General features: G+C 63.4%; 94 protein-coding genes, 1 tRNA gene, 4 pseudogenes and 1 riboswitch (1 of these 100 running past the window's edge). Of the genes and pseudogenes, 44 read left to right on the top strand and 55 right to left on the bottom strand.

Translation table 11 applies throughout. The features are described 5' to 3' along the window. From nusB to glyA, 8 genes are all read right to left on the bottom strand, one after another. Nucleotides 1-394, bottom strand: partial view of a transcription antitermination factor NusB gene (gene nusB / locus HB860_RS02990; RefSeq protein WP_139437325.1) — the 5' portion only. The gene continues 20 nt to the left of window position 1, outside the view; the window shows 394 of its 414 coding nt (coding positions 1-394); its start codon is at nt 392-394; the stop codon falls past the left edge of the window. 14 nt (nt 395-408) lie between these two features. Further along, nucleotides 409-879 carry a 6,7-dimethyl-8-ribityllumazine synthase gene (gene ribH, locus HB860_RS02985; RefSeq protein ID WP_139437323.1) on the bottom strand — a complete coding sequence of 157 codons (471 nt, stop codon included), beginning with the start codon at nt 877-879 and terminating at the stop codon, nt 409-411. Nucleotides 880-1,169: 290 nt separating this feature from the next. Further along, on the bottom strand, nt 1,170-2,279 hold the full coding sequence (gene ribBA, locus HB860_RS02980) for a bifunctional 3,4-dihydroxy-2-butanone-4-phosphate synthase/GTP cyclohydrolase II (RefSeq protein ID WP_139437321.1): 1,110 nt from the start codon (nt 2,277-2,279) through the stop codon (nt 1,170-1,172). A gap of 142 nt (nt 2,280-2,421) precedes the next feature. Beyond that, nucleotides 2,422-3,075, bottom strand: coding sequence for a riboflavin synthase (locus HB860_RS02975; RefSeq protein ID WP_247625705.1), 654 nt, complete (start codon nt 3,073-3,075; stop codon nt 2,422-2,424). 55 nt (nt 3,076-3,130) lie between these two features. Then, entirely contained in the window at nt 3,131-4,240 is a 1,110-nt protein-coding gene (ribD, locus tag HB860_RS02970; protein WP_247625704.1) for a bifunctional diaminohydroxyphosphoribosylaminopyrimidine deaminase/5-amino-6-(5-phosphoribosylamino)uracil reductase RibD, read from the bottom strand. A gap of 175 nt (nt 4,241-4,415) precedes the next feature. Beyond that, nucleotides 4,416-4,865, bottom strand: a complete 450-nt coding sequence (nrdR, locus tag HB860_RS02965; RefSeq protein ID WP_025326027.1) for a transcriptional regulator NrdR — start codon at nt 4,863-4,865, stop codon at nt 4,416-4,418. A 146-nt stretch (nt 4,866-5,011) separates the two neighbouring features. Next, nucleotides 5,012-5,440 carry a hypothetical protein gene (locus HB860_RS02960; protein ID WP_247625703.1) on the bottom strand — a complete coding sequence of 143 codons (429 nt, stop codon included), beginning with the start codon at nt 5,438-5,440 and terminating at the stop codon, nt 5,012-5,014. Between the two features lie 107 nt (nt 5,441-5,547). Beyond that, nucleotides 5,548-6,801: a serine hydroxymethyltransferase gene (gene glyA, locus HB860_RS02955; RefSeq protein WP_043153250.1), complete on the bottom strand. Its 1,254-nt coding sequence runs from the start codon at nt 6,799-6,801 to the stop codon at nt 5,548-5,550. A gap of 430 nt (nt 6,802-7,231) precedes the next feature. On the opposite strand from glyA, the gene HB860_RS02950 reads away from it, so the two are divergent. Beyond that, the gene (locus HB860_RS02950) at nt 7,232-7,558 is read left to right on the top strand and encodes a hypothetical protein (protein ID WP_247625702.1); all 327 of its coding nucleotides are present in this window, start codon (nt 7,232-7,234) and stop codon (nt 7,556-7,558) included. Here the strand turns inward: HB860_RS02950 and torS are convergent. Then, nucleotides 7,532-10,390, bottom strand: coding sequence for a TMAO reductase system sensor histidine kinase/response regulator TorS (torS, locus tag HB860_RS02945; RefSeq protein ID WP_247625701.1), 2,859 nt, complete (start codon nt 10,388-10,390; stop codon nt 7,532-7,534). The genes HB860_RS02950 and torS overlap by 27 nt on opposite strands. A 70-nt stretch (nt 10,391-10,460) precedes the next feature. On the opposite strand from torS, the gene torT reads away from it, so the two are divergent. Beyond that, entirely contained in the window at nt 10,461-11,513 is a 1,053-nt protein-coding gene (gene torT, locus HB860_RS02940) for a TMAO reductase system periplasmic protein TorT (RefSeq protein ID WP_247625700.1), read from the top strand. 14 nt (nt 11,514-11,527) lie between these two features. On the opposite strand, the gene torR is transcribed toward torT, so the two are convergent. Next, complete coding sequence (gene torR, locus HB860_RS02935; protein WP_247625699.1) at nt 11,528-12,241, bottom strand: two-component system response regulator TorR; 714 nt, start codon at nt 12,239-12,241, stop codon at nt 11,528-11,530. Between the two features lie 151 nt (nt 12,242-12,392). On the opposite strand from torR, the gene torC reads away from it, so the two are divergent. From torC to HB860_RS02875, 13 genes and pseudogenes are all read left to right on the top strand, one after another. After that, entirely contained in the window at nt 12,393-13,556 is a 1,164-nt protein-coding gene (torC, locus tag HB860_RS02930) for a pentaheme c-type cytochrome TorC (protein WP_139437305.1), read from the top strand. A 40-nt stretch (nt 13,557-13,596) separates the two neighbouring features. Next, nucleotides 13,597-16,089, top strand: a complete 2,493-nt coding sequence (gene torA / locus HB860_RS02925) for a trimethylamine-N-oxide reductase TorA (protein ID WP_247625698.1) — start codon at nt 13,597-13,599, stop codon at nt 16,087-16,089. Nucleotides 16,090-16,188: 99 nt separating this feature from the next. After that, nucleotides 16,189-16,857, top strand: coding sequence for a molecular chaperone TorD (gene torD / locus HB860_RS02920; RefSeq protein WP_247625697.1), 669 nt, complete (start codon nt 16,189-16,191; stop codon nt 16,855-16,857). Between the two features lie 7 nt (nt 16,858-16,864). Next, on the top strand, nt 16,865-17,233 hold the full coding sequence (locus HB860_RS02915; RefSeq protein WP_247625696.1) for a hypothetical protein: 369 nt from the start codon (nt 16,865-16,867) through the stop codon (nt 17,231-17,233). Between the two features lie 106 nt (nt 17,234-17,339). Continuing rightward, nucleotides 17,340-17,732, top strand: a pseudogene (locus HB860_RS22340) (PAS domain-containing protein); the annotation flags it as partial. 93 nt (nt 17,733-17,825) lie between these two features. Beyond that, a pseudogene (locus HB860_RS02910) lies at nt 17,826-19,133 on the top strand (putative bifunctional diguanylate cyclase/phosphodiesterase); the annotation flags it as partial. Between the two features lie 171 nt (nt 19,134-19,304). Further along, on the top strand, nt 19,305-21,251 hold the full coding sequence (gene acs / locus HB860_RS02905) for an acetate--CoA ligase (RefSeq protein WP_247625694.1): 1,947 nt from the start codon (nt 19,305-19,307) through the stop codon (nt 21,249-21,251). A gap of 286 nt (nt 21,252-21,537) precedes the next feature. Continuing rightward, nucleotides 21,538-21,987 carry a type II 3-dehydroquinate dehydratase gene (gene aroQ, locus HB860_RS02900; RefSeq protein ID WP_005326561.1) on the top strand — a complete coding sequence of 150 codons (450 nt, stop codon included), beginning with the start codon at nt 21,538-21,540 and terminating at the stop codon, nt 21,985-21,987. 36 nt (nt 21,988-22,023) lie between these two features. Next, complete coding sequence (accB, locus tag HB860_RS02895; protein WP_139437295.1) at nt 22,024-22,485, top strand: acetyl-CoA carboxylase biotin carboxyl carrier protein; 462 nt, start codon at nt 22,024-22,026, stop codon at nt 22,483-22,485. A gap of 15 nt (nt 22,486-22,500) precedes the next feature. Further along, nucleotides 22,501-23,841 (top strand): acetyl-CoA carboxylase biotin carboxylase subunit, encoded by a 1,341-nt coding sequence (accC, locus tag HB860_RS02890; protein WP_025326014.1) that lies wholly within the window; start codon nt 22,501-22,503, stop codon nt 23,839-23,841. A 114-nt stretch (nt 23,842-23,955) separates the two neighbouring features. Beyond that, entirely contained in the window at nt 23,956-24,204 is a 249-nt protein-coding gene (locus HB860_RS02885) for a YhdT family protein (protein ID WP_139437292.1), read from the top strand. A 68-nt stretch (nt 24,205-24,272) separates the two neighbouring features. Further along, nucleotides 24,273-25,730 carry a sodium/pantothenate symporter gene (panF, locus tag HB860_RS02880; protein WP_139437290.1) on the top strand — a complete coding sequence of 486 codons (1,458 nt, stop codon included), beginning with the start codon at nt 24,273-24,275 and terminating at the stop codon, nt 25,728-25,730. Nucleotides 25,731-25,818: 88 nt separating this feature from the next. Further along, nucleotides 25,819-27,243, top strand: a complete 1,425-nt coding sequence (locus HB860_RS02875; protein WP_139437288.1) for a PTS transporter subunit EIIC — start codon at nt 25,819-25,821, stop codon at nt 27,241-27,243. Here HB860_RS02875 and HB860_RS02870 read toward each other — a convergent pair whose 3' ends face one another. Next, nucleotides 27,244-28,116, bottom strand: a complete 873-nt coding sequence (locus HB860_RS02870; protein WP_247625693.1) for a LysR family transcriptional regulator — start codon at nt 28,114-28,116, stop codon at nt 27,244-27,246. It lies immediately after the preceding gene. A 100-nt stretch (nt 28,117-28,216) separates the two neighbouring features. Between HB860_RS02870 and HB860_RS02865 the strand changes: the two genes are divergently transcribed. From HB860_RS02865 to HB860_RS02855, 3 genes are all read left to right on the top strand, one after another. Next, on the top strand, nt 28,217-29,233 hold the full coding sequence (locus HB860_RS02865; RefSeq protein WP_247625692.1) for a zinc-binding alcohol dehydrogenase family protein: 1,017 nt from the start codon (nt 28,217-28,219) through the stop codon (nt 29,231-29,233). A 534-nt stretch (nt 29,234-29,767) separates the two neighbouring features. Next, nucleotides 29,768-30,646, top strand: coding sequence for a 50S ribosomal protein L11 methyltransferase (prmA, locus tag HB860_RS02860; RefSeq protein ID WP_005317670.1), 879 nt, complete (start codon nt 29,768-29,770; stop codon nt 30,644-30,646). Nucleotides 30,647-30,850: 204 nt separating this feature from the next. Next, nucleotides 30,851-31,396, top strand: a complete 546-nt coding sequence (locus HB860_RS02855; RefSeq protein ID WP_247625691.1) for a sugar O-acetyltransferase — start codon at nt 30,851-30,853, stop codon at nt 31,394-31,396. A 422-nt stretch (nt 31,397-31,818) separates the two neighbouring features. Here the strand turns inward: HB860_RS02855 and HB860_RS02850 are convergent, their stop codons facing one another. Next, complete coding sequence (locus HB860_RS02850; RefSeq protein WP_139437282.1) at nt 31,819-32,367, bottom strand: NAD(P)H nitroreductase; 549 nt, start codon at nt 32,365-32,367, stop codon at nt 31,819-31,821. Between the two features lie 143 nt (nt 32,368-32,510). After that, a complete protein-coding gene (locus HB860_RS02845; RefSeq protein WP_247625690.1) occupies nt 32,511-34,538 on the bottom strand; it encodes an NADPH-dependent 2,4-dienoyl-CoA reductase in 2,028 nt (675 codons plus the stop codon). Between the two features lie 416 nt (nt 34,539-34,954). On the opposite strand from HB860_RS02845, the gene sppA reads away from it, so the two are divergent. Then, nucleotides 34,955-36,799: a signal peptide peptidase SppA gene (gene sppA, locus HB860_RS02840; protein WP_247625689.1), complete on the top strand. Its 1,845-nt coding sequence runs from the start codon at nt 34,955-34,957 to the stop codon at nt 36,797-36,799. 64 nt (nt 36,800-36,863) lie between these two features. On the opposite strand, the gene HB860_RS02835 is transcribed toward sppA, so the two are convergent. Both HB860_RS02835 and HB860_RS02830 read right to left on the bottom strand, forming a co-directional pair. Then, a complete protein-coding gene (locus HB860_RS02835; protein WP_247625688.1) occupies nt 36,864-37,421 on the bottom strand; it encodes an NUDIX domain-containing protein in 558 nt (185 codons plus the stop codon). After that, nucleotides 37,418-38,221, bottom strand: coding sequence for a DUF2989 domain-containing protein (locus tag HB860_RS02830; protein WP_247625687.1), 804 nt, complete (start codon nt 38,219-38,221; stop codon nt 37,418-37,420). The genes HB860_RS02835 and HB860_RS02830 overlap by 4 nt, the downstream gene beginning before the upstream one ends. A 210-nt stretch (nt 38,222-38,431) precedes the next feature. Here HB860_RS02830 and HB860_RS02825 point away from each other — a divergent pair, with 210 nt between their 5' ends. Next, on the top strand, nt 38,432-39,865 hold the full coding sequence (locus HB860_RS02825; RefSeq protein ID WP_247625686.1) for a glyceraldehyde-3-phosphate dehydrogenase: 1,434 nt from the start codon (nt 38,432-38,434) through the stop codon (nt 39,863-39,865). 56 nt (nt 39,866-39,921) lie between these two features. Continuing rightward, entirely contained in the window at nt 39,922-40,200 is a 279-nt protein-coding gene (locus HB860_RS02820) for a YeaC family protein (RefSeq protein WP_139437274.1), read from the top strand. A 308-nt stretch (nt 40,201-40,508) separates the two neighbouring features. On the opposite strand, the gene ansA is transcribed toward HB860_RS02820, so the two are convergent. Continuing rightward, on the bottom strand, nt 40,509-41,516 hold the full coding sequence (gene ansA, locus HB860_RS02815; RefSeq protein WP_042648756.1) for an asparaginase: 1,008 nt from the start codon (nt 41,514-41,516) through the stop codon (nt 40,509-40,511). A gap of 433 nt (nt 41,517-41,949) precedes the next feature. Here ansA and gltS point away from each other — a divergent pair, with 433 nt between their 5' ends. Then, nucleotides 41,950-43,149: a sodium/glutamate symporter gene (gene gltS, locus HB860_RS02810; RefSeq protein ID WP_005326527.1), complete on the top strand. Its 1,200-nt coding sequence runs from the start codon at nt 41,950-41,952 to the stop codon at nt 43,147-43,149. 202 nt (nt 43,150-43,351) lie between these two features. Here the strand turns inward: gltS and HB860_RS02805 are convergent, their stop codons facing one another. Next, nucleotides 43,352-45,223 carry a methyl-accepting chemotaxis protein gene (locus HB860_RS02805; RefSeq protein WP_139437272.1) on the bottom strand — a complete coding sequence of 624 codons (1,872 nt, stop codon included), beginning with the start codon at nt 45,221-45,223 and terminating at the stop codon, nt 43,352-43,354. Nucleotides 45,224-45,478: 255 nt separating this feature from the next. Between HB860_RS02805 and prfB the strand changes: the two genes are divergently transcribed. Further along, nucleotides 45,479-46,577 (top strand): peptide chain release factor 2 gene (gene prfB / locus HB860_RS02800; protein WP_139437270.1). Its coding sequence is split into 2 segments (ribosomal slippage): nt 45,479-45,553 and nt 45,555-46,577, totalling 1,098 coding nucleotides; the frame shifts between segments, so codons are not numbered across the junction. Between the two features lie 20 nt (nt 46,578-46,597). After that, on the top strand, nt 46,598-48,136 hold the full coding sequence (lysS, locus tag HB860_RS02795; RefSeq protein ID WP_139437268.1) for a lysine--tRNA ligase: 1,539 nt from the start codon (nt 46,598-46,600) through the stop codon (nt 48,134-48,136). Between the two features lie 111 nt (nt 48,137-48,247). Here the strand turns inward: lysS and HB860_RS02790 are convergent, their stop codons facing one another. After that, nucleotides 48,248-49,048 (bottom strand): PhzF family phenazine biosynthesis protein, encoded by an 801-nt coding sequence (locus tag HB860_RS02790; protein WP_404837901.1) that lies wholly within the window; start codon nt 49,046-49,048, stop codon nt 48,248-48,250. 185 nt (nt 49,049-49,233) lie between these two features. Between HB860_RS02790 and HB860_RS02785 the strand changes: the two genes are divergently transcribed. Genes HB860_RS02785 through HB860_RS02775 form a run of 3 tightly spaced genes read left to right on the top strand, consistent with a single transcriptional unit; the run spans nt 49,234 to nt 53,544 of the window. Next, on the top strand, nt 49,234-51,024 hold the full coding sequence (locus HB860_RS02785) for an assimilatory sulfite reductase (NADPH) flavoprotein subunit (protein WP_247625837.1): 1,791 nt from the start codon (nt 49,234-49,236) through the stop codon (nt 51,022-51,024). After that, nucleotides 51,024-52,748: an assimilatory sulfite reductase (NADPH) hemoprotein subunit gene (gene cysI / locus HB860_RS02780; RefSeq protein ID WP_247625685.1), complete on the top strand. Its 1,725-nt coding sequence runs from the start codon at nt 51,024-51,026 to the stop codon at nt 52,746-52,748. Before HB860_RS02785 ends, cysI begins: the two co-directional genes overlap by 1 nt. Further along, nucleotides 52,738-53,544 (top strand): phosphoadenylyl-sulfate reductase, encoded by an 807-nt coding sequence (locus HB860_RS02775; RefSeq protein WP_247625684.1) that lies wholly within the window; start codon nt 52,738-52,740, stop codon nt 53,542-53,544. Before cysI ends, HB860_RS02775 begins: the two co-directional genes overlap by 11 nt. A gap of 102 nt (nt 53,545-53,646) precedes the next feature. Here HB860_RS02775 and proX read toward each other — a convergent pair whose 3' ends face one another. The 7 genes from proX to HB860_RS02740 form a co-directional block, all read right to left on the bottom strand. Then, complete coding sequence (gene proX / locus HB860_RS02770; protein ID WP_247625683.1) at nt 53,647-54,648, bottom strand: glycine betaine/L-proline ABC transporter substrate-binding protein ProX; 1,002 nt, start codon at nt 54,646-54,648, stop codon at nt 53,647-53,649. Next, nucleotides 54,645-55,796, bottom strand: a complete 1,152-nt coding sequence (gene proW, locus HB860_RS02765) for a glycine betaine/L-proline ABC transporter permease ProW (protein WP_247625682.1) — start codon at nt 55,794-55,796, stop codon at nt 54,645-54,647. Before proW ends, proX begins: the two co-directional genes overlap by 4 nt. Continuing rightward, a complete protein-coding gene (gene proV / locus HB860_RS02760) occupies nt 55,793-56,989 on the bottom strand; it encodes a glycine betaine/L-proline ABC transporter ATP-binding protein ProV (protein ID WP_247625681.1) in 1,197 nt (398 codons plus the stop codon). The genes proW and proV overlap by 4 nt, the downstream gene beginning before the upstream one ends. Before the next feature lie 462 nt (nt 56,990-57,451). Then, on the bottom strand, nt 57,452-57,946 hold the full coding sequence (gene folA / locus HB860_RS02755) for a type 3 dihydrofolate reductase (protein ID WP_247625680.1): 495 nt from the start codon (nt 57,944-57,946) through the stop codon (nt 57,452-57,454). 24 nt (nt 57,947-57,970) lie between these two features. Next, nucleotides 57,971-58,438 (bottom strand): threonine/serine exporter family protein, encoded by a 468-nt coding sequence (locus HB860_RS02750; RefSeq protein ID WP_139437249.1) that lies wholly within the window; start codon nt 58,436-58,438, stop codon nt 57,971-57,973. Between the two features lie 115 nt (nt 58,439-58,553). Next, nucleotides 58,554-59,366, bottom strand: a complete 813-nt coding sequence (locus HB860_RS02745; RefSeq protein WP_139437247.1) for a threonine/serine exporter family protein — start codon at nt 59,364-59,366, stop codon at nt 58,554-58,556. Between the two features lie 221 nt (nt 59,367-59,587). Next, on the bottom strand, nt 59,588-59,926 hold the full coding sequence (locus tag HB860_RS02740) for a DUF3135 domain-containing protein (protein ID WP_247625679.1): 339 nt from the start codon (nt 59,924-59,926) through the stop codon (nt 59,588-59,590). Nucleotides 59,927-60,329: 403 nt separating this feature from the next. Here HB860_RS02740 and mog point away from each other — a divergent pair, with 403 nt between their 5' ends. After that, complete coding sequence (mog, locus tag HB860_RS02735; protein WP_247625678.1) at nt 60,330-60,860, top strand: molybdopterin adenylyltransferase; 531 nt, start codon at nt 60,330-60,332, stop codon at nt 60,858-60,860. Between the two features lie 59 nt (nt 60,861-60,919). On the opposite strand, the gene HB860_RS02730 is transcribed toward mog, so the two are convergent. From HB860_RS02730 to HB860_RS02720, 3 genes are all read right to left on the bottom strand, one after another. Continuing rightward, nucleotides 60,920-61,267, bottom strand: a complete 348-nt coding sequence (locus HB860_RS02730) for a DUF2541 family protein (protein WP_247625836.1) — start codon at nt 61,265-61,267, stop codon at nt 60,920-60,922. A gap of 240 nt (nt 61,268-61,507) precedes the next feature. Further along, nucleotides 61,508-62,263, bottom strand: a complete 756-nt coding sequence (locus HB860_RS02725) for a DNA/RNA non-specific endonuclease (protein WP_247625677.1) — start codon at nt 62,261-62,263, stop codon at nt 61,508-61,510. A 243-nt stretch (nt 62,264-62,506) separates the two neighbouring features. Continuing rightward, complete coding sequence (locus HB860_RS02720) at nt 62,507-63,484, bottom strand: cytochrome-c peroxidase (RefSeq protein ID WP_139437237.1); 978 nt, start codon at nt 63,482-63,484, stop codon at nt 62,507-62,509. Nucleotides 63,485-63,933: 449 nt separating this feature from the next. Here HB860_RS02720 and HB860_RS02715 point away from each other — a divergent pair, with 449 nt between their 5' ends. Next, the gene (locus HB860_RS02715; RefSeq protein WP_247625676.1) at nt 63,934-64,659 is read left to right on the top strand and encodes a carbonic anhydrase; all 726 of its coding nucleotides are present in this window, start codon (nt 63,934-63,936) and stop codon (nt 64,657-64,659) included. Nucleotides 64,660-64,732: 73 nt separating this feature from the next. Here HB860_RS02715 and HB860_RS02710 read toward each other — a convergent pair. The 10 genes and pseudogenes from HB860_RS02710 to HB860_RS02665 all read right to left on the bottom strand — a co-directional run bounded on the left by HB860_RS02710 (nt 64,733) and on the right by HB860_RS02665 (nt 77,507). Continuing rightward, nucleotides 64,733-65,749: pseudogene (locus tag HB860_RS02710) on the bottom strand (pseudouridine-5'-phosphate glycosidase). Then, nucleotides 65,743-66,834, bottom strand: coding sequence for a PfkB family carbohydrate kinase (locus HB860_RS02705; RefSeq protein ID WP_247625675.1), 1,092 nt, complete (start codon nt 66,832-66,834; stop codon nt 65,743-65,745). Before HB860_RS02705 ends, HB860_RS02710 begins: the two are co-directional and overlap by 7 nt. 144 nt (nt 66,835-66,978) lie before the next feature. Continuing rightward, complete coding sequence (gene nirD / locus HB860_RS02700; RefSeq protein ID WP_247625674.1) at nt 66,979-67,338, bottom strand: nitrite reductase small subunit NirD; 360 nt, start codon at nt 67,336-67,338, stop codon at nt 66,979-66,981. After that, the gene (nirB, locus tag HB860_RS02695; protein WP_247625673.1) at nt 67,335-69,839 is read right to left on the bottom strand and encodes a nitrite reductase large subunit NirB; all 2,505 of its coding nucleotides are present in this window, start codon (nt 69,837-69,839) and stop codon (nt 67,335-67,337) included. Before nirB ends, nirD begins: the two co-directional genes overlap by 4 nt. A gap of 25 nt (nt 69,840-69,864) precedes the next feature. Continuing rightward, on the bottom strand, nt 69,865-70,686 hold the full coding sequence (locus tag HB860_RS02690; protein WP_247625672.1) for an ABC transporter ATP-binding protein: 822 nt from the start codon (nt 70,684-70,686) through the stop codon (nt 69,865-69,867). Between the two features lie 31 nt (nt 70,687-70,717). Continuing rightward, entirely contained in the window at nt 70,718-71,662 is a 945-nt protein-coding gene (locus HB860_RS02685) for an ABC transporter permease (protein WP_247625671.1), read from the bottom strand. Nucleotides 71,663-71,676: 14 nt separating this feature from the next. Further along, nucleotides 71,677-73,035: a CmpA/NrtA family ABC transporter substrate-binding protein gene (locus HB860_RS02680; RefSeq protein WP_247625670.1), complete on the bottom strand. Its 1,359-nt coding sequence runs from the start codon at nt 73,033-73,035 to the stop codon at nt 71,677-71,679. Between the two features lie 356 nt (nt 73,036-73,391). Then, nucleotides 73,392-73,973 carry an ANTAR domain-containing response regulator gene (locus HB860_RS02675; protein ID WP_247625669.1) on the bottom strand — a complete coding sequence of 194 codons (582 nt, stop codon included), beginning with the start codon at nt 73,971-73,973 and terminating at the stop codon, nt 73,392-73,394. 124 nt (nt 73,974-74,097) lie between these two features. Next, nucleotides 74,098-74,856 carry a uroporphyrinogen-III C-methyltransferase gene (gene cobA / locus HB860_RS02670; RefSeq protein WP_247625668.1) on the bottom strand — a complete coding sequence of 253 codons (759 nt, stop codon included), beginning with the start codon at nt 74,854-74,856 and terminating at the stop codon, nt 74,098-74,100. Between the two features lie 29 nt (nt 74,857-74,885). Then, nucleotides 74,886-77,507 (bottom strand): nitrate reductase, encoded by a 2,622-nt coding sequence (locus HB860_RS02665; protein ID WP_247625667.1) that lies wholly within the window; start codon nt 77,505-77,507, stop codon nt 74,886-74,888. A 315-nt stretch (nt 77,508-77,822) separates the two neighbouring features. Here HB860_RS02665 and HB860_RS02660 point away from each other — a divergent pair, with 315 nt between their 5' ends. Further along, entirely contained in the window at nt 77,823-78,326 is a 504-nt protein-coding gene (locus HB860_RS02660) for an RNA methyltransferase (RefSeq protein ID WP_247625666.1), read from the top strand. A gap of 2 nt (nt 78,327-78,328) precedes the next feature. After that, nucleotides 78,329-78,436 (top strand): annotated as a pseudogene (locus tag HB860_RS02655) (TrmH family RNA methyltransferase); the annotation flags it as partial. 45 nt (nt 78,437-78,481) lie between these two features. Here the strand turns inward: HB860_RS02655 and HB860_RS02650 are convergent. After that, the gene (locus HB860_RS02650) at nt 78,482-79,234 is read right to left on the bottom strand and encodes a hypothetical protein (protein ID WP_247625665.1); all 753 of its coding nucleotides are present in this window, start codon (nt 79,232-79,234) and stop codon (nt 78,482-78,484) included. A 194-nt stretch (nt 79,235-79,428) separates the two neighbouring features. On the opposite strand from HB860_RS02650, the gene HB860_RS02645 reads away from it, so the two are divergent. Then, nucleotides 79,429-79,860: a universal stress protein gene (locus tag HB860_RS02645; protein ID WP_025325966.1), complete on the top strand. Its 432-nt coding sequence runs from the start codon at nt 79,429-79,431 to the stop codon at nt 79,858-79,860. A gap of 57 nt (nt 79,861-79,917) precedes the next feature. Here HB860_RS02645 and HB860_RS02640 read toward each other — a convergent pair whose 3' ends face one another. The 6 genes from HB860_RS02640 to gpt all read right to left on the bottom strand — a co-directional run bounded on the left by HB860_RS02640 (nt 79,918) and on the right by gpt (nt 85,682). Further along, nucleotides 79,918-80,553 carry a murein L,D-transpeptidase catalytic domain family protein gene (locus HB860_RS02640; RefSeq protein ID WP_247625664.1) on the bottom strand — a complete coding sequence of 212 codons (636 nt, stop codon included), beginning with the start codon at nt 80,551-80,553 and terminating at the stop codon, nt 79,918-79,920. A gap of 150 nt (nt 80,554-80,703) precedes the next feature. Further along, nucleotides 80,704-81,957, bottom strand: a complete 1,254-nt coding sequence (locus HB860_RS02635; protein ID WP_247625663.1) for a glutamate-5-semialdehyde dehydrogenase — start codon at nt 81,955-81,957, stop codon at nt 80,704-80,706. A 123-nt stretch (nt 81,958-82,080) separates the two neighbouring features. Further along, nucleotides 82,081-83,184 carry a glutamate 5-kinase gene (proB, locus tag HB860_RS02630; RefSeq protein ID WP_139437203.1) on the bottom strand — a complete coding sequence of 368 codons (1,104 nt, stop codon included), beginning with the start codon at nt 83,182-83,184 and terminating at the stop codon, nt 82,081-82,083. Between the two features lie 134 nt (nt 83,185-83,318). Next, nucleotides 83,319-83,711, bottom strand: coding sequence for a sigma factor-binding protein Crl (gene crl / locus HB860_RS02625; protein ID WP_247625662.1), 393 nt, complete (start codon nt 83,709-83,711; stop codon nt 83,319-83,321). A gap of 62 nt (nt 83,712-83,773) precedes the next feature. Then, nucleotides 83,774-85,042, bottom strand: a complete 1,269-nt coding sequence (gene frsA / locus HB860_RS02620; protein WP_139437199.1) for an esterase FrsA — start codon at nt 85,040-85,042, stop codon at nt 83,774-83,776. 172 nt (nt 85,043-85,214) lie between these two features. Beyond that, nucleotides 85,215-85,682, bottom strand: coding sequence for a xanthine phosphoribosyltransferase (gene gpt / locus HB860_RS02615; protein ID WP_005325980.1), 468 nt, complete (start codon nt 85,680-85,682; stop codon nt 85,215-85,217). A gap of 932 nt (nt 85,683-86,614) precedes the next feature. On the opposite strand from gpt, the gene HB860_RS02610 reads away from it, so the two are divergent. After that, entirely contained in the window at nt 86,615-88,066 is a 1,452-nt protein-coding gene (locus HB860_RS02610; RefSeq protein ID WP_247625661.1) for an aminoacyl-histidine dipeptidase, read from the top strand. Between the two features lie 613 nt (nt 88,067-88,679). Here HB860_RS02610 and HB860_RS02605 read toward each other — a convergent pair. The 6 genes from HB860_RS02605 to HB860_RS02580 all read right to left on the bottom strand — a co-directional run bounded on the left by HB860_RS02605 (nt 88,680) and on the right by HB860_RS02580 (nt 95,563). Next, nucleotides 88,680-89,681, bottom strand: coding sequence for an ABC transporter ATP-binding protein (locus tag HB860_RS02605; protein WP_247625660.1), 1,002 nt, complete (start codon nt 89,679-89,681; stop codon nt 88,680-88,682). Next, entirely contained in the window at nt 89,678-90,736 is a 1,059-nt protein-coding gene (locus tag HB860_RS02600; protein ID WP_247625659.1) for an ABC transporter ATP-binding protein, read from the bottom strand. Before HB860_RS02600 ends, HB860_RS02605 begins: the two co-directional genes overlap by 4 nt. 13 nt (nt 90,737-90,749) lie before the next feature. After that, entirely contained in the window at nt 90,750-92,567 is a 1,818-nt protein-coding gene (locus HB860_RS02595) for an extracellular solute-binding protein (RefSeq protein ID WP_247625658.1), read from the bottom strand. An 82-nt stretch (nt 92,568-92,649) separates the two neighbouring features. Next, nucleotides 92,650-93,693, bottom strand: a complete 1,044-nt coding sequence (locus tag HB860_RS02590; RefSeq protein ID WP_205642345.1) for an ABC transporter permease — start codon at nt 93,691-93,693, stop codon at nt 92,650-92,652. 216 nt (nt 93,694-93,909) lie between these two features. Next, nucleotides 93,910-94,935 (bottom strand): ABC transporter permease subunit, encoded by a 1,026-nt coding sequence (locus HB860_RS02585; RefSeq protein WP_139439728.1) that lies wholly within the window; start codon nt 94,933-94,935, stop codon nt 93,910-93,912. A gap of 358 nt (nt 94,936-95,293) precedes the next feature. Then, nucleotides 95,294-95,563 carry a hypothetical protein gene (locus HB860_RS02580; RefSeq protein WP_247625657.1) on the bottom strand — a complete coding sequence of 90 codons (270 nt, stop codon included), beginning with the start codon at nt 95,561-95,563 and terminating at the stop codon, nt 95,294-95,296. A 111-nt stretch (nt 95,564-95,674) separates the two neighbouring features. Between HB860_RS02580 and HB860_RS02575 the strand changes: the two genes are divergently transcribed. The 7 genes from HB860_RS02575 to HB860_RS02545 all read left to right on the top strand — a co-directional run bounded on the left by HB860_RS02575 (nt 95,675) and on the right by HB860_RS02545 (nt 103,431). Continuing rightward, nucleotides 95,675-98,281 carry a TonB-dependent receptor plug domain-containing protein gene (locus tag HB860_RS02575; RefSeq protein WP_247625656.1) on the top strand — a complete coding sequence of 869 codons (2,607 nt, stop codon included), beginning with the start codon at nt 95,675-95,677 and terminating at the stop codon, nt 98,279-98,281. Between the two features lie 103 nt (nt 98,282-98,384). Continuing rightward, entirely contained in the window at nt 98,385-99,149 is a 765-nt protein-coding gene (locus tag HB860_RS02570) for a DUF3450 domain-containing protein (protein WP_202046608.1), read from the top strand. Beyond that, nucleotides 99,146-100,519: a MotA/TolQ/ExbB proton channel family protein gene (locus HB860_RS02565; RefSeq protein WP_139439731.1), complete on the top strand. Its 1,374-nt coding sequence runs from the start codon at nt 99,146-99,148 to the stop codon at nt 100,517-100,519. Before HB860_RS02570 ends, HB860_RS02565 begins: the two co-directional genes overlap by 4 nt. 10 nt (nt 100,520-100,529) lie before the next feature. After that, a complete protein-coding gene (locus HB860_RS02560; protein ID WP_139439732.1) occupies nt 100,530-101,057 on the top strand; it encodes a MotA/TolQ/ExbB proton channel family protein in 528 nt (175 codons plus the stop codon). Nucleotides 101,058-101,124: 67 nt separating this feature from the next. Next, complete coding sequence (locus HB860_RS02555; protein ID WP_005327075.1) at nt 101,125-101,532, top strand: ExbD/TolR family protein; 408 nt, start codon at nt 101,125-101,127, stop codon at nt 101,530-101,532. 16 nt (nt 101,533-101,548) lie between these two features. Then, on the top strand, nt 101,549-102,184 hold the full coding sequence (locus tag HB860_RS02550; RefSeq protein ID WP_247625655.1) for an energy transducer TonB: 636 nt from the start codon (nt 101,549-101,551) through the stop codon (nt 102,182-102,184). 11 nt (nt 102,185-102,195) lie between these two features. Further along, entirely contained in the window at nt 102,196-103,431 is a 1,236-nt protein-coding gene (locus HB860_RS02545; RefSeq protein WP_247625654.1) for a tetratricopeptide repeat protein, read from the top strand. A 266-nt stretch (nt 103,432-103,697) separates the two neighbouring features. Here the strand turns inward: HB860_RS02545 and HB860_RS02540 are convergent, their stop codons facing one another. Then, the gene (locus HB860_RS02540; protein WP_432612666.1) at nt 103,698-106,736 is read right to left on the bottom strand and encodes a glycosyl hydrolase family 18 protein; all 3,039 of its coding nucleotides are present in this window, start codon (nt 106,734-106,736) and stop codon (nt 103,698-103,700) included. 113 nt (nt 106,737-106,849) lie between these two features. Beyond that, a riboswitch (cyclic di-GMP riboswitch) is annotated at nt 106,850-106,933 on the bottom strand. Between the two features lie 295 nt (nt 106,934-107,228). On the opposite strand from HB860_RS02540, the gene HB860_RS02535 reads away from it, so the two are divergent. Then, the gene (locus HB860_RS02535) at nt 107,229-109,376 is read left to right on the top strand and encodes an ExeM/NucH family extracellular endonuclease (protein WP_247625653.1); all 2,148 of its coding nucleotides are present in this window, start codon (nt 107,229-107,231) and stop codon (nt 109,374-109,376) included. Nucleotides 109,377-109,524: 148 nt separating this feature from the next. On the opposite strand, the gene HB860_RS02530 is transcribed toward HB860_RS02535, so the two are convergent. Both HB860_RS02530 and gltX read right to left on the bottom strand, forming a co-directional pair. After that, nucleotides 109,525-109,600, bottom strand: a tRNA-Ala gene (locus tag HB860_RS02530). Between the two features lie 367 nt (nt 109,601-109,967). Next, on the bottom strand, nt 109,968-111,383 hold the full coding sequence (gene gltX / locus HB860_RS02525) for a glutamate--tRNA ligase (protein ID WP_139436726.1): 1,416 nt from the start codon (nt 111,381-111,383) through the stop codon (nt 109,968-109,970). A 251-nt stretch (nt 111,384-111,634) separates the two neighbouring features. Here gltX and HB860_RS02520 point away from each other — a divergent pair, with 251 nt between their 5' ends. Continuing rightward, on the top strand, nt 111,635-113,737 hold the full coding sequence (locus tag HB860_RS02520; RefSeq protein WP_247625652.1) for a methyl-accepting chemotaxis protein: 2,103 nt from the start codon (nt 111,635-111,637) through the stop codon (nt 113,735-113,737). Between the two features lie 99 nt (nt 113,738-113,836). Next, nucleotides 113,837-114,505 (top strand): LysM-like peptidoglycan-binding domain-containing protein, encoded by a 669-nt coding sequence (locus HB860_RS02515; RefSeq protein ID WP_247625651.1) that lies wholly within the window; start codon nt 113,837-113,839, stop codon nt 114,503-114,505. Here the strand turns inward: HB860_RS02515 and HB860_RS02510 are convergent. Further along, nucleotides 114,495-114,698 carry a hypothetical protein gene (locus HB860_RS02510; RefSeq protein ID WP_247625650.1) on the bottom strand — a complete coding sequence of 68 codons (204 nt, stop codon included), beginning with the start codon at nt 114,696-114,698 and terminating at the stop codon, nt 114,495-114,497. The genes HB860_RS02515 and HB860_RS02510 overlap by 11 nt on opposite strands. A 77-nt stretch (nt 114,699-114,775) precedes the next feature. Here HB860_RS02510 and HB860_RS02505 point away from each other — a divergent pair, with 77 nt between their 5' ends. Further along, on the top strand, nt 114,776-114,985 hold the full coding sequence (locus HB860_RS02505; protein WP_005327092.1) for a cold-shock protein: 210 nt from the start codon (nt 114,776-114,778) through the stop codon (nt 114,983-114,985). Nucleotides 114,986-115,343: the final 358 nt, after the last annotated feature.

The raw sequence follows: 115,343 nt of genomic DNA, 5'->3' as shown, positions 1-115,343 counted from the left end.
TGATCACCTTGTCCAGTACACCGTTGACAAACTTGTGGCTGTCATCGGCGGCGAAGGCTTTGGCCAGCTCGATCGCTTCGTTGATCACCACGCGCGGCGGCACATCATCACGACGGGTCAGCTCGTAGGTCGCCAGACGCAGGATCGCCTTGTCCACCATGTCCACTTCTTCCAGCGGACGGGAGAGGAAAGGCGAGAACACCTTGTCCAGCTCGTTGCAGTGGACCGCTACCCCGAACAGCAGATCGCGGAAATAGCTCAGGTCCACACCCTTGGTGTCCTGATCGATCTTGAACTGCTCTTCGATGTCGCCCACGTTGGCCTGGGTCATCTGCCACTGGTAGATGGCCTGGGTGGCGCAATGGCGGGCCTTACGGCGCTCGGACGGTTTCAATGTACTTCTCCTCGTTACACGTCCAGCTGTTTCAGGACGTTGATCATTTCGAGCGCGCTCAGTGCAGCCTCTGCACCCTTGTTACCCGCCTTGGTACCGGCGCGCTCGATGGCTTGTTCAATGTTTTCAGTGGTCAATACGCCGAAGGCGACGGGAATCTCATACTCCATCATCACCTGGGCCAGCCCCTTGCCGTTCTCGCTCGCCACCAGTTCGAAGTGATAGGTGCCGCCACGGATGACGGTACCGAGCGCAACTATGGCGTCGTATTGACCGCTCTTGGCCAGCTTCTTGGCTGCCAGGGGAATTTCGACGGCACCCGGCACGCGCACCAGGGTGAGATTGCTGTCCTGGACCTGGCCTTGACGCTTCAGTACGTCGACCGCACCGTTCACCAGACTGTCATTGATGAAGCTGTTGAAACGGGCAACGACAATAGCAACACGCGCCTCGGGAGCGGCGATATTCCCTTCGATAATCTTCATTGGAAATCCTGTCTCTGTGCAATCAATAGGGGCCGGGGCCAAAAGTGCACGCATTCTAGCACAACAGAGCCGCGACAAAAAACCATGGCCGCAACGAGCGGCCAGGATAGTCATTCAACCCGTCAAGGGCTTGCTCGCCGACGTACTCCACCACCTCGAGGCCGAAGCCACTGGCGAGCATGGTATTTCATCAAGCGAGCACCAGGGTTCTTGCTCGCCGACGTACTCCACCACCTCGAGGCCGAAGCCCCTGGCGAGCATGGTATGTCGTCAAGCGAGCACCATGGCGCTTACTCGCCGACGTACTCCACCACCTCAAGGCCGAAACCCCCGAGGGCATGGTATTTCTTCGGCGAGCTCAAGAGGCGCATCTTGCCGACCCCCAGCGCCTTGAGGATCTGGGAGCCCACGCCGACCCGGCGCGAGGTGCCCTGCCACTTGGCCCCTTCCGGTGCCAGTCCCTTGTCGGCGGCTTCAAAGCCCTTGACCCGGGCCAGCAGCTCGGCGCCCTGGGCTTCGGCCCCCAGGATCACCAGCACACCGCCCTCGTCGGCGATGCGGGCCATGGATTTGGGCAGCGGCCAGCTGCGGGCGCTGTGGCGATCCGTCAGCAGCAGATCGCTCAGCACGTCGTGCAGATGGACCCGTACCAGGGTCGGCTGGTCGGCTTTCACCTCGCCTTTCTTGAGGGCGAAGTGCACCTGGTTGTCTATGGTGTCGCGGAAGGTGACGAGATCAAACTCCCCGAACTCGGTGGGCAGCTTGCACTCGGCCACCTTCTCCACCGTGGTCTCGTGCTGGTTGCGGTACTCGATGAGATCCGCGATGGTGCCCAGCTTGATGCCGTGCTGCTCGGCGAAGATCTCGAGATCGGGACGGCGCGCCATGGTGCCATCCTCGTTGAGGATCTCGACGATGACGGAGGCCGCCTCGTAACCGGCCAGACGGGCCAGATCGCAGCCCGCCTCGGTATGGCCGGCACGGGTCAGCACGCCGCCATCTTGCGCCATCAGCGGGAAGATGTGGCCGGGCTGCACCAGATCGGCGGCCTTGGCGTTCGGTGCGACGGCGGCCTGGACGGTCACGGCGCGATCGGCGGCGGAGATGCCCGTGGTCACCCCTTCGGCCGCTTCTATGGTCACGGTGAAGGCGGTGGAGAACTGGGCATTGTTGCGATCAACCATCAGCGGCAGCGCCAGCTGCTTGCAGCGATCCCGGGTCAGGGTCAGGCAGATGAGGCCCCTGCCGTAACGGGCCATGAAGTTGATATCCTCCGGACGGACACAGGAGGCGGCCATGATGAGGTCCCCTTCGTTCTCCCTGTCTTCGTCATCCATCAGGATCACCATCTTGCCCGCCTTGATATCGGCAATGATTTCCTGGGTTGTGCTCAGCGCCATGGGCTACTCCATCAACATGCTTGGGGAATTGAGCCTGCCGGCTCGGCTTGATACTGCATCATTGTGTGCTAGATGGGGGCGCGGGGCCCCATTTCAATCGGAGCGGGATCACAGAACCGTGTTTTGCCCGCTCCCCTGCCTGTCAGATAAACCCGGATCGGGCCAGGGTCTCCAGGGTCAGGCTGGACCCGCCCTGCTCCTGCGCCCTGCCCTGCATCAGCCGCTCCAGATAGCGGGCGATCTGATCCACTTCCAGGTTCACCCTGTGGCCCGGTTTCCAGCGGGCTATGGTGGTCTCCTGGACCGTGTGGGGCACAATGGTCAGGCGAAAGAGATCCCCCTGCACGGCGTTGACCGTCAGGCTGATGCCATCCACCGCAATGGACCCCTTCTCGGCGATGTAGCGAGAAAGTTCCTTTGGCGCCTCGATCCAGTACTCGATGGCGCGGCCGCTGCTGGACTTGCTCTTCACCTCGCCGATGCCATCCACGTGACCCGAGACCAGGTGGCCGCCGAGGCGGGAGGTGGGCATCAGCGCCTTCTCGAGGTTCACCGGATCCCCTACCTTGGCCTCGGCAAAGCCGGTGCGAGAGAGCGTCTCAAGGGAGACGTCGGCGGTGTAGCTCTTGTCCCCCAGGGCCACCACGGTCAGGCAGACGCCGTTGGTGGCGATGGAGTCGCCCAGCTTGACGTCGCCAAAGTCCAGGGTCGGCGCGTGGACGGTGAGGGCCATGTCATCCCCTTGGCGGCGCAGGGCGGCCAGGGTGCCCATGGCTTCGATAATTCCGGTAAACATGCAGATCACCTTGCTGATGACGGGGGCAGTGACTGCCCCCTTGAACATTGATAAATCAGGCTATTTTCGCTGTGATGCGAATATCCTGCCCCACCAGACGCACATCCTTGACAGTGAGCTTGGGGGCCTGGAACAGCCGGGTCAACTCCGGCAGGTGGAACAGGCCGCGCCCCTCATCCCCCAACAGCTTGGGAGCCTGATAGAGCACCAGCTCGTCCACCAGCCCCTTGGCCAGCAGGGCGCCGCACAGCCTGGGGCCCGCCTCCACCAGCACAGAGTTGATGTTCTGCTTGGCCAGCAGCATGAAGAGGCTCACCAGATCCAGCTTGCCATCCAGCAGCGGCAGGGTCAGCTGCTGCACCCAGGCAGGCCAGTCCCCGTCGACCTTGTGACGGGCCAGCAGCACAGGGCTCTCGCTCTGGAACAGGGGCAAGTCCGGGGTCAGCCGGTTCTGGGAATCGACGATGACCCGCAGCGGCTGGCGCAGGGTCTCTTTGGGATAAACGGCCTTGACCGAGGCCGGCAGCTCGTCCCAGCGCACGTTGAGGGAGGCGCCGTCGGCCAGCACCGTCTCGGCGCTGGAGAGCACCGCATCGTGGCGGGCACGCAGCCGCTGCACGTCCCGGCGCGCCTCCGGGGAGGTGATCCACTGGCTCTCGCCGCTCGCCATGGCGGTGCGACCGTCGAGGCTGGCGCCGAGCTTGACCGTCACCTGCGGGAAGGCGGTGCGCATCCGCTTGAAGAAGCCGGGGTTCAGCGCCTCGGCCTCGGCGCTGAGCAGGCCGAAGTCGGTCTTGATGCCCGCCTCGGAGAGCATGCGCAGCCCGCGCCCCCCTACCTGGGGATTGGGATCCACCATGGCGGCGACCACCCGGGTCACCCCGGCCTTGATCAGCGCCTCGGCACAGGGAGGGGTGCGACCGTGATGGGAGCAGGGCTCCAGGGTCACATAGGCGGTGGCGCCGCGAGCCTCTTCCCCGGCGGCATGCAGGGCATAGACCTCGGCATGGGGTTCACCGGCACGCTGGTGCCAGCCCTCCCCCACCACCACGCCGGCCTTCACCAGCACGGCGCCCACACAGGGATTGGGGGCCGTGGTGTAACGGCCGCGACGGGCCAGCTCGAGGGCCCGGCTCATCCATTGGTAATCGTCTTGACTAAACATCTGGGCTCCCGTTCAACGCGAGAAAATAGGGGTGCTAACGCAATCCGTGGATGGCTGGCTTATTTCTCCAGCTTGGCGATCTCTTCGCCGCTTCTTGTTACAAACAAGGCGGATGTCCTCGAGTCCTGAGGTAGAGAGGGGTGAAGCGGATATTGCTTTGCTCATCCGACCCTCCTCACTTCTCCAGCTTGGCGATCTCTTCACCGAATTCGCGGATGTCCTCGAAGCTGCGATAGACGGAGGCGAAGCGGATATAGGCCACCTTGTCCAGGCTCTTGAGTTCATCCATCACCAGGTTGCCCACCAGCTGGGACGCGACTTCGCGCTCGCCGGTGGCACGCAGCCGGGATTTGATGTGATTGACCCCCTTTTCGATGGCCTCCATGCTCACCGGCCGCTTCTCCAGGGCCCGCAGTATGCCGGCCCGCAGCTTGTCTTCATTGAAGGGCTCGCGGGAGCCGTTGGACTTGATGACACGGGGCATCACCAGCTCGGCCATCTCGAAGGTGGTGAAGCGCTCGTGGCAGAGCAGGCATTCACGACGGCGGCGCACCTGATGGCCTTCTGCCACCAGACGGGAATCGATCACCTTGGTATCAACCGCACTACAGAAAGGGCAATGCATCGGACCTCCGGCGTTAACGGAAAAGGCACCTGCCCCGCGGGGTCAGGATCTTGGCTGGCCAGTGTAGCACGGCCATCCAAAGCCGGTAAAAGCCCAGAAAAAACAATGCCACCCTAAGGTGGCATTGGGGCTGAAATGGCGCCGGTTCAGTCGTCGTAGGGCAACAGATCCGGATCGCAATCCACATAGTCGGGGGCCGGATCTTGCTCGAATTGCACCGCATCGATATGGGTATGGCCCTGCATCAGCGCCTTGCCCACCCTGTGCATGCCATCCATCACCCGTCCGGCACTGTCCAGAATGATGGGATAGGCGAGATCGGCGGCCTGCATCAGCTGGCAGTGTTCTACTATGCTGCGCACCGTGGGTTTCACGCCACCATGCCCGTACCAGTGCTCGCTATCGAGCTCCGCGAGCTGCGAGAGTGGCACAGCGTGCACCGGCAACCCGCGGCTCAGCCGCACCAGACGGCGCACATCCCAGGCCAGCAGGCCCTCGGGGCTTGGGCGAAAATGATACTGGGCGCGGAGGGCAGAGATGAGTTCCTCATCACTGAGCGCGGTCTGATTTGGCATGGTGCCTCCTCTGTCGGTCGATGAGTACAGCCCTATGGCAAGGCCGGTGCAGAAACAACAATGCCACCCTGGGGTGGCATTGTTTTTATACCAGAGTCTCTGGCGTATCAGGCATAAACCGGGAAACGGCGGCAGATGTCCAGCACCTTCTCGCGAACGGTGGCCAGCACGGCGTCGTTGTCGTGGTTGTCCAGCACGTCGCAGATCCAGTTGGCCAACTGGATGGACTCGGCTTCCTTGAAACCGCGGCGGGTGATGGCCGGGGTACCGATCCGCACACCTGAGGTGACGAACGGGGAGCGCGGGTCATTCGGCACCGAGTTCTTGTTGACGGTGATGTTGGCCTTGCCCAGTGCGGCGTCGGCGTCCTTACCGGTCAGCTCGCGTCCGATGAGGTCAACCAGCATCAGGTGGTTGTCGGTGCCGCCGGAGACGATCTTGTAGCCGCGCTCGATAAAGGTAGCGGCCATGGCCTTGGCGTTCTTCACGACCTGGGCCTGGTAGGTCTTGAACTCTGGCTCCAGCGCTTCCTTGAAGGCCACTGCCTTGCCGGCGATGACGTGCATCAGCGGGCCGCCCTGACCACCCGGGAAGACGGCGGAGTTCAGCTTCTTGTACAGATCTTCGTCGTCGGCGGCGGAGAGGATCAGACCACCGCGCGGACCGGCCAGGGTCTTGTGGGTGGTGGAGGTGACCACGTGGGCGTGGGGCACCGGGTTCGGGTAGACGCCAGCGGCAATCAGACCGGCCACGTGGGCCATGTCGACGAACAGGTAAGCACCGATCTTGTCGGCGATTTCGCGCATGCGGGCCCAGTCGACGATGCCGGAGTAGGCGGAGAAGCCACCTATCATCATCTTCGGCTTGTGCTCGACCGCCAGACGTTCCATCTCGTCATAGTCGATCTTGCCGGACTCATCGATGCCGTAGGGGATGATGTTGTACAGCTTGCCGGAGAAGTTGACCGGGGAGCCGTGGGTCAGGTGACCACCGTGGGCCAGGTTCATGCCCAGCACGGTGTCGCCCGGCTGCAGCAGGGCCATGTAGACGGCGCTGTTGGCCTGGGAGCCGGAGTGCGGCTGCACGTTGGCATAGGTGGCACCAAACAGTTCCTTGGCGCGCTCGATGGCCAGGGTTTCGACCACGTCGACGTACTCGCAACCGCCGTAGTAACGCTTGGCCGGGTAGCCTTCGGCGTACTTGTTGGTCAACTGGGAGCCCTGGGCTTCCATGACGCGGGGGCTGGTGTAGTTCTCAGACGCGATCAGCTCGATATGTTCTTCCTGACGACGGGTTTCGTCTGTGATGGCCTGCCACAGCTCTGGATCATAGCCGGCGATGGTCATGTCACGTTTCAACATCCGTTTATCTCCTGAAAATCGTTTGCGCGATAGGTGAAGTGGGCCCGCGCATTGTAACGTGAGCTGGATCAAAGAGACAGTCCAACCACCCAAAAACTTGTTTATAAAATGTAAAATACGTCGCAATTTTCGAAGCCGGACACCCCTCTTTCCCCTTGCCTCTCGCGGGGCAGGCGCCCCTTCCGTCGGCTCGGCCCCTCCCGGGACGCCCGGCAATCCTGTCTGACCCGCCCCCTGAGTCCTCCCCAATGGAGGGCAAAAACCAGAGCCAGATCATGGATATAGCATTTACTAACAGATAACATCTTTAGACAGCACAGGGGCTGCGAAGCCTGGCGAGCGGCCATCGGCTGGCAACGGCAGGGCCCTTTGGCGCACAGGGTCGCACCAGAGCCCTGCATTTGCCTCTCTCACCACAAGGGGAAATTCCATGGATCATCTGATGCTGTTCGTGATTGTCGCCGTCTTTGCCATCTTCTATTGGGTCTATTACACCGGCAGTCGCAAGGGCGCCTGCACCACCCGCTGGGAGACGCTGCCCACCCGGGCGCAGTACCTGGCGGCCCACCCCGAGGCCGTCGATGGCGATATCATCTTCTGCATCCATTGCGGCCACCATCAGCAGCTCGAGGTGGGGGTGGTGCACCAGGCCGACTACCGGCGCCAGCACATCTGCCCCCGCTGCAAGCAGGCGCTCTACAGAGACGAGGAGCAGGAAGGGAGCGGCAGATCAGTCGTCGGCAGCAGACCAGGTTGAGGCGCATGCCGGGGCCGACGGCTGCCTCTCCTGCCACGCCTTGAGCGTCGCCACCGCCGCATCAAACGCCCCGGCCAGCCCCGCCGGATCGGCATCCCCCGCCTCCAGGGCGGCGCACTGCGCGGCAAAGTCATCCAGCCCGAGCGCCAGGGCACTGCCCTTGAGCTTGTGGGCCATCCCCTTGCGCTCTTCCCCCTCGCACCGCACCAGTGCGGCCACCAGGGCCGCCCCCTGGGATTCAAACAATCCGATGAGCTGACGGATGCGCTGACTGCCGAGCAAGGCCAGGTCGGCGTCCAGCACGGGGTTGGCGGCCTGGGGGGCCGGCGGGCTGACGGTGCCCTCCCTCGCGTCCGGCAGGGCCTGCGCTGTCTCTATCTGGAACTGACGGTCGATGGCGCTGGCCAGCGCCGCCAGACGCACCGGTTTGCCGACAAAGTCCGCAAAGCCCGCCTCCAGACAGAGACGGATATCCTCGGGGTACATCTGGGCCGAGATGGCGATGGCAGGCAGGGGGCGCTCGTGCACCTCCTCGCTGATGGCGGCCAGATCTTCGCGCAGGGACAGGCCATCCATGTCCGGCAGATTGATGTCGAGCAGCGCCAGATCGAAACTCCGCTCCGTCACCCGCGCCAGCGCCGAGCGCCCGTCTTCCGCCAGGGTGACGCAATGGCCCAGGCGCGTCAGCATGCCCTGCGCCACCAGCCGGTTGATCTCGTTGTCTTCCACCAGCAGGATCTCGCGAGGCTGGCCGAGGTGCAGCGGCTGGGCCGCGGTCGGCAGCTGGGCGGCCGAGCGTTGCAGGGGCAGGCTGAAGCTGAAGCGGCAACCCTCCCCGGGCCGGCTGGCAAGGCACAGCTCCCCCCCCATGGCGGCCACCAGCCTGCGGCTGATGGCAAGCCCCAGCCCTGTGCCCCCCTGGTGCCCCATGTCCCGCTTGCGCTGGCGGAACGCCTCGAACACCGCCTCCTTCTCCTGTTCAGGAATGCCGGGGCCGGTATCGCTCACCACGAACAGGATGCAGGGCTCGGCGCAGGGGCCGCCGCATGGGAGGGGGCTCACCTCGAGGCAGATCCGGCCCCTGGCGGTGAACTTGACCGCGTTGCCCAGGAGGTTCGCGAGTACCTGGCGCAGCTTGCCCAGATCCCCTTCTACCACGGGAGGCAGGGTGGGGGCGTACTCCAGCACCAGGGCCACCCCTCTTGCCTCTGCCTTGGGCCGGAACAGGGCGCTCAGCTCATCGACCAGCTGATGCAGCGGGAAGGGTTCCCGGCGCGCCTCCACGTGGCCCGCCTCGATCTTGGAGTAGTCGAGGATGTCGTTGAGGATCTCCAGCAGGGATTCGCCGCTGTGCTCTATGGCGGCGAGATAACGCCGCTGGGTCTCGCTGAGATGGGTGTCCTCCAGCAGGGTCAGCCCCCCCAGAATGCCGTTCATGGGGGTGCGGATCTCGTGGCTCATGGTGGCGAGGAAGACCGACTTGGCCCGATTGGCCTGTTCCGCCTCGGCGCGGGCCAGGCGCTGCTTCTCCACCTCTTCGTTGAGGCGCAGATTGGCATGGCTGAGCTGCTCCGTCCGCTCCACCACTCGCGACTCCAGCTCCCGCTGATAGCGGCCCAGCTCGACCGCATTGTCACGAAACACCTGCAGGGCCCGTCCCAGCTCCGCCAGCTCGTCACGGCCCGCACTGGCGATCGGGTCAAGGGGGGCCAGATCCCCCCGCGCCAGCCGGCTCATCCCCGCCACCGCGTGTTGCAGCGGCCAGACGATGCGGCCGTAGACCATGCGCCACATCAGCAGCATCAGCAGCACCAGGGTGAGCAGGCCAATGCCCATCAGGGCCTGCTCCAGCAGCCTGAGACGCTGGCTCAGTGCCTGCTGACTCTGCCCCAGGGAGTCGCGGGCACGGCTGACCAGGTCACCCACCTGCTGGTTGAGGCTGCTCATCAGGGCCTCATTGGCGCTGGCCAGCACCCGCAGCGCCTCCCCCTTGCCGAGCCAGTCGCTGCGCAGTTGCACCAGCTGGTCGCTCTGCGCCAGCACGGCGAGGGCCTGCTCCACCCCCTGGCGACGGGCCGGATCCGTCACCGCCCCGGCCCTCAGCTGCAATATCGCCAGCTCCCGCTGTCCATCTTGCAACAGTGCCTGCAAGCGCTCCTGCCGCTCGCCGCGCCAGATCTCCTCGATGCGCTGCTGCTGCATCAGGGTTCTGTGACGCAGCTCGGTCATCTGCTCCAGCCAGTCGAGATCCTGCTCCAGCAAGCGATCTATCGCTGCTGCGGCGGCGCGCCCCTGCAAGGGGTAGAGGGAGCCGAGCCCTGCCACCATCACGGTCTCTGCATTCTCCATCTGGCTGCGGGCAAGCTCCGCCACCTCGCCGGCTGCGGCCACCAGGCGGGCGCGCAGGTCGTTGCCTTGCGCCATCAGGGTCAGGCGCTCCCCCACCAGCCAGCCCTGCTGCCCCAGGTTGCCTATGATGCTCTGGCTCAGGGGGTGGAGCTGCTCCTGCACCTGCCTGTCCCCCTCACCGCCGAGCTGCGCCAGCAGGCGCTGCATCTGCTGTCCCTGCAGGGTGAGCAAGCGTCCCTGATGCTCGCGCTCCGCCTCGCTGGTCGCCGTGGCCAGCAGATGGGAGGCGCTCTGGATCTCGCCGCTCAGGCGCGCCAGGGTACGGGCCCGCTCCTGATCGGCCAGGGTCTGCTGCACCCCCTGCTCCAGCTGGCGCAGGTGGGTGAGCCCAATCCACCCGAGCAGGGAGGCGCTCAGGGTCAGCAGCGCCATCAGGGAGAAGGCCAGCAGCAGCCTGCCCCCCAGGCCGGAAAAGATTCTCACGCTCGGCACCTTGGTTGTGGTCGGCTTTGACCGGATAATGTGGACCCACACTTTAACAAAACCCCGGCTCATGCGAAGCGTCTATCTCTCCCTGTTGCTCATGCTGCTCCCTGGCCCCCTCCTCGCCTTCGAGGTGGATCACTGGCCAGGTGGCGCCTTCAGCGGCCAGCCCGTGCGCCTCCTGTGGCCAGGGCCAGCGCCTCTTCCATCTCCCCTGACCCTGTGCGCCCTCTATCCCCATCTGCGGGACGCCTATTGGCTGTCGGTCAATCAGGGCATGGTGGAAGAGGCGACACGGCTTGGGGTCAGCTTGCGGATCCACGAGGCGGGGGGCTACGGTGCCCTGGCCGAGCAGCGCCAGCAGTTGCAGCAGTGCGTGAGGGAGGGGAGCGACGCCATCCTGCTTGGCGCCGTGAGCTATGAGGGGCTAAGGGAGGCAATCACCGCCAGCCCGCTACCGGTATTCGGCCTGGTCAACGATCTGCCCGCCGGCCTGGTGCGTGCCAAGGTGGGGGTCTCCTGGTATCAGATGGGCTGGCAGATGGGGCACTGGCTGGCACTGCGTCACCCGGCGGGCAGCAAACCCGTCTCGGTTGCCCTGTTCCCGGGCCCCAAGAGCAGCGGTGGCAACAACGTGGTCGAGCCCGGTTTTGCCGATGCCATCCGGGGGAGCGCCATCAGGCTGGTGACCACGGCACGCGGCGACAACAGCCGCGAGATCCAGCGCACCCTGGTGCAGCAGACCCTGGCCCGCCACCCGGACCTCGACTATCTGGTGGGGGGCGCCATTGCCGCCGAAGTGGCGGTCAACGAGCTGGCCCAACGCCGGCTCGACCACCCCAGAGTGCTCGGCACCTACTTCAGTCACGGGGTGCAGCGCGGCCTGCTGCGGGGCAAGATGCTGGCGGCCAACAGCGATCAGATGCGGCTGCAGGGCCGCCTTGCCGTGGCCCAGGCCGTCTGCCTGCTACAGCATCCCGAGGCGGACGAGCAGCAGTGCCCCCGGGTGATGGGCCCCCCTATTCTGACCCTGGATGGCCCCCTGGCCGACACCGGCGACTCCCTCTCCGAGGGGGCTTTTCGCCCCGTCTACCGGGTCGGTGCCGCCCCAGCCGACCAATAGCCAAGCCAGCTGACTCAGGGAGCCAGCTCACCGGCAAACAGATAGCCTTCACCATGGACGGTGACAAAGAGCTGGGGATCCCGGGGATCCAGCTCCATCTTGCCCCGCAGCCGCCGGATCAGCACGTCTATGGTGCGATCGCTCGGGCCATCGCCGCGATGGCTGATGAGGGTCAGGATCCGCTCCCGGCTGAGCACCCGCCCGGGGTGGGCGACGAAGGCCACCAGCACCTCGTATTCGGCCTTGGTCAGGCGCACCGGCACCCCGTCCTTGCTGAGCTGGCGGCGGGGAATGTCGAAACGCCAGGGGCCAAAGCGCACCGCATCGTCAGCCACCGCAGGCTCGCTCGGAGAGGCGGCAGCCAACGAGATCCGCCACAGCAGATTCTTGACCCGCACCAGCAGCTCTCTGAGCTCGAACGGCTTGGTGACATAGTCATCGGCCCCCATCTCGAGGCCGACTATCCGGTCCACCGCATCGCTGCGGCCGGTGACCAGAATGATCCCGACCGTGCTGCGCGCCCTCAGTTCACGGGTCAGCAGCAGACCGTCTTCCCCCGGCAGGTTGATGTCCAGCATCACCAGATCGACCGTCTGCTCCGCCAGCACGGCGCGCATCTCCTGGCCGTTTTCCACCGCCGTCACCCGATAGCCCTCCCGCTCGAAATAGCCGGTCAGCTTCTCGCGGGTCACCGCATCATCTTCAACAACCAGAATGTGGTAGCTCATGGGCAGGGTTCACGAAGGTCGACAAGGGAGGATTATTCTATTCACATTTTGTCATAAATACCCCTATTTCGTTAATTTACCGCGGCAACCCTGTTCACAGCCTCTCCCTATCATGGCCCTCATCAAAAAGTCATGATGATGAGAGACAGCTATGAAAAAACTGTGGCACTTCCTGCGCACACCCAGCCGCCGCTGGTCGGTGCTGGCGCTGGTTCTGGCCGGCGTCGGGGTCACCCTGGCCGGCAGCGTCGGCCTGCATTACGGCTTCGAGAAGACCAGCAGCCTCGAGTTCTGTATCTCCTGCCACTCCATGAAGGACACCGTCTATCCGGAGTACAAGGAGTCCATCCACTTCAAGAACGCCTCCGGGGTACAGGCCATCTGTACCGACTGCCACCAGCCGAAGGATTTCGTCGGCAAGGTGGCCCGCAAGATGGAGGCGGCCAACGACCTCTATCAGGAGTACATAGGCCACAGCATCGACACCCAGGAGAAATTCGAGGACAGGCGCCTGCACCTGGCCGAGAAGGTGTGGGCCCGGATGAGCAGCCAGAACTCCAAGACCTGCAAGTCCTGCCACAGCTACGACAACATGGATCACGCCAAGCAGTCCCCGGCGGCAGCGCTGGCGATGAAGGATGCGGCGGCGAAGAACATGAACTGCATCGAGTGCCACAAGGGCATCGCCCACGAACTGCCCAACATGGCGGGGGGCTTCCGTGCCACCTACGCCACCCTGGCAAGCGAAGCGCAAGAGGCGCCAGCCGGCGACACCCTCTACACCCTGGGTGAAAAGGATCTCTATGCCAGCGAGCAGAGCACCGACCCGGTCGGCAAGCTGCTGCCCGCCTCCCGCATCGACGTGGTGGCCCGCAGCGGCGATCGCCTCAAGGTGACCATCGAAGGGTGGCGCGAGCGCGACGGCAAGGGCCGGGTGCTGAGCGAATACATGGGCAAACGGGTCTTCGTCGCCACTGTCCGTGACGAGCTGAAAGCGAGCGAGAAAGTGCTCAAGCAGGAGACCGACAGCGCCACCCATATCCAGTGGGAGCAGGTGCAGGTACAGGCCTGGGTCGATGGCAAGGGGCTCGAGCCCTCCCTCAAACCCATCTGGGATTACGCCGGCGAGATGTACAAGTCCACCTGCAACTCCTGCCACGGCGCGCCGGACCCGGCTCACTTCACCGCCAACGGCTGGATCTCGGGGCTCAAGGCGATGTCCGCCTACTACCGCCTGAGCAAGGAAGAGGAGCGCACCCTGCTCAAATACCTGCAAAACCATGCCGCCGACACCGGTGGTCAGGGCAGCCACTAATTCCGGATTCGAGTTCCGGATCCGAGAGAGGAATAACAAGATGATCAACATTTCCCGTCGTGGTTTTCTGGGTGGCTTGCTGGCCAGCGGTGCCTCTGCCCTGATCGGCCCCTCCCTGCTCGGTCGCGCCGTGATGGCCGCCGAGTCCGGCGACAAGCTGGTGCAATCCGGTTCCCACTGGGGCGCCTTCCGTGCCCGGGTGGTGGACGGCCGCTGGGTCGAGACCCTGCCGTTCGAGCATGACAAGCACCCCACCGAGATGCTCAAGGCCCTGAGTGAGGTGGTCTACAACCCCTCCCGCATCCGCTACCCCATGGTACGGCTGGACTGGCTGCGCAAGGGCCACCAGTCCGACACCAGCGAACGCGGCCAGAATCGCTTCGTGCGGGTCACCTGGTCACAGGCGCTGGACTTCTTCTATCACGAGCTGGAGCGGGTGCAGAAGACCCATGGCCCGAGCGCCCTCTATGCCGGTCACTCCGGCTGGCAGTCGGTGGGCAAGCTGCACTCCGCCGGCGCCATGCTGGGGCGCGCCATGAACCTGCACGGCACCTATCTGGCCAAGGCCGGCGACTACTCCACCGGCGCCGCCCAGGTGATCCTGCCCCACGTGGCAGGGGCCATGGAGGTGTACGAACAGCAGACCTCCTGGCCGCTGGTGCTGGAGCACAGCAAGACCATAGTCATCTGGGGTTCAGATCCCATCAAGAACCTTCAGGTGGGCTGGCTGGTGCCGGATCACAGCGTCTACGACTACTGGGCGCAGCTCAAAGAGAAGGTGGCCAAGGGCGAGATCCGGGTGATCAGCATCGACCCGGTCAAATCCAAGACCCAGAAGTACCTCAACTGCGATCAGGTGACCCTGAATCCGCAGACCGACGTGCCGCTGATGCTGGGCATAGCCCACACCCTCTACAGCGAGAAGCGCCACGACGAGGCGTTCCTGAAGAACTACACCACCGGCTTTGACAAGTTCCTGCCCTACCTGCTGGGCACCAGCGATGGTCAGGTGAAGGACGCCGAGTGGGCCGCCGCCATCTGTGGCGTGCCTGCCGAGACCATCCGCGAACTGGCCCGCACCATGAGCAGCGGCCGCACCCAGCTTATCGGCGGCTGGTGCGTGCAGCGCATGCACCACGGCGAACAGTACGCCTGGATGCTGGTGGTACTGGCCTCGATGATTGGCCAGATCGGCCTGCCGGGCGGTGGCTACGGCTTTGGCTGGCACTACAACGGGGCGGGCACCATCACCTCCAGCGGCCCCATCATGTCCGGTTTCAGCTCGGTCATTCCCGGGGTCAAGCCGCGCCATGACGGCGACTGGAAGGGCTACTCCAAATTCATTCCGGTGGCCCGTTTCGTCGACTGCATCCTCAATCCGGGCAAGACCATCGCCTTCAACGGCCAGACCATCACCTACCCCCACATGAAGATGGCGGTGTTCTGCGGCAACAACCCCTTCCACCACCAGCAGGATCGCAACAAGATGGTCGCGGCCTGGCGCAAGCTGGAAACCGTGGTCAGCATCGATCACCAGTGGACCGCCAGCTGCCGCTTCGCCGACATAGTGCTGCCCGCCACCACCACCTATGAGCGCGATGACATCGAGCAGTGGGGCTCCCACTCCAACGCCGGCATTCTGGCCATGTACAAGGTGGTGGAGCCGCTGTTCGAGGCGCGCGATGACTATGACATCTTCGCCGATCTCTGCCGTCGCTTCGGTCGCGAGGCCGAGTTCACCGGCGGCAAGAGCAAGCTGGAGTGGATCCAGAGCATCTATGACGACGCCCGCCTGCAGGGCCGCGGCATCGGCATCCGGCTGCCCCGCTTCAGCCAGTTCTGGCACGGCGAAGGCTTCGTCACCTTCCCGGCGGGCCAGCCCTGGGTGCGCCACGAGTCGTTTCGTCAGGAGCCGGATCTGGAACCGCTGGGCACCCCGTCCGGCCTTATCGAGATCTACTCCAAGACCATCGCCGACTACGGCTATGGGGATTGCCCGGGCCACCCGGTCTGGATCGAGCCCTACGAGCGCTCCCACGGCGGGCCGGGCAGCGCGCGTTTCCCGCTGCACCTGCAATCCTGTCACCCGGACAAGCGGCTGCACAGCCAGCTCTGCTCCTCCGACAACTACCGCGCCACTTACACGGTGCAGGGTCGCGAGCCCGTCTACATGAATCCGCAGGACGCCAAAGCGCGCGGCCTCAAGGACGGCGATCTGGTGCGGGTGTTCAACGGCCGCGGTCAGGTGCTGGCCGGTCTGGTGGTGAGCGATGACTACGCCCCCGGCGTCGTCAGGATCCAGGAGGGGGCCTGGTATGGCCCGCAAGAGGGCGGCAAGGTCGGCACGCTCTGCACCTACGGCGATCCCAACGTGCTGACCGCCGACATCGGCTCCTCCAGCCTGGCGCAGGCCACCACAGCTCATACCGCGCTGGTGGAGATCGAGAAGTTCCGCGGACAGGCGCCCGCCGTCACAGCCTTCGGCGCGCCCGAGTCGGCAAAGGGCATCGACCCCATGTTCCCGGCACTCTGACCCCAGGGGGACGAAAGCGCCCCCTTGAGTTTCCTTTATTTTTAAAGTCGTTAGAATCGGGAGCCATCAAGGCTCCCGATTGCCATCCACGGAGGAAAAATGCAGGAATTTATGGCTACCAGCGAACGCCGGGCCCAACTCTACTGGTGGTTCTCCACCCTGTTTGCCGCCGAACTCAGTGATGAGCAGATCGCCGAATATGACACCTATGACGTGCGAAGCTTCCTGAAAAGCCTCTCCACCCTGGATCCCATGCGCGAGGCAGTGACCGAGCTCAACGACGCCATCGCCCGCCTGCTGGTGCGCACCGATCGCCAGCTGGAGCTCGCCGCCGACTTCGCCGGCCTCTTCCTGGTGGATCCCAAGCAGGGCGCCCTGCCCTACGAGTCCCTCTACCGGGGCGAGGCCAAGCTGATGATGCAGGCCCCCATGGCCGAGATGCAGGCCCGCCTCGATCGCCTCGGCATCAATGTCAGCGACAAGTACAAGGAGCCCGCCGATCACCTGGCCATCGAGCTGGATCTGATGGGCAACCTCATCATTCGCGCCGCCGAGGCGACCACAGCCGCCGAGCGGGCGCAATGGCTGCAGGAGCAGGAAGCGCTCTTGCACCACCATCTGCTGGGCTGGTTCGACAAGTTCGAGACCGCCTGTCGCGCCGCCGACCAGTTTGGCTTCTACGGCGCCAGTGCCCGTCTGCTGGGGGTCTTCCTCACCATGGATGCCAACTACCTCAGCCTGGTCAAGCCGGCACAGTCCGCCGACTAAGCCTCGCATGAAGACAGCCCTGTTTCTGATTGCATGCTGGCTGCTGGCCCTGATCCCGCTGGATCAGGGCCTGACCCCCCTCGCCGTCCTGCTGTTCCACCCGGACAGGGAACTGTACGGCGCCGCCCAGCTGACCGGCTTTGGCGGCATTCTGCTCACCCTCTACCTTGCCAATCTCGGCGTGGAAGTGGTGCTGCGCCGCCGCTTCCAGATAGCGGGCATGCTGACCCTGCTGGTGGCCTGGATTGGCTTCATCAACAGCAGCGGCAGCGAGTCACATTTCCTGCTGCTCTACCTGCTGGCCCTGCCGTTCCACCTGCTCGGCTGGCTGGTGCTGGTGCGCGGCATTCAGGCATTCGGCCGCCAGAAAGGCTGACATCCCCTTGATTTGACATCATTCCCAGACTTTTTCTTCCTCTTGAAACTTCCTGCCATACTGACACAGTCATCTAAATGACAATGAAATCAATTCAGGAGCCTCCATGGAAAAAGTGCTACCCGAATCGGTTCAGACACTGCATTTGTCAGGCCCGTTATCCCTTCATGAATGGCAACAACTGTTCGAGCTGGCACCCTTTGGGATAGGGGTCTTCGATCGTGACTTCAGGTGCCGTGGCGTCAACGGTATCTTCACCGAGCTGAGCGGTCTGGCGCAGGGGGATCACCTCGGCAAGACGCTGTTTGACATCACCCCGGCCCAGGCGCCCATGCTGCTCCCCCGGCTCAAGCAATTGCTCGATGGCGCCCCCCGGGCCGAGCTGGATCTCGGCTGTATCCATGTCTCCCGCCCCGGCGGGCCGAGGCGCTGGCAGATGAGCTGCAGCCCCCTGATGGACGCGACAGGGCTCTTCAATGGCATCTTCCTCATCGCCCGCGATCTCACCCAGGATCCCCGCGCCTACCTGGGCCTGACCCGCTTCACCGGGGAGATCCAGGAGACCAGCAGCCTGCATGCACAGCGGCTCTACCAGGCGGAGGCCAGGCTCCACCACCTCTCCTATCACGACCCCCTCACCGACCTTGGCAATCGCAGCCTGTTGCAGGAGCGGCTCGCACTGGAGATGGAGACGGCCAGGCTCAACCGGCTGCCCCTCGCCCTGCTGTTCATCGATCTCGACGGCTTCAAGCTGATCAACGACAACCTGGGGCACAGTGCCGGGGATCTGCTGCTCAAGCTGCTGGCGGAGCGCATCCGCCACAGCCTGCGCCCGGGGGATCTCGCCACCCGGCTCGGCGCAGACGAATTTCTGGTGCTGCTGCCCGACATCGGACAGCCCCAGGAGCTGGTGGGGCTGATCGAGCGGCTGCAACACAGGCTCCACGATCCGGCCGACATAGGGCAGGAGCGGGTGAGGCTCTCCGCCAGCATAGGGGTCGCCCTCTACCCGGATCATGGCCTGACCCCGGACAGCCTCATCAGTGCGGCGGACAATGCCATGCATGAGGCCAAGCGCCGGGGCCGCAACGGCCATCGGTTCTACTCCCCCGAGATGATGACGCAGATGAGGGAGCGGATGGCCCTGGAGCAGGGGCTGATCAAGGCCATGGAGCAGCAGCAGTTCCGCCTGCTGTACCAACCCATGACGGATCTGGCCAGTGACAGCCTCAGCGGCCTCGAGGCCCTGGTGCGCTGGCAGCACCCGAGCGAGGGCATCATCTCTCCCGCCCGCTTCATTCCGGTGGCCGAGGAGTGCGGCCTGATAGAGCAGTTGGGGGAATGGGTGATGCGCACCGCCTGCCAGCAGGGACAGCGGTGGCTGGCGGAGGGGTTCGCCGTGCCCAGGCTGTCCGTCAATGTGTCGGTGAGGGAGATGCGCTCCCCCGACTACGTGGACAGGGTCACCGCCATCCTGGCGCAGACCGGCTTCCCGGCAGAGCGGCTGGAGATCGAGGTCACCGAGAGCATCATCCAGAGCGTGGATCAGAGCCTGCGGCTCTTTACCCGCCTCAAGGCGCTGGGAGTGCAGATCGCCATCGACGACTTCGGCACCGGCTTCTCTTCCCTGAGCCTGCTCAAAAGCCTGCCCATAGACCGCATCAAGATAGACAGGGCCTTCGTGCAGGCGCTGCCCGACGACAGGCACAGCCGGGAGCTGTGCCGCACCATAGTCAGCCTGGCAGACAGCCTCGGCATGGCGGTCACGGCGGAAGGCATAGAGACCCAGCCCCAGCGCCAGTTCCTGCAATCCCTGCGCTGCGAGGAGGGCCAGGGCTACCTGTTCAGCCATCCCCTGTCCGAACCCCACATGACCTCCATGCTCGCCACAGGGCATTGACGATCCCGGATAGCCCAATGACAGAAGGGAGCCTCAGGCTCCCTTCTTCGCGATCCCTCGGCCATGTCGACCGGCCCCTCTCGTCGCTATCCAAAAGTCTAATTGCCCTCCCGTGCCAAAGGTATAAGTTGTTACTCAATCATTACAAAAATGTATTCACAGGAGTGAGAGATGAGCGAGAGCAAGGTCTATCCGGTCAAGGCCCACATAGGTAGCGACGCCCTGCTGGACAAGGAAGGTTATGAAGCCATGTACCTGGCGTCGGTGCAGAACCCGGACGCCTTCTGGGGGGAGCAGGGCAAGATCCTCGACTGGATGACGCCCTACACCCGTGTCAAGAACACCTCCTACGATCCGGGCCACGTCTCCATCAAGTGGTACGAGGATGGCCTGCTCAACGTGTCGGCCAACTGCCTGGATCGCCACCTGGCCCAACGCGGCGACAAGGTCGCCATCATCTGGGAAGGGGACAACCCGGCCGAGGATCGCAAGATCACCTATCGTGAGCTCCACACCGAGGTGTGCAAGTTTGCCAACGTGCTCAAAGCCCAGGGGGTCAAGCGCGGTGACATGGTCTGCCTCTACATGCCCATGGTGCCGGAAGCTGCCATCGCCATGCTCGCCTGTACCCGCATCGGGGCGGTGCACAGCATCGTCTTCGGCGGCTTCTCGCCGGAGGCGCTCTCGGGTCGCATCATAGACTCAGGCTCCTCCATCGTCATCACAGCCGACGAGGGCCTGCGCGGCGGCCGCCCCATCCCCCTCAAGAAGAACGTGGATGAGGCGCTCACCCACCCGGATACCAAGGTCAGCAAGGTGATCGTCCTCAAGCGCACCGGCGGCAAGGTCGCCTGGCATGACCACAGGGACATCTGGTGGCACGACGCCGTCGCCGCTGCCAGCCCGGATTGCCCGCCCGAAGCCATGGGCGCCGAGGATCCCCTGTTCGTGCTCTACACCTCGGGCTCCACCGGCAAGCCCAAGGGGGTGCTGCACACCACGGGCGGCTACCTGGTCTATGCCGCCCTCACCTTCAAGTACGTGTTCGACTATCACGAGGAGGACATCTACTGGTGTACCGCCGACGTGGGCTGGGTCACCGGCCACTCCTATCTGGTCTACGGGCCGCTCGCCAACGGCGCCACCACCCTCATGTTCGAAGGGGTGCCAAACTACCCGGCCACCAACCGCATGAGCCAGGTGGTGGACAAGCACCAGGTCAGCATCCTCTATACCGCACCCACCGCCATCCGCGCCCTGATGGCCAAGGGCAAGGAGGCCGTCGAAGGCACCTCCCGCACCAGCCTGCGCATCATGGGCTCTGTGGGGGAACCCATCAACCCGGAAGCCTGGGAGTGGTACTACCGCACCATCGGCGACGAGCGCTGCCCCATCGTCGACACCTGGTGGCAGACCGAGACCGGCGGCATCCTGATAAGCCCGCTGCCCGGCGTCACCGCCCTCAAGCCCGGTTCCGCCACCCGTCCCTTCTTCGGAGTGCAGCCGGCCCTGGTGGACAACCTGGGTGAACCGCTGGAGGGCGCCACCGAGGGCAACCTGGTGATCACCGACTCCTGGCCGGGCCAGATGCGCACCGTGTTCGGCGATCACGAGCGCTTCGAGCAGACCTACTTCTCCACCTTCCCGGGCCGCTACTTCACCGGCGACGGTGCCCGTCGCGACGAGGATGGCTACTACTGGATCACCGGTCGGGTGGATGATGTACTGAACGTCTCCGGCCACCGCATGGGCACCGCCGAAATCGAGTCGGCCCTGGTGGCCCATCCGAAGATCGCCGAGGCGGCCGTGGTGGGGGTGCCCCATGAGATCAAGGGTCAGGGCATCTACGCCTATGTCACCCTGATCGCCGGGGAGGAGCCGAGCCGCGAGCTGCACAAGGAGGTGAAGGAGTGGGTGCGCAAGGAGATAGGCGCCATCGCCACCCCGGATGTGATCCACTGGGCCGAGGGGCTGCCGAAGACCCGCTCCGGCAAGATCATGCGTCGTATCCTGCGCAAGATCGCCACCGGCGAGACCGACAGCCTGGGAGATATCTCCACCCTGGCGGATCCGGGTGTCGTGGACAAGCTGATCCGCGAGAAGTCGGAAGCGGCCTGATCCCCTTCGCTTGCTGCACGACAAAGCCGGCCCTGTGCCGGCTTTGTCGTGTCTGGAAAGCCTGAAGAGGTGGATGCTGCGGCAGAGCGGCTTCGGGCACCGCCATGCTCAATAAATGGCCAGATGTAGAGATTAGACCAGTAAAATGCTGCTAATTTTCACGAAATCAATATAATTGCGAAATCTGTGTGCCAGGGCACACCGCATTGTGCAGAAAGTGGCTAGATTTTTGGTGGTCCACAGATAGCTGATAGATAGCAGCATAATCATCGAGGATGTACTCAATATGTCGCAACATCACCGAATCCTCCTGCTCAACGGCCCCAACCTGAATCTGCTGGGCAAGCGGGAGCCGGGAATCTACGGCAGCAAGACGCTCGATGAGATCGTCGCCGATCTGAGCCAGTACGCCAACGAACTCGGTGTCACCCTGGAACACCTGCAATCCAATGCCGAACATGAGTTGGTCGGCCGCATCCATCAGGCCATGGGCCAGGTGGATTTTATCATCATCAACCCGGCCGCCTTCACCCACACCAGCGTCGCCCTGCGCGATGCCCTGCTGGGCGTGGCCATCCCCTTTATCGAGGTTCACCTGTCAAACGTGCATGCCAGGGAACCCTTCCGCCATCACTCCTATCTGTCTGATGTCGCCAAGGGGGTCATTTGTGGGCTGGGTGCCGATGGCTACCAATTCGCTTTAACCGCGGCCGTGCATCAGTTGCGCGCGGCTTGATAATCACTGATCAGATAAAGAAGAAAGAGAATGCTAATGGATATCCGCAAAATCAAGAAGCTGATTGAACTGGTTGAAGAGTCCGGCATCGCCGAGCTGGAAATCTCCGAAGGGGAAGAGTCCGTTCGCATCAGCCGTAATTTCTCCGGCCAGGTTAGCGTTGCCCCGCAGATGATGATGCAGCCGGCACAGGTTCAACAAGCCGCCGCCCCGGTCGCCGCTGCCGCTCCGGCCGCCGCCCCTGCTGCCGATGCCGCCCCGAGTGGCCATCTGATGCGCTCCCCCATGGTGGGCTCCTTCTACCGCTCCTCCAGCCCGGAAGCCAAGCCGTTCGTGGAAGTCGGTCAGCACGTCAATGTCGGCGACACCCTGTGCATCGTCGAAGCCATGAAAATGATGAACCAAATCGAGTCTGACAAGGCCGGTGTGATCAAAGCGATCCTGGTTGAAAATGGTCAGGCCGTCGAATTTGACGAGCCGCTGTTCATCATCGAATAAGGGAAGACGCCACCCATGTTGGACAAAGTAGTCATCGCCAACCGCGGTGAAATTGCCCTGCGGATCCTGCGCGCCTGCAAAGAGCTCGGGATCAAGACAGTGGCCGTTCACTCCACCGCCGATCGGGAGCTCAAGCATGTGCTCCTGGCCGACGAAACCATCTGTATCGGCAAACCCGCCAGCGGTGAGTCCTACCTCAACGTGCCGGCCATCATAGCCGCCGCCGAGGTGACCGGTGCCGTCGCCATCCACCCGGGCTACGGCTTCCTCTCCGAGAACGCCGACTTCGCCGAAGTGGTCGAGAAATCCGGCTTCATCTTCATCGGCCCGCGCGCCGAGACCATTCGCCTGATGGGTGACAAGGTGTCCGCCATCGAAGCCATGAAGAAGGCGGGCGTCCCCTGCGTACCCGGCTCCGACGGCCCGGTGGACAACGATGCCAAGCGCAACGCCACCATCGCCAAGCGGATCGGCTACCCCGTGATCATCAAGGCCGCCGGTGGCGGTGGTGGTCGTGGCATGCGCGTGGTGCGCAACGAGTCGGAGCTGGCCGCCGCCATCGCCCTGACCAAGTCCGAAGCGGGCCAGTTCTTCAAGAACGACATGGTCTACATGGAGAAATACCTGGAGAACCCGCGCCACATCGAGATCCAGGTGCTGGCAGACGGCCAGGGCACCGCCCTCTACCTGGGTGAGCGGGACTGCTCCATGCAGCGTCGTCACCAGAAGGTGGTGGAAGAGGCGCCGGCACCCGGCATCACCGAAGAGATGCGCAAGTTCATCGGTGAACGCTGCGTGCGTGCCTGTCTCGAAATCGGCTACCGCGGTGCCGGCACCTTCGAGTTCCTGTACGAGAACGGCGAGTTCTACTTCATCGAGATGAACACCCGGATCCAGGTCGAGCACCCGGTCACCGAGATGGTCACCGGCGTGGATCTCATCAAGGAGCAGCTGCGCATCGCCGCCGGCCAGCCCCTGTCGATCACCCAGCAGGACATCCGTCTCCGTGGCCATGCCATCGAGTGCCGGATCAATGCCGAGGATCCGGCCACCTTCATGCCCTCTCCTGGTCTCATCCAGCGCTTCCACGCACCGGGCGGTCTGGGCGTGCGCTGGGAATCCCACATCTATGCGGGTTACAAGGTGCCCCCCTACTACGACTCCATGATCGGCAAGCTGATCTGTTACGGCGAGAACCGTGACATCGCCATCGCCCGCATGCGTCACTCTCTCGACGAGCTGGTGGTGGAAGGGATCAAGACCAACATCGCCCTGCAAAAAGAGATCATGAAGGACGAGAACTTCCAGCACGGTGGTACCAACATCCACTATCTGCACAAGAAGTTGGGTCTGTAAGGATCTAACTTCCGATGGAAGTCTGCTCCGCAAGGAGCCTCTGTTGAAAAAGGGCCATGGCGACATGGCCCTTTTTTGTTATCCTTGCGCCCCTCAAAATTGTCGGAGGCCAAGGTGAATCGTTTCGCGCTCGCCCGTCGGGAAGCAGCCCTCTGCCTGCTGCTGACCCTGCTCTATTTCGTTGCCTGGTATGGCACCGCTTATCTCATTCCGGAAGAGCTGGAACTCTGGGATATGCCGCTCTGGTTCCTGCTCAGCTGCATGCTGATGCCACTGCTGTTCATCGGCCTGTGTGCGCTCATGGTGGATCGCCTGTTCGTCGACATTCCTCTGGACACCGAGGAGCCCCCTCATGACTCCTGAGCCGCGTACTGAATCCATGACGGATCCCCGGTTTACCGAGGTCCCGCTGGCCTCCCAGGAGTCACCCCATGAATCTTGAGTTGATGCTGCCGCTCTTCGTCTATCTGATGCTGGTGCTCGGGGTCGGCTTCTGGGCCGGTCGCCACCGCGCCGGGGGTGACTTCGTGCAGGAGTACTTTATCGGCAACCGCAGCATGGGCGGCCTGGTGCTGGCCATGACGCTGGTGGCCACTTACACCTCGGCCTCCTCCTTCATCGGCGGGCCGGGCGCCGCCTACAAGATAGGCCTGGGCTGGGTGCTGCTGGCGATGATCCAGCTGCCCACCGTCTGGCTCACCCTGGGGGTGCTTGGCAAGAAGTTCGCCATCATAGCCCGCCGGGTCAATGCGGTGACCATCAACGACATGCTGTGGGCCCGCTACCGCAGCAAGTGGGTGGTGGTGCTGGGCTCGGTGACCATCATCCTCGCCTTCATCGCCACCATGGTGGTGCAGTTCATCGGCGGCGCCCGCCTGCTGGAGACGGCGACCGGCCTCAGCTACCAGCAGGGGCTCTTCCTGTTTGCCAGCTGCGTGCTGCTCTACACGGTGATCGGCGGCTTTCGCGCCGTGGTGATGACGGATGCCCTGCAGGGCATCATCATGCTGATCGGCACAGGGGCCCTGCTGGCGGGGATACTGATTGCCGGTGACGGCCTGCCAAACCTCATCCACCAGCTCAAGGTGATCGATCCCAAGCTGGTGAGCCCGACCGGTGCCGGCGACATGCTGACCCAGCCCTTCATGCTCAGCTTCTGGATCCTGGTCTGCGTCGGTGTGGTGGGGCTGCCCCACTCGGCCCTGCGCTGCTTCGGCTACCGCGACAGCAAGGCGCTGCACAGAGGCATCCTCATCGGCACCGTGGTCAGCGCCCTGCTGATGCTGGGCATGCACCTCGCCGGCGCCCTGGGTCGCGCCATCCTGCCTGGCATGGACAGCCCGGACAAGATCATGCCCTCCCTGATGATGGAGGTGCTGCCCCCCTGGCTGGCCGGGGTCTTCCTGGCGGCCCCCATGGCGGCCATCATGTCCACCATCGACTCCCAGCTGATCCAGGCCTCGGCAACCCTGGTCAAGGATCTCTACCTCAACTACCTCAATCCTCGCCAAGAGAAGCTGGAGGTGCGCATTCCACGGCTCTCCCTGCTCTGCACCCTGATCCTCGGCACGCTAGTGCTGCTGGCGGCGCTGCAGCCCCCCGAGATGATCATCTGGCTCAACCTGCTCGCCTTCGGCGGCCTGCAGGCGGTCTTCCTCTGGCCCCTGGTGCTCGGCCTCTACTGGTCGCGGGCCAATGGCCCAGGGGCCCTGGCCAGCATGGTGTCAGGCATTGTCTGCTACGGGGTCTTGAGTCAGTGGGGGATCAAGCTGGCCGGCCTGCACGCCATAGTGCCGAGCCTGGCGCTCGGCCTTGCGGCCTTCATCCTGGTCAGCCTGCTGACCCCGGCCCCGGATCAGTCGGTTCGCCGATTGTTTGATCAGAAATAAGAAAGGGGCCAATAAAGGGACTCGCACCTATTCCCAAATGGGTGCGAGTGGGTAAAATGTGCGCCACGTCACAAAATGCCGCGCCCTTATGCCAGTCCAGAACGCCAGAAAGATCCTGACCCAGTCCCTGCAACGGCTCGGTTATGCCCTGTTGCTGCCCGTCTCCATTCTGCCGCTGGCGGCCCTGCTCTATCGGCTCGGCCAGCCGGACGTGCTGGATCTGGCGGTGCTCTCCCTGGCCGGACGCGCCCTCTTCAGCCAGATGCCGCTCATCTATGCGGTGGCCATCGCCTTCGGGCTGAGCCGACAGGGGCAAGGGGCGCAGGCCCTGGCCGGCGCGGTCAACTTCCTGCTGCTGAGCTCGGCGCTCGCCACCCTGCAGCCCGGCCTGCATGCGGACATGATCTGCGGCCTGCTGGCGGGCCTGACCACCGCCATGGTCTGCTCCTGGACCCGCAGCCTCTCCCTCCCCGGCTGGCTGCGGCCGCTGCAGGAGGAGTTGCCCGGCCTGCTGCTCTCGGCCCTGGCCAGCCTGCTGCTGGTCGTGCCCCTGGCCCTGCTCTGGCCCCTGCTGGAGCAAGGCATCACCCTGCTCGCCTCCGACCTGCTCACCACGCCATTTGGCGCCTTCTGCTACGGCGTGCTGAACCGGCTGCTGATCCCCCTCGGCCTGCACCAGGTGCTGGGCAGCCTCATGGGGCTGGGGGAGAGCAACCTGCAGGCGCTCTCCGCCGCCCAGCCGCTGCACGAGGGCTATGTGGCGGGTCTCTATCCGGTCATCATGTTCGGCCTGCCCGGCGCCTGCTTTGCCATCTGGCTCCATCGCCAGCGGATGCGACGCCTGCCGCAGGGGGGCTTGCTGCTCACCCTGGCGCTCACCTCGGCCCTGGTGGGGATCACCGAACCCATCGAATTCCTGTTCGCCTTCACCGCCCCCTGGCTGTTCCTGGCCCATGCCCTGCTGACCGGGCTGTCGCTGGCCATCTGCAGCGGGCTCGGCATCCAGGTAGGCAGTTACTTCTCCGCCGGGCTGCTGGATCTGGTGCTCAGCTATGGCGCCGGCGAGCACAGTTTCTGGCTCATTCCCCTCGGCATCCTGTTCTTCGTCATCTATGCCCTGGTCTTCTCCCGGCTGCTTGAATACGCCCCCCTCAGCCTGCCGAGCAAGCCCATCGCCGAGGATCTGCCCCAGCTCGCAACCGTGGCCCCCACGGATCCCCAAATGCTGGCCATCCAGTACCTCAAGATGCTGGGGGGCATGGACAACCTGCAGGCCATGAGCGTCTGCCTGACCAGGCTCAGCCTGCGGGTGCGGGAGATGGCGCTGGTGGATCAGTCCCGTCTGGCCAGGCTCGGCTGCCTCTCCTGGATCCAGCTCAACGAGCATCAGCTGGTGCTGGTACTGGGCCCCAACGCCGGCCTCATCGAGGGGCAGATCCGCATGCTGGCAGAGCGCCAGTCGGTCCCCCTCGGCCTCGAGCCCGGCCAGGCCCCCCTCAGCCAGCACCGCTGATCAGGCGAAGGGCAAGCGCTCGGCGACGAAGTCCATCAGACTGCGCAGGGCGGGGGCCAGGTGTTCGCGGCTTGGATAGATGAGGTAGAAGGGATTGGGAGGTATGGGGTGATCCGGCAGCACCTTCAGCAGGCGCCCCGCCGCCAGATCGTCCCGGCAGACGTGATCCGGCAACAGGGCTATTCCCCCCTCATGGAGCGCCAGCTCCCTCAGCGCCAGCAGGCTGTTGCTGAGGCAGGCCCCCTGCGGTCGCCAGCCCCCCTCCTGCAGTGGCCACACCGGCAGCGCCCCGTGCACCAGGCAAGCATGCTCTCCCAGCTCCGCCAGCTGTTGCGGCGTGCCCTGGCTCGCCAGATAACCCGGGGCCGCCACCAGGTGGCGCGCCACCTGGCCGATACGCCGGCAGATGAGGCTGGAGTCTTTGAGCGGCGCCGCCCGCAGCGCCAGATCGTAGCCCTCCCCCACCAGATCCAGCTGCTCGTCACTCAAGGTCAGCTCCAGCACCACCTCGGGGTAGAGGGCGCGAAACTCGGCCAGGATCCGGCCAAGCAGCAGGGTACCGGTCGCCTCGGGGGCGGTGATCCGCACCCGGCCTGCCGGGGCCGAGCGCAGCCTGGCCATGGCCAGATTGGCGCTTCTTGCCAGGGCCAGAAGGGCCTGGCAATGCTCCACATAGACCTCCCCCTGGGGGGTCAGGCTGAGCCTGCGGGTGGTGCGCTGCAACAGCCGCACCCCGAGCCGTGACTCGAGGCGCGAGATCTTCTGGCTCACCGAGGACTTGGGCATGCCGAGCACCTCGGCCGCCCCGGTAAAACTGCCCTGCTCCACCACGGTGGCGAACAGCCCCATCAACTCCAGTTCGACATTGTTCATATATACAAACAGTCTGTCCTGATTACCCATCTTAATCGGAATAATCAACCAGACTAGACTCTCTGGCAATCCCACTCATAGCGATTTGAAAGGAACTGCCATGAAAGCCATCGCCCTCACCCATTATCTGCCAAGCGATCACCCCCACTGCTTCATCGAGACCGAGCTGCCGGATCCGACCCCGGGCCCGCGTGATCTGCTGGTGAGAGTAACGGCAACCTCGGTCAACCCGGTGGACACCAAGGTACGCACCCCCAAGGCCAAGGTAGAGAGCAATCCTCGGGTGCTGGGTTGGGATGCCGTGGGGGAAGTGGTGGCCGTGGGCCACGAGGTGACCCTGTTCAAGGCGGGGGACAGGGTCTGGTATGCCGGCGACATCAGCCGCCCCGGCAGCAACAGCGCCCTGCAACTGGTGGATGAGCGCATCGCCGCCCTCGCCCCCAAGACCCTGAGCGACCTGGAAGCCGCCGCCCTGCCCCTGACCGCCATCACCGCCTGGGAGACCCTGTTCGAGCGCATCGGCCTCAACCGCGAAAGTACCGGGCGACTGCTTGTCATAGGCGGCGCCGGCGGCGTCGGCTCCATCGCCATCCAGCTGGCCCGCCAGCTCACCGGGATGGAGGTGATCGCCACCGCCTCCCGGCCTGAAACCCGTGACTGGTGTCTGGCCATGGGCGCCCACCAGGTAGTGAGTCATCACAACCTGCAGGAAGAGCTGGCCGGCCTTGGCATCAGCCAGCTCGATGCCATCTTCTGCACCAATGCCACCGAGCAGCACTGGGCAGCCATGGCGAGCCTCATTCGCCCCTTCGGTCACATCTGCACCATTGCCGAATCCAGCGAGCCCTGGGATCTCGGCCTGCTCAAGACCAAGAGCGTCACCTTCAGCCAGGAGTTCATGTTTACCCGCTCCCTGTTTCAGACCCCGGACATGATCGAGCAGCACCAGCTGCTCGGCCGGGTCGCCGCCCTGCTGGACCAAGGGGTGCTCAAGAGCACGCTCAGTCGCACCCTGCCCGAACTGACTCCGGCCAGCCTGGCACAGGCCCATCGCGAGCTGGAGGCGGGCCGCATGGTGGGCAAGCTGGTGATCGACATGAGCGGCTTCGCCAACTGAGGCCCTTGCCGCCAGGGATCTCCGCAGCCATGCTGCCTATTCCCTTATAGGTAAAAAATGCACCATCATGGGGTGAAATCACCAGTGACAAGCCCCAAGAGTGCACAGCCCCGCAGCCGATCTGGGCCCCTGACGGACCCTTCCCCCGAAAAAACCATAAAAAAAGAGGCCATCCCGCCGGGATGGCCCTCAAAACCTGAACGTTGGGGTAACAATCACACACATATCCTTATGCAGGACATGTGGAACTTTGCAGATTGCGTGCCAATGTCTGCTTTTACCCGCAAAATGACCGTTTTTCAGCGCACCGGCATAAAAAAAGCCACCCGAAGGTGGCTGAAAAAGATGACGGAACTTCATAGAGCAAAGCATTCAGCGGGAACAAGTTGCTTCCCGTCACCCAGTAAGGAATACATTAACCGTGCCAACTTGGCAGAGTTGCCTTCCTTCCCCATCCCATCATGGGCAAACCACGACAGCACAGGCCCATGATGATAGAATCCCGCGGTTTCACATTTATGAAGAGTCGACCCCATGCCCTGGATACAAATTCGAATCAACGCCACCGCCAAGACCGCGGACAAGGTGAGCAACATGCTGCTGGGGCGTGGAGCCCAGGCGGTGACCTTTATGGATGCCCAGGATGTGCCCGTCTACGAGCCACTGCCTGGTGAAACGCCGCTCTGGGGCGAGACCGAGGTGATGGGGCTGTTCGATGCCGAAACCGACCCGGCTCCCACCATCGCCTTCTTCCAGCAGATCTTCGGGGAAGACGTCGGCTACAAGGTCGAGCAGCTGGAAGACAAGGACTGGGTGCGCGAGTGGATGGATCACTTCCACCCCATGCAGTTCGGCGAGCGCCTCTGGATCTGCCCGAGCTGGCGCGACGTGCCGAACCCCGATGCGGTCAACGTCATGCTGGATCCGGGCCTGGCCTTCGGTACCGGCACCCACCCCACCACGGCGCTCTGCCTGCAGTGGCTGGACGGGCTGGATCTGGCCGGCAAGACGGTGGTCGACTTCGGTTGCGGCTCCGGCATCCTCGGCATCGCCGCCCTCAAACTCGGCGCCGCCCGAGTCATCGGCATCGACATAGACCCGCAGGCCATCCAGGCCAGCCATGACAACGCCGAGCGCAACGGCGTCGCCGGCCAGATCGAGCTCTACCTGCCGGCCGACCAGCCGCAAGACGTCGAGGCGGACGTGGTGGTGGCCAACATCCTCGCCGGCCCGCTGCGCGAGCTGGCGCCGCTCATCGCCGGCCACGGCAAGCCCGGCAGCCTGATGGCGCTCTCCGGCGTGCTGGAGAGCCAGGCCCCGGAACTGGAGACCATCTACGGTCAGTGGTTCGACATGGACCCGACCGCGGTGAAGGAAGAGTGGTGCCGTCTCTCAGGCCGCAAGCACGGCTGATAGAGACCGTCATCTTGATGCCTGCGGTCACAAAGACGGCAGATAGCAACAGGTATCCTCTATAGCCAACAAGGGCACCCCAGGGTGCCCTTGTCGTTTCCCGGTGCCAGCTGCGCACCCTTCTGCCCACTCTGGGGAGAGCTTCACGCTTCTATCCCCCTCGATGGCTTATGCTCTCCTCCTCCACCCCATTGAGGCCCAGCCATGACCGAATACGAAAAGATGATCGCCAGCCAACCTTACAACTGCATGGCCCCCGAGCTGGATCTCCTGCGCCGGGAGACGGCGCGCCGCTATCGCCACTTCAATCGCAGCGACGAGGAGGAGCAAGGGGCCCTGCTCAGCGAGATCGTCGGCGAGCTGGCGGAGGGTGCCTTTATCTGCCCGCCCCTCTACTGCACCTATGGCCGCCACATCCACCTTGGCGAGCGCAGCTACATCAACATGGGGGCCACCCTGCTGGACAACGCGCCTATCCGTATCGGCGCCGACGTCATGATAGGACCGAACGTGCAGATCTATACCGCCGCCCACGCCCTGGACGCCGATGAGCGCATCCAGGGGGTGGAGACGGCGCTGCCGGTCATCATAGAAGACAGGGTCTGGATCGGCGGTGGCGCCATACTGCTGCCGGGGATCACCATAGGGCGGGAGGCCATCGTCGGCGCAGGCGCCGTGGTGACCAGAGACGTCCCGGCCGGAGCCCGGGTGGTGGGCAATCCGGCCCGCATCCTGCCCGCCAGGGTCTAGATGCCAGTGACCGGGAGGTAGGGGCCCATAAACGTACAGCCCTATGTCACCAAGGCCCAGCGATAGTGTAAAAAGATGCCGCCCACAGACGCCATGGGGCTGGCGCAGAAAACCGCCCATAAAAATAAAGCCCAATGTCATGACGACGCTGGGCTGTAAAAAGGTGCTACGGAATTGCGACTCTCATCGCAGAAAATTAGAAGGGGTCACCTTCTAAACTGGCAATGGGATAATAACGGGGCGCAAACGTTTTACATAGGGTAATCAACCAGGATTGAGAACAGCCTCTCACTATTCAAAAAATTCCCAGACAAGCCCGAACTCCCCCTTGGCAAGTTTCCATTTATCAGTACAGCCTGACGCCATTTGGGGGGAAATAAAAAAGCCCTGAATAATCAGGGCTTTTCTGCACTATCTTCGACTCAGAAGCGACGGACGAAGTCAGCGACAGGCAACTCCCGCAGCTTGCGCGCCTCCAGCATGGGGGTGCCCAGGTAGAGGAAGCCCACCAGTTGATCGTCCGGTGCCAGCCCCAGCCCCTGATTGATCCCCTCGTCGAAGATGAACCAGCCGGAGCGCCAGATGCCGTTGAACCCCTGTGCCTGGGCCGCCATCTGCATCGCCATCAGGGCGCAGCCGGCGGAGAGCTCCTGCTCCAGTTTAGGTACCTTGGGGTGTGCCTGATAGCGGGTCGCGACGGCCACCACCAGGGGCGCTCGCAGGGGCGCGGCGCGGCTCTTCTCGATGCTATCTTCATCCTCGCCGCGGGCGCGAGCGGCGTCCGCCAGCAGGGCCCCCAGACGCTCGCGCCCCTCCCCTTCAAACAGGATGAACTGCCAGGGAGTCAGGGTGCCGTGATCCGGCGCCCGCAGGCCGGCCTTCAGAATATTGTCGAGCACCTCGCCACTCGGGGCCGGGGTGGTCAGACGGCCACAGGAGTGGCGATTGAGTAACAGGGAGAGGGCATCCATGGTCAGTTCCTTATCAGGAGGCAATGATGGCGCTACCTTAGCACAGCCCGAAGGGGAGCACAGCCAGGGCCGCTCGGCGCCACCAATGAAAACCCCCTGATTGTCAGGGGGTTATCTTCATGCTGTCGGCTCAGGCCAAGGCGCTAGATGACGGACGCCAGCTCGGCCCCCTGGCGGATGGCGCGCTTGGCGTCCAGCTCCGCCGCCACGTCGGCACCGCCTATGATGTGCACCGGCTTGCCCGCCGCCTGCAGGCCGGCCTGCAGCTCCCGCAGGGGCTCCTGTCCGGCGCAGATGATCACCTGATCCACCGGCAGGCACTGTCTGGCTTCCCCCACCTGGATGTGCAGCCCCTCGTCGTCGATGCGCAGGTACTGCACGCCGGAGAGCATCTGCACCTTGCGGTTCTTCAAGACGGTGCGGTGGATCCAGCCTGTGGTCTTGCCGAGGCCATCCCCCACCTTGCTCTCCTTGCGCTGGAGCAGCCAGATCTGGCGCTCGGGCGCGTCGATCACAGGCGTCATCAGACCGCCGCGCTCGCCGAGGCTCTTGTCGATGCCCCACTCCTTGAGCCAGTGATCGCGATGATGATCCGCGCTCCCCTCCGCCTTCTTCTCCACCAGGAACTCGGCCACGTCGAAGCCGATGCCGCCGGCCCCGATCACCGCCACCTTGTTGCCCACCGGCTTGCCATCGCGCAGCACGTCGAGGTAACTCAGCACCTTGGGGTGATCGATGCCGGGAATGTTGGGGGTGCGAGGACGTATGCCGGTGGCGAGGATCACCTCGTCAAAACCGCCGCCAAGCAGGCTCTCGGCGCTCTGGCGCTGGCCGAGATAGAGCTCGACGCCACACTTCTCCAGCCGCCTGGCGAAGTAGCGCAGGGTCTCGTGAAACTCCTCCTTGCCCGGGATCTGCCTGGCGAAGTTGAACTGGCCGCCTATGGTCGGCGCCTGATCGAACAGGCTCACCTGATGGCCGCGCTCGGCGGCGTAGCAGGCGAATGCCAGTCCGGCCGGCCCGGCCCCCACCACCGCCAGCTTCTTGGGCTGGGGCACCCGGCCAAAGGTCAGCTCGGTCTCGAAGCAGGCGCGGGGATTGACCAGGCAGGAGGCACGCTTCTGCTTGAACACGTGATCCAGGCAGGCCTGGTTGCAGGCGATGCAGGTGTTGATCTCGTCCGCCCGGTTCTCGGCGGCCTTGATGACGAACTCGGGATCCGCCAGGAAAGGGCGCGCCATGGAGACCATATCCGCCTCCCCCTGCGCCAGGATGCGCTCGGCCACCTCGGGAGTGTTGATGCGGTTGGTGGTGATAAGGGGCACTGTGAGGTGCTTTTTCAGCTCGGCGGTCACCCAGCTGAAGGCGCCGCGCGGCACGCTGGTGGCTATGGTGGGGATGCGCGCCTCATGCCAGCCGATGCCGGTGTTGATGAGGCTCACCCCGGCCTGCTCCAGCGCCTTCCCGAGTGCTATCACCTCCTCCAGGGAGGAGCCCTTCTCCACCAGATCCAGCATGGAGAGTCGGAAGATGATGATGAAGTCGCTGCCGACCCGCTCGCGAATGGCCCGCACGATTTCCAGCGGGAAACGCATGCGGTTTTCGCTGCTGCCGCCCCAGCCGTCGCTGCGCTGGTTGGTGCGCTCGCAGATGAACTGGTTGATGAGATAGCCTTCCGACCCCATCACCTCGACACCGTCATAGCCCGCCGCCTTGGCCAGTGCCGCGGTCGAGGCAAAGTCCCTGATGGTGCCGCGGATCTGCCGCTCGCTCATGGCCCGCGGCTTGAACGGAGAGATGGGAGCCCGGATGGCGCTCGGCGCCAGGCTGAACGGATGATAGGCATAGCGGCCGGCATGGAGGATCTGCAGGGCTATCTTGCCCCCCTCCTGATGCACGGCGCCGGTCACCTTCTTGTGCTTGGCGACCTGCCAGGGGAAGCTGAGCTGCGAGCCATGGGGCACCAGGCGCCCCCGCAGGTTGGGGGCTATGCCGCCGGTGACGATGAGGGCGACACCGCCGCGGGCGCGCTCGGCGTAGAAGGCGGCCAGCTTGTCAAAGCCCCCCTTCTCCTCCTCGAGACCTGTATGCATGGAACCCATCAATACCCGGTTCTTGAGCTGGGTAAAGCCGAGATCCAGGGGAGTCAGCAAGGTTGGATAAAGACTCATGATGCACTCCTTTTCGAGGCCAGCACGCAGGAATCCATATGCAATACCCGGCTCTTGAGCTGGGTAAAGCCGAGATCCAGGGGAGTCAGCAAGGTTGGATAAAGGCTCATGATGAACTCCTTTTCGAGGCAGACGCGCAGGATGCCGCGAGCACATGGTGACGCAAGAGAGGAGAGCGAGGGATCAGCAGGGTGGGGTAGCGGCTCACAGGGCCTCCAGTTAATTTTTTGTTATCAAACTGAGGCTAGAGTAAAGAATCGAAAATCCTTTTTCAAACAAATGTTTGGACATTTTTTCAGCGAACAGCCGTGTCCCGAAGCCAGGGGGAGCGATCGCGGCCAAGGGAAAATGGCAATTGGCGGGTCAACTGGTTAATAATGCCCTTCTCTACCCATTAACAGGGCGTTAGCACAGCTATGTCTATTTTCAAAGGTCTGGGGTGGCTGTTTCGCAGCCTCTGGCGTCTGCTCAACTTTACCCGCTTGATGCTGGTCAATCTGCTGTTTCTCGTCGTCGTGCTGGTCATCGCCTTCAGCCTCAACCAGAGCGAGACACCCGGCACCCCCATAGAGGGCGCCCTCACCCTCAATCTCGCCGGCGTGCTGGTGGAGCAACGCACCCAGACCGATCCGACGGTGCAACTGCTGCGGCAGATGGAGAAAAGCGACGATCAGCCGAGCGAAATCGTGCTCTCCGACCTGCTGTGGGCCATCAAGAGTGCCAAGGATGACGATCGCATCAAGGCGCTGGTGATCAAGCCCCAGGGACTGCAGGGGGCCAGCCTCTCCAAGCTGCAGGAGGTGACGAGCGCCATAGACGCATTCAAGGAGAGCGGCAAGCCGGTCATCGCCATGGCCGACTACTACAGCCAGGGCGCCTACCTGCTCGCCGCCCATGCCGATCACGTGCTGCTCAACCAGAGCGGTGCCGTGCTGATCGAAGGCTTTGGGGTCTACCAGACCTACTTCAAGTCGGCGCTGGAGAAGCTCAACGTCACCCCCCATGTGTTCAAGGTCGGCACCTACAAATCCTTCGTCGAGCCCTATACCCGTGATGAGATGTCCCCCGAGAGCAAGGAGGCGAACCAGCGCTGGCTGGATCAGCTGTGGCAATCCTATGTCACCGACGTGGCCGAGCAGCGGGAGATAGAGCCCGATGCGGTCGCGCCGAACAAGGATCACTTCCTCGAACTGCTGCGCAAGGCCGGTGGCAATGCTGCCAGCTACGCCCTCGACAACGGTCTGGTGGATCAGCTCGCCACCCGGGACGAGATGACCCTGGCGGTCATCAAGGAGGTGGGCGAGAGCGAGGATCACAGCTGGAAAGGGGTCGGCCTGAAAGAGTATCTGGCCGCTATCCCCGAGCAATACCCCCAGAGCGGCAAGGATGAGGTGGGCCTCATCACCGCCAGCGGCGCCATCATGGACGGGATCCAGCCGGCCGGCACCATAGGCGGCGATAGCCTCTCCGATCTGCTGGCCGAGGCCCGCCGCGACGATCAGGTGAAAGCCGTGGTACTGCGAGTCGACAGCCCGGGGGGCAGCGCCTTCGCCGCCGAGCAGATCCGCGCCGAGTTGCTGGCCCTGAAACAGGCGGGCAAGCCGGTGGTCATCTCCATGGGCAGCTACGCCGCCTCCGGGGGCTACTGGATCTCCGCCGATGCGGACAAGATCTTCGCCTCCCCCACCACACTCACCGGCTCCATCGGGGTGTTCGGCATGTTCGCCACCATCGACAAGGCGCTCTCCCAGTACGGGGTGCACACCGACGGCGTCGGCACCACCGACTTCGTGGGGGTCGGGCTGACCCGGGCCCTGCCGGAACATGTCGGTCAGGCTATCCAGCTGAGCGTGGAAGACACCTATCAGCGCTTCGTCGGTCTGGTCGGCAAGGGCCGGGGTCTGAGCCCGGAAGAGGCGGAGAAAGCCGCCGAAGGCCGGGTCTGGACCGGTCAGGATGCCAAGGAGCTGGGGCTGGTGGACGAGTTCGGCAACCTGGACGACGCCCTCAAGGCCGCCGCCGAGCTCGCCAACCTCAAGAGCTGGCAGGTCACCCCCATAGCGCCGGAAGAGTCGGCAAGGGACAAGTTCCTGCGCGAGCTGTTTGACAGCAGCGCCCAGGCGCTGGCCCCGCACCTGCAAAGCTGGCTGCCCGCCGGGTTGGGCAAGGCGCTGGTGGAGATGAACCGCAGCCTGGACCCGCTGACCCGCTTCAATGACCCGCAAGGCACCTACGCCTTCTGCCCGGTCTGCGTGCCCTGATCCGGCAGCGAGAATAAAAAAACCGCCGAATGGCGGTTTTTTTATCCTCAGCACTCCATGGCGGTCAACCCAGCAGGCCCGCATCCACCCAGTGCTGCAGCTCGGCCAGCACCCTCGTCTCCCGCACCGTCCACTGGGGGCAGGGGCCGGCCAGCTGGGTCTTGTTGGTCTGCAGGGCCTCTTCCAGTGAGAACCAGCCCGGGGTGAAGCCAAGCCGTATCTCGTAGGGCTGGGGGCGCGGCTCGCTCCAGGCTTCCCCCACCTGGCAGAGATAGTAGAAGGAGCGGATGCAGTAGGCGTCGTAGTCGGCCTCGCGGGCGGCGCGAAACTCCCGGGTCTGCCCGAGCCGCAGGCCCACAGCCACCAGCTCGGCGCCGCACTCCTCCCGCAGCTCCCGGGCCAGGGCCGTATGGTGACACTCCCCCGCCTCTATGCCGCCCCCGGGGAACATGAGATCCCCGTTGACGCGAGAATGCACCAGCAGCAGTTCATCCCCGCGCATCACCACGGCCCTGACCGTGGTCCGCTCGAGCACCCGCCCCTCGCAGGGCACCTGACCATGGACGAGGCGGATGTCGAAGGCATGGGCCCACTCGGGGGCGCCGGATGGCAGCGGTATCATGGGGCCTGGTAGCTCCCGGCTCTGAGCGCGTCGACTATGGTGGCGGCCTGCTCGTCCAGCCCCTCCTGCTGCGCCTTGCCGATGGCGTGGTAGATCCCGAGACGGGTGGACGAGACCTCGGGACTCTCCTGGAATGACTCGCTCACCTTGCCCCACAGATAGGCCTGATCAAACGCCTTCTGCCCCATGTAGAGGGTGCTGAGGGCGGTGAGGATCCGGCTGTTGACCTTGTCCCCTTCCCCATAGAGGGAGAGGGCATGATGCATCAGGGCGATGGCCTTTTGGGGCTCGCTCTTGGCATAGATGCCCCCCAGGGCCAGTTGCAACTCAGGCTCCTCGAGGGTGGGGGTGCCTTCCAGCGCCAGGAAGCTGGCACGGGCTGCGGGATTGGTGTTGTTGGTCCAGTGCCAGAGCAGCAGATAGGGATCCTGGGAGCCACGGGTCTGCGCATCCAGCTGCTCCAGCTGAGTGCCAGCGGCCAGCATGCCCTCCACCCTGGGGCTCTTCTGCTCCCGGGCCCGCTTGTATTCGATGTTGGTGGAGTGTTCGGCGCACTGCAGGTAACGCTCCAGGCCGCGCATCAGCTCGTACCTCTGCCTGTCCGTCCCCTCCTCCTGGAGGTAGTAGCGGGCGCGGATGACATCGCTGCGCTCATGGCGACACCAGCCGTCGTCCACCAGGTCCGCGCACAGGGCGGGATATTGGGAGCAAATGTTGTGGATCCTGTCGTCATCGCAGGCCATCAGCGTCAGACAACAGGCGAGAGGGAGCAGTAACGGACGCTGTGAGAATAGGGTCATGGTTCACATCTGGTTGGTAACAATCGCAACCCGCCCTGGCCACCGCCAACTAGCAAACAGGCTACATATCCATTACAATGCGCGCGCCGTATAAGGCCGCGACTGCAGAATAATATAACGAAACCGTCAGCCCTACACTGATCTGCATTCGACGAATTTCAATTTGCCCAGGCAACTTGCTTCAACAACGTGAAATAAAGGATCTGGTTAATGACCCACGAGCACTACTTGCAGGCGTGGCAGGAGAGCCAGGAGCTCGCCGAAGCCATGCAGCCCTTGATTGGTCGCCTCTACCGCCAGCAAGGGATAGAAATCACCGTCTACGGGCGCCCCCTGCAGAACGCCTCCACCATCGACATCCTCAAGGCCCACAGGGTCGTTCGCCGCCACCAGGGCACTCCCCTCCCCATCCAGCAAAGCTTCCCCCTGCTCCAGGCCATGGTCGCCCTGAACCCGACCGCCGCCGAAGTGGACCTCGGCAAGCTGGCCGTGGGTTACTGGCAGGATCACCAGGATGAAGCCGGCATAGACGACTACCTGCGCGCCAAGCTGGCCCCGGCCCTGAACCGGGACTGCGTGCCCGCCCCGACCGACGTGGTGCTCTACGGCTTTGGCCGCATCGGCCGCCTGCTGGCCCGGCTGCTGATCGAGCGCACCGGCGCCGCCAACTCCCTGCGCCTGCGCGCCATCGTCGTGCGTGGCGGCCGCGAGGGGGATCTGGAGAAGCGGGCCAGCCTGCTGCGCCGCGACTCGGTGCACGGCCCCTTCAACGGCTCCATCGAGGTGGATAACGAGCGCAGCGCCATCATCGCCAACGGCACCTTCATCCAGGTGATCTACGCAAACAGCCCGGCCGACATCGACTACACCGCCCATGGCATCGACAATGCGCTGATCGTCGACAACACCGGGGTCTGGCGTGACGAGGCGGGTCTGTCCGAGCACCTCAAGGCGCGCGGCGCCGCCCGGGTGCTGCTGACCGCCCCCGGCAAGGGGGAGATGAAGAACGTGGTGTTCGGGGTCAACCATGAGGTGATAGGCCCGGATGACAAGATCATCTCCGCCGCCTCCTGCACCACCAACGCCATCACCCCTGTGCTCAAGGTGATGCAGGACAAGTACGGCATCCGCCACGGTCACGTGGAGACGGTGCACTCCTACACCAACGATCAGAACCTGATCGACAACTATCACAAGGGGGAGCGGCGCGGTCGCAGCGCGGCCCTCAACATGGTGATGACCAGCACGGGCGCCGCCAAGGCGGTGGCCAAGGCGCTGCCCGAGCTCAAGGGCAAGCTGACCGGCAACGCCATCCGGGTGCCCACCCCCAACGTGTCCCTGGCCATCATCAACCTGTCGCTGGAGCAGGCCACCGACCGGGAGAGCCTCAACGCCTATCTGCAGCAGATGGCACTGAGCTCGGCCCTGCATCGCCAGATCGACTTCAGCGCCAGCACAGAGCTGGTCTCTTCCGACATGGTGGGTTCCCGCTTCGCGGGCATAGTGGACTCCCAGGCCACCATCGCCGAGGGGGATCACTGCGTGCTGTATGTGTGGTATGACAACGAGTTCGGGTACAGTTGTCAGGTAGTGCGGGTGATGGAGCAGATGGCCGGCGTAGTCCGCCAGGATCTGCCGGCATAGTACGCCAGGATCTGCCCACCTGATCCCTTCATGGCTCAATTTGCAAGGAGAGGCCGATGTCGTTTCAACAAGTGATAGGGCAGATGCCCAAGGAAGTGTACGAGCGGCTCAAGACCGCGGTCGAGCTGGGCAAGTGGCCGGACGGCCAGCCCCTCACCGAGGAGCAGAAGGCCACCTCGCTGCAGGCCGTAATGGCCTGGCAGGCGATGCACCTTGCCGATCCCGAGCACATGAACATAGGCCGCGACGGCGAAATCGTGATGAAGAGCAAGAGCGAGCTCAAGCGCCAGTATCGCGATGAGGAAGAGATAGTGCGTATCGAGATCAACCACTGAGAGCGAGCTCAAGCATCGAAGCACCGCGATGAGGAAGAGATAGTCCGAGTCGACCTCAGCCACTGACGTGTCGACGAGGCTCTCGCCTCAAGCACCCGTGACATAGCAAAGAGGGGAGCCATTATGGCTCCCCTCTTTTTCCACTCTCCCCCATGGTGGGGAGGTCAGAAGCTGTTCACGACCTGTCGCGAGAAGGCGTCAGCAAGGTGAAGAGCAGCGCAGAAACCGGAGCGTATAGATATACGTGAGGATTCCGAGCAGCACATGAGCCTTGATCACGGCTTCGCAATAAGATCGTGGGCAGTTTCTCAGGGGGTCAGCTCACCCCGCAGGGACTGCTGCATCAGCTCGCGGATGCGCGGGGCGGGCAGATCCTGGCTCAGCAGGAAGTGCAGCTTGGTGAGCGCCGCCTCGGCCGTCATGTCGAAGCCCGAGATGACCCCGGCCCGGGAGAGGGCGTTGCCGGTGGCATAGCCCCCCATGTTGACCTTGCCGTGCAGGCACTGGCTCAGGTTGACTATGATGACGCCCCGGGCCGACGCCTCGGAGAGCAGCGCCAGCATGGCCGGGTTCTGGGGCGCATTGCCCACCCCGAAGGAGAGCAGGATCAGCGCCCGCACCGGTTGCTGCAGTATGTTGGCGATCACCTCCGCCGAGATACCCGGATAGAGGGTCACCACGCCAATGGGCTGGGGGGTGATGTCGTGCAGCACCAGCGGCCGCTCGGACGGCACGCCCAGCTCCCCCGCTTCCAGGGAGATGGCGATGCCGGCATTGAGCAGCGGCGGGTAGTTCGGTGAATCGAAGGCGTGGAAGCCGTCCGCGTGCACCTTCTTGCTGCGGTTGCCACGATAGAGCTGATTGTTGAAGAACAGCGTGACCTCGTGGATCGGGTAGTTGGCCGCGATATAGAGGGCATTGAGCAGGTTCTGCTGGCCGTCGGAGCGCAGCTCGGCAAGCGGGATCTGGGAGCCGGTGATGATGACCGGCTTGTGCAGATCTTCCAGCATGAAGGAGAGGGCCGAGGCGGTGAACGACATGGTGTCGGTGCCGTGCAGGATCACGAAGCCGTCGTACTGCTCGTAGTTGTCACGAATGTCCTCGGCGATGCGTTGCCAGTCCGCCGGGGTCATGTCGGAGGAGTCGATGAGGGGGGCATATTCGTGGATATGATAATCCGGCATCTCGGGCCGGTGAAACTCGGGCATCCGGGCCAGACAATCTTCCATGAAACCCGCCATCGGCACATAACCGTGGTCGGAACGCTGCATCCCTATGGTGCCGCCCGTGTAGGCGATATAGATAGACTTCTTCACACCCTCTCCTCTCTCTGGACTGACAACCGGCAGACAATTCAAGGTTCAACCGGTTCCTTCACTTCCTATTCCGGTGCCGCTCATGGGCGGGAAACTGGCGAATTATAGAGACTGCCGCTGCAAATGACAGCAGTCATTGTTGCGGGCCGGAGCACACCCAGGACATAGTGTTAAATGCTAGGTTAATGCACTGTTTTGAGCATTAATATGATGAACATGGATATAAACGGTGATTTTTGCTACTATCCGGCGGATTTTTCATGAATGTCATCTGGATGCCTGATGAAATCGGGCTCGCATCGATCCCATTTTTGCCTGGGACTGGGCCTGTGGCCCCCTCTTGAACTGGCGCCTGCGCCACACTGTTTTTATCCCGGCTGAATCTGTGAGTCTTTCTCGCCAAAGACACAGCCGATCAACATGGGAGTACCGCATGATACAACTTGATTCCTACGCCACCCTGGTCGCCGCCACCCTGGTGCTGCTGCTCGGCCGTCTGCTGGTCAACCGGATTGGCCCCCTGCGTACCTTCAACATCCCCAAACCGGTGGCAGGCGGCCTGGTGGTCGCCCTGGTGCTGCTGCTGCTGCGCTCCACCATGCAGCTTGAACTGCAATTTGACACCACACTGCAAACCCCGCTGATGCTGGCCTTCTTCGCCTCCATCGGCCTCTCCGCGGATCTGGGCAGCCTCAAGCGCGGCGGCAAGGCGGTGATCACCTTCCTGCTGGTAGTCACCGGCCTGCTGCTGGTGCAAAACAGCCTGGGTGTGGGTCTGGCGACCCTGCTGGGTCTGGACCCGCACATGGGGCTGCTGGCCGGCTCCATCACCCTCTCCGGCGGCCACGGTACCGGCGCGGCCTGGGGCTCCATCTTCACCGAGAAGTACGGCGTGCAATCCGCCGCCGAGCTCGCCATCGCCTGCGCCACCTTCGGTCTGGTGCTGGGGGGGCTGATCGGCGGGCCTGTCGCCCGCTACCTGGTGAAGAAGGTGCAGGTGCCCGGCGAGGAGCACAACCGTGACGGCGCCCCCCAAGGCTTCGAGATGCCTGACATGGAGCGCCCCCTCACCACCTTCAGCGTGATCGAGACCCTGGCCCTGATCGCCATCAGCCTGAAGGGGGGCGAGATGCTCTCCCTCTACCTCAAGGGCAGTGCCCTGGAGCTGCCGGTGTTCGTCTGCGTGCTGTTCGTCGGCGTGCTGCTGCGCAACCTGCTGACCCTGCTGAACTGGCACGAGGTGAGCGATCGGGAAGTCTCCCTGCTCGGCAACGTCAGCCTGTCGCTCTTCCTCGCCATGGCGCTGATGAGCCTGAAGCTGTGGGATCTCGCCAGCCTGGCCCTGCCCATCTTCATCCTGCTGGCCGCCCAGACGGTGGCGATGGCGCTCTACGCCATCTTCGTCACCTTCAGGGTCATGGGCCGCAACTATGACGCGGCCGTGCTGGCGGCGGGCCACTGCGGCTTCGGTCTGGGGGCCACCCCCACCGCCATCGCCAACATGCAGGCCATCACCCAGCGCTTCGGCCCCTCCCACCTGGCGTTTCTGGTGGTGCCCATGGTGGGCGCCTTCTTCATCGACATCATCAACGCCGTGGTGATCAAGCTGTTCCTGGCCCTGCCCTTCCTGTAAGCCCTGCGCCAGACCCCGTATGAAAGAGCCCACCTTTTGGTGGGCTCTTTGCTTGCTGGCTCCCGCACCTTGCACCTCCATGGCGTCTGGGGGCGTCCCCTGACGCATCCCATTGAGGCACTGGCCGGATGGCGGACAACAAAAAGCCCCGCACTCTCGTGCGGGGCTTTGACATGGGATGGCGCCGCTTCCCGACCCGGCCTTACAGGATGAAGGTCGACACCTGCTGGTTCAGGTTGGTGGCACGTCCCTTGAGGTGGTGCGCCTGATCCAGATCCCGCATGGCGGCGGCGGTGATCTCGTCGCTCACATCCTTGATGGCGGTGGTGTTCTGGGTGATCTCGCCGGTCACCTGAGTCTGCTCCTCGGCGGCGGTGGCGATCTGACCCGCCATGTCGGAGATGAGAGAGACGGCCTGGGTGATCTCTTCGAGCGCGGCGGCGGCGGCATCGGCGTCCTTGACGCTGTTGTCCGCCAGCCCCTGGCTGGTCTGCATCAGGCTGACCGCGCGGGCCGTGGTCTGCTGCAGGGTCTCTATGGTGGACTGGATCTCTTGGGTGGAGTCCTGGGTACGGCGCGACAGCACCCGCACCTCGTCCGCCACCACGGCGAAACCGCGACCCTGTTCACCGGCACGGGCCGCTTCGATGGCCGCGTTCAGCGCCAGCAGATTGGTCTGCTCGGCGATGCCCTGAATGGTGGAGAGGATGCCGGAGATGGCCTGGGCGTGGCGGCTCAGCTCGCCGATGACGCCGGTGGCCTGACCCACCTCCTCGGCCAGGTTGTTGATGGACTGGCGAGTCTGGTTCACCAGCATCTTGCCCTGCTCGCTGCTCTGGGCAGATTGCTGGGCGGCGGCGGCGGTATTCTCGGCGTTGCCGGCGATCTCCATGGTGGCGCTCGCCATCTCGGTGACCGCGGTAGCGACCATGGTCACCTCCTGCTGCTGACGCTGCAGCTCTTCCACCGCGGCCTGGTTGGTCACCAGGCTGCGCTCCGCATCGGCATTCAGCTCGTTGGCCAGCTGGCGGATGTTGCCGATCAGCTGGTGCTGGCTGCCGACGAAGCGGTTGAAGCTGTTGGCCAGCTGACCCACCTCGTCGTTGGCGTCAATCTTGATGCGCTGGGTCAGATCGCCGTTACCGTCGGCGATGCGGGCCAGAGCCTGGGAAACCTTGCCGAGCGGGCCCAGCAGCAGGCTGACCAGCCAGGAGATGGCGATGATGCTGCCCACCAGTACCAGCAGGGCCAGGCCGAGCTGGGTCATCAGCAGGGAGGAGAGGGGCGCCTCCAGGGTGGCCTTGTCCAGCACCAGCACCAGCTCCCAGTCGGTGTTCGGGATGTCTGTCGCCCACAGCAGCTTGTCGCGCCCTTCGTTGTCAAAATAGACGGGGAGCAGGCTGTTGCTGCTCTTGCTCTGTTCGATCAGGGCATTGGAGAGATCATTGTCGATCTCGCTGGCGGGCTTCATCGCCTTGGCCGCATCTTTATAGGCGATGACGGTGCCATCCTTGTGCATCAGGATGGCGACACCGTCCGCCGGCAGGGCCATCTTGGTGACATCCTCCACCAGGGAGGCGATGGAGAGGTCGCCGCCGACCACGCCGCCCTGGGCCGGCTGGGCCAGGGTCACCACCATGACGTTGTAGGCCACGTCCAGGTAGGGCTTGGTCACTATCATGCCGCCCTTGGCCATGGCTTCCTGATACCAGCCACGGGAGCGGGGATCATAGCCGTCACGGTTGATGGAGGGATCCGAATCGTTCATCTTGCCGCTGCCCTCACCGAAATAGGTGAGCTGGAAACGGCCGGACACCTGGGCCTGTTGCAGGGCGTTGAGGGGGTCGGGGCCGGCCTTGTTGCCGAGGGCCTGGATCACATCGCGACGGGCGGCAAGCCAGTCACTGACGCTGGCGGCCTGCTGGCTGCCGAGGCGCTGCACCTGTTCCTGACTGCCTTGCAGCAACAGGGACTTCTGGCTGCTGTAGCTCTGCCAGGAGAGCAGCAGGATCACCAGGGAGAGGGCGATCACCACAGACAACAGTATCTTCTGCTTGAGTGATAGGTTTTTCATCGTGCTTTCTTCTTGTGGGGTCAGGAACAGGATTACTCGAAAAGTGCGCGGCACTCCATGTTGTTGTTAGCGGCCAAAGCGCACAGAACTGAAGCGCAGAATGACGCGGCCGGCGATATTTTCCACAAGAAAGCACAAAATGGCCTCCGAAATCGGCGACAGAAGGCGGCCGGGGCCAGCCAACCCTGTTTATTCCTTCCGCAATTGGCTAGAATATCCCGTTTTTAAATCACATCGACCCCGAGAGTTTTCACGATGTTTGAAGTCAATCCTGTATTAAACAAGCTTAAGGAGCTGTCTGAGAGGACCGAGCTGCTTAGGGGGTACCTTTGACTATGACGCCAAGAAAGAGCGTCTAGAAGAGGTCAATGCCGAGCTGGAACAGCCGGATGTCTGGAACGAGCCGGAGCGCGCACAGGCGCTGGGCAAGGAGCGCGTGTCCCTGGACAACGTGGTCACCACCATAGATACCCTGACCCAGGGCGTCGATGACGTCGAGATGCTGGTCAGCCTGGCGGTCGAAGGCGAAGACGAGGAGACCTTCAACGAGGCCATCGTCGAAGCCGATCAGCTGGAAGCCAAGCTGGTGGATCTCGAGTTCCGTCGCATGTTCTCCGGTCAGCACGACGGCTCCGACTGCTACATCGACATCCAGTCCGGTTCCGGCGGCACCGAGGCCCAGGACTGGGCCAACATGGTGCTGCGCATGTACCTGCGCTGGGGCGATGCCCACGGCTACAAGCCCGAGCTCATCGAATGCTCGGAGGGTGACGTGGCCGGCATCAAGTCCGCCACCATCAAGTTCACCGGCGAGTATGCCTTCGGCTGGCTGCGCACCGAAACCGGCGTACACCGTCTGGTTCGCAAGTCGCCGTTCGATTCCGGTGGCCGTCGCCACACCTCGTTCTGCTCCGTGTTCGTCTATCCCGAGATCGATGACGACATCGAGATCGAGATCAACCCGGCGGATCTGCGCATCGACGTCTACCGCGCCTCCGGTGCCGGTGGTCAGCACGTCAACCGGACCGAGTCCGCGGTGCGTATCACCCACGTCCCCACCGGGGTGGTGGTGCAGTGCCAGAACGACCGTTCCCAGCACAAGAACAAAGATCAGTGTATGAAGCAGCTGAAGGCCAAGCTCTACGAGCTGGAAATTCAGAAGCAGAACGCTGAGAAGCAAGCCCTCGAAGAGACCAAGTCCGACATCGGCTGGGGCAGCCAGATCCGCTCCTACGTACTGGATGACTCCCGTATCAAGGATCTGCGCACCGGCGTCGAGACCCGCAATACCCAATCGGTACTCGACGGCGACTTGGACAAGTTTATCGAAGCCAGCCTGAAATCAGGCCTGTAAACAGAGCAGCAGGAATCACCATGTCTGAACAAACCACTACTCCGGAAGTCGACCAGACTCTCGAACTGAACAACGAGATGACTGAGCGTCGCTCCAAGCTGGCCGCCTTGCGCGCCCAGGGCAACCCTTTCCCCAACGACTTCCGTCGTGACAGCCTGTCCGGCGATCTGCACGCCGAGTTTGGCGACAAGAGCGCCGACGAGCTGGTGGCCTTGAATAAACGGGTGAAGATTGCCGGTCGTATCATGACCCGCCGGATCATGGGCAAGGCTTCCTTCGCTACCCTGCAGGACATGGCTGGCAAGATCCAGATCTACGTGACCCGTGACGACCTGCCGGAAGGCTTCTACAACGAGCAGTTCAAGAAGTGGGATCTGGGGGACATCGTCGGCGTGGAAGGAACCCTGTTCCGCACCAACACCGGCGAGCTCTCCGTCCATGTGGGCGAAATCCGCCTGCTGACCAAGGCACTGCGTCCGCTGCCCGAGAAGCACAAGGGGCTGACCGACCAGGAAGCCCGCTGCCGCCAGCGCTACCTGGATCTGATCGCCAACGAAGAGTCCCGCAAGACCTTCATGATCCGCACCCAGGTGGTGGCCGGTATCCGCAAGTTCTTCAACGAGAAGCGCTTCATGGAAGTGGAAACCCCCATGATGCAGGTCATCCCGGGTGGTGCCTCCGCGCGTCCGTTCGTTACCCACCACAATGCGCTGGACATCGACATGTACCTGCGTATCGCCCCCGAGCTCTACCTGAAGCGCCTGGTGGTCGGTGGTTTCGAGCGTGTCTACGAGATCAACCGCAACTTCCGTAACGAAGGGATCTCGGTGCGTCACAACCCCGAGTTCACCATGATCGAGTTCTACATGGCGTACGCCGATTACATCGATCTGATGGATCTCACCGAGGAGCTGCTGCGCACCCTGGCCCAGGACATCCTGGGTGACACCAAGATCCGTTACGCCAAAGAGGGCGAAGAGGGTCTGACCATCGATTTCGGTCAGCCGTTCCAGCGCCTCACCATGGTCGAGTCCATCCTGAAGTACAACCCGGATGTGACCCTGGACGACCTGGCCACTCTGGAGAAGGCCACCGCCGTCGCCAAGCGCCTGCACATCGAGCTGATGAAGGGCTGGGAGCTGGGCCACGTGATCACCGCCATCTTCGAAGAGACCGTTGAGCACATGCTGCTGCAACCGACCTTCATCACCGAGTACCCGGCTGCCGTCTCCCCGCTGGCCCGCCGCAACGACAAGAACCCGGACGTGACCGATCGCTTCGAGTTCTTCATCGGCGGCCGCGAGCTGGCCAACGGCTTCTCCGAGCTGAACGATGCGGAAGATCAGGCCAAGCGCTTCCAGGATCAGGTGAACCAGAAAGAAGCGGGCGACGACGAAGCCATGTTCTATGACGCCGACTTCGTCACCGCGCTGGAACACGGCCTGCCGCCGACCGCCGGTCAGGGCATAGGTATCGACCGTCTGGTGATGCTGTTCACCAACAGCCACACCATCCGCGACGTCATCCTGTTCCCGGCCCTGCGTCCGCAACAGAAATAAGCCTGCCGCTCGGCCAGCCCGAGCGCGCTAGCAATAAAACGCCCCGCCACTGCGGGGCGTTTTTTTATGGCGAAGACTAAAGCCGCGAACAGGGTACACCCGGCTGGCGACTTATGGGGCGGGCGGCAGCAGCCACTCCCCCTGCCACAGGGTCAGCGCCTGACCCGACATCCACACCCTGTCCCCCTGCAACTCCAGCACAAGCTCCCCGCCCCGCGCGGAGATCTGGCGCGCCCTCAGTTGCGTCCTGCCGAGGCGCTCGGCCCAGAAGGGCACCAGGGCGCAGTGGTTGGAGCCGGTGACCGGATCCTCCTCCACCCCGACCCAGGGGGCGAAATAGCGGGAGACAAAGTCATGGTCAGGATCCCTCGACGGCGCCGTCACCATCAGGCCGCGACCGGGCAGGGCCCGCAGGGCGTGGAAGTCCGGCTTGAGGGCCTGCACCTCCTGCTCGCTGCCGAGCACCAGCAGGAATTTGGCGCCGGCGGCCAGGGTCTGCAACGGTGTGCAGCCGAGGGCCTCGGCATAAGCGGGATCCAATGTCAGCGGAGCAAGGGGGATGCGCGGAAAGTCGAGCCGGATCCACTCCCCCTCGGCGCTGGCCTCCAGCAGGCCGCTGCGGGTCTCGAAGCGCAGCGTCTGGGAGCGGGCCACGGCCCCGGTCTGCCACAGCACATGGGCCGCCGCCAGGGTGCCGTGACCGCAGAGATCCACCTCGACCGTCGGGGTAAACCAGCGCAGTCTATAGTGCGCCTCCCCCAGGGGGCTGAGGAAGGCGGTCTCCGACAGGTTGAACTCCGCCGCCATGGCCTGCAGCTCGGCATCGCTGCGCTCGGGCCCCAATACGACGATGGCGGGATTGCCCCCGAAGGGGTGCTGGCTGAAGGCATTGACATGAAACAGTCTGGACATCGGCAGATCCTGAGAGGCGGAAGGGGACTCAATATTGCGATTTTTATACCACAGCCGGGGAGCTGCCGAGGCGGATTTCGGCTTTATAAATTCATAAATCGCATAAAGAAGATATTTTTATTCTTTGTTGTTATTCATTACACCCCTTAACCTGACCAAAAATCAGACCATGGAAGACGTGTGTGATGCAATTGACAGCCCCAATACCCAACATAAGCCCGCTCTCTGACGAGCAGCAGCGCCAGCTGAATCAGGTCTTGTCGACCCTCAACACCCAGCAACTCGCCTGGGTGAGCGGTTATCTCTACGGTATTTCCCAATCAGGCGTCCAGAGCGTCGCCACCAGCGCCGCCGTGGCCGCCCCCGGTGGCAGCCTGACCATTCTCTACGGCTCCCAGACCGGCAACGCCAAGGGTGTCGCCAGCGCCATCCAGGCGCAGGCGAAGGCCCACGGCCTGCCGGTGACCCTGACCTCCATGGCGGACTACAAACCCAAGCAGCTCAAGAAAGAGACACACCTGCTGGTGATAGTGAGCACTTACGGGGAGGGTGAGCCGCCGGAGAGCGCGGTGGATCTGTTCGAGCAGCTCAAGAAGGGCAAGATTGGCAAACTCGAGGGGCTCAAGTTCGCCGTGCTGGGGCTGGGTGACAGCTCCTACGAATTCTTCTGCCAGACCGGCAAGGACTTCGACGACTTCCTGTCAAAAGCCGGGGCCGAGCGCATTCATGAACTCGCGAGCCTGGACGTGGATTATCAGGATGCCGCCAAGGCCTGGGGCGAACAGGCGGTCAATGCCGTCGCCGCCACCCTCTCTGCCGGCGCCGCGACTGCCAGCGTGGTGGGCTCGGTGCAGCAAGCCATCGGCCATAGCCAGTATCACAAGGAGAACCCCTTCCCGGCACGACTCTCGGTCAATCAGAAGATCACCGGCCGTGACTCCACCAAGGACATCCGCCATATCGAGATCAACCTGGAAGAGTCCGGCATCACTTATCAGCCGGGGGATGCCCTGGGCATCTGGTTCGACAACGACGCCGATCTCGTGGGGGAAGTGCTGGCCCTGACCGGTCTCAATGGCGATGAAGCCACCGCCCATGGCAGCCTGCGCGAGGCGCTGACCCGCCATGTCGAGCTGACCCGCTTGCACGGCGGCTTTATCACTGGTCTTGCCGAGATCTCAGGCAACGCGGCACTGAAAGATCTGGCCGGCGACAAGGCCCAGGTCAACGCCCTGGTGGCCAGCGCCCAGGTGGTGGATGTGCTCAAGCGCTTCCCGACCGCCCTCAGTGCCGAACAGCTGACCGGCCTGCTGCGCCCCCTCACTCCCCGCCTCTACTCCATCGCCTCCGCCCAGAGCGAGGTCGAGGAAGAGGTGCACCTGACCGTGGGCGTGGTGCGCTACCCCCAGGAAGATGGCACAGTGCGATCTGGCGGCGCCTCCTCCTACCTGGCGGACCGTCTGCCTGAAGACGCCGAGGTCCGGGTATTCGTGGAGCACAACGACAACTTCCGACTGCCCGCCAACCCCGACACTCCCGTCATCATGGTGGGCCCGGGCACCGGCATAGCCCCGTTCCGCGCCTTTATGCAGGAGCGGGAAGCCCAGGGGGCGGAGGGCAAGAACTGGCTCTTCTTCGGCAACCCCCACTTCACCCAGGACTTCCTCTATCAGGTGGAGTGGCAGCGTTATGTGAAATCGGGCCTGCTGTCGAAGATCTCCCTGGCCTTCAGCCGGGATCAGGCCAACAAGATTTATGTGCAGGACCGTCTGCGCGAAGCCGGGCTTGAGCTCTATCAGTGGCTGGAAGCAGGCGCTCACTTCTATGTGTGTGGCGACGCCAACCACATGGCGAAGGATGTGCAGGAAGCCCTGCTGGAAGTGATTGCCGAACACGGCCACAAGAGCCGTGAGGAAGCAGAAGAGTATCTGAGCGAATTGCGTCGTGCCAAACGTTATCAAAGGGATGTCTATTGATGAGCAAACAACCTCTCTCTCACCAAAAAGCGGGACCGGTCGAAGGGCCGCTGGCTGACAACGAGCGCCTCAAGCGCGAGAGCAACTTCCTGCGCGGCACCATAGCCGAGGATCTGCAGGATCCCCTCACCGGCGGCTTCAACGGCGACAACTTCCAGCTGATCCGCTTCCACGGCATGTATCAGCAGGATGACAGAGACATCCGCCCGGAGCGCACCGCCCAGAAGCTGGAGCCCCTGCACAACGTCATGCTGCGTGCCCGCCTGCCGGGCGGCATCATTACCCCGGCCCAGTGGCAGGTGATCGACAAGTTCGCCGAAGAGCACAGCCTGTACGGCAGCATCCGCCTGACCACCCGCCAGACCTTCCAGTTCCACGGGGTATTGAAGCGCGACATCAAGCTGATGCACCAGACCCTCAACAGCACCGGCATCGACAGCATAGCCACCGCCGGCGACGTGAACCGCAACGTGCTCTGCACCAGCAACCCGGTGGAGTCCGAGCTGCACCAGGAGGCCTACGAGTGGGCCAAGAAGATCTCCGAGCACCTGCTGCCCAAGACCCGCGCCTACGTGGAGATCTGGCTGGACGGCGAGAAGCTGGGGGGTGACGAGGAGCCGATCCTGGGTTCCAACTACCTGCCGCGCAAATTCAAGACCACTGTGGTGATCCCGCCCCACAACGACGTGGACATCCACGCCAACGATCTCAACTTCGTGGCCATTAGTGATCACGGCAAGCTGGTGGGCTTCAACGTGCTGGTGGGCGGGGGTCTGGCCATGACTCACGGCGACACCAGCACCTATCCGCGCAAGGCGAGCGATTTTGGCTTCATCCCGCTCTCCCACGTACTGGAGGTGGCGGCCGCCGTGGTCAGCACCCAGCGCGACTGGGGTAACAGGGTCAACCGCAAGAACGCCAAGACCAAGTACACCCTCGAGCGAGTGGGGGTCGAGGCCTTCAAGGCCGAGGTGGAGAGCCGAGCCGGCATCCAGTTTGGCGAGGTTCGCCCCTATGAGTTCACCAGCCGTGGCGATCGTTTCGGCTGGGTGGAGGGGATAGACGGCAAGCACCACCTGACCCTCTTCATCGAGAACGGCCGCCTGCTGGACTTCCCGGGCAAGCCCCTCAAGACCGGCATGCTGGAGATCGCCAAGATCCACCAGGGGGACTTCCGTCTCACTGCCAACCAGAACCTCATCATCGCCGGGGTGCCCGCCGGCGAGAAGGCCCGCATCGAAGCCCTGGCGCGCCAGTACGGCCTGCTGGATGACGGCGTCAGCGAACAACGCAAGCAGTCCATGGCCTGCGTGGCCCTGCCCACCTGCCCCCTGGCGATGGCGGAAGCCGAGCGCATGCTGCCGGCCTTCGTCACCGACATCGAAGCCTTGCTGGCCAAGCACGGTCTGGCGAACGACGCCATCATCTTCCGGGTCACCGGCTGCCCCAACGGCTGCGGCCGCGCCATGCTGGCGGAAGTGGGCCTGGTGGGCAAGGCGCCGGGCCGTTACAACCTGCACCTGGGGGGCAACCTGGAGGGGACCCGCATCCCGCGCCTGCACCTGGAGAACATCACGGAGCCGCAGATCCTGGCGGAGCTGGATGCCCTGATCGGCCGCTGGGCCACCGAGCGCGACGGGAACGAGTGCTTCGGCGACTTCGTCATCCGCGCCGGGATCATAGCCCCGGTCATCGACTCCGCGAGGGACTTCTATGCAGCCTGAACAGACTGATACCGAGCGGCTGGCGCGCACCGCCGACGGCCGGCTCGACCTCGACGCCCTGCTGGCCCTGGGCCGTGAGGAGCAGACCGAGGCGCTGGCCCCCCTCAACCGGGAGCTGGACGCCATGAGCGCCCCCGAGCGGGTGCGCTGGGCCCTGGCGAACCTGCCGGGGCAGCACGTGCTGTCGTCGAGCTTCGGCATCCAGGCGGCGCTGATGCTGCACCTGGTGAGCCGCGAGCGGAGCGATGTACCCGTGGTGCTGACCGATACCGGTTATCTCTTCCCCGAGACCTACCGCTTCATCGACGAGCTGACCGAGCGCCTCGCCCTCAACCTCAAGATCTACCGGGCCGAGCTCAGCCCGGCCTGGCAGGAGGCCCGCTTCGGCCTCTTGTGGGAGCAGGGGGTGGAGGGGATCACCCGCTACAACCAGCTCAACAAGGTGGAGCCCATGGACCGCGCCCTGAGCGAGCTCGGCGCCCGCACCTGGTTCTCCGGCCTGCGCAGGGAGCAGGCGGGCAGCCGCGGCAAGCTGCCGGTGCTGGCCATCCAGCGCGGCCGCTTCAAGTTCCTGCCGGTGATCGACTGGAGCAACAAGGACGTCTTCTACTACTTCAAGGAGCACGACCTGCCCTACCACCCCCTGTGGGAGCAGGGCTATCTCTCGGTGGGCGACGTCCACACCACCGCCAAGTGGGAGCCGGGCATGAGCGAGGAGCAGACCCGCTTCTTCGGCCTCAAGCGCGAATGCGGCCTGCACGAAGAGAACGGCGAGCACGACGGCTCCGGCATCTGAGCCTGGTGCGCAGCCTGTTGCTGCGCCCCACCCATAAAAAAACGCCCGGCAATAGCCGGGCGTTTTGCTTGCTGACATCCAGGGACTGGGCCGAGGCGGGGTTTAGCCCGCAGACTGCTCTTGCGCTGCGGCACGCGCCTGGGTCAGCCAGTCATTGACCAGGGCCGCATGTCCCTTGAGCCAGGCGTCGGCGTGGCGCTCCACATCCGCCGGCTTGTTCTGCCCCTTGTTCATCAGGCCGTTCTGGATGTTGATGTCGTTGAGGGGCAGCTTGACGATGGAGAAGAGCTTGGCGGCCGCCGGGTTGGCCTCGGCAAACTGCTTGTTGGCGACTATGTGCATGGTGTTCACCGCAAAGCCGTAGTTCTTGCCGTTGGGCAGCCGGGTCTTGTCCCCATCAGGGGCATCGGCGGGCACCTCCAGCCACACCACATCCTTGCCCGGCACCAGCTCGCTGCTGAGCCAGTAGGGGGTCCAGGTGTAGTAGAGCACCGGCTTGCCGGCCTGGTAACGGGCCAGGGTATCGGCGATCAGGGCCGCGTAGTTACCCTGCTTGTGGGTCACCGTGGGGGTCAGGCCGAACTCGCCCAGATGATGGTTGATGGCTCCCTCGCAGCCCCAGCCCGGGTTGCAGCCCACCAGATCGGCCTTGCCGTCGCCATCGCCGTCGAACAGCGCCGCCAGCCTGGGATCCTTGAGCTGGCCCAGGTTGGTGATGCCGTATTGGGCCGCCGTCTTCTTGTCGATGAGGTACCCCTGGGCGGCACCGGCCACATAGGTGCCCTGACGGAAGAACACCTTGTCACCCCCCGCCTGCTGGTACTTGTTGTCCTGCAGCGGTATCCAGTTGAAGGCGAGGAAGGTGCCGTCCCCCTGCGCCACCGAGGCGTAGGCCACGTTGTAGTCCACCTCCTGGGCGGGCTGTACCTCGTAGCCGAGGCGCCCCATCAGCTTGCTGACCAGCAGGCTCTGGAAGGCCTCCTCCGGCAAGGAGCTCTGCAGGGGCTGCACCTTGACCCCCTCCCCCGGCAACTCGGCGCTGGCCATGGCGAGGGAACTCAGCAGCAGGGTGCTCAGGGTCAATCCTTTGGTGATCTGTTTCATGCTTTAACTCCTTGGTAATCGAGGGATTTGCCGCGGCCACACAGACGCAGCAGCAGGGCGACGGGGCCGCGCCGATGCCAGCGGCCGACCCGGCTGCGATCCGGCTGCCCCATCGCCTGGGTCAGTCGGTCGAGGACGATGGCCAGCAGCACTATGCCGAGGCCGCCGATGGAGGCGAGCCCCATGTCGAGGCGGCCTATGCCGCGCAGCACCATCTGCCCCAGACCGCCGACCGCGATCATGGAGGCGATCACCACCATGGAGAGCGCCAGCATCAGGGTCTGGTTGACCCCGGCCATGATGGTGGGCATGGCGAGCGGCAGCTGTACCTTGAACAGCAGCTGGGAGGGGCTGGCGCCGAACGAGTGGGCCGCCTCCACCAGATCGGCGGGCACCTGGCGAATGCCCAGCATGGTGAGGCGGATCATGGGGGGCAGGGCGAAGATGACGGTCACCACCACCCCGGGCACGTTGCCTATGCCAAACAGCATGACGATGGGGATGAGGTAGACGAAGGCCGGGGTGGTCTGCATGGCATCCAGCAGCGGCCGGGTCCAGGTGGAGAGCCGCTCGCTGCGGGCCAGCAATATGCCCACCGGCAAGCCTATCAACACGCAGAAGAAGAGCGAGGTCAGCACCAGGGAGAGGGTCACCATGGCATCGGACCAGGCCCCGATAAGGCCGATCCCGACAAGGGACGCGAGCGTGCCGAGCGCCATGCGCCCGCCCACCAGTTGCCAGGCGATCAGGGTCAAGAGCCCCATCATCAGGGTGGAGGGCACCGTCTGCAGCAGCTGGGTCATGGCCCCCAGGGCCAGCTCCACCGGCGCGCGGATCAGCTGGAACACAGGGCGCAGGTTCTCCACCAGCCAGCCGATGCCCCCCTCGACCCAGCTATCCAGCGGCACCAGGGCCTGCTGGAAGGGATCCAGCCAGTCGACGGCAGCACTGTTGTCGACCGCTGCGATCTGGCTCTGCCAGTCTGCCGCCTCTGTGGCCGTACTGCCCCAGGGATCCTCGGCTGGCGTGGTGGTGGTCGCAGCTCCCCAGGGATCGGCCTGAGCCTCGTCGGCCCAGGCGGGAGCGCTGGTCAATAGCAGCAGCGCCAGCAAGCCGGTCAGCAGACGCTTAAAGGGGTTGAGATTCATACCGGGGTACTCCTGTCCAGGGTGTTGAGCAGATTGGCCTTGGAGATGAGTCCCAGATAGGTGCCATCCTCCTCGACCACGGGCACCTGACAGGGTGCGGCGGCCACCTGGCTGATGAGTTCGTTGAGGGAGGTGTCCGCCAGAATGGGCTGGATGTCCGCCAGCAGCGCCTGTTCCAGGCTCCCCTTGTCACGGACCGCCCGGCCGAGCGACTCGACCGAGACGACCCCGAGGAAGCGGCGGCTGCGATCCACCACGTAGCCGTACTCCCGCTCCAACTCCTTGAGCTGGCGCAGGGCGTTGCCCGGCCCGTCCGTGGTGTGCTTCTTGATGAGGGGGGTCTGCTTGCGGCTGGCCACATCCCGGGCGCTGAAGACGTTGGCGAGATCCACCCCGCGAAAGAAGGCGCGCACATAGTCGTTGGCGGGCTGGTTCAGGATCTCGTCCGGGGTGCCCACCTGCACCAGCTGGCCATCCTGCATGATGGCGATGCGATCGCCGATGCGCATCGCCTCGTCCAGATCGTGGGAGATGAAGACGATGGTGCGCTGCTGGCTGGCCTGCAGCTTGAGCAGCTCGTCCTGCATCTCGGTGCGGATCAGGGGATCCAGCGCCGAGAAGGCCTCGTCCATCAGCAGGATATCGGGGTCGTTGGCGAGCGCCCGGGCCAGCCCGACCCGCTGCTTCATGCCGCCGGAGAGGGCATCGGGGAAGGCGTCGATCCACGGCCCCAGCCCCACCTGGTGGAGTGCCTGACGGGCGCTCTGCTGGCGCTCCGCCAGGGGCACCCCGGCCAGCTCCAGCCCGAAGGCGGTGTTTTCCAGCACGCTCAGGTGCGGCATCAGGGCGAAGGACTGGAACACCATGCTGATCTTCTTGCGCCGCACCTGGCGCAGTTCGCGCTCCGAGATGGCGGCTATGTCCTCGCCGTCGATCAGCACCTGGCCGCGGGTCGGCTCTATCAGCCGGTTGAAGAGACGCACCAGGGTGGATTTGCCCGAGCCGGAGAGGCCCATCACCACGAAGATCTCCCCCTCCTGGATGGCCAGATTGACATCCTGGACCCCCAGGGTCTGCCCGGTCTTTTGCAGTATGCTGGCGCGGTCGTGCCCTTTCGCCAGCAATTTGAACGCTTTTTCCGGATGTTCTCCGAAGATTTTATAGAGCGATTTCACTTCGAGTTTGACTGTCATACTGTCCTTTTTTTATGGCCGGCATCTTGCTGTTCCTGCTGCCGAACGCGCACCAATTACTTTTAACACTAAGCAATTTCGAGCAAAAACAAAAGAACCGTAAGAGTCCGCAGTGACGAACAAAGTCATAAGCAACTGATTTTTATCACTTATTTAAAGCAACAAAAATTCAACAGATGACCGAAAAAGATCGGATAAATATGAATAAACTGCATAAAGAGTCCATGATCTATCCATTTCATGAGTAAAATCAAGCGAGTGAGAGGGATGAATGAGGGTAGCTCCCGGGCAGAGGAACCCTCCATCGGCACTCATGAAATGATTACAGAGCTAATCATATTTAATCCCTGTGCAGGGGAGGATTCAGGAGAGGGGTGAGCGGAGCAGGAACCGGTACGGGGCACGGCGGCAAGGTCGCAAAAAAAGCCCCTCGCTGTGGAGGGGCCTTGCCGACGGAGGGGACTAGCGTCGCCGCCAGGTTTCGAAGCAGTAAGGATAAGGGTTCTTCTCGTCGGGCTGATGGGGATCGCTCTCGGTGCGCACCCAGTCGCTCTCGTCGAAGGCGGGGAAGCGGGTGTCCCCTGCCACCGCCAGATCGATCCGGGTCAGATAGAGGCAATCCGCCTTGGGCAGCAGCTGGCCATAGAGATGCCCTCCCCCTATCACCATCAGCTCATCCACTTTCTCGCCGCTTGCCAGCAAGGCGAGCGCGGCCTCCACCGAATCGACCACCTCCACCCCTTCAGCGCGATAGTCGGGGTTGCGGCTGATCACCAGATTGCGCCGCCCGGGCAGCGGGCGACCTATAGACTCGAAGGTCTTGCGCCCCATCAGCACCGGCTTGCCGAGGGTCACCCGCTTGAAGTGGGCCAGATCGGCAGGCAGATGCCAGGGCATCTGGTTGTCCAGGCCAATCACGCGATCGTGCGCCATGGCGGCAATCATGGAAATGTGCATGGGTTCAGCCTCTTGCAGCCTGTCTCAGACAATGGGCCGGTTACGGTACACGACCAGGGAGGGGATCGCCAAACCGAAACTGAGGGCCCCCACGATAAAGAGCACCTTGAGTCCGTTGGTCACAGCGTGGTGGATAAGCTCTGTGGTCACCCCCGAGATGTTGAGCTCCACCACGGCGATCATGGTCTTGAACGCATAGGCACCCGGGATCATGGGGATGATGGAGGCGACGCTGAACACGGGACGCGGTGCCAGCAGGCGCTTCGACCAGTAGACGCAGACAAAGCCCACCGTGGTGGACGCCGCCAGGGTGGCCCACTCGATGGGCATGCCGTAATGAATGAGCAGGGTGCGCAGGCTATGGGCCAGGGCGCCCCCCATGGCGCAATACTTCAGCATCCTCGGCGGCACGTTGAACAGCATGGCGAAGCCGACCGCCGGCATGGCAGACCAGAACGCATCCCTGGCCAGCAGCAAGAGCAGTTCCATCATGGCTGCGTCCCTCCCGCCAAGGCGACCGGGCAAGGCGCCGGCCCAGGGTTCAGGCTCGTGGCACAGAGGCGAAGCCCGATTGTCCCGCTCCGGGAGCGGGTAGTGTCATTGCATCTCATATGGAGTTCCACCACAGCTTCCAGCCCCAGATCCCGGTGACCGACATGGCCAGCACTATGCCGATGACGGCGCTGATGGTGAGCAGGGTCGCCATGCCCCAGCGGGCCAGCCCCAGGTTGAAGTAGCCCTTCACCATGTCGGAGACCGCGTTGATGAGCGGGAAACCCGGCACCAGCAGCAAGACGCTGGCCGCCATGGCGAGATAGGGCTGGTCTCCCCACTGGAAGTAGGTGGCGCAGGAGGCGATCAGGGTGGCGACGAAGCCGGTCGCGGCGAAGTTGATGAGCGGGCTGTGGTGATGGCGGGCCATCAGCTGACGCACTCGCATCGCCACCGAAGAGGCGACGAAGGTCACCAGGAAGATGGGCCAGTCGCCGCCGAACAGCACGCTGAAGGCGCCACAGGAGAGCCCCACCATGGGCACCACCAGCCAGGGGTGATAATGGAACGGCACTATGCCGTCGAGTCGCTGGCGCACCTCCCGCACACCGATCAGCTCCTTCTCCGCCAGGATGCAGATGCGCTGGACCTCGCACACCACCTGCATGTTGATCCCCTGATCCCGCACCCGGCGGGTGGTGGTGACGCAACTCCCCTGATAGAGGCTGGTGAGCACTATGGCGCTGGCGGAGATGGCCATCTCGACGCTCTCCAGCCCCAGCGCCAACCCGAGCCGGACCGTGGTCTGCTCTATGATGCGCCCCTCGGCACCATGCTGGGCCAGCAACTGGCCCACCTTGACGATGATCCGGGTGATCTCTGTCTGTTGCTCCCGCGACAGCACCCTTCTTGGTGTGATACTTCTCATAATCCCTTAGAGTCGTAGCAAGATGAATTGTGCCGAGATATTACCCCAAGCGTTATATTCCTTCATCCATATCTGTGGATTTAGCGGGCCGTCATGGAATTAAATGAGCGCACGGCTGGGGTTTGCAGCAAATAAAAAACAAACCACCATTTTTATTAACATCGGGTGGTTTGCGCCGAAGGAAATATTGAAAATAACGGTACAGGATGGCGGCCAATAAATTATTTCATCCTCGGATGATCCGCCAGCACTATCACATTGTCTGGCGGCTGACTCTCTTCGGCTTGCGCCAGTGACTCCTCCTGCAGGTGAAGCATGTGACGGCGCATGGCATAGACGGAGTCGTGCATCATGTTGGCAATCCGGATGCAGCTGTCGAGGTTGTTCCTGGCCAGGCGGCGCTGGCAATCGATGCGAAACTGCAGGCCCCGCAACCTCCGCTGCTGATCCGGCCCCACCTGGGCGATCAGCGCCTCTATCTGTTGGTGCAGCAAGGCATCGAGCCGCTCCGGCTCGGCCAGGGCCCAGTGTTTGAGCGTATCAAAATCTGGCAGCTCCATATCCCCTCCTGGCCAGACTCCCCGCACATCTCGGTACGACCACGCCCGGCACATCATTTCGCCGTCCACAGGAAGGTTATATAAGATAGTGGGGATTTTGGGTCAGTCGACTCCGAGCCACAGGAGTCCACTTTTTCATCCAGCTGGCGGATATTGGGCGAGAGGAAAGATTTATTCTTTAGGATTCATGAAATTATCGTGATGTCGCATGCGTCACTTTTTTTATAAATTTTAAAGGCTTTTATGGCTCTTCTTATTCCCTATTCATCGATAGCGAATAAATCTGCTTTTCGTTCGACTCTCAATTTACGCCTTTCCATCTCGTACCCGAGCCGTTGGTTTAACATATCTCACTGATTATGTTATTTTATTTACCACTTTTTCCAATGACCAAGGGTTGAGCATGAGCAAGGCAAGAATCGGTATCGTCACCGTCAGCGATCGCGCCAGCGCGGGCATCTATGAAGATCTCTCCGGCAAGGCCATCATCGACACCCTGAACGCCTATCTGACCTCGGAGTGGGAGCCCGTCTATCAGGTGATCCCGGACGAGCAGGATCAGATCGAGGCGACCCTGGTTCGACTGGCGGATGAGGAGTCATGCTGCCTCATCGTCACCACGGGCGGCACAGGGCCGGCCAGGCGGGATGTGACGCCGGAAGCCACCGAAGCCGTGTGCGATCGCATGATGCCGGGCTTTGGCGAGCTGATGCGGGCCGAATCCCTCAAGTTCGTGCCCACCGCCATTTTGTCACGCCAGACCGCCGGCCTGCGCGGCAGCGCCCTCATCGTCAACCTGCCGGGCAAGCCCAAGTCCATCCGCGAGTGCCTGGATGCGGTCTTCCCCGCCATCCCCTACTGCATCGACCTGATGGACGGCCCCTATCTCGAGTGCGACGAAGCCGTCATCAAGCCGTTCAGACCCAAGAAATAAGGCATTCCCCAGGACATGAACACGGTGGCCGGGTCTCCCCGGCCACCGTCATTTCCGCCCTATTTGCGGCCGTACACCTTGACCCCCGCCTTGCTCCCTTCCGAATTGCCATAGACCTCGATCCGCTTGATGCAGACCCGGTTGCCGAGGGACTTCCAGCCCGACTCCTGATCCTCTTTCAGGCCCTTGTCAAAGTGCAGCGTCTTGCTGCGGTCATTGCCGTAGATCACCTTGACCCTGTCGAGGGTCAGCTCCCGCCCCGCCTTGACCATGATGGACCTGGCCGGTCGGCAGATGATGATAGGGATAATGGCTGGGTGGTCGCCTACCCCCAGCAGTAGGGTGTTACCCAGCCGAAATTCATCGTCGGCCATGGCCGGGGACACAACCCCGCCGAGCAGCACCATCGGCACCAGGATGCGCAAGGCGCGGGTAAAGGGGGATGAGAGATGAAGAGAAAACAGACCTGACATTATGCCTCCTGAAAAAAGGGGGCATGATAAGGGTCCATAGCCAAACCCAAGCTGTACTGGAGCTGTACCAGAGGGCAAGACAATAGCCAGGCGAGGCTCATACAGGCGATGGCACCTCAGGCGCCGGGCCTGTGATGGCGGGAGCTCAGGCCCCCGTCATCACCTCCGGGGAGACTAGTTGCTCCACATGGTCATCAGCTGTGACTCCATGGCCTCTTCCGGCTCATCCGGCAGCGCGGTGAAGAAATCGAGCCCGGTCTGCTCCTCCACCGCATCCACCGTCACTATGTAGTCCGCAAGCTTGCTGGCCGACACATTCTCCTGGGGCAGGATGAAGGCGATGGCTTCCTGATTGGCCACATCCATCACCACCTTGTAGTAGGCGTGGGGCACAGTCACGCCGTTGCCGATGGCGCCATCGGAGTTGGTGAAGATGGGGCCCGTGATCACCTGGACATTCTCATAGGCGATGGCCCACTGCCGGGTCTTCTCCTCCAGGATGCGCCAGGCACCCTGATTGAGGGCCGGCAACTGCGGCGTCATGTTGGTCAGCAGGAAGCTCTGCTTCATGGTGGTGGCGCTGGTGCGCATGTCCGCCGCGGGTGCCTGATGGCCGCGATCAAAGCCCGAGCCCTTGTAGTCCGCCAGGGTGGCGCGGTACTGCACCGGCACCTCCTTGTCCTCGGCGAAGGCATCCTTGCGCGGCACCTGCCCCTGGGCGCTGGCCGCCGTCATCCGGTAGGAGACCCAGTCAGAGACCTTGGTGTCATAGTTGTAACCGGCGGCATAGCCCTCCCGGCACAACAGCTGACTGGATTGACCTGGCACCCCCAGGGTGACGTGATCCTTGCACTGGAAGCCCGCCGCCAGGGTCGGGAAAGCGCTGAGAGTAAATCCGATAGCCAGAACTAATTTATTGATATTATTCATTATTATGCCACTCCTTGTGTTAGGCGGAGTGATTTGACACCAGGTCGGACGAGCAAGGCAATCGCACAAATAGCGAGCAGCCCGGAAATGTGAGGGGGGCGGCAGATCGGTGAAATCCCTGTCGCCAGCTGGGGGATTGCCATCCCGCCCTCCCTGTGACAGGAAGAACACTTTGACTTGGTTATCAGATAGATAGGCAGACAAAAAGCGGAGCCACCGGCTCCGCTGCGCTTATCATACTGCTCAGCTCTTCACCTCAGGCCTTGGGGTATCGGGCCGGGACGGCGGCAGTATGGGCAGCACTATCTGCGGCTGCTCCCCGGTCAGGCTCTTGAGGTAGGCGGTCATGTCGTCGGCCTCCTGCTCGCTCAGGCGCTGGCCGAGCTGGATGTCCGCCATGATCTGCACCGCCTCCTTGAGATCCCAGACGGCGCCGTCGTGGAAGTAGGGGTAGGTCAGCTCTATGTTGCGCAGGGTGGGCACCTTGAACCAGCCGATGAGCTGCGACTCGCCGGTCACGGCGCCGCGCCCCTGGGCCGGGTTGTCGGTCTGGTAGTGCTTGACCAGCCCCATCTTCTGGAAGGAGTTGCCACCTATGGCGACCCCGTTGTGGCAGGCGGTGCAGCCCTTCTCCTTGAACAGCTGGTACCCCTTCAGTTGCTGCGCGGTCAGCGCCTTGCCGTCCCCCTTCAGCCAGCGATCGAAGGGAGCATTGGGGGTGATCAGGGTCTCCTCGAAGGCGGCGATGGCATCGGTGACTTCATCTATGCCGAAGTCCGCCTTGCCATAGACGGCATCGAAGCGGGCGCGGTACTCGGGCAGGGTGTGCAGGGTGCCCACCGCCAGCTTGTGGGTGAAGGCCATCTCCAGCGGGTTCTCGATGGGCCCGGCCGCCTGCTCCTTGAGATCCTTGGCGCGGCCATCCCAGAACTGCACGAAGTTGAGGCTGGAGTTGAGCACGGTCGGGGAGTTGATCGGTCCCTCCTTCCACTTGTGGCCGAGGGAGCTGACCTGATTGTCCACCCCGCCGGTTGCCAGGTTGTGGCAGGAGTTGCAGGAGATGGCATTGGATTTTGACAGTCTGGGCTCGAAGAACAGCATCTTGCCCAGCTCGACTTTCGCCGGGTCTTTCGCCCTGGCGGCCTCGACTGCTTGTATCGGTTCACTCGCCCACCCCATCCCGGGCAAGGCCAGTGCCAGCAGCAGACAATATTTATTCATCTTTTTTCTCTCCCTTGAGTCTGCGAACAATCGCAGCCTCAGCCTGCCCGGGAAAGGCTGTCTTTTATTTGCCCAAGATCAATGCCGGCCATAAAAAACCACAACAAAAACAGTGCATTGATTTATTTCAGACGGAATAACGGCGGGGACTTGCGAGGTAAAAACAAGCTGAATTTCGATGAGTGAATTATGAGCTAATTCATCAGCAACGACAGCCCATTAATTAGATTGCTGTCATTGAATAAAGCGATTATTCAATATGCAGTGGCGACCGTCCGTTAATTAGATCCATTTAATATACATCATAAATATGAACAGCTGTCGCCACCCATAATAAATAAGCCGGTCTGAACCGCTGTTCCCCTTATTTCAGACGATGCCATTTGCCACTCCTTCACTTATTAAGTGAGGCGAATGGTTGTGCTTTTCAATCAAGATAAGGATATATGATGAAAAAGTCCCTGCTGGCCGGTGCCCTGCTGCTCTGCCCCGCCGCCTTCGCTGCCACAGCGCACTGGGAATACAGCGGCGAGGCCGGCCCGGCGAAATGGGCCAGCCTGACCCCGGAATATGGCCAGTGCGCCGGCAGCAACCAGTCGCCGGTCAACCTCTCGGGTCTGGTGGAGGCCGAGCTGACGCCGTTGCAGTTCCACTACCTGCCGGGTGGCAAGACGCTGGTCAACAACGGCCACACGGTGCAGGTCAACTATGCCCCCGGCAGCAGCCTGGAGCTCGATGGCATGCGCTTCGAACTCAAGCAGTTCCACTTCCACGCCCCCAGCGAAAACCTCATCGAGGGCAGATCCTATCCGCTTGAGGGACATTTGGTGCATGCCAACGCCAAGGGTGAGCTGGCGGTGGTGGCGGTGATGTTCGAGCCGGGCCAGGCCAATGCGGCCTTGAACCAGGCCTGGCAAACCCTGCCAGCCAAGGCGGGGGAGATCCACGCCTTCAAGGAGGCGGTCTCGGCGGAGCCACTGCTGCCCGCCCAGCGCGACTACTACCGCTTCAGCGGCTCACTGACCACACCGCCCTGCTCGGAAGGGGTGCGCTGGCTGGTGATGAAGCAGCCGGTGCAGGTGAGTCAGGCCCAGATCGACGCCTTCAAGACGGTGATGCACCACCCCAACAACAGGCCAGTCCAGCCCCTCAACGGGCGTCAGGTGCTGCAATAACGCCCCCGGCAACTCACAGAGCCGAGATGAAAAAAGAGGGCCCGTGGGCCCTCTTTTATGTTGCGACAGCGGATCACAGGCTGGCGGCTATGCGTGCCCCCAGGGCGGCGTTGCTGAGCACCAGCTGGATGTTCGCCGCCAGGGAGTTGCCGCCGGTCAGCTCGCACAGCCGGGCCAACCGTTACAGGCTGGCAGCGATGCGTGCCCCCAGCGCGGCGTTGTTCAGTACCAGCTGGATGTTCGCCGCCAGGGAGTTGCCGCCGGTCAGCTCGCACACCCGGGCCAGCAGGAAGGGGGTGGACTCCTTGCCCTTGACCCCCTGCTCGTCCGCTTCCCGCAGCGCCTGGGCAATGGCAGCGTCTATGTCCGCCTTGGGCATGGCAAACTCGGTCGGGATCGGGTTCGCCACCACGGCGCCACCGGCCAGCCCCAGCTCCCACTTCAGACGCAGCGCCTCGGCGATCGCCGCCGGGGTGTCGAGGCGGTAATCCACCTTGAAGCCGCTCTCCCGGGTGTAGAAGGCGGGCAGCTCCTCGGTCTGGTAGCCGATGACCGGCACCCCCTGGGTCTCCAGGTACTCCAGGGTCAGACCGATGTCGAGGATCGACTTGGCACCGGCACAGACCACGGCCACCGGGGTCTGGGCAAATTCCTGCAAGTCGGCGGAGATGTCGAAGCTCTCCTGGGCGCCGCGGTGCACGCCGCCGATGCCGCCGGTGGCGAACACCCGGATCCCCGCCATGGCGGCGATGATCATGGTGGAGGCGACTGTGGTCGCCCCCAGACCCTTGTTGGCCAGCACGAAGGGGATGTCGCGACGGCTGCACTTGGTGGCGGCATGACCGGCACGGCCCAGCGCCTCCAGGGCCCCCTCATCCAGACCCACCTTGAGGCGACCATCGATGATGGCGATGGTGGCCGGCACGGCGCCGTTGTCCCGCACCACCTGCTCCACCTGGCGCGCCGTCTCCACGTTTTGCGGATAGGGCATGCCGTGGGAGATGATGGTGGACTCCAGGGCAACGACGGGTTTGCCGGCGGCCAGGGCTTCGGCGACGACAGGTTGGATATCGAGGTAAGCGTTCAACATGGGTACTCCTCCAGCATGCGTTCAACGGCGGCCTTGGATAGGCCGGAAAAGACGGTATCGGAACAATTGACGGTGAGGGCGGCGCAGCCGAGGGCGAACCGGGTCGCCTCCATGATGCCCTGCTCCAGCAACCAGGCGTGGGCCAGCCCTGCCATGAAGGCATCGCCGCCGCCGGTCACGTTGACGACAGGGCTGCCGAGCACGGGCAGATGGCCCTGGCACTCCCCGTCGCTGTAGAAGATCCCCTGATCGCCGAGGCTCAGGAACAACCGCTGCACCCCGGCGCGGTGGAACCAGGCCGCCGCCATGGGCCAGGTGTCGGGACCGGCGATGCGGAAGCCGCACAGCTGTTCTGCCTCGCTGCGGTTCGGCTTGAGGGTGTGGATGCGGTGCAGCCAGGGGCGGATCTTCTCCACCTTGGCCACAGAGACGGTGTCGACGAAGATGATGTGCTCACCCTGGCGCTCGAACAGCCAGTCCAGGGTGTGGGTGGCGAGGTTGGTGTCGAGGACCCAGAGCCGCGCCGCCTGCAGAAAACCGCTCAAGGGAGTGAGCCTGGCCGGAGTCAGCTCGTCTATGATGCCCATGTCGTTGACGGCGCAGCTCATCTCGCCGCTGCCATCGTGCAGGCTGAGGTAGCAGGAAGTCGCCTGCCCCTCCAGCACCAGCACCTGGCGCACGTCGACCCCAGCGCGCTGGCTCACCTCCAGCAGGTGATGGCCGTACTGATCGTTGCCCACTGCGGTCAGCAGCCGGGTGTCGGTGCCGAGCCGCGCCAGGTTCTCGGCAATGTTGCGCCCCACCCCGCCGGCGGAGGTGCGCACTCGACCCGGGTTGGAGTCGCCGATACGCAGGTTGTCGTGGCTGCAGCCGCAGATATCCATGTTGGCGCCGCCGATCACCACGGCATAGGGGCCTTCGCGCAGCACATAGCCTCGCCCCTGCACATAGCCCTGGCGCATCAGGCTGGAGATGTGGCTCGCCAGCGCCGAGCGGCTGATACCCAGTCTGTCTGCCAGCTCCTGCTGGGCAATCATGGGATCCTGGCGCAGCAGGGCGAGGATCTCCTGTTCACGTTCCGTCATAGACAAACATCCAGTTACAAACGTTTGTCCATTATTTCCGAAAAACGTTTTCCCGCCATCCTCTCGTGCAAGAAATGTCGGGTCAGCCACAAAAAATCACCGGGCAAGCCCGGTGATAGAAAAACGGTTTTCAGATGATGCCACTCAACCCAGCTTTACCCAGACCTCGCTCCCCTCCAGCCGCACCGGCCAGCAGGCGACACTCAGGGCCGGATCATCCAGGCAGCGGCCGTCCATCAGGGCGTAGCGCTGCTTGTAGAGGGGCGAGGCGACCACGGGCTCGCCCCCGGCATCCCCCACCAGGCCGCGCCCCAGCACCGCCACCCCGGCCAGGGGATCCACCCCGTCCAGGGCATAGACATGCTCCCCGAGGCGAAACAGCGCCAGCACCCGCCCATTCAGCCAGGCGCTGCGCCCGGCCTGCTCCGGCAGCGCCGCCAGCTCGCACACCCTATGCCAGGCCCCGGTCGCTGACTGCAAGATCTCTTCTTTTATGTCGCTCATACCACCTCCTTGATAGCGATATCCGGCACCCATTGCCCCCGCTCCTCACGGCGCGGCGGCGTCTGGTCCTCGGGCCGGTTGACGAAGGCCTCGAACAACTTGAGCTTGTCCGGATCCGCCAAGGTACTCTTCCACTCGCACTGCCAGGTGCCGACTATCTCCCCCATCATGGCCTCCAGCTCGGCGCCGATGCCGAGCCTGTCCTCGATGATCACCGACTTGAGGTAGTCGAGCCCCCCTTCCATGTTCTCCATCCAGACCGAGGTGCGCTGCAGCCTGTCCCCGGTGCGCACATAGAACATCAGCAGCCGGTCGATGTAGCGGATCAGGGTCTGCTCGTCGAGATCGGTGGCGAACAGGTCGGCGTGGCGCGGCCGCATGCCGCCGTTGCCGCACACATAGAGGTTCCAGCCCCGCTCGGTGGCGATGACGCCGATGTCCTTGCTCTGGGCCTCGGCGCACTCCCGGGTGCAGCCGGAGACCGCAAACTTCAGCTTGTGGGGCGCCCGCAGCCCCTTGTAGCGGTGCTCCAGGGTCTGGGTCAGGGTCATGGAGTCCTGTACCCCGTAGCGACACCAGGTCGAGCCAACGCAAGACTTCACGGTGCGCACCGACTTGCCGTAGGCCTGGCCGGTCTCGAACCCCGCCGCCACCAGCTCACCCCAGATGGCGGGCAGCTGGTCGACTCGGGCACCGAACAGATCGATGCGCTGGCCGCCGGTGATCTTGGTGTAGAGGCCGTACTTGCGCGCCACCTCGCCTATGGTGATGAGCCCCTCCGGGGTGATCTCCCCCCCCGGGATGCGCGGCACCACAGAGTAGGTGCCGTCCTTTTGCAGGTTCGCGAGGAAGGCGTCGTTGGTGTCCTGCAACCCGCGATGGGGCTTCTCCAGCACGTGCTCGTTCCACAGCGACGCCAGGATGGAGGCCACCGTCGGCTTGCAGATGTCGCACCCCAGCCCCTGGCCGTGCTTGTCCCGCAGCGCCTCGAAGCTCTTCAGCTCGCCGACCCGGGCCAGGTGATAGAGCTCCTGGCGGCCGTAGGCGAAGTGCTCGCACAACCCCTTGTCCGCCTCCACACCGAGGTCCGCCAGGGTCTGATCCACCACCTGCTTGAGCAGGTTGCTGCAGCCGCCGCAGCCGGTGCCCGCTTTGGTGCAGCTCTTCACCGCCGATAGCTCGTGGTTGCCCGCCCGAACCGCGGCCACCACCTCCCCCTTGCTGACGTTGTGGCAGGAGCAGAGGATGGCACTGTCCGGCAGCACCAGGGGTGCGGGGGCGGCGCCTGCCTCCCCCACCAGCAGGGAGAGCGGCGGCTGGGGCAGTGCCACGCCGTTCTGGTAGTACTGCAGCAGCCGCTCATAGTCGGCGCCGTCCCCCACCAGGATGGCGCCGAGCAGGCGGCTCCCCTCGCCGTCGGTCACCAGCTTCTTGTAGATGCCCTTGACCCTGTCCAGCAGCAGCAGCTCCTGGGCCCCGGCGGTGCTGGCGTGGGCGTCGCCGATGGAGCCCACGTCCACCCCCATCAGCTTGAGCTTGGTGGACATGTCGGCCCCGACAAAGCGGGTCTCGCCGCCGCACAGGCTGGCCACGGCGGCCCGGGCCATCTGGTAGCCGGGGGCCACCAGGCCGAAGATGCGACCCTGCCAGAGCGCACACTCGCCGATGGCGAGGATGGCGGGATCCGAGCTGTGGCAGCCGTCATCGATGCAGATGCCGCCGCGCTCCCCGACCTCCAGTCCGGATTGGCGGGCCAGGGCGTCGGCGGGGCGGATCCCCGCAGAGAACAACAAGACATCGGTCTCAAGGTGGGAACCGTCCTTGAAACGCAGCCGGTGGCGTGCCTGCTCCCCCTGCTCTATGCACTCGGTGGCCCTCTCCACCAGCACCTCGACCCCGAGAGCCTGGATCTTGTCTCGCAGCACGGCACCACCGCTCTCGTCGAGCTGCACCGGCATCAGCCTGGGGGCGAACTCCACCACCTGGGTCTTGAGGCCGAGCAGCCGCAGGGCGTTGGCCGCCTCCAGCCCCAGCAGGCCGCCACCTATGACCACGCCGCTGCGGGCCTGGGCGCAAGCATCGCGGATGGTGGCAAGATCCCCCAGGGTGCGGTAGACGAAGCACCCCTCCCGCTGATGGCCGGGGATGGGGGGCACGAAGGGAACCGAGCCGGTCGCCAGCACCAGACGGTCGTAAGGGAACTGCTCGCCGTTGGCCAGGGTCAGGGTGCGGGCGGCCCGGTCGAGCACCTCCACCTCGGCCCCCAGCCGCAGCGTTATGCCGTTCTCCTCATACCAGGCGGGATCCGCCATGCGCAGCGCCTCCGGGGCCTTGCCGCCGAACACCTCGGAGAGGTGCACCCTGTCGTAGGCGGAGTCAGGCTCGGCCCCGAACACGGTCACCTCAAACCGGTTCAGGCCGCCCGCCGCCACCAGCTGTTCGACGAAGTGATGGCCCACCATGCCGTTGCCCACCACCAGCAGTTTCTCTTTGTTAGTCATATCTCTCTTCCTTGAATCGATGGGCTCAGGCCCGGCGCTGGCTGCGCACTTTCTCGGCCGCCTTGAGGGGGGTCACCTTGCGCTGTTTCTCGTAGAGGAAGCGCAGCACCTGCTGGCGCAGCTTGTGGTAGTGGGGGTCATCCGCCAGGGCGACCCTGTCTCTGGGCCTCGGCAGGTCCACGGTCAGGATCTCCCCGACGGTGGCGCTGGGGCCGTTGGTCATCATGCAGATGCGATCGGAGAGCAGCACCGCCTCGTCCACGTCGTGGGTGATCATGATGACGGTGTTGCCAAGCTCCGCCTGGATCGCCATCAGGGCATCCTGCAGATGGGCCCGGGTCAGGGCATCGAGGGCACCGAACGGCTCGTCCATCAGCAGCACCTTGGGGGAGAGGGACAGGGCGCGGGCTATGCCGACCCGCTGCTTCATTCCCCCCGACAGCTCGTGGGGCATCTTTTGGCTGGCGTGATCCATCTGCACCAGGGAGAGGTAGTAGTCCACCCGCTCCGCCACCGCCCGCCGGTTCGGCTCCACCTGCGCCACCGCCAGCGCCACGTTCTGCTGGACGCTGAGCCAGGGCAGCAGGGCGTGGTTCTGGAACACCATGGCCCGCTCCGGCCCCGGCCCCGCCACCTCGCGGCCATCGAGAATGATGCCGCCGAGGGTCGGCTCCAGCAGCCCGGCCACCAGGTTGAGGACGGTGCTCTTGCCGCAGCCCGAGTGACCGATGAGGGAGACGAACTCCCCCTTCTCGATGCGCAGGTTGACCCGGCTGAGGGCCTCGAAGCTGCCCTGCTCCGTCTCGAACGAGATGCCGACGTCGCTTATCTCCAGATAACTCTTCATTGGCTCTTCTCCTGCCTGAATAGGAATGTGATTAACGCAGTACCTGGCGCTTGTCCCAGGACAACCACTGCTGCAGGGCCAGCATGCCCCTGTCCAGGGCGCAGCCGATGAGGCCTATGGTGATCACCGCCACCATGATGCGGGCCAGGGAGGCCGAGCCGCCGCTCTGGAACTCGTCCCACACGAACTTGCCAAGCCCCGGGTTCTGGGCCAGCATCTCCGCCGCGATCAGCACCATCCAGGCCACCCCCAGGGAGAGCCGCAACCCGGTGAAGATCATGGGCAGGGCCCCGGGCAGCACGATGCGCCGCACATGGGTCACAAAGGAGAGGCGCAGCACCCGGCTGACGTTGTGCAGATCCCCATCCAGCCCCGCCACCCCCACCGCGGTGTTGATCAGGGTCGGCCAGAGGGAGCAGAGGGTCACCGTCAGGGCCGAGGTGAGGAAGGATTTGGCGAGCCAGGGGCTCGGGTTTGCGTAGAGGGCGCTCACCACCAGCGTGATGAGGGGCAGCCAGGCCAGGGGCGACACCGGCTTGAGCAGCTGGATCACCGGGTTGGCGGCGCGATAGAGCCCCTGGTTCATGCCGAGCAGCACCCCGCACGGGATGGCGATCAGGGTCGCCAGAGTGAAGCCGCACAGCACGGTGAGCAGGCTGGTGGCTATCTGATCGAAGAAGGTGGGGCGCCCTGTGTAGGGGCGCAGCTTCACCTCGGCCGCCGGATCCGCCGCCAGCCTTGCCGCGTTGCGAACCTGCTGGCGCTCGAGGAAGGCGCTCGCCTTCTCCCGCTCCTGCAGATGCTCCTGCCCCAGGGACCAGAGCTGGCTGGCGGTGGCGAGCGGCCCGGGCAGGGCGCCCAGACTGGTCTGCACCTGGCTCGCCCCCCACTGCCAGAGGCCGAGGAACAGCAGCACGCCGAGCAGGGGCTGCACCAGGGTTTTCCAATCAATGATTTTCCACTGAAGTCGTTTCATTGCGCTCTCCTCGCTCATTGCACCCGCTCATCGCCCTTGAGGCCGATGGCGAACTGCTGCAGATAGGCGTTGGGGTGGCGGCCGTCGTAGATGAGGCCGTCGATGAAGCCATCCTGGGGGCCGCGATAGCCCTGCTCGCTGGCAAAGTCCGGGAAGTCCGTGGCCTTGAGCTTGCCCTCGGCGATCAGTGCCTCGGCGGCCTGGCGATAGACGCCCGGTTGATAGACCGCCTTGGCCACCTGCTCGAACCAGGCGTCCGGCCTGGCCTCGGGGATCTGGCCCCAGCGCCGCATCTGGGTCAGGTACCAGATGGCGTCGGAGTAGTAGGGATAGGTGGCGTGGTGGCGGAAGAAGACGTTGAAGTCAGGCAGCTGGCGCTTGTCCCCCCTGGCGTACTCGAAGGTGCCGGTCATGGAGCTGGCGATCACCGCCTCGTCGGCCCCCACGTACTCGGGCTTGGCCAGCAGCTTGGCCGCCTCGCGCCGGTTGCCGTTCTGTTCCGCATCCAGCCACCAGGCCGCCCGCAGCAGCGCCTTCACCAGCCGCACATGGGTGTTGGGGTGGCGCTCGGCCCACTGGCGGGTGACGCCGAACACCTTCTCCGGGTTGTTGCGCCAGATCTCCTGATCCGTGATGACGGGCACCCCTATGCCCCTGGCGACCGCCTGCTGGTTCCAGGGCTCACCCACGCTGTAGCCGGCGATGGTGCCCGCCTCCAGGGTGGCTGGCATCTGGGGCGGCGGCGTCACCGACAGCAGTACGTCCGCCTGGCGCTGGCCCGAGTTGTCCCCGAGCCTGGGGGCATAGAAACCGGGGTGCAGGCCGCCCGCCGCCAGCCAGTACCTCAGCTCGTAGTTGTGGGGGGAGACCGGGAACACCATCCCCATGTTGAACGGCTTGCCCCCCTGACGGTAGTCCGCCACCACGGGCTTGAGGGCGGCGGCGCTCACCGGGGGCGGCACCTGGCCCGCCTTCGCCTTGGGCAGCTGGGGCGCCATGGCGGCCCAGACACTGTTGGCCACCGTGATGGCGTTGCCGTTGAGATCCATGGCAAAGGCCGTCACCAGCTCGGCCTGGGTGCCGATGCCGATGTGGGCCGCCAGGGGCTGGCCCGCCAGCATCTGGGCGCCATCCAGCTCGCCGTCTATCACCCGATCCAGCAGGATCTTCCAGTTCGCCTGGGCTTCCAGGGTCACATAGAGCCCCTCATCCTCGAAGTAGCCCCGCTCGTAGGCCACCGCCAGCGGCGCCATGTCGGTCAGCTTGATGAAGCCGAGCCTGAGCTCCTCCTGCTCGGGGGCACCCACAGCCGCCAGCACCGGCAGCGACAGCGCCGCCAGCAGCAGCCCCGCACATCCTTGTCGTCCCGTCATTGCATCTCCTCGCTCGGTTCAGGGTCTGGGCATTCGCGCCAGGCTGTCGGGGGATCGCTGTGCTGCCTCGTTGCAGCGCTGCGACCCGGGCAGCGTGTTGCGACCAAAAAAAAAAGCCCCACCGATCCGGGATCGGTGGGGCCTCTTTGCCCTGTTGCAGCGAGGTGGCCGATCTGGCCCCTCACTGCGTCTCTTCACTTCATTGCACTCGTCTTCTTGTTATTTGTTATTCACTTTCCGTGCCAGCTCGTCCAAGCCGCATCGGGCGGCCCTTTCCGGTCTTTGTCTTCCCGCTTTTGCCCCCAACTTGCCTCAATTAGGCGCAATTGCACCAAAACGGTTTGCCAGCAGGGCGCTCAGGCGGGCAATGCCTGCAGCAGTTGCCGCGCCAGCTCCCCCAGGCTCAGGTGGCGGCTCATGGCGGTGCTGCGCATCAGGCGATAGGCCTGCTCCTCGTCCAGCCCCTGATGGCGCATCAGGCGCCCCTTGGCCTGCTCGATGAGCCGCCGCTCCTCCAGCTTCTGGCGCAGCTCGCTCTCGGTCTGCATCAGGGCCTGCACCATGGCGAGCTGGCTGCGGGCGAGGCGCAGCCACTGCTCCACCGGCTCCCGCTCGCCGCACGGATGGGGCACCAGCAGCACCCCCTGCTGCAACAGGGCGAGCTGGGTGTCGCCCCCCAGCCGCTCGCAAAACAAGAGGCGCGGCAAGCCGGGCCAGAGGGAGAGGCCGAGGCGCACCTCGGCGCCGAACTGGCGGCAACTGACCAGCAGGGCGTCCCCCTGCTCCATCGGGGTCAGCAGCTGGCGGGTGTCGAGTATCCTGGGCTGATGGCCGTATTGGCTGACCAGCAGGGCCAGGCGATTGGCCTGGCCCGGATCATCGGCGTGGATCAGCAGGCGGGAGGGGGGGCCGTCCTGGCCCCGGGGAAGAGTAGTCATGGCGCTCCTTGCCAACGGCTATCGCAACGTGTCTGCCGAAAATGCCGCAACATGAAGGCCAACTATTTGAATCTACCTCCTTTTTATCCATCAGGAGGTAGTGGGGGTAGAGGGGAAAACCGGCTCAGGCCACCCGCTCCATGGTCTGGTTCAGCAGGGCCTGCAGCTCGGCGCCCAGGTTCACCACCTCCCCCATGATCATCAGCACGGGGCTCTGGCCGAGCAGGGTACGGGCGGTCTGCTCCAGTCCCTCCAGCCTGGCGTGATGGACCTGCTGGCGCGCACTGCACCCGGCCACCACCAGGGCCACCGGCAGATCCCCGGATGCCCCCGCCGCCAGCAGCCCCTGCCGGATCTGGGCCGCCCGCTCCAGCCCCATGTAGAACACCAGGGTGTGACCGGCCCGGGTCAGCCCCTGCCAGCCTCTATAGTCCCCCTCGTCCATCAGGTGGCCCGTCACCAGGGTCAGGGAGCGGGCCAACCCCCTGTGGGTCAGGGGGATCAGGGTGCTGGCGGCGCAGCCCAGGGCCGCCGTGATGCCGGGCACCAGCTCGGCCTCTATGCCGTGGCGGGCCAGGTGCAGCGCCTCCTCCCCGCCCCGGCCGAACACCAGGGGATCCCCCCCCTTGAGGCGCACCACCCGCTTGCCGGTGCGGGCCAGGGCCAGCAGCAGGGCGTTGATCTCCTCCTGGGTCGGGCTAGGCTCGCCGCAGCGCTTGCCCACGTCGAAGCGGGCAGCCCCCTGGGGGATCCGGGCCAGGATCTCGCTCCCCACCAGGCGGTCATAGACCACCACCTCTGCCGCCTCTATGCGGTGCAGGGCGCGCAGGGTCAACAATTCGAGGGGCCCGGGGCCCGCTCCTACCAGACTGATTTGGCTCATCGCACACTCCTTGTGTTGCTGCCCAGGCCTCAGGCCTGGGCGATATAGACATGCTTGATCAACAGCTTGTCGATCTCTGGCAGGCAGGTACCGCAGTTGCTGCCGCAGCCGAGCAGGGCCTGCAGCCCCGCCAGCTCGCTCACCCCCTGCCGGGTGATGGCATCGACGATGCGCTGCTCCGACACCCGCAGGCAGGAGCAGACCAGCCGGCTCTCCCCGGCCAGGGCCAGGCTCAGGGTCTGGCTCAGGGCCCCCGCCTGCAGCGGCGTGCCGAGCAGGCTGGCCAGCAGATCCACCTTGATGTCAGGGCGCCGCTCCCCCACCAGCAAGATGCCCTCGATGCGATCCCCGGCCAGGGCCAGGGCGAGCCAGCCCTCCTTCAGGGGCAGCCGCAGCCAGTGCCCCTCCGACCCCAACCGCTGCCACAGCCCCTGGGGGCTGTCGGACCAGGAGGCCAGCAGGGTGCAGTTGCCCTCGGGCAGGGGACGCCTGGCCCACCAGTCCACCGGCTCGCGCCAGTCATGGCGGCCGCACCAGAGCCCCTGCCAGCGAGTGGCCTGCGCCCTCGCCTGCACCCGCCCCTGCTTGAACATGGGCTGGCCACAGAGGGGATCCACCACGGCGGCGATGAGGCGGTTGACCGCCCCCTGGCTGCACTGGCTGTCGGTCCAGTGCATGGGCAAGAAGGCCTCTCCCTCCCTGAGCCCCTCGTCCAGCCCCACCAGCAGCAGGGCCTCGCCGAGCTCGTTGTGAAGGCGCACCAGATCCCCCTCCTTGGCACCGAGCGCCAGCAGGCTGGCGGCCCCCACCCGCACCCTGGGCCAGGGCTCGGCCTCCTGCAACCTGGGCACGTGGCCGGTGCGGGTCATGGTGTGCCACTGATCCCGCAGCCGGCCGCTGTTGAGGAGCAGGGGGAGATCCTCCCCTGGCCCGGCCTCGGGCTGCGGGGGGAAGTGCTGGGCCAGGGGCAGCAGGCGGGCCCGGCCATCCGGAGTGGCGAAGCGCCCGTCCTCGAACAAGCGGGCACGGCCCCGGGGCCAGTCGGCATTGACGGGCCAGCTCAAGGGCTCCAGCGCCTCGAATTCGGCGCGGCTGAGGCGGGCCAGCCCCGAGATGTCGAACTGGCGGGCCCCGTCGTTTTCAAACCCGGAGAGGGCGGCATGCTCGCAGAAGATCTCGTGCTCGTGCTCATAGGCGAACCCCTCGCCAAAGCCGAGTCGGCGGGCGAGCCGGGTCAGCGCCCACCAGTCGGGCCTGGCCTCCCCCGGCAGGGGCAGGAAGGCGCGCTGGCGGCTGATGGTGCGCTCGGAGTTGGTGACTGTGCCGCTCTTCTCCCCCCAGGCGGCGGCGGGCAGCAGCAGGTGGGCGAGGCGCGCCGTGTCGGTGTTGGCCGTCACCTCGGAGACCACCAGCAGCTCGCAGCGGCTCAGGGCCTCGCGCACCCGGTTGCCGTCCGGCAGGGAGACCGCCGGGTTGGTGCCGAGCACCCAGAGGGCGCGGATCTCCCCCCTGTGCACCGCCTCGAACAACTCAACCGCCTTGTGCCCCGGCCCGCGCACCATGGTCGGGCTTCCCCAGAAGCGCTGCACCCGATCGCACTCGGCCTCGCCAAAGCCCATGTGGGCGGCGAGCTGGGTCGCGAGCCCTCCCACTTCGCGTCCCCCCATGGCGTTGGGCTGCCCCGTCATGGAGAAGGGGGCCGCCCCCGGCTTGCCGATGCGGCCGCACAGCAAATGGGCGTTGATGATGGCGTTGGCCTTGTCCACCCCCTGGTTGGACTGGTTGATCCCCTGGCAGAACAGGGTGACCGTCCTGGGGGTGCGGGCAAACAGCTGGTAGAAGCCGAGCAGATCGCTGCGGGAGAGGCCGCAGCTGCGGGCCACCTCGTCCAGTTGCCAGGCGGGGTCGTCCAGCGCCGCCGCCAGTGCCTCGAAGCCGCTCACGTGCTGCGCCACATAGGCCTGGTCCCAGCCGTCGCTGTCGAGCAGGTAGCGGCACAGGCCGTTCCAGAGCGCCACATCGCTGCCGGGCTTGAGAGCCAGGTGCAGATCCCCCTGCTCCGCCGTCATGGTGCGGCGGGGATCCAGCACCACCAGCCTGAGCTCGGGGCGGCGCGCCCTGGCCTGCTGCAGGCGGCGAAACAGCACGGGGTGGGTCCAGGCGGTGTTGGCACCGGTCAGCACCACCAGATCCGCGAGCTCCAGATCCTCGTAGCAGGCGGGCACCAGATCCTCCCCGAAGGCGCGCTGGTGGGCCACCACCGCCGACGACATGCAGAGCCGGGAGTTGGTGTCCACGTTGGCACTGCCGAGGTACCCCTTCATCAGCTTGTTGGCGACGTAGTAATCCTCGGTGGTGAGCTGGCCAGACAGATAGATGCCGATGGCTTGCGGCCCAGACTCCGCCATGATGGCGGCAAGGCGATCCGCCAGGGTGTCCAGTGCCTCCTCCCAACCGATGCGCTGCCCCAGCCAGCGCGGATAGAGCAGGCGATCGGGGAAGGCCAGGCTCTCCAGCAGGCTGGCCCCCTTGACGCACAGGGCGCCGCCGTTGGCCGGATGATCTTCATCCCCCTGCAGTTGCCAGCGCTCCCCCTCCCGGCTCAACCGGATGCCACACCCCACTCCACAATAGGCACAGGTGGTCTTCATTCCCTCGCTCCTTGTCGCCGGCAGCCCCCGGGGGCCGCCCCTTGTCCCGTCTGATGGCAGGCCCATAAAAAAAGCGTCCGCCCCCCTGCGGGGACGGACGCCTTTGTCCGGATGAACCTGGATCATCTTGTATGGGGAAGGGACTGCAAACCCCGCGCCAGGATGCCAGGTACGCCGCCATTGGGCGCCAGGGTGCAGGGCTGCGCCAGGGCGGTGCAACTGCTCCCTTGTTGGGCCCGCCGGACGGGAGTCGGCGCCACAGGCTGGGCAAGGGGCGCACCGGGGGTATAATGCGCCGCCACAGAGGAGAACGAGATGAAAGAGTCAGGTTACGACACCGCGCAGCGGGTCGATGCGCGGCCGGATGCGGCCCCCGGGTATTGCGCCATCGGGCTGGTCAATCCCAAGTCACCGGAGAACGTGGGGGCCGTGATGCGGGCCGCCGGCTGCTACGGGGCAAAAGAGGTCTACTACACGGGTCAGCGCTTCGAGCTGGCACGGCGTTTTGCCACCGACACCAAGCAGATGGTGGAGAAGATCCCCCTGCTCGGGGTCGAGGATCTGCTGGACTTCGTCCCCGAGGGCTGCACCCCAGTGCTGGTGGATCTCATCGAGGGAGCCACCTCCCTGCCGGACTACGAGCACCCCGCGCGGGCCTTCTACATCTTCGGCCCTGAGGATGGCACCCTGGAGCCCGCCCGCTTCGCGGCGGTGAAGGAGGTGATCTATGTACCGACTCAGGGTTGCATGAACCTCGCTGCCTCGGTCAATGTGATCCTCTACGACCGGCTGGCCAAGACGCTGAGGGCTGAAGGCTGAGCAAGACGGTGATCTACGTGACCACAGCCAATGGCTGCATGAACCTGGCCGCCTCGGTCAATGTGATCCTCTACGATCGGCTGGCCAAGACGCTGAGAGCTGAAGGCTGAAGGCCAAGCAAGAAGATGATCCAGATGGCCAGCCAGCAGGCCGCCTCAATCCTGTGATGGCACCTCCCTGCGCACCTTGGCCTCCTGTTCCCTGATAAAGTCCAGGTAGTCGTCGTAGAGCCGGTTTTCCCGATAGATACGTGCCAGTGTCCCCTCCCTTATCAGGGTGCGCATGCCGGGATCCCAGAGCCCATGCAGCTGCCTGCCCTTCTCGTTGTCGGCGAAGATGGGGTAGGTCGGGATCCAGCGCAGGAACACCTGTGCCAGCTCGGGCGGGAGGGCGTCCCTGGGGTAGAGGGCACCGTCGGTCAGGTAGTAGCGATAGCGCCCCTTGAGCAGCAATTGCAGCGCCATCTCATGGCTGTCTATCTCGAACCAGCGCATCGGCACCGGGATGAACTTGTCGAAAGCCCAGCCCCGCAGCCAGAGCACCTCCTGCTCCTTGAGGCTCTGCTCACCGTCCCAGTGCGGCAACCAGCGGCTCTGCATCACCACGCTCACGTAGTCCGCCGAGTCGGGGTAATCGGGCTGATGGGCGCCTTTCACCTCTCCCCGATAGACCCCCATCGCCATGTCCCCCGCCTTCTGGGACACCACCGCCAGCGCCCGCTTGTAAGGGACCAGGTGCGGGCGCACCACATAGCCCTCGGGCTCATAGATGGCGCGCACTATGTCCAGATAGACACCTTCGCCATCCTGCTGGCAGAAGCCGGGCCAGTCATCGCAATAGACATGCAGGGTATCGGCCCGCACGGGCCAGATGAGCAGCAGGCAGCAGAACAGAAAAAGACGAACCATGGGTTTCCTCAGTGGTATGACCGTCGGCAGGCGCTCACCGCCAGACGGCCCGTTCAGGCATACTGATAGCATAGAAAGCCAGCGTGCCCGGTGACATTTTCCCGATTTTGCGAGCGGGTCGAGGGTTATTGCCTCCTCGATCGGTATCATGAACCATAAGATTCATTAGTGACCTAACTGAGGGGAGCCTTCTCATGCCAACCATCAAGTCCCTGCTCTGTCCCGTCGATTTTTCCGAGATGTCCAAGGCCGTGCTCGACTACGCCGTCTTCATGGCCCAGAGCCATCAGGCCGAGCTCAAGCTGGTCCACGTGGTGGATCAGCTGCACGGTTTCGACAGCTACAAGATCCTGCACATGACCGCCATCGAGATCACCCATGAGATGGAGCGTCAGGCCAAGAGCCAGCTCAAGGAGCTGGTCGCCAGCCTGCCCATCCCGGCCAAATTCGAGGTGCGCTTCGGCCGCGCCGCCGACGAGATAGTGATCCAGGCGAAGGAAGACAAGGTGGATCTGCTGGTCATGGGCAGCCACGGTCGCTCCGGCATCAGCCACCTGCTGGTGGGCAGCGTGGCGGAATCCGTGGTGCGCCACGCCCCCTGCCCGGTGCTGGTGGTGCGCAAGTAACTCCAGCCCCCGATCACAAGGCCAGCCCATGCTGGCCTTTTTGCTCTCTATGCCCCCTCAACCGTGGGCATAGATGACGCTGCCCCCCTTGATGGTGTCTATGATGGCCCTGGACTGCTCCCTTGGCAGGGCCGGGCAACCCCAGCTGCGGCCCAGCTTGTCATATTTTTGCAGGTGTCTCGGGCTCGCATAGTCAGCCCCGTGCACCACGATGGCGCGCTTGCGGGCATTGCTGTTCTTGCCGGGACTGAGTCCGTCCAGGCGCAGGGAGTAGCCGTGCTTGCCCTGGTAGGTCTCGGCGGTGCGATAGACCCCGAGGGAGCTCTGGCGGGAGTTGAGCTGGTTGGAGAACTGGCGCGCCGCCAGCTCCCCCGAATTGCGACCGTGGCTGACCCAGGTGTGGTAGAGCAGCTTGTGGCGCTTCACGTCGATGACGAAGAGGCGGCGCATGGTCGAGGGTTTGCTGTAGTCGATGATGGTGAGTATGGGTTTGCGCTTGTGGCGCACATCTTGATAGCCCTGCAGGGCCTTGCGGAACACCTGCTTGTCCAGCTTGCCCGCCAGACCCAGCTGGCGATAGAGATCCTGATCCCAGCTGGCGTGACCCTGGCTGCTGAAGCAGAGGGCCCCCAGCAGCAGCAGCAGCCCCAGCCAGAGGCTGGCCAGCCGCGACATCCAATACTGTCGCTTCATCCTTGAAGTCGCTCCCCTTCCTGAACTGGCGCTCTGAATGACGCCATGTCTCGCTGGATAGTTATATGCAAGCCACTGATAGTGCGCAATAAAAAACCACAAAAATGCCGACCTGAGTCGGCATTGACGGCACTGTGCTGACGACCTGGCTCAGGCACGGATCAGATAGTCCGCCTGACCAACCCACTTGTAGCTGGTCAGCTCGGTCAGCCCCATGGGGCCACGGGCATGCAGCATCTGGGTCGAGACCGCGACTTCGGCCCCCAGGCCAAACTGGCCGCCATCGGTGAAGCGGGTGGAGGCGTTGACGTAGACCGCCGCCGAACCGGCACCGTTGACGAAGCGCTCCGCATTGGCGAGATCGTTGGTCAGGATGGCGTCGGAGTGGCCGGCGTTGTGCTCGCGCATGTGGGCGAGCGCCTCGTTGACGTCCGCCACCAGCTTGATCCCCAGGGTCAGCCCCAGCCACTCGGTGTCGAAATCTTCCGCTCCCGCCTCGCACAGGTTGTCGCTGCCTGCCAGCAGCGCCATGGCATTGGGCGCCCCCACCAGGGTCACCTTGCGTTCGTTCATCAGTGCCACCAGTTGCGGCAGGAAGGTGGCAGCCACCTTCTCGTGTACCAGCAGGGTATCGAGGGCGTTGCAGGCGGAGGGGCGCTGCACCTTGGCGTTGTCGATGACCGCCAGGGAGCGCACCAGATCGGCGCTCTCGTCCACGAAGATGTGGCTGATGCCAAAGCCGCCGATGATGACGGGGATGGAGCTGTTCTCCTTGCACATCTTGTGCAGCCCGGCGCCGCCGCGGGGGATGATCATGTCCACATAGCGATCGAGGCGCAGCAGCTCGCCCACCAGGGCCCGGTCAGGGTTGTCGATGTACTGCACCGCATCTCCAGGCAAGCCCGAGGCCGCCAGCGCGCGCTGGATCACCCGTACCAGCTCCAGATTGGAGTGGAAGGTCTCGCGGCCACCGCGCAAGATGCTGGCGTTGCCGGTCTTGAGGCAGAGGCTGGCGATGTCGATGGTGACGTTGGGACGCGCCTCGTAGATGACGCCGATGACCCCTATGGGCACCCGGCGGCGGGAGAGGCGCAGACCGTTCTCCAGCACCCGGCTGTCGATTTCGGCGCCGACCGGATCGTCAAGGGAGATCACCTTGCGCACGTCCGCCACTATGCCGGCGAGCCGGGCGGGGTTGAGCAGCAGGCGATCCAGCATGGCTTCTGACAAGCCAGCCTCACGGCCAGCCGCTATATCCTTGTCGTTGGCCGCGAGGATCTGCTCGCTTCGCGCCTCCAGCTCGTCGGCGATGGCGGCCAATGCCCGATTCTTCTGCGCCGTGCTGACGGTCGCCAGCTGATAGGCGCCCTCGCGGGCCGCCTGCCCCATTCTCTCCAGACTCATAACGTCATCCTTTTTCTCTTTCATAGGTGCTGCTTAGAGCAGCACCATGTCGTCTCTGTGGCTGGCCCATGATCCCATAGCCATGGCCGCAGCCGTAGCGGCAGGTCTATCGGGGCCGACTGCTCACAGCAGCACCATATCGTCTCTGTGGATGGCAACGGCGCCATAGCCGTAACCCAGCACGGCCTCTATCTGATCCGAGTGTACGCCCCGCAGCTTCTCAAGCTCCAGATGATCGTAACGGCAGATGCCGCGGGCCAGCTCGCTCCCCTGGGGGCCCAGGATCCGCACCACGTCGCCTCGGACGAAGTCTCCCTTGACCGCGACTATGCCCTTGGGCAGCAGGCTGGAGCCCTTCTCCTGCATGGCGGCCACGGCCCCCTGATCCACCCGGACTTCCCCGTGGGGGGGCGGCCCTGCCAGGATCCAGCTCTTGCGCCCTTCCAGCGGCGAGGCCAGGGCCGGGAACAGGGTGCCCACCCGCTCGCCGGCGGCGAGGCGACCGATCACTTCCGGGATCTGGCCGGTGGCGATCACCACGTTGACCCCGGCGCGGCGCGCCACATCGGCGGCCTGCAGCTTGGTGGCCATGCCGCCGGTCCCCAGACCGCTGACGCTGTCACCGGCGAGGGATCGCAGGGTGTCGTCTATGGTCTGCACCTCTTCGATGAGCTGGGCATCCGGGTTGGTACGGGGATCCGCGGTAAAGAGCCCCTTCTGGTCGGTGAGCAGGATCAGCAGATCCGCATCCGCCAGAATAGCGGCGCGGGCGGAGAGGTTGTCGTTGTCCCCCACCTTGATCTCGGCGGTGGCCACGGCGTCGTTCTCGTTGATGACCGGGATGATGCGATGATCGAGCAGGGTGCGCAGGGTGTCGCGGGCATTGAGGTAACGCTCCCTGTCCTCCAGATCAGCGCGGGTCAGCAACATCTGGCCGATGTGCAGCCCGTAGAGATTGAACAGGTCCTGCCATACCCGGATGAGCTGGGTCTGACCCACCGCCGCCAGCATCTGCTTGTTGGGCAGGGTCGGCGCCAGCGGAGGGTGCCCCAGGTGCTCACGTCCGGCGGCGATGGCGCCAGAGGTCACCAGAACGACACGGTGCCCGTGTCGATGCAGGGCGGCACACTGCCTGACCAGCTCCACCATGTGGGCACGGTTGAGACGGGCAGATCCCCCGGTGAGCACGCTGGTGCCCAATTTGACGACTATGGTTCTGTTTTCCATGGGAACAAAGGGTTAGAAAAGTAAGGAATCCCTTTATACCCACGGCCCTGTTGCCCTGCAAGGCAATTAAGCCTCACCGCTGTCATGGCAAAGAAGGAGGCCCCGCGGATCCATGACCGCAGAGCCCGGGCGGATCAGGCCGCCGTCACATTCAGCTCGGTGGTGACCTGCTTGGCGGGAGACAAGGTGCACTCCAGCAGGGTCAGCTTGGCGCTGATGAGTTTGTAGAAGTGGTTGAGGGTACGTTCGACTTCGGCCTGATGCTTCTTGGGCAGCGGCTTGTCGATCCACTCCCCGTCCGCATTGTAGAAGCCGACCTGATAGTGATAGCTGAAGCTGTGGTCCTCCTGCTCCAGCACCAGCCACCAACCCCAGAACTCCCGCTTGTCCGGCGCCGGTTTGGCGCTGACGCAGACGGAAAGGCAGTCGAAGCGGTAGCGTCCCTCCTCGCACAGATCCTCGCGCAGATAGGGGCCAATGGCCGCGAATTGCCGCAACAATCGCTTGTAGGTCACTCTTTCTGACATGCTAACCTCCCTGTTGAACAAGCCATACCATCACATGATGATGTTACATTTTTAGTTCTATATCATGTACATAAGTGTTTCTTTAGCCAATCTACCGTCTCTTTGAGCGCCTCGTCATACACCTCCAGCAGAGGCTGTTTGTCGAACACCACCGCCTTGCCATTGCGGCTGGCGGAGGCCAGGGCCCTGACATCCTGCTCGGGACAGATGAAGTCACGCTTGTGGCCGATGCTCAGGATGGGCACAGAGGTGCGACTCCCCAGCAATCCCTGGGTCTTGAGGGAGAAGACCTGGCACTTGGTGCGCAGCAGATCCCACTGGGCCGCATCGGCCCCCAGGCGGTTCGCCAGCCCGTCCCGCATCATGCGCGGACAGCGGGCAAACATCTCCTGATTGGTAAACACCTGATTGATGCCGGCCCCGATGCAGACCACAGTCCTGAGCTTGAAGGGTTCGATGAAGGCGAGGCGCGCCGCCACATTGCCGGCGAGGCGGAACCCCACCATGGCGATGCGCTGATGATCGACCCAGGCCACCTCGGAGAGGTGGTTGAGCACCGCCTGGTGCAGGCGACTGGTGTCCTGCACCAGCGGCCAGTGCTCCGCATAGCCGGTTCCCGGCATATCCAGGGACAGCATGCCGATGCCGTGGGGCTCGAGGCACTTGAAGTAGAAGTTGAGGAAGTCGACCTGGAGGGCGTCGATGCCGCCGCTGACGATGACCAGAGGCACAGGCCTGTCGGTGGTGGGCAGGTGCAGATAGCCCTGAATGGTCTTGCCCCGGAACGGGACCTGCAGCTCCTTGAGCGGCACCTTGAACAGCCTGCCAGCCTCGCGGTAGGCCATGTTGCAGAGCAACTGGGCCTGATCCGCCAGCTCGTCATTCTTGAGGTGGGGGTAGCTCGCGATGGAGTAGTAGCGCACCGCCTTGAGCAGATTCTTCAGCGCTCCGGCGCTATCGCCCTGGCCGACCAGCTCGCGCCCGGCATTGAAATAGCGGCCAGCCAGCTGGCTCCACTCATAGACCCAGTTGCCGGGCACATAACCCTTGATGGTATCCAGATAGCGCTCGTGGCTGCGTTCTCCCTGCCCCATGGCGATGCGGGCCAGGGTCTGCTCCACCTCCACCGGATCCGCCCCCTGCCAGGCCCAGGTCGGCCGGCGCAGCAGGCGATACCAATGGGGCGACAGGGCGCCGTCGATGAAGCTCTCGGCCAGGGAGCTGTCCTGCTCTTCGACCGGGCTGGAGTTGGATATTTCGGAGGTTTCCAATACCTTTTTGACCCGGGTGAACAGCTTTTCCGTCAGGTTGGTATCGTCGTTTGGTTCCAAGATGGTGACTCTTCTGTCTCAAACAATGGCCCATCTTAACCACTTTTCACTGCGGGCAGCCACATCATAAACACATAAGGCCCCAAACAGGGGCCTTATGAAACCGTCTTGCCATCGGCGCGAGCAACCTGCCCCCGCAACAGTCAGGGGCGGTGCGCCAAGGCAGCGCCGATTACTCTTCGTCGCAGATAGGGTTGGCAAACTCCAGCGCCATGTCCCAGGGCTGCTCAATCCAGGTGTCCTGCGGGATGGCCACTTCGAAGTCATCCACCAGCGGCTCGCCCATGGGCTTGGCGAAGATGGTGATGAACTTGGCCTTGGGATAGAGGTCACGGATCGCCTTGGCGGTGCCACCGGTATCCACCAGATCGTCCACGACCAGCCAGCCTTCGCCGTCACCGGCGGTGGTGGCAGCCTTGACGACCACCAGCTCACGCTGGCTGTTGTGGTCATAGCTGGAGATGCAGAGGGTTTCGACGTTGCGAATGCCAAGTTCACGGGCCATCAGGGCAGCCGGTACCAGGCCACCACGGCTGACCGCGATGATCCCTTTCCACTGGCTGACGGGCAGTTGACGACGGGCCAGACGGCGCGCTTCACGTTGCAGGTTATCCCACGACACATAGAATTTCTTTGGCATGCTATCGATCTCAACGAGTTATAAAGGCAATCACTTAAGACGTAAGAGTCCCGGCAGACACACGGGATCCGGTAAATTCAGGCCCCCGTTTCCTGAATTTTGCTTGCACTTTTGCGGCCTCAGGGGTGAACCCTCGGCAGCAAAAAGCAGATGCATTGAAAGCAGGACGGGCATGGCTGGCGGCCATATCGATCGAAACCCAGACCTCAGGCCAGCTGTTGGGCCGGTATGATAGCACCCTTTGCAGATAAAATGACTGGCAAACGTATGCGAAAAACAGGAAAAGTCGGTCATCTCCTGTCTGCTTCGCCTCCCCTTGGGGCCCAGTCCTCATCAACAGGGTGCTCATTTGAAGAGCAAACCTCGAATTTCGGGTAAAAAAATAGCAGGGGGAGGATGGAATCCTCACACACCTGCTGCTTTCTCTGTCAGCCTGGCTGACTGCCCGTCTTAACGGCGACCGGCGTAGGGGTTCGGATAGTTGAAACCCTGGGTATAGAGAGACTGGGCAAACCAATAGGTTGAATTGCTGCCTGACATATTAAAACTCCTGATTGCTTAACAAGTTACGTACCTATAATGCGGGTTCAGATCCTTGAACAGACACTCGGTTCCGTGGAGGCGCACTTGCTTTGCTTCGGTTCCCTGGAGGCATTGATTGTCATCCTGACAAGTGGTTGACCCACGGCGGCTAATTTACCACCCGGCGGCAAAAAGACAATATTTTTGTGATGCGCATCACGAATTTCAATCTTCTGCTGGTACACATGGGCAAGGCAGTCATGTCCGCCATTAAGGCACCCTTTATCAGCACAAGCAGACCGCAATTTGCGCAGATCGCTCACATTTTTGTGTGATTGACTGTATTATCGTTACCCTCTTCTGCGGCCCACTGGGCCCTGTCCATTTCCGTGCTGGTAAGGAGTCCCGACGTGGCACAGCTTAGTTCTCTGTCTCCCAAGTTGATTTGGCAATTCTTCGAGCAGATCTGCTCCATTCCCCACCCCTCCAAGCACGAGGCCAAGTTGAGCGCCTGGATAGTGCAGTGGGCCCAGGGAGAAGGCCTGGCGGTCAAACAGGACGCCGTGGGCAACATCATCATCAAGAAGCCAGCTACCCCGGGCATGGAAAACCGCAAGGCCGTGGTGCTGCAGGCCCACATCGACATGGTGCCCCAGGCCAATGCCGATACCCAGCACGACTTCACCAAAGACCCTATCGATGCCTACATCGACGGTGAATGGGTCACCGCCCGTGGCACCACCCTGGGCGCCGACAACGGCATGGGCATGGCAGGCTGCCTGGCCGTGCTGGCGGACAAGACCATCAAGCACGGCCCGCTGGAAGTGCTGCTGACCACCGACGAAGAGACCGGCATGACAGGCGCCTTCGGCCTGGAGGCGGGCTGGCTGGAGGGCGAGATCCTGCTCAACACCGACTCCGAAGAGGATGGCGAGGTCTACATGGGCTGCGCTGGCGGCGTGGATGCCAATATCCGCTTCCCGCTGGAGCTGGTTGCCGCCACTGAAGGGGAAGGCTTCGAGCTGCAGGTCAAGGGGCTGCGTGGCGGTCACTCCGGGGTCGACATTCACCGAGGTCGTGGCAACGCCAACAAGCTGCTGGTGCGCCTGCTCAAGGCCGCCGAGCCGCTGGGGGTGCGTCTGGCCGAGATAAGCGGCGGCACCCTGCGCAACGCCATCCCCCGCGAAGCCCGCGCCACCCTGCTGGTGCCCACCGCCAGTGTCAGCGAGTTCAAGGCCCTGGTTGACCGCTACGCCGGCATCTACCAGAGCGAGCTGGCCGCCACAGAGGCGAACCTGACCCTGCTGCTGAGCGGCCGGGACACGCCCGCCAAGCTGATGAGCGAATCCCTCCAGACCCGCCTGCTGGACGCCCTGGTGGCTTGCCCCAACGGGGTGATGCGCATGAGCGACGCCATCCCGGGCGTCACCGAGACCTCCACCAACCTCGGGGTCATCAAGACCCTCGACGGCGAGGTGTATGTGCAGTGCCTGATCCGCTCCCTGATCGACTCCGGTCGCGAGAGCGTAGAGCAGATGACCCGCTCCCTGTTCAGCCTGGCGGGTGCCAGCTGTGAATTCACCGGCGCCTACCCGGGCTGGGCACCGAACGTGGACTCCCCCGTCATGGCCCTGGTGCGCAACAGCTACCAGACCCTGTTCGGCGAGATGCCGAACGTCATGGTGATCCACGCCGGCCTCGAGTGCGGTCTGTTCAAGAGCGCCTACCCGGATTGGGACATGGTCTCCTTCGGCCCGACCATCCGCGGCGCCCACGCGCCGGGCGAGAAGGTACACATCCCGGCGGTCGAGCGCTTCTGGCAACTGCTGGTCCACGTGCTGGAACAGATCCCGGCCAAGTAAGCGCGACCTCCCCTGCCGCTTCATGCCCCGCCCAGTGCGGGGCATGTCATTGGTGCTCCCCCTTGCTCTCCCTGCGTTGCCTCTTCACAGCCCCTGCAGCTCCCCCTTGAAATCGTATCCATAAGCAACCCTTGATTTGAAAACCTTTTCCATGATTTATGTAAATTTACAACACAATAAGTTGATCGAGATCACAAAAGCCTCTAGCATCAAAGTGTGACCAAGGTCACAGGAAACAATAATCAACAGAGCGAAGAGGTAAGACTATGTTTGAGAACCTGGCAGTGCTGTTCCACCTGAAGGGTGCATCCAGCAAGAAAGGCACACAAGAGAAAGACACTTATGCGCCTTCGACTCGCAACTACTACTTCCGCTATGGCGCCTGATGTCGCCCCTCCGGAAGTTGACATTGACGACGTAATAAAACTACAAAACAACTCAGCAATTCACACCACAGCCACCCCCTCGGGGCGCTGTCCTGCCCGGGCCAGATGTTCCACGGCCAAACCTGAACTCCAACCATGAAGATGGGGCCCACAGGCCCCATTTTTTTATTGCTCGTCCCCGACGCCACCTTGCTGTGATACCGGCCCTGGCGCAGTGGACGCCGGCATCAGACCGCCTTTCCCAGCGGCGCCGCCTCCACCACGGGCAAGGGGAAGTGGCAGGCCACCTGATGGGCCTCTGTGCCACAGGTCTCCAGACTCGGCGAGGTGGTGCGGCACAGCTCGGTGGCATAGGGGCAGCGCTGATGGAAGTGACAGCCGCTCGGGGGGGAGATGGGTGAGGGGACGTCCCCGGCCAGCAGGATGCGCTGGTTGCGCCTGCGGGGATCCGGCACCGGGATCGCCGAGATGAGCGCCTGGGTATAGGGGTGACGTGGGCTCAGGTAAAGCTGCTGGGCCTCGGCCAGCTCGACGATCCGGCCCAGGTACATGACCGCAATCCTGTCCGAGATATGTTTGACCACAGAGAGATCGTGGGCGATGAAGATGATGGCCAGGTTCATCTCCCGCTGCAGGGTGAGCAGCAGGTTCACTATCTGGGACTGCACCGAGACATCCAGCGCCGATACCGCCTCGTCACACACCAGGAGTTTGGGCTTGAGGGCGATGGCGCGGGCGATGCCGATGCGCTGGCGCTGACCGCCGGAAAACTCGTGGGGATAGCGATCAACCGCACTCTTCGGCAGCCCCACCTTGTCCAGCAGCTCCAGCACCCAGCCGCGTCGCTGCGCTGTGTTGCCTTTGCCGTGGATGATGAAGGGCTCTTCCAGGATCTGGCCCACGGTGTGGCGGCCATTGAGGGATTCTGCAGGATCCTGAAACACTATCTGCATCTCCTGGCGCAGGGATCGCATCTCCCCGGGTGACAACCGGGTGATGTCGCGCCCCTCGAAGCTTATCTGCCCCGCCGTGGGCTCAAACAGCTTGAGCAGGGAGCGGCCGAGGGTGGACTTGCCACAACCGGACTCCCCCACCAGCCCCAGGGTCTCCCCCTGCTTGAGATCGAAGCTGATGCCATCCACCGCGTAGACGGTATAGGGCTTGCGCAAGAAACCGCCCCCCATCTTGAAGTGCTGTTTCAAGTCTCTTACCGACAACAAGACGCTCATATGCTCAACTCCTTCCAGTGGTGGCAGGCCACCGCGTGGCGATCGCTCAACTGCTCTGTCACCGGGTTGGTGCCCACGCAGAGCTCGGTGGCGTGGGGGCAACGGTTGGAGAAGCGGCAGCCCGCCGGCATCTCGTGCAGGGCGGGCACCTGGCCCTTGATGGTCTTGAGCAGGCTCTTGGGCACGTCTTCGAGGCGCGGGATCGAGGCCATCAGACCATGAGTATAGGGATGGCGCGGGTGGTCAAACAGCTCGAAGATGTCGGCCCGCTCCACGGCGCGGCCCGCATACATCACCACCACCTCGTCGCACAGTTCGGCCACTACCCCGAGATCGTGGGTGATGAAGATGATGGCCATGCCGGTCTGGGCCTGCAGCGCCTTCATCAGATCCAGGATCTGGGCCTGGATGGTGACATCCAGCGCCGTGGTCGGCTCGTCGCAGATGAGCAAGTCCGGCTCGCAGGCCAGCGCCATGGCGATCATCACCCGCTGGCGCATGCCGCCTGAGAGGTTGTGGGGATAGACGGCAAAGCGCTGGGCTGGCTCCGGGATCCCCACCTTCTGCAGCATGGCGATGGCGGCCTCCTTGCGCTGGGCCTTGCTGTAGTCCGGCCTGTGCAGGTGAAACACCTCCATCAGCTGATCCCCGACCGTCTGCACCGGGTTGAGGGCCGTCATGGGCTCCTGGAAGATCATGGAGATGCGGTTGCCACGCACCCTGTACATCTGATCCGGCGCCAGGGTGAGCAGCTCCTCCCCCTGAAAGCGGATGGAGCCGGCCACCACCTGACCGTGGGGCCTGGGCAGCAGCCCCATGATGGCGAGCGAGGTGACGCTCTTGCCGCAGCCGGACTCGCCGACTATGCCTAAGGTCTGGCCCGGGGCGACCTGGAAGCTGACCCCGTCGAGTACCTTGATCTTGCCGTCATCGACCGTGAACTCCACCTCGAGATCCCTGACCTCCAGGATGGGGGTCCTGCCCATGCCGTTATCGGCGGTGAACTTTCCCCCATTCTCTCGAACGTCCAGAATGGGGGCCTCTGTCTCTGCCATCGTCTCCCCCTTCTCAATGATGCGCATAGGTCTTGTCGATCAGGGTGATGGGAGCGAGCGACTCACCCGCCTCCTTGGCCTTACGGGTCTCTTCCTGCACCTTGGGATCGAGCCAGAGCAGGCCGCCACTGCTGTGGGGGTAGCCATCCATGGGCCAGTAGAGCAGATCCGGGGTGTTACGGGTGGCGGGCACTTCGGGCAGCATCAGGTGGCGCCAGCTGCTGGCCCGCACGTAGTTGAGCTGCACCCCGGGCACGAAGATGGCGAGATCATAGATGCGCTGCTGGATCTGGCGGGAGATCCCGGCCCGCTTGCTCATGTCGAACTCGACGTTGTAGGCGTCGATCAGGGCGTCCAGCTCCTTGTCGGCCACGTTGAACAGGTTGTTGGTCTGGGGCTTATTGGCGTTGTCGGAGTGGAACGACTCCCAGTATTGCGGGTAGAGACCGCCGCCACCCCAGCCGAGCCAGGCCGCCTCGTGCTTCTTCTCCAGCATCACCTTGAAGCCGGTGGCGCCATCCACCAGGTTGAGCTCCAGATCCAGGCCCGCCTTCTTGGCCTCTTCCTTGAGCACGGTCAGTCGCTTGGAGTGCTCCTGGCTGGTATAGGTCAGCGCCAGGGTCAGCCGCTCCCCCTTGTCGTTTTGCAGGATGCCGTCCGGCCCCGGCTTGTTGTAGCCACCCTTGGCGAAGTACTCCCTCGCCTTGGTAATGTCATAGGCCCGCTCCGGCAGCTTGATGTCGGTGAATTCGCCAAAGCCCGAACCGAAGGTGGTGGCCCTGTCATAGTCGCCGTGCAGCACGGTCGCAATCATCTTGTCCAGGTTCATGGCATGCTGGATGCCGAGGCGCACATTCACGTCCGCCAGCTTGGGGTTGCTGACGTTGAGGTGCACCCCCTGCCCTCCCTGCTTGGTGTCTGTCATGGCCATCACCTTCTGCACATAGCCCTTCTTGTATTCCGGGGTCACGGCTTTTTCATGCCACCAGTTGGGCAGTATCATCTCGAAGGTGTCCAGCTCCCCCTTGAGGAAGTGGCGGAACGCTATGTTGTGATCCCGGATCACCTGCACCTTGATACGGTCAAGGTTGAATCTGTGCTGGTTGTAGCGATCCTGCTGGGCCCACCAATCCTTCTGCTTGCTGAAGGTGATGGACTTGCCCTTCTTCACCTCGCTCATCACATAGGGGCCAGTGGTCGGCACCACAGCCCAGTTGTACTGCTTCACCCAGTTCGGCCCCATCTTGTAGTAGTGCTTCGGCTGGGGCCACAGCTCGGTGGTGTTGAGGAGATCCAGCCTGGCCTTGCGGCTGCCCGCCTTCACCAGGATGGTGTGATCGTCGACCTTCTCCACCGCCACCACCTCTGTGGTGTAGTAGTTGTTGAACCAGGGCCCCTTGATGTCCTTGGAGCGCATCATCTCGTAGCCGAAGGTGTAGTCGTCGGCGGTGACCGGCTTGCCGTCAGACCATTTGGCGCGGGGATCCAGCTTGAAGTAGACGGTCTGGCTGTCCGGTGCTATGGCCCAGGCGCTCGCCAGCGAGGGAATGGGGTTGCCGGTATTGGGGTGGAAGCTGATGAGCCTCAGCTGGTTGTCCAGGATGAAGGAGCGGAACGAGCCGTTGGAGTCGGGCCCCACGGTGCGAAACGTCAGCGGAAAGCTGTCGATGAAGAGGTTGAGGGTACCGCCGGGCAGCGCCTTGGGGGAGGCAAACACAGGGTCTGTGTCATTGGTCTCCCACTTGAGATCCGCGGGCAGGCTGGCGGCCCACACCCAGGATCCGTTCACCAGCACGAAGAGAGCACCTATCCATTTGATTTTATTGTTCATGTTTGACTTCCAAGTCTGGCCCCTGCACCGGGGGCGTCTCAATTAAGGGTTGGATACCCAGGGCCCTGAGACGGGCCCCGGGTCACTGATAACGGGTAAACTTGCGCGGATCGAACGCCTCGCGGATCGCCTCCCCGATGAAGGAGACCATGATGAGCACCAGGCTCACCGCCGCCACCACAGAGCTCACGATCCAGATGGCATCCAGGTTGTTGATCCCCTGGGAGAGCAGCTCCCCCCAGCTCGGGGTCGGCGGGGCCAGGCCGAAGCCCAGGTAGTCCAGCGCCGTCAGGGTGGAGATGTTGCCCACCACGGCGAAGGGTGCCAGGGTGACTATCATCATCAGGGTGTTGGGCAGAATGTGGTGGAAGATGATCCGCCCCGTGGTCGCCCCCTGCGCCCGCGCCGCCATCACGTAGTCCCGTGCCCGCTCCTTGTAGGTGAGGGTGCGCATGTACCAGGTGATCCCCATCCAGCCGAACAGCACGTTGATGCCGACAAACAGGCCGAAGTTCGGCTTGGCCAGCGACACCAGGATCATGATGACGTAGAGGAAGGGCACCTGGGACCAGATCTCGATGAAGCGCTGCAGGATGAGGTCAAAACGGCCGCCGAGAAAGCCCATCATGCAGCCGATGCTGACCCCGATGACATAGCTCGCCACCAGGGTGATGAAGGCGAAGCCGATGGCGATGCGAAAGCCGTAGACCAGCCGCGCCAGCACGTCGCGACCGCTGGTGTCGGTGCCGAGGAAGTGGCGCTCCGCCAGGCTCGGGGCATAGGGCGGGTAGGCCTCCTCCTTGAAGTCCTGCTCATAGGGGTTCCAGGGCACCAGGGGCAGCAGCACCCAGTCCCCCTTCCCTTCCTGCGCAAATTTGCCCTTGAGCTGGCGGTAGTTGGTCTCGTACTCGTAGTCGAGCCCGAAGTGCTGGCCCGGGATCACGTCGCCATAGGTGGGAAAGTAGAGCTCTCCCTGATAGCTCACCGCCAGCGCCCGGCTGTTGACCAGCAGCTCCGCCAGCAGGGAGATGACCACCAGGGCCGAGAAGATGACAAAGGAGTAGTAACCACGCTTGATGGACTTGAAGCGCTTGAGTTTTTTCAGCGTTACCGGGTTCAGGTTCATGGTCAGTCTCCAAACCGCACGCGGGGGTCAACAGGAGATGCAACGCAGATATCGGAGACTAGATGGCGTGATATCAGCATCGGCATGGCAAGAAGGGTCTGGTTCATGGTCAGTCTCCAAACCGCACGCGGGGATCAACAGGAGATGCAACGCAGATATCGGAGACGATATGGCGTGATATCAGCATCGGCATGGCTAGAAGGATCTGGTTCATGGTCAGTCTCCAAACCGCACGCGGGGATCAACGAGGGCCACGCAGATGTCGGAGACGATATTGCCCACCAGCATCAACATGGAGGTGATGGCCAGTATGCCCATGACGGTGGGGTAATCCCGCTCGACGATGGCCTCGTAGCCGAGCAGACCTATGCCGTCGATGTTGAAGATGGTCTCGATGAGGAAGGAGCCGCCGAAGAAGACGGTGAGCACCGATCCTAAGTGGCTGGCGATGGGGATCAGGCTGTTGCGCATGGCGTGATCGGTCACCGCCTTGCGAAACGGCAGCCCCTTGGCCACGGCGGTGCGCACGTAATCTGCCGACAGGTTCTCCATCAGGCTGTTCTTCATGGTCATGGTGAGGATGGCGAAATCCCCGATGGCGTAGGCGATGAGCGGCAGCAGGGCGTGGGCGAAGACGGTGCGGATCTGATCCCAGCTGCTCTCCATATATTCGAAGTCCTCCCCCGGGAAGCCCCCCATGGGCAGCCACTCAAGGTGGAAGGCGAAGACGGTGATGAGGAAGATCCCCACCACGTAGGCGGGTAGCGCATAGGCCATGTAGATGAGCATGGAGCTGAGCGAATCGAAGCGGGTGTTGTGCCTGAGGGCCTTGGCCACCCCGAGCGGGATGGAGACGGCGTAGCTCAGCAGGAAGGTCGCCAGCCCGAAGAAGGCGGTCACCGGCAGCCTCTCCTTGATGAGATCCCACACCGGCTCGTAGTAGCGGGTCGACTCCCCGAGATCCAGCACCGCCAGCTTTTGCAGCCACTCCCAGTAGGCGATCAGCATGGGCTTGTCGAGGCCGTAAAACGCCTTGAGCTCCTCGATCTGCTCATCGGAGAGCGCCTGCGCCCCCTTGCTGCCGCTGGAGCGACCTGTCTCGTTCTGTGAGACCTGCGCCTGCAGCAACATGCGCTCGACCGGGCCGCCCGGCACGAAGCGGGTGATGGTGAAGACGAGCAGGGTGATACCGAGAAACGTCGGGATGATCAAAAGCATCCGACGTAAGAAATACGACAGCATGGTGGAACCTCGTCCTTGTTGTTCTTTTATGGTCAGTCACATCCGGTGACCGGCCTCTCCTTCCTGGCATTACTCACTGAATTGGCTGGTATTGGCAGACAATCCCGCTCGGCCACTGTAAAAGCTCTGCAACAAAAATCAAGTAGAACTAAGCCCGTCAATCGTCAGTGACGTCCGCAGCATAACTCGCTGACGTTTTTTTCCAAAAAATCCAACTTCAATATAAAAAACTGCTACGCCTTCTCATTTAACTTGTTTTTAATTATTAAAAAATTAATTACACAACTGTTTAAAATCAACAAAAAACTAATAAAAACATATAGATAAAATCAAACACCCCCTGATCTCATTTTACCTCTTAAAGAAGAGGGAAATATCCTCCTGCCTGAACCTGAACTGAAATCCCCCTGCCACCAAAGATAGAGTTAAATACTGCAAAAATGTCATTCCACGATACCGAGGCCATGGAGACAGGCGGTTTATCGATAAGTTCAAAAATAATCAATAAAATGGCAAAATACAAAATTAACAACATCTTTACACGAAGTGGCGCATTCTTTACGGAATAAAACGCCAAAAAGAATGCCACCGCCCTGCATAGTCTTCTAACGCCCCATCTCTTCCCCATCCTGGCCGCTCCATTTGACGTCAATCATCAAACCTTGATAAGCCTTACGCACCGCTCCAACGAGGGCGGTAAGGGAAGCAAACAAAAAAACAATCAGGAAGGATACTAACGATGCTTAGGAAAAGCAGACTCTCTGCTGCCGTAGCGTTTGCCTTGGCGAGCGCGGCAGTTGTGGGCACCCCTGCCCTGGCCGAAGAGGGCCAGAATGTCGAAAAACTGCAGAAGATCAAGGTCACCGGCTCGCGGATCTCCCGGGTCGATGTGGAAGGATCCACCCCTGTCGTCTCAGTGACCAAGGCAAAGATCGAGCAGTCCGGTCAGCAGACCGTCGCCGATTACCTCAAACAAGCCTCTTACAACTCCTTCGGTGGCGTCTCCCCGGCCTCCGGCAGCTCCTTCCAGTCCCAATCCACCGTCGGCCTGCGCGGCCTGGGGTCAGAGCGCACCCTGGTGTTGCTGAACGGCAAGCGGGTGGCGGGCTCCCCCACCATGGGCGGCACCTCCATCAACCTCAACACCATCCCCATGGCCGCCGTTGAGCGGGTCGAAGTCAACCTGGACGGCGGCTCCGCCATCTATGGTTCCGACGCCATCGGCGGTGTCATCAACGTGGTGCTCAAAGAGGGCTACGACGGCCTGACCTTCCAGGGACGCCTCGGCTCCCCGACCGAAGAGGGCGGTGACGAGAGCAGTGGCTCCGTCGTGGCAGGCGTCAATGGCGAGAAGGGCTCGCTGATGGCGGTCTACGAGCACGACAAGAAGGACGTCATCTACAGCCGTGATCGCGATTATCTGGCCAAGCAGGGCAACGATGCCCCCAGCGCCTACGGTCGCAACGTGGAGGGGATCACCGGTCTCGACGCCAACGGGGATCCCATCTGGAAATACGGCCCCCTGGCCGGTGCCACCAATGCCGACGGCAGTTGCAAGGAGCCCTTCATCGGCTTCGAGGGCGGCTGCAACTTCAACTACGGTCAGGTCGCGGCCACCACGGCCTCCCGCAGCCGTGACACCCTCTATGTGAACGGTCGCTACCACATCAACGACACCGTCGACTTCGTGCCGCAGATCATCGGCTCCCGGGTCGAGAGCTTCGGCCGCTTCGCCCCCGCCGCCGGTGCCTTCGCCATAGATCCGTCCAACCCGAACAACGCCCAGTTCTTCACCGACAACGGCCTGGACGCCGCCGCCACCCAGGGGCTGGGTGAAGCCGCCTACGCCTACTACCGCTTCAGCAACGTCGGTCCCCGTGACAACTATGTCACCGACATGACCGGCAGCCTGAACCTCGGCTTCGAGGGCACTGTCACCACAGAATCCGTGGGCGACATGCAGTGGAACGCCGGTTACATGTACTCCAAGACCGACAACAAGGAGAACGGCACAGGTTACGTGCTGCAATCCGCCGCCCAGCAGGCCATCGCCGACGGCAAGTTCGTCGGGGGCGAGTTCGATCCCAAGAGCACTGCCGCCATGGCAGCCGACACCAGCCGCCGCTCCACCATGGACTTCTACCAGTGGTACGCCGGTGTCCAGTGGGACATGGGTGAACTGCCGGCCGGTCCGGTCAGCTGGTATGCGGGCGCCGAGTACAACGACTGGGTCTATACCGACAAGTACGATGCCCAGTCCGAGGCAGGCAACATCATCGGCTCCTCCGGCAACTCCTCCGGCGGGGTGCGCGACGTCACCGCCGCCTACATCGAGTCCCTGGTGCCCATCACGGATCAGATCGAGCTGAACCTGGCCGGTCGCTTCGATGACTACAGCGACTTCGGCAGCGCCTTCTCCCCCAAGGCGAGCCTGCGTTACCAGCCGCTGGACAACCTGATGCTGCGCACCTCCTGGTCCCGCTCGTTCCGCGCCCCCAGCCTGAGCGATCTCTACGCGGCTGACTCCTTCTCGGCCGACTGGGCCAAGGACTATGTCTACTGCGAGGCCAACGGCATCTCGGCGGCGGACTGCCCGAACCGCCAGTACGACACCACCCGCACCTCCAACGAGGAGCTGAAGGAAGAGACGGCGGACACCTGGAACTTCGGGGTGGCCTACAGCCCGCTGGATGACCTGAACCTCTCCCTGGACTACTACACCATCAAGATCGAGGACGTGATCCAGCTGAACTCCCTGCAGTCCGTCATCTATGACGAGCTGAACAACGGGGGCTCCAGCAACATCACCCGCAACAGCCAGGGCAAGATCAGCGGTGCCATCGCCCCCATGGTCAACCTGGGGACCCTGAACACCAGCGGTCTGGATCTCAAGCTGGATTACCGCTACGACCTGACCTCCGCCACCATCCGCTATGACCTCGGCGGCACCTACATCCTGGAGTACAAGGAAGGCCTGTACGCCGGTGGCCCCGTCATCGACAAGATCGGCCAGAACGGTCTGCCGCAGATGCGCTTCAGCTCCGGCGTGGGTGTCAACGTGCCCCAGTGGTGGAACATGGATACCTACCTGAGCGCGAACTACATCGACTCCCAGAGCCAGGACTACATCGCCGACACCGGTGAGGAAGTGGGCCACATCGCGTCCCAGACCACCTGGAACCTGAACGTCGGCGTGGATGCCCCCTGGAACGGCAAGATCCAGGTCGGGGTGAAGAACATGTTCAACGCGGGCCCGTCCCTCGAGAGCGATGGCTTCACCTATGACGAGGAGCTCTACAGCATCGACGGTCGCATCTACTACCTCGACTACGCCCAGAAGTTCTGATCCACCAGGAAAGTGACGAGCCGGCCCCCTCGGGCCGGCTCTGCCCAAGGTTCCAAGGAAGTCACGGAGATAGGGTAATCCTATGAAAACAAGGACTATTACAATGAAGAAAGCGCTCCTCGGCAGCCTGGTTTCGGCTGCCCTGCTGACCAGCTTCAATCTGAGTGCCGCCTCTGCCGGTCAGGCAGTGGACGCTCAAGCCGCCACCGACAATGCCTCCAAAGTATCCCAGCAGAAGATCGACAGCTACGCCGAGTCTGCCGAGTCTGCCCTGGCCCAGTACAAGGCCGCCCTGCGCCAGGTCGACAGCCTGCGCACCTACAACGAACAAGTGGGCAAGATGGTCGACTCCCAGAGTGCCGAACTGGCCTCGATGCAGCGCCAGATAGCCCAGATCGATCAGACCAGCACCGAGGTGGTGCCCCTGATGCTCAAGATGATCGACTCCCTCGATCAGTTCGTCGCCCTGGACCTGCCGTTCCAGAAGGTCGAGCGGGAGGACCGCGTGGCGGCCCTGACCGACCTCATGAACCGGGCCGACGTCACCATCTCCGAGAAGTACCGCAAGATCCTCGAGGCCTACCAGATCGAGGAGGGCTTCAGCCGCACCATAGAGTCCTACAAGGCCAGCCTGGACAAGGACGGCGGCGAGAAGACCTACGAGTTCCTGCGCGTCGGCCGCATCGCCCTGCTCTACCAGTCCCCGGATGGCAACGAGACCGGCATGTGGAACAAGAAGACCCGCCAGTGGGAAGAGCTGCCCCAGGAGTATCGCAGTGCGGTTGAACAGGGCCTTCGCATCGCCAAGAAGCAGGCGCCCCCCGCCCTCATCAAGCTGCCGGTTCAAACTGCGGAGAAAGCATCATGAAAGGAATCAGACTCGCCATTGCCTCCCTGATCGCGGGAGCCACCCTGATCACCCTGCCGGTGACCGCCGCCGAGAAACCGGTGGATCTCAATGCCCTGCTGAGCCAGGTCAAGGCCGCCAGCACCAGCGAATCCCAGCTCAACAAGGAGCGGGAGGCCCGCTTCCTGGCTGACAAGAACGAGCAAGGGGCCCTGCTGGCCAAGGCCAAGGCGGAGCTGGCCGCTGAGACCGCCAAGGGCGAGCAGCTCAAGGCCACCTTCGATGCCAACGACAAGCAGCTGACCGAGCTGACCGAGACCCTGCGCCAGCGCTCCGGCAACATGGGTGAGATGTTCGGCGTGCTGCGCCAGTTCGCCGGCGAGTTCAAGGGGATCTTCAACGCCTCCGCCCGCCGGGTCGAACACCCGGAACAGACGGCCCTGCTGACCCGCCTGGCGGAGAGCAAGGAGCTCCCCTCCAGCGACGATCTGACCGCCTTCTGGACCACCACCCTAGGCCGCATGGTCGATGGTGGCAAGGTGAGCCAGATCCCGGCCACCGTGGTTTACGGTGAGGGCAACCAGGCCGAGAAGACGGTGACCCAGATCGGCGAGTTCAACACCGTCTCCGAGGGCAAGTACCTCACCTTCGTGCCGGAGACCGGCAAGTTCGAGCAGCTCTCCCGTCAACCGGAGAAGAGCGTGCTGGAGCCGATCGCCGAGTTTGAACAGGGCAACGGCGCCGTCGAGCCCATCTTCATCGACCCGTCCCGCGGGGTGATCCTCTCCCTGCTGGTGCAGTCACCGACTCTCAAGGAGCGCATCGATCAGGGGGGTGAAGTGGGTTACGTCATCATGGTGCTCGGCGTGCTCGGCACCCTGTTGGCCATCTTCTGCGGTATCCGCCTGTCGTTGATCGGCTCGTCCATGCGCAAGCAGCTGAAATCCGAGCAGATCATCAAGGGCAACCCCATCGGCGAGATGCTGGGGGCCTATCAGTCCCACCGCGGTGACAACATAGAGGATCTGGAATCCAAGCTCGACGAGATCATCCTGCGCAACGTGCCCAAGTTCGAGAAGGGCATCAGCATCATCAAGCTGATCGCCTCGGTCGCACCGCTGCTGGGTCTGCTGGGTACCGTAGTGGGCATGATCGCCACCTTCCAGGCCATCACCCTGTTCGGTACCGGGGATCCCAAGCTGATGGCGGGCGGCATCTCCGAGGCCCTGGTCACCACCATGCAGGGTCTGGTGGTCGCCGTGCCCATGCTGTTCCTCTACACCATAGTGCAGACCCAGAGCCGTCGTCTCATCCAGGTCCTGGAAGAGCAGAGCGCCGGTTTCGTCGCCCGTTATCAGGAACGTCTGCACGCCGCCAAAGCCGCAGCCTAAGGAGTCACCCATGTGGTTCTGGTTGATTGAAGAAGTCGAGTCGGTCCGCCGGTTTCTGGGATTGGGGGGCGACGTACTGGTCGCCCTGTTCTTCCTGACCCTGATGATGTGGGCCCTGCTGCTGGAGCGCTGGTTCTACTTCATGGCGGTCTATCCCAAACAGGTGAAGCAGACCAAGGCGACTTGGCTGGCCCGCAGCGATCACCTCTCCTGGTCTGCCAGGCAGATCCGGCGCGAGCTGGTCTCCCGGGTCGCCATGGCGGTAGACAAGGGCATGCCGGTCATCAAGGTGCTGATCGCCCTCTGTCCGCTGATGGGACTGCTCGGCACAGTGGTGGGTATGGTGCAGGTGTTCGACACCCTGGCCATCACGGGCACGGGTTCCCCCAGGGCCATGGCCTCGGGGATCTCCAAGGCGACGGTACCGACCATGGCGGGCATGATTGCCGCCCTTTCCGGCCTGTTTTTTGTCAACCAGCTCGATCACAAGGCCAAGTTGGCGGTGCAGAAGCTGGAAGACAACCTGAAACACGGCTGATGCAGGATGCACATCCCCGGCAGGCTCAGGCCCGCCGGGGCACAGAACAAGCAAGGAGTTTTTTGCCATGAGAAAACGTCACAGCGACAGCGGTGCCGATGAGGCGGCCATCGATCTGACCCCCATGCTGGACATAGTGTTCATCATGCTGATCTTCTTCATCGTCACCACCTCGTTCGTCAAGGAGTCCGGCGTGGAGATCAACCGCCCGAGCGCCAGCACGGCCGAGACGGTGAAGAAGGGGAACATCATGGTCGCGGTCCGCGAGAACGGCCAGGTCTGGGTCGACAAACGGGTCGTCGAAGTGGGCGCCGTGCGTGCCAACATCGAGCGGCTGCGGGCGGAGAACCCGGAGAGCGCCGTGGTGATCCAGGCCGATACCGAGTCCCGTTCCGGGCTGGTGGTCCAGGTCATGGATCAGATCCGCATGGCCGGTGTCCAGAACATCTCCATCGCGGCGAGCAAGAGCAGCTGATGCCGGAGCGAGCACCATGAGATACCTGATAGCGATAGCGGTCTCCTGTGTGGTGGTGTTCTTCCTGTTTCTGGGAATGAACAAGCTCATCACACCGGAGCACCGGGAGCTGACGGAGAGAGAAGACGTCACCATGACCGACTTCATTCGCCTCAAGCCCCAGGAGACCCTGCAAGAGAAACAACGGGAACTGCCCAAACCGCCGCCCCCGAACCGCCCGCCGCCCCCACCCGAGATGGAGGTGGCGAGCACGGACAGGCCCAAGATGGACAGTGCCCCCATGGACATGCCCAAGCTCGACATCCCGGTCAACATCGGCGGCGGCAACGCTCTGGGTGCCTACAGCACCGGCGGCGGTGGTGGCGGCATGGGCGGCAACAACGGCGCCATGCCCATGGCGACCTTCGAGCCCATGATGCCCCGCAAGGCGGCGCTGGCCGGTCTCGCCTCCGGCAAGGTACTGGTGGAGTTCACCGTCACCGAGCGCGGCACCGTCAGCAACATCCGGATCGTCAAGGAAGAGCCCCGCAGCTACGACCTCGGCAAGGAGGCGCGCAAGACCATTGCCAAGTGGACCTTCAAGCCGGCCATGGTGGACGGCAAGCCCCAGGCAAGCCGCATGCAGCAAGAGATCGAGTTCGCGGTCAACTAAGGAAGGTGGCGATGAAAAAGTTACATACCCTGATCCTCGCCCCGGTGGCCATGGCGGTACTGCTCAGTACCGCCGGCTGGGCCGCCGAGCAGCCCGCCCTGTCTGATCGCGCCTACCGCGCGGTCAACAAGGCTCAGGCGTTGATCACCGAGAAGAAATACGGCGAGGCCAATGCCAAGCTGCAGGAGGCGCTGTCCGGCGCAGGTGAGCGGGTCTACGACAAGGGGGTGATCCTGCAGACCCTGGGCTTCGTGGCCGCCCAGCAGGAAAAATACAGCCAGGCGACCAGATACTTCGCCGATGCCATCGCCACCGGCGGCCTGCCGCAGCCGGTAGCCCAGCAGGTGCGCTACAACCTGGCCCAGCTCTATATGGCGGAGGGGAACTTCAAAGGCTCCATCAGCACCATGAAGGAGTGGTTTGCGAACCTTAGCAAGGACGAGAAGCCAACCCCGCACGCCTACATCACCCTGGCCAACGCCCATGTGCAGCTCAAGCAGTACCGGGAGGCCATACCGGCGGTGGATCAGGCGATCAAGCTCTCCGCGGGCAAGGCGCCTGAGTCCTGGTATCTGCTGAAGATGGCGGCCCACTACGAGCTGAAACAGTACAAGCCTGCCACCGAGGTGCTGACCGCCCTGGTGGACAAGTACCCGGAGAAGAAGAAGTACTGGACCCAGCTCTCGGCCATGCATATGCAGGCGGGCAACGATGCCAAGGCCCTGGCGGCGCTGGAAGGCGCCTACAACCTCGGCATGCTGACCGAGGCGGCCGAGTTGCAGCGGCTCGCCAACTACCTCGCCTTCGCCGGCATTCCCCACCGCGCCGCCCGCGTGATGGAGAAGGCGATGAAGGAGGGGACCATCGAGAGCAGCGCGGCCAACTACAAGACGCTGGCCAACTACTGGCATCAGGCCAAGGAGCTGGATCCGGCCATCGACACCCTGGCCAAGTCCTATCAGCTGGCCCCCAGTGCCGAGCTGCAGCTGAAGATGGCGCGCATGATGATCCAGAGCAAGCGATACAAGGATCTGGTCGCCCTGGCCGCCAAGCCCGCCGCCAATGCCAGCGGCGAGCAGCGGGCGGATCTGAAGTTCCTGACCGGGGTCGCCTACTTCGAGCAGCAGAAACCCAAGGAGGCGCTCAGCGCCTTCACCCAGGCCGCCCAGAATGGCAACGTCAGTGGTCGCGCCTCCCCCTGGATCAGCTTCCTGAAGGAGCAACAGGGCGGCGCCGTCACTCAATAAACCGGCACGCCATGGGCAGGCATCCGCCCATGGCGACTGCCCATCCACAAGGGGGTCAGCCCCGCAGCTTGCCTGGTGGCAATTGGCCGCTCTTCGGAGCGGTCTTTTTTATGGTCCCCTCCCCCGGTTGTCACGAGATCCCTTCATTTATATGAGGCGAAAAAAATCCGGAGCCTGGGCTCCGGATTGGGTCATTGGGTTGACGCGGGGTTAACCCCTCAACCGATTATCTGTCGCTGCATACCAGCTTCAGCAACCGGGATAACTCAATAGTTGCACACCAGCTTCCAGCTGCCATCGCCCGCCTTGGGCTCGTTGCTGGTCCACCAGTTGGCCTGCCACACCGCCTTGCCGTTGGTCATGCGGTCGTTGCCATTGGCGTGATCCCCGCGTGGCCAGGTCGGATAGGCATTGTAGTCCGCCGGGTTGACGTTCTGGCTGGCGCAGGTGGTGCCACCGCTGCCGCCGTCACCGCCACTGCTACCCCCCAGCACCGCCTCGGCCAGGGCCGGGAAGTCGGACTTCAGGCCTATGGTCTGGCTGCCGGCAATCAGGCGCATGCCGCTCGGCACGCCGGCGGCCGGCAGGTAGTAGGTCATGGCCACTTCCACCTCGGTGCCCGGCGCCCAGGCCTTCCAGGCCGGCAGCGTCAGGGCCACCTTGTGGAAGTCCTTCTCATTGGCGATGCCGTCGGAGTTCTGGTTGCCGCCGCTCTCCACCACCTTCAGCCCCATGCCGCTCTGGTCGGTGATGGTGTCGGAGGTGGAGGTGGGCATCAGGAACTCGATGCGGGTGCCGCCCGGTATGGTCTGGGTCGACTTGTTGGTGAGCTTGAGGGTCGGGTTGATCGGGTAGTTGGAGTCCCCTTCCTTGAAGCCGGAGAGGCTCACGCCGATGTCGAGCTGGGCGGCCGGGGCCGGCAGATCGTTCTGCTTCAGGGCCGCCTTGTCGGCCTTGCTGAACTTCTCGTAGGCGAGGCTGGTGAGGGTGCTGCCCATCACGTACTCGTTCTTCGCGGCATCGAAGTCATAGTCTCCCGCCATCTCCCAGAACATGACGCCCCCCAGGCCCCGCTTGACTATGTAGTCGAGCTTGTGACCCATGGACTCTTCATCTTCGGTGGAGAGGAACACCTTCTTCTGCTCGTTCCACAGCCAGGGCGCATGGGCCTTGTCGTCGTAGTAACGCACGTACTGGCCTTGCATCACGTGGGCCGGGTTGTTGGGATCCAGACCCCAGGCCTGGCCGTAGCTCGGCAATGTGGTGATGCCGAGGCTGGCCGCGTGCTCCAGGTTCTTGGCATGCCACATGGGCACGGCGCCGCCGCCTATCTCCTTGCCGTTCTTGTCCAGATCATGCCAGATGTTGTCGATGCCCACCGCCCCGTTGCCGCAGGGGATGGTGCTGCCACCCGTGCCCGGCTGGCAATCGCTCTGGCTCGGCAGCGCCGCCTTGCCCCCCAGGCCGTGGGTGCCACCGGTGACCCCCTGCCAGCCACGGGTGTAGTAAGGCACCCCTATGTTGATCTTGCCCGCCGCCAGGGCGCCGCGGAAGTAGTGGGCCGCCCAGGCGGAGTTGAGATAGCCGATGCCGCCAAACTGGGCCTGGGTGTAGACACCCCACTGGGACAGCTCGGGATCCGCCTTGTTGTCGAACAGGGCGGCGTTGTGGCCGACGAAGTGGTTCCAGGCACCGTGGAAGTCATAGGTCATCAGGTTGACGTAGTCGAGGTACTGGGTGACCTGGAAGTTTTCCATGCCGCGCAGCAGGTAGGCCGAGGCCGGCGAGGCGATGGTCAGCATGTACTTGCGACCGTCCTCGGTCCCGGCGCTGTCGAGCTTGTTGCGCAGGGTCTTCATCAGCACTTCATAGTTCGCAAACAGCTTGCCGCGACACTGGTTGGAGAGCGGGAAGTCGTTGGGGTTGCCCGCATCCTTCATGGAGGTGGGGTACTCGTAGTCGATGTCCACCCCATCGAAGCCGTACTGGCGGATGAAGCCCACCGCCGAGTCGGCGAAGGCGTTGATGCCGGCGGTGTTGACCGAGCAGTCGCCCTTGGTGGTGGCGGCGTAGAAGCCGCGAGTATCGGCCCAGCCCCCCACGGAGATGAGGGTCTTCACGTCCGGGTACTGCTTCTTGTACTTGGACAGCAGGTTGAAGTGGCCCTGATAGGCGAACTCGGGATCCATCTCGGCGCCCGGCACCCCGTTCCAGGTCAGCTTGGTGGCGGCGTCATCCACCTTGATGGTGTGGCTCTGCTCGTCCACCGCCGCGAAGGCGTAGTTGATGTGGGTGATCTTGTCCCAGGGGATGTCGCCCACCAGGTAGGCGGGCAGGCCGTTCTTGCCGGTGCGCCAGGAGGTGAAGTAACCGATGACGCGGCGGCCATGGTCATCCCCCATGCACTCGCTGCCGTCGGCGCGGTAGATCTGGCGCACGTCGCAGGAGAGGTTGCCGCCGGTGGGGGGCAGGGCCGCCTCTTCCACCTGGACGTCCACCTGGGTCGACTCGCCAGAGAGATTGGCCTTGTCGGTCGCCACCAGCTTGAGACCGGTCAGCCCCTTGTTCTGGGGCGTCCAGCTCAGTTGCCAGGGGGCGCTGCTGTCTTCGCCCACCTTCTGGCCATTCACGAAGAGCTCGACCTTGGCGACGTCGTCATTGGCGTCGGTGACATTGCCGGTCACGGTGAGGGCGCGGCCCAGGGTCACCCTGGCCCCGGCGGCGGGGCTGGCGATGTTCACTTTGGGCGCCTCTGGCGCCACCACGGCGGCGACCTGGAAGCTGGAATCCGCCTCGCTCAGCACCTTGCCGTCTTTATCCAGCGCCCGTGCCTTGAGGGCGTGATTGCCCACGCCGGCGGCAGACCAGCTGGCGCTCCAGGGGGAGGCCGTGGCCGTGGCGACCAGGGTGCCGTCGATCAGGTATTCCACCCGGGCGAGCGCCGTGACCGGGCCGCTCAGGGTCACCGCCAGGGCCAGGCTGGCCCCTTCGCTGACGCTGCTGCCCACGGCGGGGGAGCCGATGGCGACCACCAGGGCCGGCGGCGGCACCTCGCCGCCAAAGAGTTTCCAAGCATCGGCCCAGACGGCGCCGACACCGGGTTCGTAGTGGTAGGGCGACGCGCCACACCAGCCGGAGTAAGGGAATTCCTTGCATTCATAGAGGGCGCCTGCGTTGCTGACGATGTCGCTAGCCTTGTAGGCGGTGCCGGCCTGATAGGCGGGGTAGGCGGCCTGCGCCCAGGCAGGGGCGGCCGCAAGGGCGACCAGCATGGCGAGCCTGCTGGGCCTCAAGATCTGTTGCATATTGTTATCATCCTTGTTTTGTCTTGGCTTTTAAGACCGGGAAAAGCGCAATCGCAACAGAGAACAAGGGAGCGACAACAGGCCATGGACGGGCCACAAACCCTCAAGTCACCCTGGGTAACCCCGCTGTCTGGCCCGCTTGGGGCAGATCGGAGGCTTTGCGTCCCGGCATCACTGCCGGTTTGCCCTTTGCCTGGGTTCCGTGAGGAACGGCTCGAGTATAGGAAGCAAGTGGCAACCGCTCAATCTTTATTCTCTAAGGAAAATATGTGAATGCCGGCCGGCTCACACTTCCCCTCAATCGGCCAACTAACCATTAAGTCATTAATATCAATCTGTTAGCCACGTCAAAAAAACGGACTCAGCCTCTTTTGTCTCCCCATAATGTGCGTTGCCTCACTGGTCAGAGCTGCCAGAAATGTGACAATGCGCGCCCTTGGCCAAAGCGCCAAGGCTATGGAAACACTGGCAAAAATAAAAAAAGGAATACCCATGAAAGGAAGACCTACCCTGCTGTCCCTGGCCGTGGGGCTCGCCCTCGCGTCCCCGTCTCTCCATGCCGCCGGCTTCAGCTGCCCGGCCGACAGCGCCCTCACCCCCATCCCCGCCATCCAGGGCAGCGGCGACAAGAGCCCGCTCGTCCCGGGCGATCTGTTCGAAAGCCTCGGGACTGTCAAGGTCAAGGCCCTGGTCTCCGCCCTCGGCGAGAGCCTGAACAGAGGCTTCTACCTGCAGGATCTGCAGGGGGACGGCAACCCCGAAACGTCGGACGGCATCTTCGTCTACCTCAATGACAAAAACTTTGCCAGCAAGTACCCGGGCATCCAGCCGGGGGCCCTGGTCTGTCTGGAGGCCAGGGTCGAGGAGTTCTACGGCCACACCCAGCTCAGGCCACTGGTTGACGGCAACACGCCGCGCCTGGTGGTGCTGGCCCAGGGCGAGGCACCGGCCGCCACGGCGCTGCGGGTGCTGGAAGGGGAGACCCTGGCCCGGGCCCTGGAGCGTCACGAGGGGATGCGGGTGCGCCTCGACGAGGGTAGCGAGCTCAAGATAAGCCGCAACTTCAGCTACGACTACGCCGCCAAGCGCAACAACCTGGTGCTCGCCCACGGCGCCCCGCTGATGAAGCCGACCCAGCTCCATGTGGCGGGCAGCCCAGAAGCCGTGGCGCTGGCCGAGACCAACGCCGGCAACCGCGTCTTCCTCGAATCGGACTTCAAGGCCGCCAACGGCAAGCTCCCCTGGCTGCCGGCCTGGGAGCCGGAGCAGGGCTATCTGCGCATCGGCGATGCCCCGCTCAACCTGGAGGCCATGGTGGGCTACAGCTATGACGAGTACCGCCTGATCGTGCCCAAGGATCAGCGCATCACCGCGGGGGATCTGCTGCGCACCGACGAGAACGACCGCCAGGGCGCCCCGGCCCGCGCTCATGGCAGCGACCTGCGGATCGGCAGCTTCAACGTGCTCAACTACTTCACCAGCCACTCCAGCGTGGGGGGCGCCCTCAACGTGCTCTGCGCGGATCAGGCGGATGCGGACAGCGCCAAGGGCTGCAACCGCGGCGCCAAGAGCCTGGAGGAGTTCCAGTTGCAGCGCGCCAAGATAGTCAACGCCATCGCCGAGATGGACGCCGATCTGCTCGGCCTGATGGAGATGGAGAACAACGGCTTCGACGAGCACGCCGCCCTCCACGATCTGGTGGAAAACCTCAACGCCCACCAGAAAGAGGCGAGCAAGCACTACGCCTTCGTCACCCTGCCCAAGGCCCTGCTCACCGAGGAGCGCTTCTTCGGCGGCGACGCCATCATGGTGGCCATGCTCTATCGCCCCGCCCTGCTCACCCCGAGCGGGGATGCCGAGGTCATCCGACTGCCTGAGCAGCGCTACACCACGGGCGGCGTCGCCAGGAGCGCCGGTCAGCGGGACTCCCTGGTGCAGCGCTTCACCGTGGCGGGCAGCGACGCCCCCCTGACCCTGGTGGTCAACCACCTGAAATCCAAGGGATCGGGCTGCTACGAGAACGGGGATGGCAAGACGGAGCCTGCGGATCTGCAGGGCAAGTGCACCGAGTTTCGGGTGAGCGCCGCCAGGGTACTGGGGGAGGCGGTGAGCAAGATGCCGGGCCAGGTGCTGCTGGTGGGGGACTTCAACTCCTACGCCAAGGAGGATCCCATCCGGGTGCTAACCGACTATGCGCCGGTCGCGGGGGAGCGCCAGATCCGCTCCGCCTCCCACACCTTTATCGGCGAGCAGCCCTACGAGCAGATGGGCCAGGCGGTGGGCAAGGGTTACGGCCTGGTGGATCTGAACGTCAAGTTCAACCAGGCGAAAGCCATCTCCTACAGCTACGAGGCCGAACTCGGCACCCTGGACTACGCCCTCGCCAACCCGGCGCTGGCGAACAAGGTGGTGGCGGTGGCCGACTGGCACATCAACTCCTTCGAGAGCAACCTGTTCGAATATGGCGGCGCCTTCACCGGCGATCTCATCAAGTCGGACAACCCCTTCAGCGCCTCGGATCACGATCCCGTCATCGTCGACCTCAAGCTCAAGGAAGAGAGCAAGGGGGGTGGCGGCGCCATGGGGGCACTGCTGCTGGCCCTGTTGCCGCTGGCCTGGCGTCGTCGGCACTCGTCATGATCCGCATTGAATAACGCTAAAAGCCCGCGACAGCCGCGGGCTTTTTCATTTTGGTCATTTGATTTGTAAATGAAGAGGCAGCCATCATGAAAAAAATAAATGCCAGAACAAACAAAAAGGCCACCGCGATGCGGTGGCCTTAAATATTTGGTGGAGCTACGCGGGATCGAACCGCGGACCTCTTGCATGCCATGCAAGCGCTCTCCCAGCTGAGCTATAACCCCAACTCACCTCGGCGCTACCAAAGTTATCTCTGGCAACGGAGGCGCATGATAGGCATCACCCGCTTTGCTGTCAACCCAAAAATAACGCCCGTTGGAGCGTTTAGTCAAAATTCAGGCAGTTAGCTGTTTTTACCGCCAATTGCGTCGCTATGTCGCTGTTTTATGTCATGAATCTGAGCGCCACACAAAAGCGAAGGGCCCCCTTGCGGGAGCCCTTTTTCAAGCAATGGCAGAGGCTTATTCGGCTGCCATCCGCGCTTCGATATAGGCCAGGGCACGATCGATGCGGGCCAGCACCCGCTCCTTGCCCACCAGCGCCATCACGGCATCGATGGCAGGGGGACGGGCCTGGACCGGTGAGCCTGAATTACTCGGCTGCCATCCGCGCTTCGATATAGGCCAGGGCACGATCGATGCGGGCCAGCACCCGCTCCTTGCCCACCAGCGCCATCACGGCGTCGATGGCAGGGGACTGACCCAGACCGGTGACGGCCACGCGCAGCGGCATGCCGACCTTGCCCATGCCCTGACCCAGTTCGGCGGCGGTCGCTTCAATCAGCTCGTGCAGCGCTTCGGTGGTCCAGGTCTCCAGCGCCGCCAGCTTGGCCCTGGCCAGGGTCAGCGGCTCGGCCGCGACGCCGCGCAGGTGCTTCTTGGCGGCCGCTTCGTCGATGGCCTCGTACTCTTCGAACAGGTAGCGGCTCTGGGCGGCCACTTCCACCAGGGTGTTGCAGCGCTCAGCCAGCAGGGTCACCACGGCAGGCAACGCCGGGCCCTTGCTGGTGTCGATGTTCTGGGCGGCCATGTGCCATTCCAGGTGCTTGGCCACATAGGCCGGATCCAGGCTGCGCATGTAGTGGTTGTTGAGCCACAGCAGCTTGTCGGTGTTGAAGGCGGAGGCAGACTTGGAGATGGCATCCAGGCTGAACAGCTTAATCATCTCCTCCAGGCTGAAGATCTCCTGATCGCCGTGGGACCAGCCCAGACGCACCAGATAGTTCAGCAGGGCTTCCGGCAGGTAGCCGTCGTCGCGGTACTGCATCACGGAGACAGCACCGTGGCGCTTGGAGAGCTTGGCGCCGTCGTCACCCAGGATCATGGAGACGTGGGCAAACTCAGGCACGGGCGCGTTCAGGGCCTTGTAGATGTTGATCTGGCGCGGGGTGTTGTTGATGTGGTCTTCGCCACGCACCACGTGGGTGATCTCCATGTCCCAGTCATCGACCACCACGCAGAAGTTGTAGGTGGGGGCGCCGTCGGTGCGGCGGATGATGAGATCGTCGAGCTCGGTGTTGGCGAACTCGATGCGGCCACGGACGTGGTCATCGAACACCACTGAGCCTTCGGTGGGGTTGCGGAAGCGAATGACGTGGGGCGCATCGGCCGGGTGATCGTGGGCGGCATCCCGGCACTTGCCGTCATAGCGGGGCTTCTCGCCGCTCGCCATCTGGCCTTCGCGCAGCGCCTCCAGGCGCTCCTTGGAGCAGAAGCACTTGTAAGCACGGCCATCGGCCAGCATCTCGTCGATGATGCCGTTGTAGCGATCGAAGCGCTTGGTCTGGTAGTAGGGACCCTCATCCCAGTTCAGCTCCAGCCATTCCATGCCCTCAATGATGGCGTCGATCGCCTCCTGAGTGGAACGTTCCAGGTCGGTATCCTCGATACGCAGCACGAACTCGCCGCCCTGGCTCTTTGCGAACAACCAGGAATAGAGTGCGGTACGGGCACCGCCGACATGCAGAAAGCCGGTCGGGCTGGGAGCAAAACGGGTTTTGACTTTCATCTTTAAGCCTTGTGTAGAGGGCCTTGGGCCAATGCGTTAGAAAAAACCGTCGCATTTTAGCACTCAGAATCACGGATGGGAAAACCATGCAATAGCCGGGGCCTAAACAGGTCTTGATTCCGCCGGGGTACCGTTCTTTGAGAGGGATCGCAGAACCACCCCTCATTTTCAGCTTTGCTGATCAACATTGCTGGAGGAATCTCCCGCCATGCCGATAATTCATACAACTTTCTACTCACAAGGAACACGAGATGCAGTTTCGCTCCATCCAGAATCGCATCCTGGTACTGGCGGGGATCGCCATGACCACGGCCCTGGTCATCCTGATCCTGCTCAACCAATACTCGAGCAAGCAGTCCCAGCAGCTGACCATCAGTTCCAGCCGCGCCGCCCTGCAGCAGGAGGCCTGGCAGAAGGTGAGTGCCAACGCCCGCGCCGAGGCCGCCACCATCACCCAGTTGCTGCAAAAGGGTCTCTCCTATACCCAGCAGATGGCCAGCGTCTTCGCCCAGCAGCAAGGGGGCAAGCTGCCGCTGGATCGCCAGCAGGCCACGGATCTGCTCAAGGCGCAGCTCGGCCTGGAACCTCAGCTCTACGGCGCCTTCGCGGGCTTCGAGCCGAACGGCTTCGACGGCCAGGACAGCGCCTTCGCAGGCCAGAGTGCCCTTGGCAGCGATGACAAGGGGCGCTTCGTCCCCTACTTCTATCGCGACAAGGAGAACATTGGCTCGGATCTGCTGCTCTCCATCGAGAAGAGCGACCCGGACGAATTCGGCAATCCGGCCAACGACTACTACGCCTGCCCGAAACGGGAGGGGCGCTCCTGCCTCATCGATCCCTTCAAGGTGGACATCAACGGCCAGCAGGTGCTGGTGAGCACCATCACCACCCCCATACTGGTGGGCGGTCAGTTCAAGGGCATTGCCGCGCTGGATCTGGCGGTGGACTCCATCAGCCGCCAGGCCCAGTCCCTCAACAGCAACATCTATGACGGCAAGGGAGAGACCCTGATCGTCAGCGCCGCCGGCGTCATCACAGGCACCAGCGGGGACCCCAGCCTGCTCGGCGGCCGCGCCGACAAGCTGCTGGGCGACGGCTGGCAGCAATACCTCAAGCCCGAGCTGCAACGCCAGGAGCTCGACGAGGCGTTTCGCATCTCTGTGCCCATCGCGGTGCCAGGCATGGCCCGCAACTGGGCCATCATAGTCACCCTGCCCTACCAGGTGGTGCTGGCGGGGGCCGATCAGCTGGAGAGCCAGCTCACCGAGATGAACCGGGCCGCCATGACCCAGCAGCTCATCGGTGCCCTCATCGTTCTGGTGCTGGCCCTGGCCACCATGCTGGTGATCGCCCGCAGCATTACGGGCCCCATCCGCCAGATGGTCAGCCTGGTGGATGACATCGCCGATGGCGAGGGGGATCTCACCAAGCGCCTGAACACCCGCTCCCAGGACGAGCTGGGGTCACTGGCCCGCGGCATCAACCGCTTCATCGACAAGTTGCAGGTGCTGCTCGGGGACGTGCAGAAGACAGCGAGCGAGGTCCATCGCCACGCGGGGGATACCGACCGCATCGCCGGCCAGACCGACAGCAACCTGCAGCATCACCAGGCGGAAATGGAGCAGATGCTGACCGCGGTGCAGGAGATGTCCTATGTCAGCCAGGAGGTGGCCACCCACGCCAACAACACCGCCGACTCCGCCAAGCAGGCACAGGGGGCGGCGGATCAGGGCAAGGTGCGCTTCCAGCAGGTGATCCAGTCCATGCACAAGGTGGCGGCCGAGGCGGGCAAGGGGGCCGAGGTGGTCGAGGGGCTGGCCCACGACAGCGAGCAGATCACCAGCATACTCACCGTCATCCAGGGCATCGCCGATCAGACCAACCTGCTGGCGCTCAACGCCGCCATCGAAGCGGCCCGGGCCGGCGAGCAGGGGCGCGGCTTTGCGGTGGTGGCCGACGAGGTGCGCAAGCTGGCGGGCAACACCCAGCAGGCGGTGCAGAACACCCAGGAGCTGATCGAGAAGATCCGCCACAGCTCGGCCAATGCGGTCAACGCCATCCAGCAGAGCCAGCAGCTGACCCATCAGGCGGTGGGCGAGGCCGATCTGGCGGAGGCGGCCCTCGACAGCATCTTCCAGGCCATCGCCACCATCAACGACATGACCTATCAGATAGCCTCCGCCGCCGAGGAGCAGAGCTCGGTTTCCGAGACAGTCTCAGGCAACCTGTCAAAAACCAACGCACTGGCCAACGACATCGCCCAGGATGCGACCAATACGGCGAAAGCCAGCCAGGCCTTGCGCCAGGCGGCCGAGCGTTTGCAGCAGTTGCTGGGGCAATTTCGTCTCAGCTGATAATTTTCATGCTCAGGGCTCTCCCCCTCGGGGGCGAGTCCGTTTACCATAGGCGCTATATTTGCCTGATGGCAGGCAATGTAGTGAGAGGTAAATGCCGTGCCCACCCCGGACCGTCGCCCACGTGGCCATAACAGACGAGCCCAGCAGCGTCGCCAAGACGAATCACAAGGAACCCTGCTCCATCGTATCAATGCCGCTACCCTGCCCCTGCGTCAGCGCCTCGGTCAGGGCATGAGCGGCCTTGGTCAGCGCAGCAAGGAACCCAGAACCAGTTCATTCAAGCTGGCGAGCCCGCTGCCGCGCAAGCACACCATAGGCCTGCTGGTGTTGGTGCCTCTCTGGCTGTTGCTGCTCGCCTGGGAACCCGCCCCCGCCGCCCCCAGGGCGGCCCCTTCCGGTTCGCTCGCCGTGCCGCTGGCCGTGCCGACCCAGGCGCTGACCGTGGGCAACGGGGCCGCAGGCAGTGCGCCGGTCGCGGCCAAACCGGTCGAGGAGAAGGTGGATGGCACCTGGCTGCAACACGAGGTGCAGGCTGGCGAGACCCTCTACTCCATCTGGCGCAAGTTTGAACTGCCCGGGGCCGAGCTGAGCCGCCTGATCGCCATAGAGGGGCCGGACAGGCCGCTGACCCGGCTGCAATCGGGCAAGTCGGTGTTCATCCTGGTGGACACAGGCCGCCGCATCCAGCGGGTCGAGATCCGCTCCTTCGGTCAGGCAAACTACCGCTACGACCGACAGGGTGAAGGGTTCGCCCTCAAGGAATAAAAAACGGGAGGCCATGGCCTCCCGTTTTTTTGACCAGAAGCATGAAACAAGCCGCTGACTTCCCAATACTTTTAGCTCGCTCAAAAAATGAAAAGTGCCAAATTGACAAGGGATCGGGCTCCAGTACAATCGATTGTGCTTTAGACAGGGATTGTACTGCATGCCACTGGAACAAATTGACGTAGTCAGTCATGGGTAGGCCCCTGCATTCTAGGCAAATGCTGCCCAACAAGGCGTTAGTTTCATTTTGTTATAGATAGGACTTACCACATGTCTGACATTCGCACCGGCCAAGTAAAATGGTTCAACGAAACCAAGGGTTTTGGCTTCATCGAGCAATCCCAGGGACCGGACGTATTCGTTCACTTCTCCTCCATCCAGAGCACTGGTTTCAAGACCCTGGCTGAAGGTCAAAAAGTCCAGTTCACCGTGACCCAGGGCAAGAAAGGCCCCCAGGCTGAGAACGTGACTCTGCTCTAAGCCGCACTTGTGAACTCGCAGGAGGAGCCAAGGCCCCTCCTATTTTTTTGCCCGCCGTTTCCCCTTCCCCGCCACGCTCATAAGCCTGTCCGCAGCAACCACAACCCTCCCCAACACCTGTGCACAAAGCGGCTACAGAAGACATGGGTCTGATCTGGCTGAATGCCGGATACGACAAATCATCGCTGCGCGATGTGATGGACAATTCAAATGGATGATGAGGACTTCGAAGAGAGATTGGATTCGTGAGCTTGGGGGAGAGAGATTGAATTTGAAGAGAGATTGGAGCGGGAAACGAGACTCGAACTCGCGACCCCGACCTTGGCAAGGTCGTGCTCTACCAACTGAGCTATTCCCG

The sequence above is a fragment of the Aeromonas genomosp. paramedia genome (genome assembly GCF_023093515.1).
In the GTDB taxonomy this organism is placed as follows: Bacteria; Pseudomonadota; Gammaproteobacteria; order Enterobacterales; family Aeromonadaceae; genus Aeromonas.
The sequence above is the reverse complement of the archived record's forward strand: the minus strand, read 5'-3'. Positions and strand labels throughout refer to the sequence as shown.

Excerpts from the sequence above, each read along its gene's own strand:
- ribH (WP_139437323.1), bottom strand. The coding sequence starts at position 879 with ATGAAGATTATCGAAGGGAATATCGCCGCTCCCGAGGCGCGTGTTGCT.
- ribBA (WP_139437321.1), bottom strand. The coding sequence starts at position 2,279 with ATGGCGCTGAGCACAACCCAGGAAATCATTGCCGATATCAAGGCGGGC.
- HB860_RS02975 (WP_247625705.1), bottom strand. The coding sequence starts at position 3,075 with ATGTTTACCGGAATTATCGAAGCCATGGGCACCCTGGCCGCCCTGCGC.
- ribD (WP_247625704.1), bottom strand. The coding sequence starts at position 4,240 with ATGTTTAGTCAAGACGATTACCAATGGATGAGCCGGGCCCTCGAGCTG.
- nrdR (WP_025326027.1), bottom strand. The coding sequence starts at position 4,865 with ATGCATTGCCCTTTCTGTAGTGCGGTTGATACCAAGGTGATCGATTCC.
- HB860_RS02960 (WP_247625703.1), bottom strand. The coding sequence starts at position 5,440 with ATGCCAAATCAGACCGCGCTCAGTGATGAGGAACTCATCTCTGCCCTC.
- glyA (WP_043153250.1), bottom strand. The coding sequence starts at position 6,801 with ATGTTGAAACGTGACATGACCATCGCCGGCTATGATCCAGAGCTGTGG.
- HB860_RS02950 (WP_247625702.1), top strand. The coding sequence starts at position 7,232 with ATGGATCATCTGATGCTGTTCGTGATTGTCGCCGTCTTTGCCATCTTC.
- torT (WP_247625700.1), top strand. The coding sequence starts at position 10,461 with ATGCGAAGCGTCTATCTCTCCCTGTTGCTCATGCTGCTCCCTGGCCCC.
- torR (WP_247625699.1), bottom strand. The coding sequence starts at position 12,241 with ATGAGCTACCACATTCTGGTTGTTGAAGATGATGCGGTGACCCGCGAG.
- torC (WP_139437305.1), top strand. The coding sequence starts at position 12,393 with ATGAAAAAACTGTGGCACTTCCTGCGCACACCCAGCCGCCGCTGGTCG.
- torA (WP_247625698.1), top strand. The coding sequence starts at position 13,597 with ATGATCAACATTTCCCGTCGTGGTTTTCTGGGTGGCTTGCTGGCCAGC.
- torD (WP_247625697.1), top strand. The coding sequence starts at position 16,189 with ATGCAGGAATTTATGGCTACCAGCGAACGCCGGGCCCAACTCTACTGG.
- HB860_RS02915 (WP_247625696.1), top strand. The coding sequence starts at position 16,865 with ATGAAGACAGCCCTGTTTCTGATTGCATGCTGGCTGCTGGCCCTGATC.
- acs (WP_247625694.1), top strand. The coding sequence starts at position 19,305 with ATGAGCGAGAGCAAGGTCTATCCGGTCAAGGCCCACATAGGTAGCGAC.
- aroQ (WP_005326561.1), top strand. The coding sequence starts at position 21,538 with ATGTCGCAACATCACCGAATCCTCCTGCTCAACGGCCCCAACCTGAAT.
- accB (WP_139437295.1), top strand. The coding sequence starts at position 22,024 with ATGGATATCCGCAAAATCAAGAAGCTGATTGAACTGGTTGAAGAGTCC.
- accC (WP_025326014.1), top strand. The coding sequence starts at position 22,501 with ATGTTGGACAAAGTAGTCATCGCCAACCGCGGTGAAATTGCCCTGCGG.
- panF (WP_139437290.1), top strand. The coding sequence starts at position 24,273 with ATGAATCTTGAGTTGATGCTGCCGCTCTTCGTCTATCTGATGCTGGTG.
- HB860_RS02875 (WP_139437288.1), top strand. The coding sequence starts at position 25,819 with ATGCCAGTCCAGAACGCCAGAAAGATCCTGACCCAGTCCCTGCAACGG.
- HB860_RS02870 (WP_247625693.1), bottom strand. The coding sequence starts at position 28,116 with ATGAACAATGTCGAACTGGAGTTGATGGGGCTGTTCGCCACCGTGGTG.
- HB860_RS02865 (WP_247625692.1), top strand. The coding sequence starts at position 28,217 with ATGAAAGCCATCGCCCTCACCCATTATCTGCCAAGCGATCACCCCCAC.
- prmA (WP_005317670.1), top strand. The coding sequence starts at position 29,768 with ATGCCCTGGATACAAATTCGAATCAACGCCACCGCCAAGACCGCGGAC.
- HB860_RS02855 (WP_247625691.1), top strand. The coding sequence starts at position 30,851 with ATGACCGAATACGAAAAGATGATCGCCAGCCAACCTTACAACTGCATG.
- HB860_RS02850 (WP_139437282.1), bottom strand. The coding sequence starts at position 32,367 with ATGGATGCCCTCTCCCTGTTACTCAATCGCCACTCCTGTGGCCGTCTG.
- HB860_RS02845 (WP_247625690.1), bottom strand. The coding sequence starts at position 34,538 with ATGAGTCTTTATCCAACCTTGCTGACTCCCCTGGATCTCGGCTTTACC.
- sppA (WP_247625689.1), top strand. The coding sequence starts at position 34,955 with ATGTCTATTTTCAAAGGTCTGGGGTGGCTGTTTCGCAGCCTCTGGCGT.
- HB860_RS02835 (WP_247625688.1), bottom strand. The coding sequence starts at position 37,421 with ATGATACCGCTGCCATCCGGCGCCCCCGAGTGGGCCCATGCCTTCGAC.
- HB860_RS02830 (WP_247625687.1), bottom strand. The coding sequence starts at position 38,221 with ATGACCCTATTCTCACAGCGTCCGTTACTGCTCCCTCTCGCCTGTTGT.
- HB860_RS02825 (WP_247625686.1), top strand. The coding sequence starts at position 38,432 with ATGACCCACGAGCACTACTTGCAGGCGTGGCAGGAGAGCCAGGAGCTC.
- HB860_RS02820 (WP_139437274.1), top strand. The coding sequence starts at position 39,922 with ATGTCGTTTCAACAAGTGATAGGGCAGATGCCCAAGGAAGTGTACGAG.
- gltS (WP_005326527.1), top strand. The coding sequence starts at position 41,950 with ATGATACAACTTGATTCCTACGCCACCCTGGTCGCCGCCACCCTGGTG.
- HB860_RS02805 (WP_139437272.1), bottom strand. The coding sequence starts at position 45,223 with ATGAAAAACCTATCACTCAAGCAGAAGATACTGTTGTCTGTGGTGATC.
- lysS (WP_139437268.1), top strand. The coding sequence starts at position 46,598 with ATGTCTGAACAAACCACTACTCCGGAAGTCGACCAGACTCTCGAACTG.
- HB860_RS02790 (WP_404837901.1), bottom strand. The coding sequence starts at position 49,048 with ATGTCCAGACTGTTTCATGTCAATGCCTTCAGCCAGCACCCCTTCGGG.
- HB860_RS02785 (WP_247625837.1), top strand. The coding sequence starts at position 49,234 with ATGCAATTGACAGCCCCAATACCCAACATAAGCCCGCTCTCTGACGAG.
- cysI (WP_247625685.1), top strand. The coding sequence starts at position 51,024 with ATGAGCAAACAACCTCTCTCTCACCAAAAAGCGGGACCGGTCGAAGGG.
- HB860_RS02775 (WP_247625684.1), top strand. The coding sequence starts at position 52,738 with ATGCAGCCTGAACAGACTGATACCGAGCGGCTGGCGCGCACCGCCGAC.
- proX (WP_247625683.1), bottom strand. The coding sequence starts at position 54,648 with ATGAAACAGATCACCAAAGGATTGACCCTGAGCACCCTGCTGCTGAGT.
- proW (WP_247625682.1), bottom strand. The coding sequence starts at position 55,796 with ATGAATCTCAACCCCTTTAAGCGTCTGCTGACCGGCTTGCTGGCGCTG.
- proV (WP_247625681.1), bottom strand. The coding sequence starts at position 56,989 with ATGACAGTCAAACTCGAAGTGAAATCGCTCTATAAAATCTTCGGAGAA.
- folA (WP_247625680.1), bottom strand. The coding sequence starts at position 57,946 with ATGCACATTTCCATGATTGCCGCCATGGCGCACGATCGCGTGATTGGC.
- HB860_RS02750 (WP_139437249.1), bottom strand. The coding sequence starts at position 58,438 with ATGATGGAACTGCTCTTGCTGCTGGCCAGGGATGCGTTCTGGTCTGCC.
- HB860_RS02745 (WP_139437247.1), bottom strand. The coding sequence starts at position 59,366 with ATGAGAAGTATCACACCAAGAAGGGTGCTGTCGCGGGAGCAACAGACA.
- HB860_RS02740 (WP_247625679.1), bottom strand. The coding sequence starts at position 59,926 with ATGGAGCTGCCAGATTTTGATACGCTCAAACACTGGGCCCTGGCCGAG.
- mog (WP_247625678.1), top strand. The coding sequence starts at position 60,330 with ATGAGCAAGGCAAGAATCGGTATCGTCACCGTCAGCGATCGCGCCAGC.
- HB860_RS02730 (WP_247625836.1), bottom strand. The coding sequence starts at position 61,267 with ATGGTGCTGCTCGGCGGGGTTGTGTCCCCGGCCATGGCCGACGATGAA.
- HB860_RS02725 (WP_247625677.1), bottom strand. The coding sequence starts at position 62,263 with ATGAATAATATCAATAAATTAGTTCTGGCTATCGGATTTACTCTCAGC.
- HB860_RS02720 (WP_139437237.1), bottom strand. The coding sequence starts at position 63,484 with ATGAATAAATATTGTCTGCTGCTGGCACTGGCCTTGCCCGGGATGGGG.
- HB860_RS02715 (WP_247625676.1), top strand. The coding sequence starts at position 63,934 with ATGAAAAAGTCCCTGCTGGCCGGTGCCCTGCTGCTCTGCCCCGCCGCC.
- HB860_RS02705 (WP_247625675.1), bottom strand. The coding sequence starts at position 66,834 with ATGACGGAACGTGAACAGGAGATCCTCGCCCTGCTGCGCCAGGATCCC.
- nirD (WP_247625674.1), bottom strand. The coding sequence starts at position 67,338 with ATGAGCGACATAAAAGAAGAGATCTTGCAGTCAGCGACCGGGGCCTGG.
- nirB (WP_247625673.1), bottom strand. The coding sequence starts at position 69,839 with ATGACTAACAAAGAGAAACTGCTGGTGGTGGGCAACGGCATGGTGGGC.
- HB860_RS02690 (WP_247625672.1), bottom strand. The coding sequence starts at position 70,686 with ATGAAGAGTTATCTGGAGATAAGCGACGTCGGCATCTCGTTCGAGACG.
- HB860_RS02685 (WP_247625671.1), bottom strand. The coding sequence starts at position 71,662 with ATGAAACGACTTCAGTGGAAAATCATTGATTGGAAAACCCTGGTGCAG.
- HB860_RS02680 (WP_247625670.1), bottom strand. The coding sequence starts at position 73,035 with ATGACGGGACGACAAGGATGTGCGGGGCTGCTGCTGGCGGCGCTGTCG.
- HB860_RS02675 (WP_247625669.1), bottom strand. The coding sequence starts at position 73,973 with ATGACTACTCTTCCCCGGGGCCAGGACGGCCCCCCCTCCCGCCTGCTG.
- cobA (WP_247625668.1), bottom strand. The coding sequence starts at position 74,856 with ATGAGCCAAATCAGTCTGGTAGGAGCGGGCCCCGGGCCCCTCGAATTG.
- HB860_RS02665 (WP_247625667.1), bottom strand. The coding sequence starts at position 77,507 with ATGAAGACCACCTGTGCCTATTGTGGAGTGGGGTGTGGCATCCGGTTG.
- HB860_RS02660 (WP_247625666.1), top strand. The coding sequence starts at position 77,823 with ATGAAAGAGTCAGGTTACGACACCGCGCAGCGGGTCGATGCGCGGCCG.
- HB860_RS02650 (WP_247625665.1), bottom strand. The coding sequence starts at position 79,234 with ATGGTTCGTCTTTTTCTGTTCTGCTGCCTGCTGCTCATCTGGCCCGTG.
- HB860_RS02645 (WP_025325966.1), top strand. The coding sequence starts at position 79,429 with ATGCCAACCATCAAGTCCCTGCTCTGTCCCGTCGATTTTTCCGAGATG.
- HB860_RS02640 (WP_247625664.1), bottom strand. The coding sequence starts at position 80,553 with ATGAAGCGACAGTATTGGATGTCGCGGCTGGCCAGCCTCTGGCTGGGG.
- HB860_RS02635 (WP_247625663.1), bottom strand. The coding sequence starts at position 81,957 with ATGAGTCTGGAGAGAATGGGGCAGGCGGCCCGCGAGGGCGCCTATCAG.
- proB (WP_139437203.1), bottom strand. The coding sequence starts at position 83,184 with ATGGAAAACAGAACCATAGTCGTCAAATTGGGCACCAGCGTGCTCACC.
- crl (WP_247625662.1), bottom strand. The coding sequence starts at position 83,711 with ATGTCAGAAAGAGTGACCTACAAGCGATTGTTGCGGCAATTCGCGGCC.
- gpt (WP_005325980.1), bottom strand. The coding sequence starts at position 85,682 with ATGCCAAAGAAATTCTATGTGTCGTGGGATAACCTGCAACGTGAAGCG.
- HB860_RS02605 (WP_247625660.1), bottom strand. The coding sequence starts at position 89,681 with ATGAGCGTCTTGTTGTCGGTAAGAGACTTGAAACAGCACTTCAAGATG.
- HB860_RS02600 (WP_247625659.1), bottom strand. The coding sequence starts at position 90,736 with ATGGCAGAGACAGAGGCCCCCATTCTGGACGTTCGAGAGAATGGGGGA.
- HB860_RS02595 (WP_247625658.1), bottom strand. The coding sequence starts at position 92,567 with ATGAACAATAAAATCAAATGGATAGGTGCTCTCTTCGTGCTGGTGAAC.
- HB860_RS02590 (WP_205642345.1), bottom strand. The coding sequence starts at position 93,693 with ATGAACCTGAACCCGGTAACGCTGAAAAAACTCAAGCGCTTCAAGTCC.
- HB860_RS02585 (WP_139439728.1), bottom strand. The coding sequence starts at position 94,935 with ATGCTGTCGTATTTCTTACGTCGGATGCTTTTGATCATCCCGACGTTT.
- HB860_RS02580 (WP_247625657.1), bottom strand. The coding sequence starts at position 95,563 with ATGGGGAAGAGATGGGGCGTTAGAAGACTATGCAGGGCGGTGGCATTC.
- HB860_RS02575 (WP_247625656.1), top strand. The coding sequence starts at position 95,675 with ATGCTTAGGAAAAGCAGACTCTCTGCTGCCGTAGCGTTTGCCTTGGCG.
- HB860_RS02570 (WP_202046608.1), top strand. The coding sequence starts at position 98,385 with ATGAAGAAAGCGCTCCTCGGCAGCCTGGTTTCGGCTGCCCTGCTGACC.
- HB860_RS02565 (WP_139439731.1), top strand. The coding sequence starts at position 99,146 with ATGAAAGGAATCAGACTCGCCATTGCCTCCCTGATCGCGGGAGCCACC.
- HB860_RS02560 (WP_139439732.1), top strand. The coding sequence starts at position 100,530 with ATGTGGTTCTGGTTGATTGAAGAAGTCGAGTCGGTCCGCCGGTTTCTG.
- HB860_RS02555 (WP_005327075.1), top strand. The coding sequence starts at position 101,125 with ATGAGAAAACGTCACAGCGACAGCGGTGCCGATGAGGCGGCCATCGAT.
- HB860_RS02550 (WP_247625655.1), top strand. The coding sequence starts at position 101,549 with ATGAGATACCTGATAGCGATAGCGGTCTCCTGTGTGGTGGTGTTCTTC.
- HB860_RS02545 (WP_247625654.1), top strand. The coding sequence starts at position 102,196 with ATGAAAAAGTTACATACCCTGATCCTCGCCCCGGTGGCCATGGCGGTA.
- HB860_RS02540 (WP_432612666.1), bottom strand. The coding sequence starts at position 106,736 with ATGCAACAGATCTTGAGGCCCAGCAGGCTCGCCATGCTGGTCGCCCTT.
- HB860_RS02535 (WP_247625653.1), top strand. The coding sequence starts at position 107,229 with ATGAAAGGAAGACCTACCCTGCTGTCCCTGGCCGTGGGGCTCGCCCTC.
- gltX (WP_139436726.1), bottom strand. The coding sequence starts at position 111,383 with ATGAAAGTCAAAACCCGTTTTGCTCCCAGCCCGACCGGCTTTCTGCAT.
- HB860_RS02520 (WP_247625652.1), top strand. The coding sequence starts at position 111,635 with ATGCAGTTTCGCTCCATCCAGAATCGCATCCTGGTACTGGCGGGGATC.
- HB860_RS02510 (WP_247625650.1), bottom strand. The coding sequence starts at position 114,698 with ATGACTGACTACGTCAATTTGTTCCAGTGGCATGCAGTACAATCCCTG.
- HB860_RS02505 (WP_005327092.1), top strand. The coding sequence starts at position 114,776 with ATGTCTGACATTCGCACCGGCCAAGTAAAATGGTTCAACGAAACCAAG.